116 protein-coding genes, 1 tRNA gene and 2 pseudogenes (2 of these 119 running past the window's edge) are annotated in these 109,912 nt (G+C 66.4%); 49 read left to right on the forward strand and 70 right to left on the reverse strand.

What is annotated here, in order from left to right:
• Window positions 1–1,433: the 5' portion of a sensor histidine kinase gene (locus ACW18A_RS11125; protein ID WP_492021782.1), read on the reverse strand. It extends 97 nt beyond the left edge of the window; 1,433 of the gene's 1,530 nt are visible here — the first part of the coding sequence; the start codon lies at window positions 1,431–1,433; its stop codon lies beyond the left edge, outside the window.
• Window positions 1,434–1,576: 143 nt separating this feature from the next.
• Here ACW18A_RS11125 and ACW18A_RS11130 point away from each other — a divergent pair, with 143 nt between their 5' ends.
• Window positions 1,577–2,266 carry a hypothetical protein gene (locus ACW18A_RS11130; RefSeq protein ID WP_492021783.1) on the forward strand — a complete coding sequence of 230 codons (690 nt, stop codon included), beginning with the start codon at window positions 1,577–1,579 and terminating at the stop codon, window positions 2,264–2,266.
• Here ACW18A_RS11130 and flhA read toward each other — a convergent pair.
• From flhA to ACW18A_RS11180, 10 genes are all read right to left on the reverse strand, one after another.
• A complete protein-coding gene (gene flhA / locus ACW18A_RS11135; protein ID WP_492024384.1) occupies window positions 2,263–4,362 on the reverse strand; it encodes a flagellar biosynthesis protein FlhA in 2,100 nt (699 codons plus the stop codon). The genes ACW18A_RS11130 and flhA overlap by 4 nt on opposite strands.
• A 14-nt stretch (window positions 4,363–4,376) precedes the next feature.
• Window positions 4,377–5,186: a class A beta-lactamase gene (gene bla / locus ACW18A_RS11140; RefSeq protein ID WP_492021784.1), complete on the reverse strand. Its 810-nt coding sequence runs from the start codon at window positions 5,184–5,186 to the stop codon at window positions 4,377–4,379.
• 215 nt (window positions 5,187–5,401) lie between these two features.
• Window positions 5,402–6,796, reverse strand: a complete 1,395-nt coding sequence (gene flbD, locus ACW18A_RS11145; RefSeq protein WP_492021785.1) for a sigma-54-dependent transcriptional regulator FlbD — start codon at window positions 6,794–6,796, stop codon at window positions 5,402–5,404.
• 38 nt (window positions 6,797–6,834) lie between these two features.
• Window positions 6,835–7,167 (reverse strand): flagellar motor switch protein FliN, encoded by a 333-nt coding sequence (gene fliN / locus ACW18A_RS11150; protein ID WP_492024385.1) that lies wholly within the window; start codon window positions 7,165–7,167, stop codon window positions 6,835–6,837.
• A complete protein-coding gene (locus tag ACW18A_RS11155) occupies window positions 7,164–7,826 on the reverse strand; it encodes a FliH/SctL family protein (protein ID WP_492021786.1) in 663 nt (220 codons plus the stop codon). Before ACW18A_RS11155 ends, fliN begins: the two co-directional genes overlap by 4 nt.
• 1 nt (window position 7,827) lies before the next feature.
• On the reverse strand, window positions 7,828–8,853 hold the full coding sequence (gene fliG, locus ACW18A_RS11160) for a flagellar motor switch protein FliG (RefSeq protein ID WP_492021787.1): 1,026 nt from the start codon (window positions 8,851–8,853) through the stop codon (window positions 7,828–7,830).
• 11 nt (window positions 8,854–8,864) lie between these two features.
• Window positions 8,865–10,502 (reverse strand): flagellar basal-body MS-ring/collar protein FliF, encoded by a 1,638-nt coding sequence (gene fliF / locus ACW18A_RS11165; RefSeq protein WP_492021788.1) that lies wholly within the window; start codon window positions 10,500–10,502, stop codon window positions 8,865–8,867.
• Window positions 10,503–10,973: 471 nt separating this feature from the next.
• Window positions 10,974–11,963 (reverse strand): alpha/beta fold hydrolase, encoded by a 990-nt coding sequence (locus tag ACW18A_RS11170; RefSeq protein WP_492021789.1) that lies wholly within the window; start codon window positions 11,961–11,963, stop codon window positions 10,974–10,976.
• Window positions 11,960–12,556 (reverse strand): uracil-DNA glycosylase family protein, encoded by a 597-nt coding sequence (locus ACW18A_RS11175; RefSeq protein WP_492021790.1) that lies wholly within the window; start codon window positions 12,554–12,556, stop codon window positions 11,960–11,962. Before ACW18A_RS11175 ends, ACW18A_RS11170 begins: the two co-directional genes overlap by 4 nt.
• Window positions 12,540–12,860: a DUF3253 domain-containing protein gene (locus ACW18A_RS11180; protein WP_492021791.1), complete on the reverse strand. Its 321-nt coding sequence runs from the start codon at window positions 12,858–12,860 to the stop codon at window positions 12,540–12,542. Before ACW18A_RS11180 ends, ACW18A_RS11175 begins: the two co-directional genes overlap by 17 nt.
• Before the next feature lie 87 nt (window positions 12,861–12,947).
• On the opposite strand from ACW18A_RS11180, the gene ACW18A_RS11185 reads away from it, so the two are divergent.
• Complete coding sequence (locus tag ACW18A_RS11185; protein WP_492021792.1) at window positions 12,948–13,382, forward strand: PaaI family thioesterase; 435 nt, start codon at window positions 12,948–12,950, stop codon at window positions 13,380–13,382.
• Between the two features lie 8 nt (window positions 13,383–13,390).
• Here the strand turns inward: ACW18A_RS11185 and ACW18A_RS11190 are convergent, their stop codons facing one another.
• The 3 genes from ACW18A_RS11190 to ACW18A_RS11200 are packed head-to-tail and all read right to left on the reverse strand — an operon-like array spanning window position 13,391 to window position 16,233.
• Complete coding sequence (locus ACW18A_RS11190) at window positions 13,391–14,011, reverse strand: glutathione S-transferase family protein (protein ID WP_492021793.1); 621 nt, start codon at window positions 14,009–14,011, stop codon at window positions 13,391–13,393.
• A gap of 14 nt (window positions 14,012–14,025) precedes the next feature.
• Window positions 14,026–15,297 carry a NupC/NupG family nucleoside CNT transporter gene (locus ACW18A_RS11195; RefSeq protein WP_492021794.1) on the reverse strand — a complete coding sequence of 424 codons (1,272 nt, stop codon included), beginning with the start codon at window positions 15,295–15,297 and terminating at the stop codon, window positions 14,026–14,028.
• A gap of 57 nt (window positions 15,298–15,354) precedes the next feature.
• On the reverse strand, window positions 15,355–16,233 hold the full coding sequence (locus ACW18A_RS11200; protein ID WP_492021795.1) for a branched-chain amino acid aminotransferase: 879 nt from the start codon (window positions 16,231–16,233) through the stop codon (window positions 15,355–15,357).
• A gap of 82 nt (window positions 16,234–16,315) precedes the next feature.
• Here ACW18A_RS11200 and ACW18A_RS11205 point away from each other — a divergent pair, with 82 nt between their 5' ends.
• The 3 genes from ACW18A_RS11205 to ACW18A_RS11215 all read left to right on the forward strand — a co-directional run bounded on the left by ACW18A_RS11205 (window position 16,316) and on the right by ACW18A_RS11215 (window position 18,990).
• Window positions 16,316–17,035, forward strand: a complete 720-nt coding sequence (locus ACW18A_RS11205) for a response regulator (RefSeq protein WP_492021796.1) — start codon at window positions 16,316–16,318, stop codon at window positions 17,033–17,035.
• 1 nt (window position 17,036) lies between these two features.
• Window positions 17,037–18,380, forward strand: a complete 1,344-nt coding sequence (locus ACW18A_RS11210; protein ID WP_492021797.1) for an ATP-binding protein — start codon at window positions 17,037–17,039, stop codon at window positions 18,378–18,380.
• Window positions 18,381–18,498: 118 nt separating this feature from the next.
• Window positions 18,499–18,990, forward strand: coding sequence for a hypothetical protein (locus ACW18A_RS11215; RefSeq protein ID WP_492021798.1), 492 nt, complete (start codon window positions 18,499–18,501; stop codon window positions 18,988–18,990).
• Here the strand turns inward: ACW18A_RS11215 and ACW18A_RS11220 are convergent.
• The 3 genes from ACW18A_RS11220 to ACW18A_RS11230 form a co-directional block, all read right to left on the reverse strand.
• A complete protein-coding gene (locus ACW18A_RS11220) occupies window positions 18,967–19,710 on the reverse strand; it encodes a pyrroline-5-carboxylate reductase family protein (protein WP_492021799.1) in 744 nt (247 codons plus the stop codon). The genes ACW18A_RS11215 and ACW18A_RS11220 overlap by 24 nt on opposite strands.
• An 11-nt stretch (window positions 19,711–19,721) precedes the next feature.
• A complete protein-coding gene (locus ACW18A_RS11225; protein ID WP_271083791.1) occupies window positions 19,722–20,225 on the reverse strand; it encodes a type III secretion system chaperone family protein in 504 nt (167 codons plus the stop codon).
• Between the two features lie 79 nt (window positions 20,226–20,304).
• Window positions 20,305–20,592 carry an accessory factor UbiK family protein gene (locus ACW18A_RS11230; RefSeq protein ID WP_492021800.1) on the reverse strand — a complete coding sequence of 96 codons (288 nt, stop codon included), beginning with the start codon at window positions 20,590–20,592 and terminating at the stop codon, window positions 20,305–20,307.
• Window positions 20,593–20,766: 174 nt separating this feature from the next.
• Between ACW18A_RS11230 and lgt the strand changes: the two genes are divergently transcribed.
• From lgt to ACW18A_RS11255, 5 genes are all read left to right on the forward strand, one after another.
• Complete coding sequence (gene lgt / locus ACW18A_RS11235; RefSeq protein WP_492021801.1) at window positions 20,767–21,642, forward strand: prolipoprotein diacylglyceryl transferase; 876 nt, start codon at window positions 20,767–20,769, stop codon at window positions 21,640–21,642.
• Entirely contained in the window at window positions 21,642–22,715 is a 1,074-nt protein-coding gene (locus ACW18A_RS11240) for a class I SAM-dependent methyltransferase (RefSeq protein WP_492021802.1), read from the forward strand. Before lgt ends, ACW18A_RS11240 begins: the two co-directional genes overlap by 1 nt.
• On the forward strand, window positions 22,712–23,485 hold the full coding sequence (gene pgeF, locus ACW18A_RS11245; protein WP_492021803.1) for a peptidoglycan editing factor PgeF: 774 nt from the start codon (window positions 22,712–22,714) through the stop codon (window positions 23,483–23,485). Before ACW18A_RS11240 ends, pgeF begins: the two co-directional genes overlap by 4 nt.
• Window positions 23,486–23,995: 510 nt before the next feature.
• A complete protein-coding gene (locus tag ACW18A_RS11250) occupies window positions 23,996–25,090 on the forward strand; it encodes a helix-turn-helix domain-containing protein (RefSeq protein ID WP_492021804.1) in 1,095 nt (364 codons plus the stop codon).
• Between the two features lie 81 nt (window positions 25,091–25,171).
• A complete protein-coding gene (locus ACW18A_RS11255) occupies window positions 25,172–26,860 on the forward strand; it encodes a serine hydrolase domain-containing protein (RefSeq protein ID WP_492021805.1) in 1,689 nt (562 codons plus the stop codon).
• Window positions 26,861–27,069: 209 nt separating this feature from the next.
• On the opposite strand, the gene ACW18A_RS11260 is transcribed toward ACW18A_RS11255, so the two are convergent.
• The 6 genes from ACW18A_RS11260 to ACW18A_RS11285 all read right to left on the reverse strand — a co-directional run bounded on the left by ACW18A_RS11260 (window position 27,070) and on the right by ACW18A_RS11285 (window position 31,631).
• The gene (locus ACW18A_RS11260; RefSeq protein ID WP_492021806.1) at window positions 27,070–27,327 is read right to left on the reverse strand and encodes a DUF3297 family protein; all 258 of its coding nucleotides are present in this window, start codon (window positions 27,325–27,327) and stop codon (window positions 27,070–27,072) included.
• A gap of 65 nt (window positions 27,328–27,392) precedes the next feature.
• Window positions 27,393–28,166: an SDR family oxidoreductase gene (locus ACW18A_RS11265; RefSeq protein WP_492021807.1), complete on the reverse strand. Its 774-nt coding sequence runs from the start codon at window positions 28,164–28,166 to the stop codon at window positions 27,393–27,395.
• 55 nt (window positions 28,167–28,221) lie between these two features.
• Window positions 28,222–29,157: a MotE family protein gene (locus ACW18A_RS11270; RefSeq protein ID WP_492021808.1), complete on the reverse strand. Its 936-nt coding sequence runs from the start codon at window positions 29,155–29,157 to the stop codon at window positions 28,222–28,224.
• Window positions 29,158–29,178: 21 nt separating this feature from the next.
• Window positions 29,179–29,811, reverse strand: coding sequence for a DUF6468 domain-containing protein (locus tag ACW18A_RS11275; RefSeq protein ID WP_492021809.1), 633 nt, complete (start codon window positions 29,809–29,811; stop codon window positions 29,179–29,181).
• Window position 29,812: 1 nt separating this feature from the next.
• Window positions 29,813–30,871 carry a flagellar motor switch protein FliM gene (gene fliM, locus ACW18A_RS11280; RefSeq protein ID WP_492021810.1) on the reverse strand — a complete coding sequence of 353 codons (1,059 nt, stop codon included), beginning with the start codon at window positions 30,869–30,871 and terminating at the stop codon, window positions 29,813–29,815.
• A gap of 85 nt (window positions 30,872–30,956) precedes the next feature.
• Window positions 30,957–31,631: a flagellar basal body-associated FliL family protein gene (locus ACW18A_RS11285; protein WP_492021811.1), complete on the reverse strand. Its 675-nt coding sequence runs from the start codon at window positions 31,629–31,631 to the stop codon at window positions 30,957–30,959.
• Window positions 31,632–31,816: 185 nt separating this feature from the next.
• Here ACW18A_RS11285 and flgF point away from each other — a divergent pair, with 185 nt between their 5' ends.
• The 7 genes from flgF (at window position 31,817) to ACW18A_RS11320 (ending at window position 36,554) form a co-directional block, all read left to right on the forward strand.
• Window positions 31,817–32,554, forward strand: a complete 738-nt coding sequence (gene flgF / locus ACW18A_RS11290; RefSeq protein ID WP_492021812.1) for a flagellar basal-body rod protein FlgF — start codon at window positions 31,817–31,819, stop codon at window positions 32,552–32,554.
• An 11-nt stretch (window positions 32,555–32,565) separates the two neighbouring features.
• The gene (gene flgG, locus ACW18A_RS11295; RefSeq protein ID WP_492021813.1) at window positions 32,566–33,354 is read left to right on the forward strand and encodes a flagellar basal-body rod protein FlgG; all 789 of its coding nucleotides are present in this window, start codon (window positions 32,566–32,568) and stop codon (window positions 33,352–33,354) included.
• Entirely contained in the window at window positions 33,354–34,127 is a 774-nt protein-coding gene (gene flgA / locus ACW18A_RS11300) for a flagellar basal body P-ring formation chaperone FlgA (protein ID WP_492021814.1), read from the forward strand. Before flgG ends, flgA begins: the two co-directional genes overlap by 1 nt.
• 3 nt (window positions 34,128–34,130) lie before the next feature.
• Window positions 34,131–34,871, forward strand: coding sequence for a flagellar basal body L-ring protein FlgH (flgH, locus tag ACW18A_RS11305; protein WP_492021815.1), 741 nt, complete (start codon window positions 34,131–34,133; stop codon window positions 34,869–34,871).
• Window positions 34,872–35,116: 245 nt separating this feature from the next.
• Window positions 35,117–35,584, forward strand: coding sequence for a hypothetical protein (locus ACW18A_RS11310; protein ID WP_492021816.1), 468 nt, complete (start codon window positions 35,117–35,119; stop codon window positions 35,582–35,584).
• Between the two features lie 26 nt (window positions 35,585–35,610).
• Window positions 35,611–36,033 (forward strand): hypothetical protein, encoded by a 423-nt coding sequence (locus tag ACW18A_RS11315; protein WP_492021817.1) that lies wholly within the window; start codon window positions 35,611–35,613, stop codon window positions 36,031–36,033.
• Window positions 36,034–36,047: 14 nt separating this feature from the next.
• Window positions 36,048–36,554, forward strand: a complete 507-nt coding sequence (locus tag ACW18A_RS11320; protein ID WP_492021818.1) for a hypothetical protein — start codon at window positions 36,048–36,050, stop codon at window positions 36,552–36,554.
• 171 nt (window positions 36,555–36,725) lie between these two features.
• On the opposite strand, the gene ACW18A_RS11325 is transcribed toward ACW18A_RS11320, so the two are convergent.
• The 3 genes from ACW18A_RS11325 to ACW18A_RS11335 form a co-directional block, all read right to left on the reverse strand.
• Window positions 36,726–37,328, reverse strand: a complete 603-nt coding sequence (locus tag ACW18A_RS11325; RefSeq protein ID WP_492021819.1) for a hypothetical protein — start codon at window positions 37,326–37,328, stop codon at window positions 36,726–36,728.
• Entirely contained in the window at window positions 37,306–37,953 is a 648-nt protein-coding gene (locus ACW18A_RS11330; RefSeq protein WP_492021820.1) for a Mov34/MPN/PAD-1 family protein, read from the reverse strand. The genes ACW18A_RS11325 and ACW18A_RS11330 overlap by 23 nt, the downstream gene beginning before the upstream one ends.
• A 260-nt stretch (window positions 37,954–38,213) precedes the next feature.
• Window positions 38,214–38,654, reverse strand: coding sequence for a DNA adenine methylase (locus tag ACW18A_RS11335; RefSeq protein WP_492021821.1), 441 nt, complete (start codon window positions 38,652–38,654; stop codon window positions 38,214–38,216).
• Window positions 38,655–38,976: 322 nt separating this feature from the next.
• Between ACW18A_RS11335 and ACW18A_RS11340 the strand changes: the two are divergent.
• A pseudogene (locus ACW18A_RS11340) lies at window positions 38,977–40,029 on the forward strand (tyrosine-type recombinase/integrase); the annotation flags it as partial.
• A gap of 82 nt (window positions 40,030–40,111) precedes the next feature.
• Here ACW18A_RS11340 and ACW18A_RS11345 read toward each other — a convergent pair.
• Window positions 40,112–40,345 carry a helix-turn-helix domain-containing protein gene (locus ACW18A_RS11345; protein WP_425991444.1) on the reverse strand — a complete coding sequence of 78 codons (234 nt, stop codon included), beginning with the start codon at window positions 40,343–40,345 and terminating at the stop codon, window positions 40,112–40,114.
• 143 nt (window positions 40,346–40,488) lie between these two features.
• Between ACW18A_RS11345 and ACW18A_RS11350 the strand changes: the two genes are divergently transcribed.
• From ACW18A_RS11350 to ACW18A_RS11360, 3 genes are all read left to right on the forward strand, one after another.
• On the forward strand, window positions 40,489–40,896 hold the full coding sequence (locus ACW18A_RS11350; RefSeq protein WP_492021822.1) for a type II toxin-antitoxin system RelE/ParE family toxin: 408 nt from the start codon (window positions 40,489–40,491) through the stop codon (window positions 40,894–40,896).
• Complete coding sequence (locus tag ACW18A_RS11355; protein WP_492021823.1) at window positions 40,886–41,206, forward strand: helix-turn-helix domain-containing protein; 321 nt, start codon at window positions 40,886–40,888, stop codon at window positions 41,204–41,206. The genes ACW18A_RS11350 and ACW18A_RS11355 overlap by 11 nt, the downstream gene beginning before the upstream one ends.
• Window positions 41,207–41,779: 573 nt before the next feature.
• Window positions 41,780–42,073, forward strand: a complete 294-nt coding sequence (locus ACW18A_RS11360; protein WP_492021824.1) for a DUF736 domain-containing protein — start codon at window positions 41,780–41,782, stop codon at window positions 42,071–42,073.
• Between the two features lie 73 nt (window positions 42,074–42,146).
• On the opposite strand, the gene ACW18A_RS11365 is transcribed toward ACW18A_RS11360, so the two are convergent.
• Window positions 42,147–42,380: a hypothetical protein gene (locus ACW18A_RS11365; RefSeq protein ID WP_492021825.1), complete on the reverse strand. Its 234-nt coding sequence runs from the start codon at window positions 42,378–42,380 to the stop codon at window positions 42,147–42,149.
• A gap of 53 nt (window positions 42,381–42,433) precedes the next feature.
• A complete protein-coding gene (locus ACW18A_RS11370) occupies window positions 42,434–43,024 on the reverse strand; it encodes a tyrosine-type recombinase/integrase (RefSeq protein WP_492021826.1) in 591 nt (196 codons plus the stop codon).
• Window positions 43,025–43,259: 235 nt separating this feature from the next.
• Between ACW18A_RS11370 and ACW18A_RS11375 the strand changes: the two genes are divergently transcribed.
• Window positions 43,260–43,661, forward strand: coding sequence for a hypothetical protein (locus ACW18A_RS11375; RefSeq protein WP_492021827.1), 402 nt, complete (start codon window positions 43,260–43,262; stop codon window positions 43,659–43,661).
• Here the strand turns inward: ACW18A_RS11375 and ACW18A_RS11380 are convergent.
• On the reverse strand, window positions 43,658–44,407 hold the full coding sequence (locus ACW18A_RS11380; RefSeq protein ID WP_492021828.1) for a hypothetical protein: 750 nt from the start codon (window positions 44,405–44,407) through the stop codon (window positions 43,658–43,660). The two genes, ACW18A_RS11375 and ACW18A_RS11380, sit on opposite strands and share 4 nt — an antisense overlap.
• 195 nt (window positions 44,408–44,602) lie before the next feature.
• Window positions 44,603–45,646, reverse strand: coding sequence for a caspase family protein (locus tag ACW18A_RS11385; protein WP_492021829.1), 1,044 nt, complete (start codon window positions 45,644–45,646; stop codon window positions 44,603–44,605).
• Between the two features lie 85 nt (window positions 45,647–45,731).
• Here ACW18A_RS11385 and ACW18A_RS11390 point away from each other — a divergent pair, with 85 nt between their 5' ends.
• Together ACW18A_RS11390 and ACW18A_RS11395 are read left to right on the forward strand one after the other, a co-directional pair.
• A complete protein-coding gene (locus ACW18A_RS11390; RefSeq protein WP_492021830.1) occupies window positions 45,732–46,577 on the forward strand; it encodes a hypothetical protein in 846 nt (281 codons plus the stop codon).
• A gap of 60 nt (window positions 46,578–46,637) precedes the next feature.
• A protein-coding gene (locus ACW18A_RS11395; RefSeq protein ID WP_492021831.1) for an IS3 family transposase occupies window positions 46,638–47,806 on the forward strand; the annotation gives its coding sequence in 2 pieces (ribosomal slippage) (window positions 46,638–46,890 and window positions 46,890–47,806; 1,170 coding nt in all).
• Here ACW18A_RS11395 and ACW18A_RS11400 read toward each other — a convergent pair.
• The gene (locus ACW18A_RS11400) at window positions 47,801–48,025 is read right to left on the reverse strand and encodes a hypothetical protein (protein ID WP_492021832.1); all 225 of its coding nucleotides are present in this window, start codon (window positions 48,023–48,025) and stop codon (window positions 47,801–47,803) included. The genes ACW18A_RS11395 and ACW18A_RS11400 overlap by 6 nt on opposite strands.
• Window positions 48,026–48,388: 363 nt before the next feature.
• On the opposite strand from ACW18A_RS11400, the gene ACW18A_RS11405 reads away from it, so the two are divergent.
• Complete coding sequence (locus tag ACW18A_RS11405; protein WP_492021833.1) at window positions 48,389–48,721, forward strand: hypothetical protein; 333 nt, start codon at window positions 48,389–48,391, stop codon at window positions 48,719–48,721.
• Between the two features lie 260 nt (window positions 48,722–48,981).
• Complete coding sequence (locus tag ACW18A_RS11410; protein ID WP_492021834.1) at window positions 48,982–50,382, forward strand: tyrosine-type recombinase/integrase; 1,401 nt, start codon at window positions 48,982–48,984, stop codon at window positions 50,380–50,382.
• Between the two features lie 346 nt (window positions 50,383–50,728).
• On the opposite strand, the gene ACW18A_RS11415 is transcribed toward ACW18A_RS11410, so the two are convergent.
• Together ACW18A_RS11415 and ACW18A_RS11420 are read right to left on the reverse strand one after the other, a co-directional pair.
• A complete protein-coding gene (locus ACW18A_RS11415; RefSeq protein ID WP_492021835.1) occupies window positions 50,729–51,976 on the reverse strand; it encodes an HlyD family secretion protein in 1,248 nt (415 codons plus the stop codon).
• Window positions 51,973–54,093, reverse strand: coding sequence for a peptidase domain-containing ABC transporter (locus tag ACW18A_RS11420; RefSeq protein WP_492021836.1), 2,121 nt, complete (start codon window positions 54,091–54,093; stop codon window positions 51,973–51,975). The genes ACW18A_RS11415 and ACW18A_RS11420 overlap by 4 nt, the downstream gene beginning before the upstream one ends.
• A 116-nt stretch (window positions 54,094–54,209) precedes the next feature.
• Here ACW18A_RS11420 and ACW18A_RS11425 point away from each other — a divergent pair, with 116 nt between their 5' ends.
• Entirely contained in the window at window positions 54,210–54,545 is a 336-nt protein-coding gene (locus ACW18A_RS11425) for a hypothetical protein (protein ID WP_492021837.1), read from the forward strand.
• A gap of 35 nt (window positions 54,546–54,580) precedes the next feature.
• Window positions 54,581–56,479 (forward strand): prolyl oligopeptidase family serine peptidase, encoded by a 1,899-nt coding sequence (locus ACW18A_RS11430; protein WP_492021838.1) that lies wholly within the window; start codon window positions 54,581–54,583, stop codon window positions 56,477–56,479.
• 858 nt (window positions 56,480–57,337) lie between these two features.
• Here ACW18A_RS11430 and ACW18A_RS11435 read toward each other — a convergent pair.
• Window positions 57,338–57,427: transfer RNA gene (locus ACW18A_RS11435), tRNA-Ser, on the reverse strand.
• Window positions 57,428–57,590: 163 nt separating this feature from the next.
• Here ACW18A_RS11435 and msrA point away from each other — a divergent pair.
• Both msrA and ACW18A_RS11445 read left to right on the forward strand, forming a co-directional pair.
• Window positions 57,591–58,238, forward strand: a complete 648-nt coding sequence (gene msrA, locus ACW18A_RS11440; protein ID WP_492021839.1) for a peptide-methionine (S)-S-oxide reductase MsrA — start codon at window positions 57,591–57,593, stop codon at window positions 58,236–58,238.
• A gap of 2 nt (window positions 58,239–58,240) precedes the next feature.
• Entirely contained in the window at window positions 58,241–58,582 is a 342-nt protein-coding gene (locus ACW18A_RS11445) for an MmcQ/YjbR family DNA-binding protein (protein WP_492021840.1), read from the forward strand.
• A gap of 7 nt (window positions 58,583–58,589) precedes the next feature.
• On the opposite strand, the gene ACW18A_RS11450 is transcribed toward ACW18A_RS11445, so the two are convergent.
• The 8 genes from ACW18A_RS11450 to hutC all read right to left on the reverse strand — a co-directional run bounded on the left by ACW18A_RS11450 (window position 58,590) and on the right by hutC (window position 65,975).
• Window positions 58,590–59,786, reverse strand: coding sequence for an aminotransferase (locus ACW18A_RS11450; RefSeq protein ID WP_492021841.1), 1,197 nt, complete (start codon window positions 59,784–59,786; stop codon window positions 58,590–58,592).
• A gap of 250 nt (window positions 59,787–60,036) precedes the next feature.
• The gene (locus tag ACW18A_RS11455) at window positions 60,037–60,792 is read right to left on the reverse strand and encodes an HIRAN domain-containing protein (RefSeq protein WP_492021842.1); all 756 of its coding nucleotides are present in this window, start codon (window positions 60,790–60,792) and stop codon (window positions 60,037–60,039) included.
• Window position 60,793: 1 nt separating this feature from the next.
• On the reverse strand, window positions 60,794–61,741 hold the full coding sequence (locus ACW18A_RS11460; protein ID WP_492021843.1) for a HipA domain-containing protein: 948 nt from the start codon (window positions 61,739–61,741) through the stop codon (window positions 60,794–60,796).
• Between the two features lie 329 nt (window positions 61,742–62,070).
• The gene (gene hutI, locus ACW18A_RS11465) at window positions 62,071–63,276 is read right to left on the reverse strand and encodes an imidazolonepropionase (RefSeq protein WP_492021844.1); all 1,206 of its coding nucleotides are present in this window, start codon (window positions 63,274–63,276) and stop codon (window positions 62,071–62,073) included.
• Window positions 63,273–64,160, reverse strand: coding sequence for an agmatinase family protein (locus ACW18A_RS11470; protein WP_492021845.1), 888 nt, complete (start codon window positions 64,158–64,160; stop codon window positions 63,273–63,275). The genes hutI and ACW18A_RS11470 overlap by 4 nt, the downstream gene beginning before the upstream one ends.
• Window positions 64,161–64,231: 71 nt before the next feature.
• Window positions 64,232–64,621, reverse strand: a complete 390-nt coding sequence (locus ACW18A_RS11475; RefSeq protein ID WP_492021846.1) for a VOC family protein — start codon at window positions 64,619–64,621, stop codon at window positions 64,232–64,234.
• 14 nt (window positions 64,622–64,635) lie between these two features.
• Window positions 64,636–65,250, reverse strand: coding sequence for an RNA polymerase sigma factor (locus tag ACW18A_RS11480; protein WP_492021847.1), 615 nt, complete (start codon window positions 65,248–65,250; stop codon window positions 64,636–64,638).
• Window positions 65,251–65,267: 17 nt separating this feature from the next.
• Window positions 65,268–65,975, reverse strand: a complete 708-nt coding sequence (hutC, locus tag ACW18A_RS11485; protein ID WP_492021848.1) for a histidine utilization transcriptional repressor HutC — start codon at window positions 65,973–65,975, stop codon at window positions 65,268–65,270.
• A gap of 70 nt (window positions 65,976–66,045) precedes the next feature.
• Between hutC and hutU the strand changes: the two genes are divergently transcribed.
• Window positions 66,046–67,713 (forward strand): urocanate hydratase, encoded by a 1,668-nt coding sequence (gene hutU, locus ACW18A_RS11490; protein WP_492021849.1) that lies wholly within the window; start codon window positions 66,046–66,048, stop codon window positions 67,711–67,713.
• A 2-nt stretch (window positions 67,714–67,715) separates the two neighbouring features.
• Window positions 67,716–69,245, forward strand: coding sequence for a histidine ammonia-lyase (gene hutH, locus ACW18A_RS11495; RefSeq protein ID WP_492021850.1), 1,530 nt, complete (start codon window positions 67,716–67,718; stop codon window positions 69,243–69,245).
• Window positions 69,246–69,418: 173 nt separating this feature from the next.
• Here the strand turns inward: hutH and ACW18A_RS11500 are convergent, their stop codons facing one another.
• From ACW18A_RS11500 to ACW18A_RS11575, 16 genes and pseudogenes are all read right to left on the reverse strand, one after another.
• The gene (locus ACW18A_RS11500; protein ID WP_492021851.1) at window positions 69,419–69,865 is read right to left on the reverse strand and encodes a chemotaxis protein CheE; all 447 of its coding nucleotides are present in this window, start codon (window positions 69,863–69,865) and stop codon (window positions 69,419–69,421) included.
• On the reverse strand, window positions 69,862–70,461 hold the full coding sequence (locus tag ACW18A_RS11505; protein WP_492021852.1) for a response regulator: 600 nt from the start codon (window positions 70,459–70,461) through the stop codon (window positions 69,862–69,864). The genes ACW18A_RS11500 and ACW18A_RS11505 overlap by 4 nt, the downstream gene beginning before the upstream one ends.
• Window positions 70,462–70,464: 3 nt before the next feature.
• Window positions 70,465–70,806 carry a DUF8776 family protein gene (locus ACW18A_RS11510; protein ID WP_492021853.1) on the reverse strand — a complete coding sequence of 114 codons (342 nt, stop codon included), beginning with the start codon at window positions 70,804–70,806 and terminating at the stop codon, window positions 70,465–70,467.
• A complete protein-coding gene (locus tag ACW18A_RS11515) occupies window positions 70,806–71,348 on the reverse strand; it encodes a chemotaxis protein CheD (RefSeq protein WP_492021854.1) in 543 nt (180 codons plus the stop codon). Before ACW18A_RS11515 ends, ACW18A_RS11510 begins: the two co-directional genes overlap by 1 nt.
• The gene (locus tag ACW18A_RS11520) at window positions 71,345–71,734 is read right to left on the reverse strand and encodes a response regulator (RefSeq protein WP_492021855.1); all 390 of its coding nucleotides are present in this window, start codon (window positions 71,732–71,734) and stop codon (window positions 71,345–71,347) included. Before ACW18A_RS11520 ends, ACW18A_RS11515 begins: the two co-directional genes overlap by 4 nt.
• Before the next feature lie 9 nt (window positions 71,735–71,743).
• A complete protein-coding gene (locus tag ACW18A_RS11525; protein WP_492021856.1) occupies window positions 71,744–72,784 on the reverse strand; it encodes a protein-glutamate methylesterase/protein-glutamine glutaminase in 1,041 nt (346 codons plus the stop codon).
• Window positions 72,781–73,647 (reverse strand): CheR family methyltransferase, encoded by an 867-nt coding sequence (locus tag ACW18A_RS11530; RefSeq protein WP_492021857.1) that lies wholly within the window; start codon window positions 73,645–73,647, stop codon window positions 72,781–72,783. The genes ACW18A_RS11525 and ACW18A_RS11530 overlap by 4 nt, the downstream gene beginning before the upstream one ends.
• A complete protein-coding gene (locus tag ACW18A_RS11535) occupies window positions 73,644–74,105 on the reverse strand; it encodes a chemotaxis protein CheW (RefSeq protein WP_492021858.1) in 462 nt (153 codons plus the stop codon). Before ACW18A_RS11535 ends, ACW18A_RS11530 begins: the two co-directional genes overlap by 4 nt.
• A gap of 2 nt (window positions 74,106–74,107) precedes the next feature.
• Window positions 74,108–76,435, reverse strand: a complete 2,328-nt coding sequence (locus ACW18A_RS11540; RefSeq protein ID WP_492021859.1) for a chemotaxis protein CheA — start codon at window positions 76,433–76,435, stop codon at window positions 74,108–74,110.
• A gap of 3 nt (window positions 76,436–76,438) precedes the next feature.
• Window positions 76,439–76,804, reverse strand: a complete 366-nt coding sequence (locus ACW18A_RS11545) for a response regulator (RefSeq protein ID WP_492021860.1) — start codon at window positions 76,802–76,804, stop codon at window positions 76,439–76,441.
• Window positions 76,801–77,079, reverse strand: coding sequence for an STAS domain-containing protein (locus ACW18A_RS11550; protein ID WP_492021861.1), 279 nt, complete (start codon window positions 77,077–77,079; stop codon window positions 76,801–76,803). The genes ACW18A_RS11545 and ACW18A_RS11550 overlap by 4 nt, the downstream gene beginning before the upstream one ends.
• Entirely contained in the window at window positions 77,079–79,028 is a 1,950-nt protein-coding gene (locus tag ACW18A_RS11555) for a methyl-accepting chemotaxis protein (protein WP_492021862.1), read from the reverse strand. The genes ACW18A_RS11550 and ACW18A_RS11555 overlap by 1 nt, the downstream gene beginning before the upstream one ends.
• 294 nt (window positions 79,029–79,322) lie before the next feature.
• On the reverse strand, window positions 79,323–79,817 hold the full coding sequence (locus tag ACW18A_RS11560) for a TorF family putative porin (protein ID WP_492021863.1): 495 nt from the start codon (window positions 79,815–79,817) through the stop codon (window positions 79,323–79,325).
• A 196-nt stretch (window positions 79,818–80,013) separates the two neighbouring features.
• Window positions 80,014–80,661 (reverse strand): DUF2490 domain-containing protein, encoded by a 648-nt coding sequence (locus ACW18A_RS11565; RefSeq protein ID WP_492021864.1) that lies wholly within the window; start codon window positions 80,659–80,661, stop codon window positions 80,014–80,016.
• A gap of 69 nt (window positions 80,662–80,730) precedes the next feature.
• Entirely contained in the window at window positions 80,731–81,252 is a 522-nt protein-coding gene (locus tag ACW18A_RS11570; protein ID WP_492021865.1) for an SgcJ/EcaC family oxidoreductase, read from the reverse strand.
• Window positions 81,253–81,517: 265 nt separating this feature from the next.
• Window positions 81,518–81,610, reverse strand: a pseudogene (locus tag ACW18A_RS11575) (hypothetical protein); the annotation flags it as partial.
• 585 nt (window positions 81,611–82,195) lie between these two features.
• Between ACW18A_RS11575 and ACW18A_RS11580 the strand changes: the two are divergent.
• The 12 genes from ACW18A_RS11580 (at window position 82,196) to ACW18A_RS11635 (ending at window position 96,420) form a co-directional block, all read left to right on the forward strand.
• Window positions 82,196–83,656 carry an ATP-binding protein gene (locus tag ACW18A_RS11580; RefSeq protein WP_492021866.1) on the forward strand — a complete coding sequence of 487 codons (1,461 nt, stop codon included), beginning with the start codon at window positions 82,196–82,198 and terminating at the stop codon, window positions 83,654–83,656.
• Window positions 83,653–84,261 (forward strand): response regulator transcription factor, encoded by a 609-nt coding sequence (locus tag ACW18A_RS11585; RefSeq protein WP_492021867.1) that lies wholly within the window; start codon window positions 83,653–83,655, stop codon window positions 84,259–84,261. Before ACW18A_RS11580 ends, ACW18A_RS11585 begins: the two co-directional genes overlap by 4 nt.
• 137 nt (window positions 84,262–84,398) lie before the next feature.
• Entirely contained in the window at window positions 84,399–84,575 is a 177-nt protein-coding gene (locus ACW18A_RS11590) for a hypothetical protein (protein ID WP_492021868.1), read from the forward strand.
• Between the two features lie 35 nt (window positions 84,576–84,610).
• A complete protein-coding gene (locus ACW18A_RS11595; protein WP_492021869.1) occupies window positions 84,611–85,444 on the forward strand; it encodes an enoyl-CoA hydratase-related protein in 834 nt (277 codons plus the stop codon).
• 183 nt (window positions 85,445–85,627) lie between these two features.
• The gene (locus ACW18A_RS11600) at window positions 85,628–87,265 is read left to right on the forward strand and encodes a TldD/PmbA family protein (protein ID WP_492021870.1); all 1,638 of its coding nucleotides are present in this window, start codon (window positions 85,628–85,630) and stop codon (window positions 87,263–87,265) included.
• 22 nt (window positions 87,266–87,287) lie between these two features.
• A complete protein-coding gene (locus tag ACW18A_RS11605; protein WP_492021871.1) occupies window positions 87,288–88,616 on the forward strand; it encodes a TldD/PmbA family protein in 1,329 nt (442 codons plus the stop codon).
• Between the two features lie 28 nt (window positions 88,617–88,644).
• Complete coding sequence (locus tag ACW18A_RS11610) at window positions 88,645–89,352, forward strand: DUF4159 domain-containing protein (protein ID WP_492024386.1); 708 nt, start codon at window positions 88,645–88,647, stop codon at window positions 89,350–89,352.
• A gap of 31 nt (window positions 89,353–89,383) precedes the next feature.
• On the forward strand, window positions 89,384–90,382 hold the full coding sequence (locus tag ACW18A_RS11615) for an AAA family ATPase (protein ID WP_492021872.1): 999 nt from the start codon (window positions 89,384–89,386) through the stop codon (window positions 90,380–90,382).
• Window positions 90,383–90,390: 8 nt separating this feature from the next.
• Window positions 90,391–91,278 carry a DUF58 domain-containing protein gene (locus tag ACW18A_RS11620; RefSeq protein WP_492021873.1) on the forward strand — a complete coding sequence of 296 codons (888 nt, stop codon included), beginning with the start codon at window positions 90,391–90,393 and terminating at the stop codon, window positions 91,276–91,278.
• The gene (locus ACW18A_RS11625; RefSeq protein WP_492021874.1) at window positions 91,275–92,426 is read left to right on the forward strand and encodes a BatA domain-containing protein; all 1,152 of its coding nucleotides are present in this window, start codon (window positions 91,275–91,277) and stop codon (window positions 92,424–92,426) included. The genes ACW18A_RS11620 and ACW18A_RS11625 overlap by 4 nt, the downstream gene beginning before the upstream one ends.
• The gene (locus tag ACW18A_RS11630) at window positions 92,423–94,591 is read left to right on the forward strand and encodes a DUF4175 family protein (RefSeq protein ID WP_492021875.1); all 2,169 of its coding nucleotides are present in this window, start codon (window positions 92,423–92,425) and stop codon (window positions 94,589–94,591) included. Before ACW18A_RS11625 ends, ACW18A_RS11630 begins: the two co-directional genes overlap by 4 nt.
• Window positions 94,588–96,420, forward strand: a complete 1,833-nt coding sequence (locus tag ACW18A_RS11635; RefSeq protein WP_492021876.1) for a hypothetical protein — start codon at window positions 94,588–94,590, stop codon at window positions 96,418–96,420. Before ACW18A_RS11630 ends, ACW18A_RS11635 begins: the two co-directional genes overlap by 4 nt.
• Here ACW18A_RS11635 and ACW18A_RS11640 read toward each other — a convergent pair.
• The gene (locus ACW18A_RS11640) at window positions 96,417–98,864 is read right to left on the reverse strand and encodes a S9 family peptidase (RefSeq protein WP_492024387.1); all 2,448 of its coding nucleotides are present in this window, start codon (window positions 98,862–98,864) and stop codon (window positions 96,417–96,419) included. The genes ACW18A_RS11635 and ACW18A_RS11640 overlap by 4 nt on opposite strands.
• 161 nt (window positions 98,865–99,025) lie before the next feature.
• Between ACW18A_RS11640 and ACW18A_RS11645 the strand changes: the two genes are divergently transcribed.
• From ACW18A_RS11645 to ACW18A_RS11665, 5 genes are read left to right on the forward strand one after another with little or no spacing between them, the layout of a single operon-like run.
• Window positions 99,026–100,033, forward strand: a complete 1,008-nt coding sequence (locus ACW18A_RS11645) for a cysteine synthase A (protein ID WP_492021877.1) — start codon at window positions 99,026–99,028, stop codon at window positions 100,031–100,033.
• Window positions 100,030–100,974 carry a transcriptional regulator GcvA gene (gene gcvA / locus ACW18A_RS11650; protein WP_492021878.1) on the forward strand — a complete coding sequence of 315 codons (945 nt, stop codon included), beginning with the start codon at window positions 100,030–100,032 and terminating at the stop codon, window positions 100,972–100,974. Before ACW18A_RS11645 ends, gcvA begins: the two co-directional genes overlap by 4 nt.
• 9 nt (window positions 100,975–100,983) lie before the next feature.
• A complete protein-coding gene (locus tag ACW18A_RS11655; RefSeq protein ID WP_492021879.1) occupies window positions 100,984–102,213 on the forward strand; it encodes an NAD(P)/FAD-dependent oxidoreductase in 1,230 nt (409 codons plus the stop codon).
• A gap of 41 nt (window positions 102,214–102,254) precedes the next feature.
• Window positions 102,255–102,530 (forward strand): DUF4160 domain-containing protein, encoded by a 276-nt coding sequence (locus ACW18A_RS11660; RefSeq protein ID WP_492021880.1) that lies wholly within the window; start codon window positions 102,255–102,257, stop codon window positions 102,528–102,530.
• Window positions 102,527–102,805 (forward strand): DUF2442 domain-containing protein, encoded by a 279-nt coding sequence (locus tag ACW18A_RS11665; protein ID WP_492021881.1) that lies wholly within the window; start codon window positions 102,527–102,529, stop codon window positions 102,803–102,805. The genes ACW18A_RS11660 and ACW18A_RS11665 overlap by 4 nt, the downstream gene beginning before the upstream one ends.
• Before the next feature lie 464 nt (window positions 102,806–103,269).
• On the opposite strand, the gene ACW18A_RS11670 is transcribed toward ACW18A_RS11665, so the two are convergent.
• The 10 genes from ACW18A_RS11670 to ACW18A_RS11715 form a co-directional block, all read right to left on the reverse strand.
• Window positions 103,270–104,691: an NAD(P)(+) transhydrogenase (Re/Si-specific) subunit beta gene (locus tag ACW18A_RS11670; RefSeq protein WP_492021882.1), complete on the reverse strand. Its 1,422-nt coding sequence runs from the start codon at window positions 104,689–104,691 to the stop codon at window positions 103,270–103,272.
• Window positions 104,692–104,728: 37 nt separating this feature from the next.
• Window positions 104,729–105,112, reverse strand: coding sequence for a hypothetical protein (locus ACW18A_RS11675; protein ID WP_492021884.1), 384 nt, complete (start codon window positions 105,110–105,112; stop codon window positions 104,729–104,731).
• On the reverse strand, window positions 105,112–105,420 hold the full coding sequence (locus tag ACW18A_RS11680; protein ID WP_492021885.1) for a hypothetical protein: 309 nt from the start codon (window positions 105,418–105,420) through the stop codon (window positions 105,112–105,114). Before ACW18A_RS11680 ends, ACW18A_RS11675 begins: the two co-directional genes overlap by 1 nt.
• Window positions 105,420–105,764 carry an NAD(P) transhydrogenase subunit alpha part 2 gene (locus ACW18A_RS11685; protein ID WP_298160825.1) on the reverse strand — a complete coding sequence of 115 codons (345 nt, stop codon included), beginning with the start codon at window positions 105,762–105,764 and terminating at the stop codon, window positions 105,420–105,422. Before ACW18A_RS11685 ends, ACW18A_RS11680 begins: the two co-directional genes overlap by 1 nt.
• 4 nt (window positions 105,765–105,768) lie before the next feature.
• The gene (locus ACW18A_RS11690) at window positions 105,769–106,038 is read right to left on the reverse strand and encodes a hypothetical protein (RefSeq protein ID WP_492021886.1); all 270 of its coding nucleotides are present in this window, start codon (window positions 106,036–106,038) and stop codon (window positions 105,769–105,771) included.
• 29 nt (window positions 106,039–106,067) lie between these two features.
• Window positions 106,068–107,201, reverse strand: a complete 1,134-nt coding sequence (locus ACW18A_RS11695; protein WP_492021887.1) for a Re/Si-specific NAD(P)(+) transhydrogenase subunit alpha — start codon at window positions 107,199–107,201, stop codon at window positions 106,068–106,070.
• A 174-nt stretch (window positions 107,202–107,375) separates the two neighbouring features.
• The gene (locus tag ACW18A_RS11700; RefSeq protein ID WP_492021888.1) at window positions 107,376–107,642 is read right to left on the reverse strand and encodes an aa3-type cytochrome c oxidase subunit IV; all 267 of its coding nucleotides are present in this window, start codon (window positions 107,640–107,642) and stop codon (window positions 107,376–107,378) included.
• 58 nt (window positions 107,643–107,700) lie between these two features.
• Entirely contained in the window at window positions 107,701–107,925 is a 225-nt protein-coding gene (locus ACW18A_RS11705) for a BrnA antitoxin family protein (protein ID WP_492021889.1), read from the reverse strand.
• Window positions 107,926–107,944: 19 nt separating this feature from the next.
• Window positions 107,945–108,247, reverse strand: a complete 303-nt coding sequence (locus ACW18A_RS11710) for a BrnT family toxin (protein ID WP_492021890.1) — start codon at window positions 108,245–108,247, stop codon at window positions 107,945–107,947.
• A gap of 33 nt (window positions 108,248–108,280) precedes the next feature.
• Window positions 108,281–109,912: the 3' portion of a M3 family oligoendopeptidase gene (locus ACW18A_RS11715; RefSeq protein WP_492021891.1), read on the reverse strand. Its footprint extends 165 nt past the window's final position; only the last 1,632 of its 1,797 coding nucleotides appear in the window; the start codon falls outside the window, past its right edge — the gene reads right to left on this strand; its stop codon occupies window positions 108,281–108,283.

Below are 109,912 nucleotides of genomic sequence, written 5' to 3' on the forward strand. Positions count from 1 at the left end.
CCGCCGAGACGCCCAACACTGTTGCGCACAAACGCCAGACCCAGTCCATCGCCCGGACGGTCCTGAGGCCCGGCGCGGCGGAACAGCTCGAACACTCGCTCGCGATCGCGCTCGGCGATCCCACGCCCATTGTCGGTGACCTCATACTCGACCCAGCCACCGGCCAGGTCACGGCCCGAGACCTCAATCCGGCCGGGCCTTCCAGGCTGAAGATATTTCACCGCATTGTCGATCAGATTGCCCATGATCAGTTCCATCGACAGCCGGTCACTTTCCAGGGGCACGATCTCGCCCACCACGAACTCCGCCCCGGCGTCCTGCATCTGATGGCTCACGCTGTCGGCGCTCCGCTTCACCATCGCTCCGATGTCCAGCATTTCCGGCACCGGACTTCGCCGACCCTCGCGCGACAGCTTCAGGATGGCATTGATCAGCCGGTCCATCTTCTCGGTCGAGGCCCGGATGAACCCGACCGCCTCGGGAATGTCCTCGCGCGCCGCAGTCAGGGCCTCGCGCTCCAGCAATGCCGGAGCCACGGTTTCCACCCTGGTCATCTGCAGATCGATGATCCTGCCCGCCTGCGCCAGCTCGGCGGTATAGCCCATGACATTGACCAGTGGCGCTCTCAGGTCGTGGCTGACGATATAGGCGAACCGCTGCACCTCCTCATTGGCGCGGATCAGGGCCGCAGTGCGCGCCCTGACGGTCTCTTCCAGCCCGGCATTGACCCGATCAACCTCGGCCTGGGCGGACGTAAGCTCGGCCAGATATCGCCTGACCAGCAGGAACACGATCCCTGCCAGGGCGAGAATCAGCAGTCCGGCGAGGCTGTTTATGGCTACGGTCATCAGCGCGGAGCCTTCCGACTGATCGCGCCCCTCAGCCAGCCGGATGCCAATGATCTGGTCCAGATCGGCGAATTGCGTATCCAGTTGCTGCATCAGGGCCCGGCCACGACCCGCACTTATCTGCCCGATCGCATCGGCGCCGCGCCCCTGACGCGACAGGTCGATCACCGCCGACATCTCCACAAACTTGTCGTTCGACAGCCGCGTCATGGCCCCGGCAGCGGCGGCGGCGACCGGATCGTCGCCGACCAGCCGATCCAGACTGGCCAGAAGATCGGGATTGGCCTGCTGCATCTGCTCGAAGGTCAGCAAGAACGTCGACTGCCCCGTCAGCACATAGCCGCGCTGCGCCGTTTCCGCGTCCTTCAGATTCAGCAGGACCGTGCGCGCGGCCCGCCGGACCTGCCACGCCGATTCCACCTGCTGGTTGAAGGTCGCCGTTCGCTGGATCATGACAAAGGTCGTCAGATTGGCGACAAGCAGCAGCGCCATGGCCCCGGCCAGCAGCAGAACGACGGAGCGCCCCAGGGTCCCCGCGCGGAGAAACCGTCCAATCCGATCGATGATTTGGTAAACAGGCGGCATGCGCATCTGGCCTTAGCGACCTTCGTTCGCCTGTCCAGTGAAGTTATTGGCGTCGCAACCCGTGCAGGCCCAAAGCATTCACGCTAACAAGCTGTGCGGTTTCGGGAGGCGTTACGATGTTCTGGTGGTGGTGGATTGCCCCTGTGGTCGTAGCCGTTATCGGCGGCCTGATCCTGGTCAGCGGCCTGGCGTCGCTTTTCAAGGGCCGTTTCTTTGGAGGACTGTTCGGTACCGCATCCGGCGGCTTCCTGTTGGCGGCCGCGCTCGGAGCGGCCCTGCTGGGCCAGAATGTGCAGACCTATGCGCGCCTGACCTACGAACGCCCCGTCGCGACACTGTCGATCCGCCAGCTGGCGCCCCAGTATTTCGAGGCCACGGTGATACAGCCGGCGGCCGGCGACCTTCCTGCCCGCACCGCCGTCTATCCGGTCAACGGCGACGAGTGGCGGATGGAGGCCCAGGTCCTGAAGTGGAAGCCGTGGGCCAATGTCGTCGGTCTGGAGTCCCAGTACCGGCTGGACCGGCTGTCGGGCCGCTATCAGAACATCGAACAGGAGCGCACCGGCGCCCGCAGCGTCCACGCCCTGTCCGGCGGCGACGTCAAGACCGGCCCGTTGGCCTGGGTACCGTGGAACCTGAGCGTCTGGGACGTGGCGCGGAAATACCGTCGCTATGTCGATGCGGTGGACACCCTGTACGGGTCCGCCGCCTATATGCCGATGGCGGACGGGGCGACCTATGAGGTCTGGATCACCCAGTCGGGCCTGATCGCCCGCCCCACCAACGACGCGGCGCGCGCAGCTTCAGCGGGCGGGTTTATCAGGGTCGACTAGACCGAACCCAGCGTCCTCAGCCTCGCCTTCGGGTGGACCTCATTCTGGCTCATCACCACCGTCTGGCCGCGGAAACGTTCGATGATGGAGCGGACATAGGGTCGGATCTGCGGGCCGGTCAGCAGGACCGCGCTCTCCCCGGCCATCGCGGCGCGTTCGAACACGTCGCGGACGGCGCGGATAAAGTCCTGGAGCCGTGACGGTGCCATGGCGAGTTGCTTGTCCTCGCCCTGCCCCACCAGCGCCTCGGCGAAGGCCGCCTCCCAGTCGGGCGACAGGGTGATGATCGGCAGGGCGCCGTCCTCGGCCTTGTGCTGCCAGCACAGCTGACGCGCCAGTCGGGTACGGACGTGCTCGACCAGGGTCGTGACCGACGAGGAATGCGGCGCAGCCTCGGCCAGGCCTTCCAGGATGGCGGCGAGGTCGCGGATCGAGACCTTCTCGCGCAGCAGGGCCTGAAGCACCCGCTGCAGGGTCGTGACCGTGACCACCGAGGGCACGAGTTCCTCGACCAGCTTCTTCTCTTCCGGACCCAGTTCCCTCAGCAGCTTCTGCACCTCGGCATAGGACAGCAGGTCCGCCATATTCTCCTTGAGGATCTCGGTCAGGTGGGTGGTCAGCACCGTCGAGGGATCGACGATGGTGTAGCCGCGGAAGGTCGCCTCTTCTCGCAGGCTCTCGTCGATCCAGGTCGCGGGCAGGCCGAAGGCGGGCTCCTTGGTGTGTTCGCCGGGCAGTTCGACCTGACGGCCGGCCGGATCCATGGCCATCAGCGAACCGAGGCGAACCTCGCCGGCGCCGGCCTCCATCTCCTTGATGCGGATGGCGTAGCCCTGGGTCGGCAGGCGCATGTTGTCGAGGATGCGGACCGACGGCATGACGAAGCCGAACTCCTGGGCCATGGCGCGGCGCAGGGCACGGACCTGATCGGTCAGGCGGCGGCCTTCCAGATCGTTGATCAGGGTCAGCAGGGAATAGCCCAGCTCGATCTTGACCTCGTCGATGGTCAGGGCCGTGCCGATCGGCTCTTCCGCGTCGTCCTTGGGCTTGCCGGCGTTGGCGGCGGTCGCAAGTTCGGCCTCGGTCGGCTGGGGCTTCAGCCTCGCTCGGCCAAGACGCCAGGCCATGAAGCCAGCCCCGGCCGCAAGGGCCAGGAAAGGGATGATCGGCATGCCGGGGATGGCGGCCAGCAGGGCCGAGGCGGCGGCGACCATGCCGAGGCTGACCGGGTTGGTGGCCAGCTGTGCGACGAGGGCCTTGTCGGCCGAACCCTCGACACCCGCCTTGGAGACCAGGAAGCCCGCCGCGATCGAAATGATGATGGCTGGCACCTGGGTCACCAGACCGTCGCCGATGGTCAGCTGGATATAGGTGTTGGACGCCTCGCCCAAAGGCATCTCGTGCGAGATCACCCCGATCAGAATGCCGCCTATGGCATTGATGAAGACGATGATCAGGCCCGCGACCGCGTCGCCACGCACGAATTTGGACGCACCGTCCATGGCCCCGAAGAAGGTCGATTCCTGTTCCAGCTCCTTGCGCCGCAGCTTGGCCTGCTCCTCGGTGATGAGGCCGCTGGACAGGTCGGCGTCAATGGCCATCTGCTTGCCAGGCATTGAGTCGAGGGTGAAGCGGGCGCTGACCTCGGCGATGCGGGTCGAGCCCTTGGTGATGACCACGAAATTCACCACCAGGATGATGGCGAAGATGATCACCCCGATGATGAAATTGCCGCCCATCATCAACTCGCCGAAGGCGGCGATCACCTGGCCGGCGGCATCGTGGCCTTCGTGCCCATGGGTCAGGACCAGACGGGTCGAGGCCAGGTTGAGGCCCAGCCGGAACAGGGTCGAGACCAGCAGAACCGTCGGGAAGATCGCGAAATCCAGCGGCCGCTTCATCATCAGCGCCGTCATCAGGATCAGCACGGACGAGACGAGACTGATCGCCAGCAGCAGGTCCAGCAGGAATTTGGGCACCGGCAGGATCAGCAGCAGGATGACGCCGATGACGCCGACGGCCATGCCGACCTCGCCGCGCAACAGCCAGCCCCGGATGTCCCCGCCGGTCGGACGGGCCATGCCGTCCTTCATCATGACCGGCGTATCGGTCATGCGCGTCCGAGGGCGTTCAGGGCCAGACGGGTCGCCTCCGCGATGACGGCCTCGTTCCCGGGCGCGTCAGAGGCGGCGTGGTAGTAGGCGGCGATGATGATCGGCGCGCCCGCAGGCGGATACAGAATGCCGATGTCATTGGTCGGGCCGTAACCGCCGGTGCCGGTCTTGTGGGCCACACGCCAGCCGACCGGAACGCCGGCCTTGATGCGGTCGACGCCGGTCGGCGACGAAAACATCCAGCCCAGCAGCATCGCTTTCGAGGCCTGCGACAGGGGCGAGGCGGGGTCGATGAACAGGTGGTGGATGTTCGCGGCCGACCGGGCCGGGGTGATGGTGTCCTTGTCCCCGTCGAGGCGGTTCATCTCGGGCTCGAAACGGTCGACGCGCGTCGAGGCGTCGCCGATGCCGCGATAGAAGGCCTGCATGGCCTCAAGGCCGCCCAGCGCCTTCAGCAACAGGTTCGCGGCGGGATTGTCGGAGACCTCGACCGTGCCCTTCATCAACTGTTCGACGGTCAGGCTCGAGCCGACAGCGGGCTCGGTGACCGGAGCGTGGTTGATCATATCGGCCCGGGTGATCGGGATGAGGCGGTCGAGTTGTTCCTCACCGGCCTGGACGCGCAGCAGGGTCGCGGCGGCGAGGTACATCTTGAAGGTCGAGCAATAGACGAACCGCTCGTCGCCCCGCGCAGTGAGTTGACGGCCTGTGCCGAGATCGTGGGCGAACAGGCCGAACCGGCCGCCGTGCGCCTGCTCCAGAGCGGACAGGTCGAGGGTTTCCGGCGCGGGCTGGACAGCGGCCACCGATGGCGTGCGTGAGCATGCAGCGATCGCGAGCGAACCGGCTCCGACGAGAACAGCACGACGATCAAATCCTCCCCCGTCGGGGGAGGTGGCGCGGCGCGGCTGCGCGACGTGACGGAGGGGGTCCGACGCGAACGCCGGCGTCTGAGGCTGGCCCCCTCCACCGCTTCGCGGTCCCCCTCCCCCGATGGGGGAGGATTTGTCAGCGCGATCCGTCACGCCGCGTTCGCGCCGTAGGCGGTCGTGGCGATACCCGTCTGGGGCGCCATGATCCGGGTGCCTTCGTCGGCGTATTCGTTCAGCTTGTTGCGCAGGGTGCGGATCGAGATGCCCAGGATATTGGCCGCGTGGGTCCGGTTGCCCAGGCAGTGGCTCAGGGTGTCCAGAATCAGGGTCTTTTCCATCTGGGCGACGGTCTGGCCGACGTAGGCGCGGGAGACGGCGTCGGCGGTCTGGGCGGCGCGGGCGGCGGGACCGCTATCCGTGCCGGCGATGGCACCCGTCAGCGGCTGGCCGTCCGGCAGGCGGATGGCCTCGGCGTCGATCTCGGCGCCGACGGCCAGCAGGACCGCGCGGTGCATGGCGTTCTCCAGCTCCCGCACGTTGCCCGGCCAGCGGTGGGCGGCAAGCGCACGCCGTGCGTCCTGGGACAGGGGCCGCACCGGCACGCCGTTGGCGGCGGCGTATTTCTTGACGAAGTGATCAGCCAGCACGGCGACGTCGCCGGGACGTTCGCGCAGGGACGGCAGCCGCAGGTTCACGACATTCAGGCGGTACAGCAGGTCTTCCCGGAACACACCCTCCGCAACGGCCTTGGCGAGGTCGCGGTTGGAGGTGGCGATGATGCGGATGTTGACCGGCACGGGCCTGGTGCCGCCGACCCGGTCGATGACCCGCTCCTGGATCGCACGCAGCAGCTTGGCCTGCAGCCGGGCGTCCATCTCCGAGATTTCGTCCAGCAGCAGGGTGCCGCCGTCGGCCTCCTCGAACTTGCCGATGCGGCGGGCGACCGCGCCGGTGAACGCGCCCTTCTCGTGTCCGAACAGCTCGGATTCCAGCAGGTTGTCCGGAATGGCGGCGCAGTTGACGCTGATGAACGGCCGCTCGGCGCGCTTGGAATGCTGGTGCAGATAACGCGCCATCACCTCTTTACCGACGCCGCTTTCGCCGGTGATCAGGATCGAGGCTTCCGAGCGGGCGACCTGGTCGGCCAGTTTGATCACGGCCTGCATCGACGGATCGGCCGAGATCAGCGGACGCTCATCGTCGGCGACGGCGGCCAGGACGGCGGCGATCAGGTCAGCGTCGGGCGGAAGCGGGATGAACTCCTTGGCGCCGGCGCGGATGGCGGCGGCGGCCTTCTCCGCATCGTTATCGACGCCGCAGGCGACGACCGGCACGAAGATCCGCTCTGCGTCATTGGCGGCGATCAGAGCCCCGATGTCGAGGTTGTAGTCGACCATGAGCAGGTCGGCCCCCTGCCCCCGTCGGAGCTGCTCCGTCGCCTGATCCGTACGTTCGACGTGGCTGACCTTGGCGCCGTGCGCCATGGCCATCTTCACCGCCGCCGCGAGCTGGCCCGAAAGCCGTCCGACCACCAGAAGCCGCATGGGTCTTCTCCCTTAATCCGTACCGGAACCGGCGCGCCCTAGGCGGCCGAATCCTCTGTCTTGATGATTTCCGTCATGGTCACGCCGAGGCGATCCTCGACGACGACGACCTCCCCGCGGGCGACCAGACGGTTGTTGACGAAGATGTCGATGGCCTCGCCGACCTTGCGGTCCAGTTCCAGCACCGAGCCCCGATTGAGCTTCAGCAGCTGGGCCACAGTCATGTGGGCCTTGCCGAGGACGGCGGAAATGTTGACCGGCACGTCGAACACGGTCGACAGATCGGCGGCGGACTTGTCCCCGGCCTCATCCATCACGGCGAGGGCTGTGGACTCCGGAAACTCTTCCAGGGCGAGGTCGTCGGCCATCAGAGGTCACTTCCATTGATGAGGGGTTCAGCATGCCCGGCCTCGGCGGCCAGGGCAGAGTTCAAGGCGGTAGCGATCCGGTCAGCGGCGCCGGCAGGATCAAAGTCGGCGCGGCCATCGGCCCATTCCAGCTGGAAGGCGGCGAGCGGCAGGCCCGGATCTTCGCGGAAGGCGATCACACCGGTGAAACCGGCGTCGACACAGATCGCCTGAATTTTCTCCTGCACACCCGGCTGCAGGCCCGAGGCGCGCACCACCAGACGAGGCGATCCGTCGATCTCCTGCCCCAGGGTCTCCAGAGCCGACTGCAGCGGGCCGATCGGCAGACGCTCCAGTGAGGCGGCGGCGATGACGCGTGCGGCGGCCAGGGCCAGGGCCGCCGACTGTTCGCGGTGGGTGTGGGCGACCTGGGTCAGGGCGGGGATGGCCTGGCCGAGCGCCTGACCGATGGCGGCCACGCCCATGGCCTCGATGCTGGAGGCCTCCGCCAGGGCCGCCTCGCGCGCCTCGAACCGCGCCTGGGCCACCAGGGCCTCGACCTCGGACGGCATATAGGCGCGCTTGGTCGGTCGGAAGGTCGAGGGCCGCACGACCGAGCCCTGACCGTCGAACTCGGTGTCGAAAACGAAGGGGCGGCTGTTGATGGGAGCGTGATCGATCATGTCAGTAGATCAGCTCGTCGTCGCCGGAAGCCCCGGCCAGCATGATCTCGCCGCGCGCCGCCAGGTCCTTGGCGACCTGGACCATGGCCATCTGGGCGGTGTCGACATCCTTGAGCCTGACGGGACCCATCGACTCCATGTCCTCGCGCATGATCTTGGCGGCGCGCTCGGACATGTTGGTGAAGAACATCTCGCGCAGGGTCTCGGACGCGCCCTTGAGGGCCAGGCCCAGGGAGTCCTTCTCGACCGACCGCAGCAGGGTCTGGACGCCGCCGGGGTCCAGCTTGTTCAGGTCCTCGAAGACGAACATCAGGGCGCGGATGCGTTCGGCGCTTTCGCGGTTCCGTTCTTCCAGGGCACCGATGAACCGGGCCTCGGTCTGGCGGTCGAAGGAGTTGAAGATGTCCGCCATCGCCTCGTGGCTGTCACGCTTGGAGGTCCGGGCCAGGTTCGACATGAACTCGGTGCGCAGGGTCTGTTCGATCTTGTCGAGGATCTCTCGCTGGACCGGCTCCATGCGCAGCATCCGCTGGACGCATTCCAGGGCGAAGTCCTCGGGCAGGGAGGTCAGCACCCGGGCGGCATGGTCGGGCTTTACCTTGGACAGGATCACCGCGACCGTCTGGGGGTATTCGTTCTTCAGATAGTTGGCGAGGACCGCCTCGTTCACATTGCCCAGCTTGTCCCACATGGTCCGGCCGGCAGGACCGCGGATCTCCTCCATCAGGCCATCGACCCGGTCGGCGGGCAGGAAGGATGCCAGCAGCCTCTGGGTCTGTTCGAAACTGCCCATGACTGCGCCCGAGCCGCTCATGCCGGACACGAACTCGACCAGCAATTCCTCCACGACGTTGGCCGCTACTGTGCCCAGGCCAGCCATGGCCTGGGAGATCTCCTTGACCTCTTCGTCGTCCAGACTCTGCCAAAGCCGGGTGTGTTCCTCGCCGAGCGCAAGCAGAACCACGGCGGCCTTTTCCGGCCCCGAGAGCTTCTTTGCATCGTCGACTGAGGCTTTTTTGCCCGCCATGCCCGCCGCCATCAGCCTTCGTGAACCCAGCCACGCAGGATGGTGACCGATTCATCAGGATGCTTGTCGACGAAGTCCGCGACCTTCTTGACCGAGGACGCCTTCACCTGTCCCTCGATCCGGGCGATGTCGAGACGCTGATCCATTTCGGACGGGCCGCCGATCTGGCCCATCGCGCCACCGACGATGCTGGTCTGAAGCGAGGTCACGCCGCCCGGGCCGCCGCCGCCGCCGGCCAGGGCGGGCATGCCGCCGGGGCCGCCTGCCGACTTCAGCAGGGGGCGCAGCACGAAGAAGATCAACAGCAAGCCGGTGATCAGCAGCACCAGCAGCTCGACCCCGCGCATGATGTCGTTCTTGGTGAAGTTGAGCAGGGGCGAGCCGCCGTCCGTGCCTCCGGCTGTGACGAGAGCATCGCGGTTGAAGCGGACGTTTAGGACTTCGAGCTTGTCGCCTCGTCCCGCCTCGTCGATACCGACCGCCGCAGCGACCAATGTCTTGATCTGCGCAATTTCTTCCGCCGTGCGAGGCGCGTAGGTGGGCTCCCCGCCGGGCTCGGCAGCTGGCGTCCATTTTCCATCGACGGCGACCGACACCGCAAGCTTCCTGACCTCGCCCGGCTCCTTGGTCGTGGTCGTGGTCGTGTTGGAGATTTCGTAGTTGGTGGTCTCGCCCGTGACGCTCTCGGTCGAGCCCGCAGGGGTAGCCGCCGGGGCCGCGCCGCCGGGGATGTTGTTCGTCGCCGTGGCCCCGCCATCGGGGGTTCCCTCACTGTCCTGGGACTGGGAGCCATTGGACGAGGTCGAGCGCACGACCTGGCCGTCAGGATCGTATTTCAGTTCCTGGGTGGTCGAACGGGTCATGTCGATGTCGGCGGTGACCTGAACGCGTGCGGCGCCCGGACCGACGACACCCTCGACCAGGTCCTTGATACGGGCCTGAAGCTGGGCCTCGGTACTGGTCTTGGCGGCCTCTGCGGTGGCGGACGAGAAGCCTTCCTCATCGTCGGCGGCGGCGAGGGTCTGGTTGGTTTCGTCGACGACGGTGACCTTGCCGGGCTTCAGGTTCGGCACCGAGGAGGCGACGACATTGCGGATGGCGCGGACCTGGTCGGCGCTGAGGGCGCGTCCGCCCAGACCCACGACGACAGCGGCGGTCGGATCGGCGGCGTCCTGGGCGAACAGTTCGCGGCGCGGCAGGGCGATCTGCACGCGGGCAGAGGAGATGCCGCGCATGGACATGATGGTGCGGGCCAGTTCGCCCTGCAGGGCGCGCTGTTCCGAAATCTGCTGCTGGAACTCGGTCTGGCCGAGGACGGACTGGTTGTCGAACAGCTCGTAACCCACCGAGCCGGAGCTCACGAGCCCCTTGCCGGCCAGCATCAGGCGCGCCGTACCGACGTCGTCGCGGTTGACCATGATGGTCGAGCCGTCGCCGCGGGTGGAGTATTTGATCCCCGCCTGATCCAGCGAGGCGGTGATCTCGCCGGCCTCACGCAGGTCGAGGTTGGAATACAGCAGGGCGTCCGGCGCCTGACCGACGCGCATCATCACGGCCACCAGGATGGCGGCGACGCCGGCCCCGACGCCGAGGATCATGGCCAGTCGCCCGATCCCGAATCTCTGCAACGCCGCCGTGAAGCCGCCCACCCGTCCCCGTCCAAATCACTGTCGCGGGGGAGCCGACTGCCCCCGCTAGGCAGAAACTGCCGCCCGCGTGGTTAACGGCGGTTTAAGTGTCGGGGTTAGCGAGCCAATTTTCGGGGTTAATGCCCATTCTTTCGTGTCCGGAGGCCCCGCCTCGCGGATCGGACATGAAGTGTGGCTCAGGCTCTCGCCCAGGCCTGGGGCCTGAATCAGGGCGCGTGCGATGGCGAAGATAAATATCTGTGTGGCACCCCGAAACACGACTGCGCCTGCATTCGCGGCCCGTTTCGACCCTCGAATGCGCCTTCATATCCGGCGAGCCTATACTGCTGCCCACGGTTCGCGGAGAGTGCGAACAGCGTGCGGTTCGTCCGTTTCGTCCGTTTCGTCAGGGTATTTTTCGTCCGGACCGACGGACGAAGCGCTCAACCAGTGAGAGGCCGCGCCTCGAGTGGTAGCGCCACAAGACTGTTCTCAGCGCAGGGCCTCGAGCACCGACCCCGCACCGGACGGCAGGGGCGAATCGGGATCGCGCAGGATCGCCTCGACATCGCGGAACATGACCTCGGCCTGCCAGTCGCGGTTCAGCAGGTGCCAGCCGTCGGGATACCAGGCGGTGCGCAGGTTGGGCGGATCGCCGGCGCGGATCAGGGCGCGGCGCATCGGACCCTTTTCGATGACCTCGTCGTGAGCGCCGTACATCAGGATGGTTGGCCCCCTCACCTGCCCCAGCTTGAGGGTGGCGCTCTCCATCAGATCGACGAGGCCATAGAGGGAGTCGAACCGGGTCGAGCGGATGAAGCCGGGATCGTTCCCGTTGGCGATCAGCTCAAGCAGGTTGTCTGTCGCCCGATGGCGCCGCAGCGCCCAGTCCGGCGGAGAGGCCGAACGGTCGCCCACCACATGGGCTGCGACCCACAGGCTGGCGCGGTTCTGCAAGTCCTGGCTCGACCAGCCCCAGACGGCGGGTGCCAGAAGGATCAACTGATCGGCGACGGGTCGACGATCCGAGGCGAAGGCGGAGATGGCGACGGCCCCGCCCATGCTTTCTCCGGCCACGGCGATTCGGGCGTTTGGGTAGCGGGCGCGAACCAGGGCGACGACGGCGCGCAGATCCTCGGCCATCCTCGCCTCGCCGGCCCAGACGCCGCGGCCAGGCGAATCGCCGAAACCGCGCTGGTCGTAGGCGTAGGTCGCGATCCCGTGTTCGGCCCACCAGGGCCCGGCCAGCCGGAAGCCGGCGGCGTGGTCGTTCATCCCGTGCAGGCCGATGACGATCGCCTCGGGCTCTTCCGGCCCCCAGCGCAGGTAGGGCAGCCGCCCTCCGTCATCGACAATGAAGGCACCGGGCTCGATGCGGGGCCCGGCAAACCCTGCGGGCGGGATCAGTGGCGGCTGCACATGGGGCGTGGCGCAGGCGGCGAGACCCAGCAGCATCACGGACAGGATCAGGGCGCGGATCATGAGCCGAGAATGCCTTGAACCCTCTGGCGAAGATACGGCACGACCTCGGCCTCGAACCACGGATTGCGCCTGAGCCAGGCCGTGTTCCGCCACGACGGATGCGGCAGGGGCAGCACGGTCGGACCATACTCCCGCCAGGCGCGGACCGTATCGGTCATGTTGGCCCTGACCCGATCGCCCAGGGCCCAGGCTTGGGCATAGCCGCCGACCAGCAGGGTCAGCTCCATCTGGGGCAGGGCCTCCAGCAACCGGGGGCGCCACAGGGCCGCGCACCGCTTCGGCGGCGGATAGTCGCCACCCCTGGGCGCCGTTCCCGGATAGCAGAAAGCCAGGGGTGCCACCCCGATGCGGTGATCGGCGTAGAAGGTCTCGTAGTCCACGCCCATCCAGTCGCGCAGCCGGTCGCCGGATGGATCGGTGAAAGGCATCCCGCTCTCATGCACCCGGCGTCCCGGCGCCTGGCCGCAGATCAGCAGGCGGGTCTCGGGAAAGACCCGGACCACGGGGCGCGGTTCGTGCGGCAACTCGCCGAGACAGGCCCGGCAGGCGCGAATGTCCGAAAGGACGTCTTCGAGATCAGACGAAGTCGTCATCGACCTCGGGCTTGGGCGGCAGGGCGGCCAGGGCCGCCGCGGTCTCCGCATCGGTCGGAAGCCGCAGACGGGTGACGCCCCGGAAGTTGGTCGGATCGACGACCTTGCCCTTCTTGGTGATCGTCAGCCTGCCCTGACGCATCAGACCGAGCGCCGTGGCGCGGACCTTGGGCAGGACGCGCTGCCATTGTTCGGTCTGGATGTGTTTGGCCACGTCCGCCGGCTCGACGGACTTGCCGCCGACGCCCTTGGGGTCCGCCTTCGCCAGGGTTTCGAAAATTGCCGCTTCGATTGGATCGCTCATGGGGCCTATATGCTGCACTGCAAGATCAAAAAGAAGGCGGGATCCGCCTCAAGTAGCGCGACGCGCGACAGGTAAGGACAAAGACGGATGGTAGCCAAGATCACGGTGACGGAAGGCGAGTTCGCCGGTTGGCAGACTTACGACCTGCATGGCACCTTCGACCAGACCGTCGGCCCCTTCTATTTCAAACCGGACCCCGACGGCCGCATGCGCTGCGCCTTCCGCGCCGAGGCCAAGCATATGAATGCGGGGCACCGGATGCACGGCGGCTGCCTGATGACCTTCGCCGATATCGCCCTGTTCCAGACCGCCTACCAGCAGATGGAGGGGATGAACGGCGTCACCGTACAGCTGGATTCCACCCTGATCGACGGCGCCTATGTGGGCGAACTGGTCGAGGCGACGGGCGAGGTGGTGCGTGCGGGCGGGTCGCTGATCTTCGTGCGCGGACAGATCTGCACCGGCGAGCGCACGCTGATGACCTATTCCGGCATCATCCGGAAATTCACGCCGAGGACCTGAAGTCCGGCCTAGACCCCGACCTTGGCCGCAGGGCGTGCCCGGCAATCTTCGAGCCAGCGGGCCAGATGGACGAGCTCCTCCGGCGGGCGGTATTTGACCATCCGTGCGAAATCCAGACCGACGACCCCGACGATGTCGGCGATGGTGAACCGGTCCAGTGCGATGAACGGATGGTCGGCCAGGTGCCGGTCGAGGGTCCGCATGAACCGCTCCGCGGCGACGCGGTTGTAATCGGCGACCTGGGGCTGTTGTGCAGACTCCAGCGCGGCCAGGGCCGGGTGGGTCAGGCGCACGTTCAGCATGATCGGATTGGCGAGATAGAACTCGCAGCGGCGGGTCCACATCTCGACGATGGCCTGTTCGCGGGCATCGACACCGAACAGGTTCGGCTCCGGATACATCGACTCCAGATAGCGACCGATGGCGACGGATTCCGAGATGGTCGTACCATCGTCCAGCTCCAGCGCCGGGACGTGAGGCACACCAACCCTGGCGCGGTACTCCGGCGTCTTGTGCTCGCCCGACATGATGTCGATGGGCACGATCTCGACGTCCTCGATGCCCTTCTCGGCCATCACCCAGCGGACGCGCCGGGGATTGGGGGCGCGATGGCTGTCGTAGAGTTTCATCAGGGGGCTCCGGTTCAGCCGAATATGGAGACGGGCATGGCCCCGACAACCGCGGCGGTCATCAGGGTGGCGAGGAAGCCGGCGAACAACGCCTTCCAGACCATGCCGAGGACCTCCTCGCGGCGCTCGGGGATCAGAACCGACAGGCCCGTGACGGTGATCCCGACCGAGCCGATGTTGGCGAAACCGCAGAGCGCATAGGTCATCAGCATCCGCGTGCGCTCGCTCATCTCCCCGGCCGGGACCTCACCCAGCCGGATGAAGGCCACGAACTCGGTCAGGGTCAGTTTGACGCCCAGCAGCCAGCCCGCCTTGCCCGCCTCGGACCAGTCGATGCCGATCAGCCAGGCCAGCGGCATGAAGATCCAGCCCAGCAGGCGTTCGACTGTGATGTGGTCGCCGAACAGCCAGAAGCCGCCCAGCATGATGTTCACCAAAGCGACCAGGGCCACGAAGACGATCAGGACGGCGGAGATGTTGAGCACCACCATCAGGCCGTCGGCCGTGCCCTTCACGATCGCGTCGATGGCCGAGTCGTATTTGAGGGCCGAGCCGTAGTCCGCGACCGCCCCACCCTCACCCGGCTTCTCGGGGATGATGATGCGGGCCAGCAGCACGCCCGCAGGAGCCGAGACGATGGAGGCGACCAGGACGTGACCGGCGGCATTGGGCAGGGTCGCCGACAGGATGGTGGCATAGGCGACCATGGTCGAGCCGGCGACGGTGGCGAGACCCACCACCATCATGAGGAAGATCTCGGACCGGGTCAGCTTGTCGAGGTAGGCGCGGATCACGATCGGGCTCTCGATCATGCCGAGGAAGATATTGGCCGCGACCGCCAGGGCCGAGGCGCCGCCCAGGCCCATGGTCTTCTCGAACAGGATGCCGAAGCCGTGCGTCAGCCATTTGAGGATCTTCCAGTGCCACAGCAGCGCCGACAGGGCCGAGATCACCAGGATCATCGGCAGGACGTTGAAGGCGAAGGTGAACAGGCCCCCCGGATTGGTCACGGAGTAGGGCTGGTCGCCGCCCGCGAGGTAGCCGAACACGAACTTGGCCCCCTCGCTCGTCGCGCGCGACAGGCCATCGACGGCTCCGGTGATCCCGGCCAGCACCATCTGCGAGCCCGGGATGGCGAACAGGGCCAGTACCAGCGCGGCCTGTACGCCGATGGCGCCCAGCGTCAGCTTCCACGGAAAGGCGCGTTTGTTCTCCGAGAGGCCCCAGCAGGCTGCGACAATGACGAACAGGCCCAGAAGGCTCTGAAGGTTCAGCGGGCTGAACATGATGGTGAAATCTCCCCGAGCACCTTTCCTGCACGGGGCCCGGACACCGCGCAAGCGTCAGGCGATGCGCCGAACCAGCTTGCCGTAGTCGTCCATCAGGGTCAGCGACAGGTCGCCCGGCGTGAACTTGTATTCGCCGATCGTCTGGACGGGTGTCACCTCCGCGGCCGAACCGGTCAGGAAGCACTCCGAGAAGGTGGAGAGCTCTTCCGGACGGATGTGGCGCACCACGACCTCGATGCCCTTGGCCTGGGCGATGTCGATCACGGTCTGGCGTGTGATGCCGTTCAGGATGTGGGTCACGTCGGGGGTGTGGATCACGCCGTCCCGGACGAAGAAGACGTTGGCCCCGGTCGCCTCGGCGACATAGCCGCGCCAGTCCAGCATCATGGCGTCGGCGAAGCCGCGCTTCTCGGCCGCGTTCTTGGACATGGTGCAGATCATATAGAGGCCGGCGGCCTTGGCCGTCGTCGGGGCGGTCAGCGGGTCGGGGCGGCGCCACTTTGCCCACTCCAGCTTGATGCCCTTCTTCTTGACCTCGGGGTCGAAATAGCTGGGCCAGTCCCAAACGGCGATGGCGACGTGGACCTTGTTGTTCAGGGCCGAGACGCTGACCTGTTCCGGGCCGAGGAAGGCGACCGGACGGATGTAGGCGTCCTCCATCCCCATCCGCGCGCAGGTTTCCTTGCAGGCCTGATCGATCTCGGCCACGCTATAGGGCAGTTCGAAATCCAGCAGGTTCGCCGACCGGGCCAGGCGCTCGGAATGCTCTGTCAGCTTGAAGATTTCGCCGCCATACATACGCTCACCCTCGAACACCGACGAGCCGTAGTGAAGGGCATGGGTCAAAACGTGCGTTTTCGCTTCCCGCCAGGGAACGAATTCGCCATTCATCCAGATCCAGCCGTCACGATCGTCGAAAGGAATGAAGGCCATTGAACAACGTCTCCTGCGCAGATTTGCCGGTTAGAACGCCCGAAGCGCTCAAGGTCAACGCCATGCGCGCGGGAATGTTCGCATGAGCAGCAGTCGCTCGGGGCCTGTGGCCGGCGCCGGCGTCGGTCGTCACCTGCTGATCGTGGACGACGACGACCGGATTCGCGAGCTCCTGAAGGAGTATCTGGCGCGCGAGGGCTATCGGGTGACCGGGGCCGCGCACGCGGCTGCGGCGCGTCGCCTGATGGAGCTGATCGAGTTCGATCTGGTCGTTCTGGACGTCATGATGCCCGGCGAGAGCGGGCTTGAGTTGACGACCTGGGTGCGGTCCAAGGCGCATCTGTCGAAGACGCCGGTCCTGCTGCTGACCGCGCGCGGCGAGGCTTCGGACCGGATCGACGGACTGTCGCGCGGCGCCGACGACTATATGTCCAAGCCCTTCGACCCGAAGGAACTGTCGCTGCGGATCGACGCCATCCTGCGCCGGACGGGCGTGAAGCCGATCATGCCGCGCGAGATCCGGCTGGGCACGGCGATGTTCGACCTGGAACGGCTGGAGCTGACGCGCGACGGCGCGCCGATGCGGCTGACCGAGGCCGAGGCGCAACTGTTGAAGACGCTGGCCCTCCACGCCCATGCTCCGGTCGAGCGGATGGACCTGTCTCCGGACACGGCCGACATCACCGGCCGCGCCGTGGATGTGCAGGTGACCCGCCTGAGGCGCAAGCTGGAGGCCGATCCAAAGAACCCGCGCTACCTCCAGACCGTGCGCGGCGTTGGCTATATGCTGGCGCCCGACTGACATGAGGTTGCTGCCCTTCCCCGTCCTGGCGCGGTTTCTGAAGCGGCAGCTGCCGACGTCGTTATGGGGGCGATCGCTGCTGATCATCGTCCTGCCGATCCTGATCATGCAGGGGGCGGTGACCTGGGCCTTCTTCGACATGCACTGGCAGACGGTGACGGCGCGCCTGTCCGAGGGGCTGGCGGGCGACGTGGCCTGGGCGGCCGAAAGCTATCGCGACGAGCCGACAGCGGCCAACCTGGCCGTGATCGCGGACCGGGGCGAGCGGTCGATGCAGTTGTCCATCGCGCTGCGGCCCGGAGCCACCCTGCCCGCCGAACAAAGACGCGGTCCCATCGGAGTGATCGACCGAACGCTGGAGGCGGCGCTCGCGGCGCGTCTGGACCAGGCCTTCTGGTTCGATACGACCCGTTACCCGGCCTATGTCGACATCCAGGTGCAGCAGCCGCAGGGCGTGTTGCGGATCATCGCTCCGCGCGAGCGGGCCGTGGCGACCCAGGCGCACATCTTCGTCCTGTGGCTGATGCTGGCGACCGTCCTGCTGATGAGTGTCGCCATCCTGTTCATTCGCAACCAGGTCCGCGCCATCGAGCGGCTGGCAGAGGCGGCCGAAGCGTTCGGCCGGGGCGAGACCTCGCAGACGTTCAAGCCTCACGGGGCGCGCGAAGTGCGTCAGGCGGCGGTCGCCTTCCTGGCCATGCGAGACCGGATCCAGCGGCATATCGAGCAGCGCACGGCCCTGCTGGCCTCCGTCAGCCACGACCTGCGCACACCCCTGACCCGATTACGTCTCGAGCTGGCCCTGGCGCCGCAGTTCAAGCGTCAGAGCGCCATGAAGGGCGACCTCGACGAGATGGAGCATATGATCGACGAATACCTCGCCTTTGCGAAGGGCGAGGCCGGCGAGACGCCGCAGCCGGTCGATGTCTCGGCCCTGCTCAAGGCGGCGGGCGAGGACGTGAAGAGAGCGGGTGCCGAGGTCGAGATCGCCGCGCCGAACGACCTGACCGCCTCATTGCGCCCCCTGGCCTTCAAGCGCGCCCTGGCCAATCTGGCGGGCAATGCGGCCGCGCACGGGGAGCATGTGCGGCTGTCGGCGCGGGCCCTGGCGTCCGGCGGGCTGGAGATCGCCATTGAGGACGACGGACCGGGCATTCCAGACGATATGCACGAGGAGGCCTTCCGCCCGTTCAGCCGGCTGGACGAGAGCCGCAACCAGAACCGCAAGGGCGTAGGGCTGGGTCTCGCCATCGCGCGGGACGTGGCACGCGGGCATGGCGGCGACATCACCCTGGCGCGCAGCGACCTCGGGGGCCTCAGGGCACTGATCCGCCTGCCGGGCTGAGGCGCACGAAGGCATTCCGGGCGTGGCGGCGTCATCCTTCTGTGGGCGTCCCGGAAGGATTGCGGAGACGGCCCGCACGGCGCATGTTCCCCCTGACAGGGATTTCCCGGAGATGGTCATGCGCAACTTCGCCTTTCTCGCCCCCCTCGCCTTCGCCGCGACCCTCGCGGTGCCCGCCTTCGCCCAGACGCCGCAGGTCCGTGTGACCGTCGGCGGCGACCTGACCGAAGAGGTCGAGGCGCTGGGCCAGCGCGACGTGGACCGCCAGCTGGAGCGGCTTCAGACAGTCGTCGAACGTCGTCTGGCCCGCGATGGCGCTCTGGAAGGTGCCCGGGTGAATCTGGTCCTCACCGACCTGAAGCCCAACCGCCCGACCTGGCAGCAGGCCGCGGATCGCCCCGGCCTGTCGATCATGGACAGCATCTCGATCGGTGGCGCGACCGTGGAGGGCGAGATCATCACTGCCGATGGTCAGCGCCTGCCGGTGCGCTATTCGAACTATTCGAGTTCGATCGCCGAGGTCCACGGCTACACGACCTGGCAGGATGCCGAGCGGACCTACGACCGGCTGGCCGGGAACCTGGTCTCAGGCCGGCTGGTCTCCCGCTAGGGCTTTCGCGCGGGCCACGGCGGCCTGAACCGCCGCGTGGGCCGTCGCTGCCAGATCCGCGTCCTGGAGCGCGTCCAGCCCGGCGCGCGTCGTGCCGCCGGGCGACGCGATCCGCGCGATGAGGTCATGGAGCGACGCTTCCGTACCGGCCCCCGATCCGGCCGAGCGAAGGGCACCGCGCGTCAGCCGCTCTGCGGCGTCCGGCATCAGGCCGGCCCCCACACCCGCCGCCGCGAGAGACTGGGCCAGGGCGTAGAAGAATGCCGGAGCCGATCCGGCCACAGCCGTGGCGGCGTCGATCAGGGACTCTTCGTCCAGATCGACCGTGTCGGCGATGGCGTCGAACAGGATGTGGGCCATGGCCCGCGCGGCGGGGGCGTCCGACCAGATCGCGGCCACGCCCTGCCCTTGCGCCACCGCAGTCGTCGGCATGACGCGGGCCAAGGGGCGGCCAGGCAAGGCAGCGGACAGGTCGGCGGCGCGGACGCCGGCCATGACCGAGATGATCACAGCCTCGGCCGGCAGGGTGGCCAGTAACGGACCGACGGCCTCTCGCCATGCGGCCGGCTTCACGGCGACGACCAGGGCCTGTGTACCGGGCGGGCAGACCGGCGGAACGGCGCGGGTGAGGATGGTCAGGTCAGCGACCGTCCCGGTCAGCCGCCAGCCTTCGGCGATCGCGGAGCCGAGGCGGCCGTGGCCGAGGAGGGTCACCTGCATCCGAAGACAGCCTAGGCCGTGCCGACGGTCTCGAACAGGCAGCTGTCGATCGCGTCCTGGGGCTTCTTGTTGCCGCGGATCATGAAGTCGAAGGCGGGGTAGTAGCGATCGGCGGCCTCAACGGCGGCGTCGATCATGGACGCGGCCTGGGCCAGGGTCGGGCGCTCGCCGTGCGGCAGGGCCAGGGAGTGGCGGAAGACGATCTCGCCATCCTCGGACCAGACTTCGAAATGGCCCATCCAGGTGCGCTGGTTGACCATGGAAACCAGCTCGTAGGCAGCGTTGCGGCGGGACTTGGTGGCACGCAGATCCAGGGCGCAGCACAGTTGCAGGCAGTCGCCCTCGGGGCGCCAGGCAAACCAGAGCTCGTAGTCCTTCCAGTCGCCGGCCAGGGCGAATGCCAGATCGCCGTCGTCCGTCCGGTCGAACGGAAGGTTCTCGGCGTTCAGCACATGCTCGACCACGTCCAGCGGATCGTAGGGGACGTCGACCTCTTGGGGTCCGGCAGCATCCATCAGGTGAACTCGATCTCGCGGGAGGGGCGGCGACTCATGCCGCTGTTTGAAAGACGGTAGGCGTGTTCGGAGATTCGTCTCAACCGGCTGCGTCCGGGAGACGAGTTCCGTCTGTGGACGTTCCCTTTTGAGGCTTGTTCGCCTTGGTCGGGGCCGGTTTCAGCGTGGCGAGCTCGGCGCGCAGGGCGGCGACCTCGGCTTTCAGGGCGTCGAACTCGTCCCGGCGAACCAGATCCATCTCGGCGGCGATGCGGTCGGTCTGGGCGCGGAAGGCCGTTTTGGCCTCTTCGCCGGCGGCCTGGGCCAGACCCATGGCGCTGGTCGACATCTTGGCCAGTTCGTCGAGGATGGGGTTGCGCGTCTGCATCGGAAGGCTCCGGCCCGGCGTCGGGCGTCGTTAAGGGAGGGTTGCCTGATATGGTGAACGAAACCTTTCCAGACACCCCCTGATTGGGGGCAATCGGGGCCGAAACGTGTCACGCTCGCGCGACGCAGCGACGCTTGCTAAGGGCTTTTGGAAACCTCCGCAGGAGCGACTGGCTTGCCCTTTCCCGAGTTCGACCCGGTCCTGATCCACCTCGGCCCCTTGCCGATCCGCTGGTACGCCCTGGCCTATGTCGCCGGCATCGTGCTGGGCTGGGTCTATGCGGCCCGGATCCTCAAGAGCGACAGGGTCTGGGCACCTGGCAAGCCGCCGCTGGCGGGGCCGCAGCTCGACGACCTGATCCTGTGGATCACTCTCGGCATCATCCTGGGCGGCCGGTTCGGCTACGCCCTGTTCTACAAGCCGGTCATGTTCGTGCAGCTGTTCACGGGTTCGGGCCTGGGCGAACAGCTGGAGCTGTTCCAGCTGTGGACCGGCGGGATGTCGTTCCACGGCGGCATGCTGGGCTGCACCCTGGCAGTGTTGATCTATGCCTGGCGGACGAAGACCAACGCGTTGAGCATCGGCGACATGGCCCTGGCCGCCGCGCCGATCGGCCTGTTCTTCGGACGGCTGGCGAACTTCGTGAACGGAGAGCTGTGGGGTCGGACGACGGACGTGCCCTGGGCCATCCGCTTCTGCAACGCCCGCATCGAGCAGATGTACGGCTTCTGCCCCGCCGGGAATGAGCCGCGCCATCCGAGCCAGCTGTATGAAGCGGGGCTGGAGGGGATCCTGCTGTTCGTGGTGCTCGGGCTTGCCGTCTGGAAGTGGCGGCTGCTGGCCAAGCCGGGCTATGTCACCGGCCTGTTCCTGGTCGGCTACGGGGCGTCGCGGGCCCTGCTGGAGACGGTGCGCCAGCCCGACATCGGGATGGAGAATTTCCCGCTGGGCCTGACCATGGGGATGATCCTGTCGATCCCGATGATCCTCGTCGGCACCTGGTTGATCCACAGGGCCTGGAAGCGGCCGCCGGTCGCCGCCGCCGTCTGATGTCGCTGAAGGATCGACTGGAGCGGGAGATCGCCCTGACCGGGCCGATGACGGTGGCCGACTATGTCACCCGCTGCCTGCATGATCCGAAGGACGGCTACTACGCGACCCGGCCCGCTCTGGGCGAAGGCGGCGACTTCATCACTGCGCCCCTCGTCAGCCAGATGTTCGGGGAGCTGATCGGTCTGTGGGCGGTCGAGACCTGGTCGAGGCTGGGCGCGCCCGAGCGGTTCCGGCTGGTCGAGGTCGGGCCGGGCGACGGGACCCTGATGGACGATGCGTTGCGGGCCGCGCGGGTCGCGCCGGGGTTCCTGGAGGCCTGTGACCTGATCCTGATCGAGCCGTCAGGGCCGTTGAGGGAGGCCCAGTCGCGCAGGCTGGCCCAGGCCGATGTGTCGCCGCGCTGGGTCCGGTCGCTGAACCAGATCGACACCGATGCGCCGGTCATCCTGATCGCCAACGAGGTGCTGGACTGTTTGCCGGCGCGGCAGTTCGTCAGGACCGAGGGCGGCTGGGCCGAGCGACGGGTGGGGGTCACGGACGACGGCGGGCTGATCTTCGGGCTGGTGGGGATCACGGGCGGGTTCGAGCGCCCCGCGTTCGAGGTCGAGCCCGGCCAGGTGGTGGAGGTTTCGGACCAGCAGGCGGCGTTCGGACGGGACCTGGGCACCCTGCTGCACGAGACGTCGGGAGCGGCGCTGCTGATCGACTACGGCCGCGACCGGCCGGGCGTGGGCGACACCCTGCAGGGGCTGAGGCGGCACGCGAAGGTCGATGTGCTGGCCACGCCCGGCGAGGCGGACCTGACCCAGTGGGCCGACTTCCCGGCGGTGCAGGAGGCGGCGATCCGGACCGGGGCCGACGTCACCGGCTGTGTCGGTCAGGGCGAGTTCCTGAGGCGGCTGGGGATCGAGGCGCGGGCCGAGCGGTTGTCTGCGGGACGGCCCGGGGCCGGGCCGGTGATCGCCCGCCAGCTGGCGCGCCTGACCGCGACGGACCAGATGGGCGACCTGTTCAAGGCGGCGGCGATCTTCTCGCCCCGCAGCCTCAGCGTTCCGGGGTTCGAGCCATGACCGACATCACGCCCATCACCCATCCGCTGCTGGAGCGCGCGGGCGTCCGTCACGGCTTCTTTACGCGCCGGGGCGGGGTTTCGACCGGACTCTACGAAGGGCTGAATACCGGCCTGGGGTCGGCGGACGACCCGGCGGCGGTCGAGGAGAACCGGCGGCGGGTGGCGGCTGCGCTGGGCGGCCAGCCCGACGATCTGGCGGCCTGCTATCAGATCCACTCCAGTCTGACGCGGGTCGCGACCGGACCCTGGGCCGGGGATCGACCGGAGGGGGATGCCGTGGTCTCGGCGACCGTCGGGGTGATCCCGGCGGTGCTGACCGCGGACTGCGCGCCCGTGCTGCTGGCCGATCCCGAGGCGCGGGTCGTGGGCGCGGTCCATGCGGGCTGGAAGGGGGCGCTGAACGGGGTGGTCCATTCGGCGGTGACGGCGATGGAGGCGCTGGGCGCGCGACCGGACCGGATCGTCGCCGTGATCGGCCCCTGCATCGCCCAGGCCAGCTATGAGGTCGGGGCCGACTTCATGGAGCGGTTCGAACACCACGATCCGGGGTCGGGCCGGTTCTTCATCGAGGGCGCGGCGTCGGACAGGCGGATGTTCGACCTGCCCGGCTTCGTCCTGTGGCGGCTGGAACAGGCGGGGGTCGAACAGGCGGTCTGGACCGGCCATGACACCTGCGTCGACGAAGCGGCCTTCTATTCGAACCGGCGGGCGTTCCAGCGGGGCGAGCCGGACTTCGGGCGGCTGATGTCGGCGATCCGGCTGGTCTGAACTGACCCGGACGGCCTGCACTGTTTCCGAAAACAGAGTGCAAGACAGTGCAAGTGTCAGGGCTTGGATGTTTTGATTCAATCACTTACGTCATGGCTGCGATTGCACTGTGTGCCGGTGCTGTGCGAAATTCTTCGAGGCCCATGGGTGGGTTCGAGGGCTTGTGGACCTGTCAAAGACCGCCCTGCGACATGGTGTCGGCAAGACGCGGCGCAAGGAGCGACCAGGAATAAATCCCTCTACCATCTTTCGTCATCCTCGAGCGGGTGCTCATCGAGAGCGGCAGTCGCTTGTGGTAGCGATATGACGTCCGAGGTCGGGACCCGAGCCAAAACGTGCTTTCGACCCGTTGCGGGTTTTCGACGCACGAGCTTCTCAGGTCCGGTTTTGCCTCTTTTCAGCGGTCGGGACTGTCGGCGTCTTCCATGGACATAGAGCGCCCGGGGCGTGCCGGGTGTTGACCCCGCATTTCGACGACATCACGCTGTCCGGCCTGTTTGGACGACAACGATGTGGATTGATTTTTTCCTGACTGCGGTCGGGGTGCTGACGGTGATGCTTAGCCTCATCCTGGCCGTTACCATCCTGATCGGCCGGCCGAACGCACCGCGCGCGGATCGGTTTCTGGCGGCGTTTTTGTTGATCTCAGCCGTGGATCTGGTCGGCTGGGCGGCACCTCTGTTCCCGCAGCCGCTTCAACCGATGCTCGTGTTCCGTCTGCCGCTGGCGTTTCTGCAGATGCCGTGCCTTCTGGCCTATGTCCTGACCCTGGATCACGCACGGGCAGCGCGCCGCTTTCATCTCTGGGCGGGCGTCGCGCTCGTCGCGGCGGCGATGCTCGGCCTTGCTCCCCGCGCCCTGGGCATGGCTGGCGTCGATCTGGCTCCACGACTGATGTCGAGCTTCGCCGATCTTCTGGCCATCGATGTCGGTCTGCACCTGCAGTTTTATATCTATGCTGTCCTGATCGGCGTCAGGATATTTTCCCGCACCGGACCGGCGCTCGATCCAGCCATGCAGCACTGGTTGCGGGTTCTTCTGGCCGTCTCTGTGGCGGCTCACACGCTGGTCCTGGCGAGAGGCGTGGCCGCTGCGTCGGGGGCGACGACCGCCCACGCCGTCCTGAACGTCGCCGTGGCGGTGAGCGCCACGGCAGTGCTGGTATCGCTGCTGCTGCTCGTTCTGTTGAAAGACAGCAGCGCGGTGCCCGACGCGCCCGTCCGCCCGCGACCATCCCCCAGCGCATCTGACGCCGCCGAGATGGAGCGTATTCGGAGCGTCATGGCACTGAGCCGGCCCTATCTGAATCCACAACTCAGCCTCTCCGGGCTGGCGCGCCGTGTCGGCCTTTCCGGACGCGAGGTGTCGCGTCTGATCAACGATTGTGAGGGCGTCCATTTCTTCGACTTCGTGAACGGATTCAGGACGCGCCAGGCTGCGGTGTTTCTGAAGGATCCGGCCTGGGTCGACCGTTCGATCCTGGAGATCGCCTATGAGGTCGGGTTCAACTCCAAATCCTCGTTCAACGCCGCCTTCCGCAAACATCAGGGCGTGACCCCGTCGGCCGTGCGTTGCGATCCTTCGACGACCGTTGACGACCGTTGACGACCGACTTCGCGTAACCGGTCGAGCGCAGATCTTGGTCAGGGCATGGATCAGCCGATCACGTGTCTCAGGATGTCACCCATGCGCCCTATATTGCTCGCCACCGCCTTCGCATTGCTCCTGGCCCCTGTCGTCGCCAGGGCGAACGCACCGTCCCCGCAGGACCCTTCTGTCGCCTTTGCGGCGTTGCTGCGTTCCGTCGCGGGACCGGATGAGCCGGGGTTGGCAGCGGCGGTCCTGTCGGACGGGTCTGTCGTGGCCAGCGCAGGAGCGGGCCAGGCCGATCTCGAACAAGGCACCGCGATCACGAACGCCACGGTGTTCCACGCCGCGTCCCTGTCCAAACAGTTCACCGCCTTCGCCGTCCTTCTGCTGGAACAGGACGGCAAGCTGTCGATTGACGACCCGGTCTCGACCTATCTGCCGGAAGCAGACCGGTGGCCCACGATCACACTGCGCCAACTGATGAACCACACCAACGGCCTTCGCGATATGAGCACGCTGCTGGCCATGGCGGGCTGGCGATCAGAGGACCTGATTACGAACCAACAGGCGCTGGACATGGTCCTTGCCCAGGACGGCCTCAATTTCGAACCGGGTGCCGCCTTCCAGTACAACAATTCCGGCTATGTCCTGCTGGCCGAGGTCGTGCGCAGGGTTTCGGGCCAGACCCTGACCGAGTTCTCCCAGGCGCGGATATTCGGGCCGCTGGGCATGGCGCAGACGCGGTTCCAGAACGACGTGTCCGCGATCGAGCCGGGCCGCGCCCAATCCTATGCGCCGGCAGACGAGGGGTTCTCGCGCCAGGTCATGAACTACGCCTACACCGGACCGACCGGTCTCCAAACCACAGCCGGGGACCTGTTGCGCTGGGCGGCCAATTTCGAGACCGGCGCGGTCGGCGGCCCCGTGATATTCCGGCGGATGGAGGCCATCGGCCGCCTGGCCGACGGCTCGCAGAGTTTCTATCCCTACGCCCTGGGTCAGGAACATCATGTCTACCAGGGCCGCCCGGTCTGGAGTCACGGCGGCCGCGACGCCGGGTTTCGCAGCTTTCTGTTGCGCGTGCCGGGCGAACATCTGGCCGTGTCTGTGCTGTCCAATCGCAGCGACATTGACGCCTCCGGCATCGCCTACCGGATCGCTGACATCTTCCTGACCCAGGCCGCACTTCCACAGGAGATGGCCTCGACGCCGACGCTGACGCCGGACGACCTGGCGGCCTATGTGGGTGACTACGAACTGTTTCCGGGTCTGATCTTCTCGTTCACCACAGACGGCGATCGACTGTTGTTCTCAACCGGTGGACAGAGTCCCGTCGCCCTGCCTGCGCTGACACCCCATACCTTCGAACTGGACGCGCGTTCGGGTGTGTCCGTGGCGTTCGATCCTGCGGTGTCCGGCAGGAGCCCGGCAGTGAAATATGTGATCGGGCTGAATGGGGCCCTGTCGGCCGCCCGCATCGACCTGGTCACCTTCTCGCCGGACGCCATGCGGCTGCAAGACTATGTCGGGCGCTATCACAGCCGCGAGTTGGCTACGGACTATGTATTCACGGTTCAGGCCGGCCGCCTCGTCGCTCATCACCCGCGCTGGCCGATGATGACGATGAGAGGGTACCAGCCGGATACGTTCGCAGCCGAGGACGGTGTCCTGTCGCGCGTGCGGTTCCTCCGGGACGACACCGGCCGGGTCACGGGTTTCGACCTTTCCGGGCCGGTAGCCGAAGGTATCGCCTTTGTGCGCGAAACAGACGGACCAATCGATTGAGTGATGTCCGGTTCGCCGCTCCGGCGCGCGATTGCGGGATCGGGCGTCGCCAATGACGGCTTACCGCCGCCGCAACCCTGACCGCTCCCCACCCGGCCCGGGCCTTCGGCACGTCCGCTTTCGGCGCGGGTGCCCCGCCTTGTCGGTCACGATCCAGCCGCTCATCTCAGAGCGAGCGAACCGAGACCGGAGGATCACGAAAGAAGAGGCTACTCTTCGCCCTCGACGACGCTGTTCTGGAAATAGGGTTCGACCACGCCTTGCAGCTTGACGGTCAGGGCGTTGCCCTTGCGGTCGACCGCCTTGCCGACGGCGAGGCGGACCCAGCCTTCGGAGACGCAGTATTCGTCGACGTTGGTCTTTTCCTCGCCCTTGAACCTGATCCCCACGCCGCGCTGCAGCACGTCGGCGTCATAGTATTTGTTGTTCGGATTGACCGAGAGGCGGTCGGGGGGCGTGTCGGACATGGCGGGGCCTTCGGAAGTGACAGGCGCGGTGCATAGCCGCCCGCGCCCGATCCGACAACGCTGGACTACCCCAGGCCGGCGAACCCGCGCCCGACACTCCAGCCGCCGTCGGCAGGCAGGACGACACCGCTGACGTAGCGGGCATAGTCCGACGCCAGGAACAGGCAGACATCGGCGACGTCATCGACTGTGCCCAGCCGGTTGAGCGGCACGGCGCGGGCGGCGGCGGCCTTGGCCTCCGGCGTCGGGGCCAGGCGGTCCATGCCCTCGGTGCCGTCGATCGGTCCCGGGGAGACCGAGTTCACCCGCACCCCCTCCCCGCCCCACTCGATGGCGAGGGTCTTGGTGATCATGTCGACCCCGGCCTTGGCGGCGCAGACATGGACCTGCAGCGCCATGGGGATCCAGGCCTGGGGCGCGGTGATGTTGATGATGCTGGCACCCGGCCTGGTCAGGTGTTCGTGGGCGGCGCGGAGCACATGGAAGGTGCCCAGGGTGTCGATGTCGGTGACGCTCCGGAAGCCGTTGGAGCTGAGGGCGGCGGCCGGGACGGGGAAATTGCCGGCCGCGCCGGAGACCAGCACGTCGATCGTGCCGCGCTTGTCGCGGAAGTCGGCGATCGCGGCCTGCACCGCGTCGAAATCGCGGACGTCGAGACTGTAGCCCAGGGCAGGCGTGGCACGGGACAGGCTCTCGACGGCCGCATCAACCTTGTCCTGACTGCGGCTGGCGACGCCGAGCTTTGCGCCGGAGCGGGCGAAGGCCTTTGCGATGCCGAGATTGATGCCGGACGTGCCGCCGAAGACCATCACGGTCTTGCCGGTGAAATCGAACGCCATAGAGCCCCTCCCTGAATGTTCAGGGGCGACTAGTGCATGGTTTCAGGCGCTTCGGCTATTGCACCGACTGACGCGGCGGGGCCGGATTGGCAGTGCCCGACGCGGCCGGCGTCGGGGCGTAGGGCCGGGGCCCGGCCGGCGCGGGAGGCGTGGCGGCCGGGGTCGTCGCGCGCGGCGTCTGACGCGCCGGGGTCCGCGGAGGCGTGCGGGCCGGGGCGCGGTTGACGGCCGGCTGGGCGGCGGGGGGCGTCGTAGCGGCGGGCGCGGCCGTCTGGGTCGGGGCCGGAGCGTTCGGCACCGGGGGCGTCGCAGCGGTCTGGGCCGGGGTCACCGGGGCCGAGGCGGCGGCGGCGCGGGCGGCCAGCTGCTGGGCCTGGAAGCGGCGGGCCAGTTTCTCGGTCAGTTCGCGGGCGGCGGGGGCCGGCATCTGGGCCATGATGGCGGACAGGCCGCGCGGTCGCATGGCGGCGGCGATCGGCAGGCGGACGCTGTCGTCCAGGGTGGCGAAGACGGCGGCGGCCTCGCGCGGGCGCATGGCGGAATAGACGGCGACCAGGCGCGCGGTCTCGGCGGCCTCACGCTCGTCGACCTGACCCAGCAGGGCCTGGACCTCGGCCTTGATGAGGTTGAGGGCGGCGATTCTGGCGTCCAGCTTCTGTTCGGCGGCGACCATCAGCGGCAAGGTCGTGGCGAAGTCTGTGTCGCGGGCGTCCAGCTCGGTGCGGCGGGCGCTGAGCGACTGGATGATGCGCAGCTCGGCCGGGGAGATGCCCGCCTGCTGGGCCAACTGCTCCGGGGTGAGGGCGCAGACGGCAGGAGTCGGACGCGTGACTGCCGGGGTCGCAACGGTCTCGCTGACGGCGGCGGTAGCCTCCTCGGCCCAGGCGCGTGCGCCCTGGAACAGGTCCGGCCCGGCGCCGACGGCGCGCACGGCCACGACCCCGCCGATGGCGACGGCGATCAGGGGCAGGAGGCGGGGGAGCTTGGCCATTGGGTCAGGGAATCCGGAAGGTTAGGCAGCGAACAGGTCGTCGTCGGTGGCGAGGTTTACGCGCGCACGGTTGAGGGTTTGCTTCGCGGCTTGGTTAGCGGTCAGGGCGTGAAGGATGGCCTGGACGTTGCCCGCGCCGGCGGCGGCCGGGACCGGAGCGGCCATGCCGTGGATGCGCTCGGCCAGGGCGGCCATGCGGAAGGCGCGGTCGTCAGGGTCGGGGGTGGGTGTGCTCTCCCTCCCCTTCATGGGGAGGGACGGCTGCGGAGCAGCCCGGGTGGGGATCTGTGCCGCCGCGACAGGATGGAATCCTTCCCCACCCTGGCTTTCGCTGCGCTCCAGCCGTCCCTCCCCATGAAGGGGAGGGAGAGAAGAGGAACGCGCGCCCCGCGCGATCAGCTGTTCCAGCTCGGTCTTCAGGGTGCGGGCCTTGATGATGCGGTCGTGCAGCAGGTCGGCTTCCTCACCCGAAGCGCGGAGCGAGCCCAGGGCGTTCTCCGCCCGGGCGCAGGCGGCGTTGAGTTCGGTGACCGCGCCGGCGAAGGCGAGCTGGCCGGCACGGAGCTGGCTCAGCTTCTTCTCGAGGCGGACACCGTAGCCGAGGGCGGCCACCAGCAGCAGCATCAGGACGGCATCCAGGATCATGCCGGTCATGTCAGCGCCTCCCCTTGGTCAGGCTGTTGGCGGTCTCGACGCTGATCGGCGCCTCGACCCGCACGGCGATATACTGGCCCTTGCGGCCCATCTTGCCGATCGTGACCGGGATGGTTCCGCAGCGGATCGAGACGTCGGAATCCGGCGTCGCATTCAACATCAATGTGTCGCCGACCTTCAGATCCAGCACCCTGGACAGCGGCACCTGCTGCTCGTCGAGGACGGCGCGGACCTCGGTGTCCGTGGTCCAGAGCTCGGTGGCCAGGTGACCTTCCCAGATGTTGTCGCGGCCGAACTTCTCACCCATGAACTGCTGCAGCAGCATTTTCCGGATGGGTTCGAGGGTGGCGTAGGGCAGCAGAAGCTCGACCCGGCCGCCGCGGTCTTCCATGTCGATGCGCAGCTTGACCAGGATGGCGGCGTTGGCCGGACGGGCGATGGCGGCGAAGCGAGGGTTGGTCTCCAGCCGGTCCAGGTTGAAATTGACCGGCGTCAGGGGCTCGAACGCCGCCTGCGCGTCGGCGAGAATGACCTCGACCATCCGCTCGACCAGAACCCGCTCGATGGTCGTGTAGGGCCGGCCCTCGATCCGCAGTGCCGCAGTGCCGCGACGGCCGCCGAGCAGGACGTCGACGATCGAATAGATCAGATTGGAATCGACCGTCAGGAGGCCGTAGTTGTCCAGCTCCTCCGCCCGGAACACCGCCAGGATGGCCGGAAGCGGGATCGAGTTCAGATAGTCACCGAAACGGATCGACGAGATGTTGTCGAGCGAGACCTCGACGTTGTCGGACGTGAAGTTCCTCAGGCTGGTCGTCATCAGCCGCACCAGGCGGTCGAAGACGATCTCGAGCATCGGCAGACGCTCGTAGGAGACGAGCGCTGAGTTGATGATGGCCCGGATGCCGGACCCTTCGGAGTCGTCGTTGTCGCCGAGGTCGAAGCCGAGAAGGTTGTCGATCTCGTCCTGGTTCAGGACGCGTTCCGAGGCCGCGCTCGACCGTTCCTCACCAAAGGCGTCGGCGGCGGCGAACGGATCGAGCTCGTCCGTATCGGCCATCAAGCGCCCCTGACTGCGTCAGGCACGTGATGAGTCTCAGGGCATGAGCTCATCCGAAACCCGCTGACACTTTTCGGGCCCATGCCTACTGGACCAGCATTTCTTCGATCAGCACGGCGTCGACCGTGGCCGGGGCGGCGATCAGGTTCACGCGGCGCAGGATCTCGGTCCGCAGCTGATAGGTCCCCGCCGAGCCGGCGATATCCTCCGGACGCAGTTCGCGCAGGAAGCCCTGGAACATGTCCTGCATGCGTGGCATCTGGCCCTGGAGCGAGTGCGCCAGGTCGGCGTCGTGCATCTCCAGCGTCAGGGTCAGCTTGAGGAAGGTCGGGCGGCCGTCCGGCGACTGGATGTTCACCACCATGTCCGGCAGGGTGAAGAAGGTGACACCGTCAGGGCCTTCGGCGATCTTGCCGAGGGCCGGGTCGGCCTCGCCATCGGGCGCCGCGCCGTGGCCGCCGCCTTCCTTCTTCTCGCCGTGATCGCCGCCGCCCTTCTTCTCTTCGCCGTGACCACCCTTGGCGGCCTCCTCGCCGTGCTCGCCTTCGGCGGCGGCCGGCTTGGGCTGGAGCATGAAGAAGGCCCCCGCCCCGCCGCCGCCCAGGACCAGCAGGGCCACGGGCGCGATGATGAACAGCAGGGGCAGCTTCTTCTTCTTGGGCGCACCCTCCTCGCCCTCGACCTCGGCACCATGAGAGACGGCCAGGTCGGTCGCGCCGTCCTTGGGTGCCTTGTCCTTCTTTTTGCCGAGCTTGATCATGCGGAGGTCGCCCCGGAAATTCCCAATCACCCGGATGCGACGTGTTTGGTTAACGCGAGGTGTAAATCCGGCAAGTTTTGCCGGGTGGTAAGGGCCTGAAACCCGGCCAAAGGCCCACGGGAGGGGCGTTAACCGTGTTGGCACGGTCGTTGCGTGGGAGGGAGCGAAGGAGCTCTGGAGCCCACGTGGAAAACGCCGCCTACATCGGACTGTCCCGGCAGATGACGCTGCGTCGCGAACTCGACATCGCGGCCAACAACATCGCCAATGCGGACACCACCGGCTTCAAGGTCGAGCAGCTACTGCTGGGGACCGAGGTCGGCACCCGGGCGCGCAACGACGCGGTCCGGCCCGGTGCCAGCTTCGTTCTGGACCGGGGTGTGGGCCGCGACTTCTCGCAAGGCTCGCTGGAGCAGACCGGCCGGGACCTGGACTTCGCCATCGACGGCGAGGGCGTGTTCTTCAAGGTTCAGGATGGTGCGGCCGAGGCCTATACCCGCGACGGTGCCTTCACCATCAGCCCCGAGGGCGAACTGGTGACCAAGGCCGGCCTGCCCGTTCTGGGTGAGGGCGGACCGATCGTCATCGACCCGGCCCAGGGCCCGATCACCGTCGCCGACGACGGCAACATCAGCCAGAACGGCGCCTCCATCGGCCAGTTGGGCCTGGCCCGGTTCGACAACCTGGCGGTCCTGTCCAAGGACGGCGACGGCCTGTACCGCAACGCCTCCAACGTCACCCCCATCGACGCCGCCGGAGCGCAGGTGCGCCAAGGGATGCTCGAGGGGTCGAACGTCAATCCCCTCGTTGAAATCACCAATCTGATCGAGATCAGCCGCGCCTATGAACGCGCGGCCAAGATGATCGAAAATGTCACCGAACTGTCCCGTCGCTCGGTCGAGCGGCTCGGCAAGTCGTCGTAGGGAACACCTGAATGCGCGCTCTCAGAACCGCCGCCTCCGGCATGGCCGCCCAGCAGCTCAACGTGGAGGTCATCTCCAACAACATCGCGAACATGAACACCGTCGGCTACAAGCGCCAGCGGGCCGAGTTCCAGGACCTGATCTACCAGAACGTCGAACGGATGGGTGCGCAGTCGTCCAGCCAGGGCACGGTGGTTCCGACCGGCATCCAGGTCGGCCTGGGCGTCAAGGCGGGCAGCGTCTATCGCATCACCGACCAGGGCACGCCGCAGCAGACGGGTAGCGACTTCGACGTCGCCATCGACGGCCAGGGCTATTTCCAGATCAGCCTGCCTTCGGGCGAAATCGGCTACACCCGTGCCGGCAACTTCTCGCTCAGCGGCGAAGGCCAGCTGGTGACCGAGGACGGCTATGCGGTCGAACCGGCCATCTCGATCCCGCAGGACGCGATCGATGTGATCATCTCCAAGACCGGCCAGGTGCAGGTCATCTCGGCCGGATCGCCGGAAGCCGCCGTTGTCGGTCAGCTGGAGATCGCCACCTTCTTCAATGAAGCCGGTCTGGAAGCCATCGGCGACAACCTGCTGCTGGAAACCGCGGCATCAGGTCCGGGCACGACCGGCACGCCCGGCCAGACCGGGTTCGGCCAGTTGCTGCAGGGCTATACCGAGGCGTCGAACGTGGACGCCGTGACCGAGATCAGCGCCCTGATCATCGCCCAGCGCGCCTATGAGATGAACTCAAAGGTCATCTCCACGGCGGACGAGATGATGAGCGTCTCGTCGCAGGTGAAGGGCTGATGACCCGTCTGCTGACACTGGTGGCGGCGCTGGCGCTGGTCGCCTCCCCCGCCCTCGCCGGCCCGGTGACGCTGAAGGTCAATCCGGTCGACGACGACGGAAGCGTCACCCTGGGCGACATCTTCGACGGGGCCGGATCGGCGTCGGGCATAGTCGTCGCCAACCGCGCGGGGCCGTCCGTGGTGTTCGAGGCGGGGCAACTTCAGGCCATCGCCTCGCGCGCCGGACTGCAGTGGGCCAATCCGCAGGGCCTGCGTCGCGTCGTCGTCCGTCACGCCGCCCTGGCCCCGGGCGGTGCCGCGACCGCCGGGACCGTCACGCCCGCCGTCGCGCAGCGCGCCGCAACGGTCGAGGTCCTGACCTGGGCCCGCAACCTGGCGGCCGGAGACCTGGTTCAGCCCGAGGACGTCATCTGGTCCACCGTTCAGGCCCATCTGGCCCGGGGCGGATCCCCGTCCGACGCGGAGCAGGTCATCGGCCTGAGCGCCCGCCGGGCCCTGCGCGCCGGGGCCGTGGTCGGCCAGCGCGACCTGATCTCGCCGCGCGTCATCGCCCGCAACGACATGGTTGAGGTGGCCTTTGTCGCCGGGGGCGTGACCCTGACCGTCACCGGCCGCGCCACGCGCGACGCCGCCGTCGGCGAGCCCGTACCCGTCCTGAACACCACCTCCGGCCGCACCATCGACGCCATCGCCTCCGGACCTGGTCAGGCCCGTGCCGGCGCCGGGGCCCGCGCCCAGGCTTCCAACCAGTTCGCCCGCCAGGGAATGTAAGTCATGCGTCAGTCCGTCCTCGCCCCGTCCTCGCTGCTTCTGGCCCTCGCCGCCCTCTCGCTGGGTGCGTGCTCCACCGTCGTCGAGACGGTGCAGGGCCCGCAGTTGGCCCCGATCGGCTATCCCGCCCAGCTGGTTCCCGTCAGCCAGGCCTATCAGGCTGCGCCCGAGCCCCGTTCGGCGAGCGCCAACTCCCTGTGGCGGACGGGCGCGCGTGCCTTCTTCGGCGACCAGCGGGCGCGGAACATCGGCGACATCCTGACCGTCAACATCAACATCGACGATCAGGCCCAGACCTCCAACACGACCAGCCGCAGCCGCACCAACGACATCACCGGCGGGGTGACCAACTTCTTCGGGCTGGAGAACAGCCTCGGCCGCGCCTTCCCCGGCGGGTTCGACCCGCAGGCCCTGGTCGGGGTCGAAGGATCGTCCAACGCCAACGGCACCGGATCGGTCAACCGTTCCGAGCGGGTCAACCTGACCGTCGCCGCCGTGGTCACCGACATCCTGTCGAACGGCAACCTGGTAATTCAAGGTCGGCAAGAAGTGCGCACCAACCGGGAGGTCCGCGAACTGACCGTTGCCGGCATCGTGCGCCCGGAGGACATCTCCTCGGCCAACACCATCGCCCACACCCAGATCGCCGAGGCGCGCATCAGCTATGGCGGACGCGGCGACATCAGCCGGGTCCAGGCCACCCCCGCGGCGCAGAGCCTGGTGGAGAGATTCAGCCCATTCTAGTGCGCTAGCGCTCGACGCGCGGCGTCTCGCTACTTGAGCGCGGCTTCTAGTGCGCTAGCGCTCGACGCGCGGCGTCTCGCTACTTGAGCGCGGCTTCTAGTGCGCCAGCGCTCGATGCGCGGTGCCCCGCTGCCGAGGGGCCTCCCGCTGGCGCGTCCCCGCCGTCACGTCTCGTCACGCGACAAGCCTTGCCGTGAACCGTTAACGAAACCCCGCGTTTGATCATCAGACGCAAGGTTCAAACGATGTTCAAGGTTCTCATCCCCGCCGTCGCCGCTCTCGGTCTGGTCGCCTTCACGGCCCAGTCCAGCGATGTCATGCCTCAGGAAGAAGGCGTCATCGCCGCGCCGGTCATGGGCTGGAGCGTGCATCACGAAGGCGCCCTGGCGAAACTGGCCTATGGCGTGGCCAATTCCGACCAGCTGGCCCTGATGGTGACCTGCAGGCCGGGCGACACGACCGCGGCAACCTACGGTGACGTCGAGATTGAGGGGGCACGCCTGACGCAGGCCAGTCTGCAGATCGATCCCCTGTCCGGCGGCGAAGCCGGGGAGACCACCATCCCGGTCAACCATCCCGCCCTGGCCGGACTGGCGCGGACCGGCCGCATGACCGTCGTCGGCGACGCCGGTCGGTTCCAATTGGCCGCCAGTCCCGAAGACCGTCGCCTCGTGCGCGATTTTCTGGCCTATTGTTCTCCGGGTCGGGCGTAATCCGGTCCGGTCGGGGGGCCTGAACCATGACATTTCTGGCGATGATCGCGGCGTCAGCCCTGTTTGCAGGGGCCACGCCGCAGGGCGGCTGGACCTGGACCCTCTATGAGGACGGGCCCCTGGTTCTGGCCCACGAGATTCCCGACACGGCGCAGCTGAAGGCCATCCTCGAATGCCAGCCGGGAGCCGGGGTGGCGCGTCTGGACCTGTTCGGCCCGACCGACGCGGGCATCGCCACCATCACCTCCGGTTCGGCCACCGCATCGGGCCGGAGCGAGGCCTCCGCCGACCACCAGTCCGTGGCCCTGCGCACCGACCACCCGGTGTTCGGCCAGTTCATGGTCACCGGTGCCCTGGACGTGGCCGTGGGCGGCAATCATCAGGCCGTGGCCGTGCCCGCAACCCACCTTGCCAAGCTGCGCCGCTTCGCCGAGCTTTGCAGCGGTTGAACAGCGGAGGTCGCATGCGGAATCTATGGCTGCCGGTCCTGGCCCTGGCCGCGCTGACGAGCGCCTGCGCCAGCGTGGAGACGCCCCAACCCGTCGTGATGGCCGCTGCCGCGGCCCCGGCGGCTCCCGCCCCGGTCGCGGGCTACGACTGGCACTATACGCCCGACGAAGGCGCGGCCCGTCTGGCCTATGGCGTCGAGGCCAGCGACGACCTGCGCCTCGGTCTCGACTGCACGGCCGGGTCCGGCAAGGTCGACCTGACAGCCCTGGGCCAGACCGGCGATCGCGAGATCCATCTGGAATCCGGCGGCGAGACCGAGCGCTTCCCCGCCGAGGGCGAGCCGTCCCAACTGCATGACGGCGACATCCTGACGGCTAGCGCCGCGACCAGCGAACCGGTCCTGCAGCGCTTCCGCCGGGTTGGCTGGATCGCGCAGTGGATGGACGGGAAGCGGGAGGTCTATGCGCCGCATCCGGGGTCGGAAGCGGGGGTGGAGCGGTTCTTCGCGCTGTGCGGGTGATCCGGAGGCAGGGCCGTGTGGCGGGCAGAGAGGAAGTCCACTCCCCCATCGATATCAGGACCCGAGCTGGGCTAGCTGGACAAACCGGACCTGTTGTTTTGGCACGGTTTTCCTGGGAATTGGCGATCCATAGGGTGTGGAGCGGGAACGCGCGCCGTCATGCTGCAATCGTTAAACGACTGGCCCTTGAACGGGCGGCTCGACGCCTGTCCAGCAGGACGCCAAGCTAGCGCGCGCCGCGCGGCCAAACGAAGCGACCGCTCCAGCATTGCTTTTGACCTCGACGGATGTCGCTGCTGCGTTGTCAGGTTGGGTACCGCGTCCCCAGATGGTGACCACGTCACCGTCGGCCATGTAGGTTCTCGGCCGGGCCCCATCGGGCATCGCATTTCTCGGGGTTACGCCAGAGATTTCGATGCGGGGAGGCGACAGCTCGGTCATCCACGCCAGAATATTCCGAACACTCGGGCAAGTGGTCGATGATGCCCAGGACACAGCATTCTGTCCTGTTTCATCTCGATACTCTCGACGTGCGACATACTCGATCCAAGGCAGACCATCGGGCAGTCGCACAGTGGAATGCACAACTGCGTAGAAGCCAACGGCTTCCCAAGTGTTGCTTTGCGAAGGTTCAATCTCAAACCCAGCCAGCGGCGCTCCCTCCCCAAACAACTGCATGCGGTAGCTGCTGTCCTCGGCGATCGACGGCAACGCCGAAGCCGTCACGAGCGATGCACCGACGAGAATAGCCTTAAACATTGCACGGGAGCGCATTTGGGTTCACCTCTGGCCCAGGTTGGCCTTGTTCGCCGCTGGCGATGTTGGTTTGGTTATACACTCTAATCATTAGCCTGTACGGCGTTCCAGGTCCGTCATTATCAGTGCCAACCAAGTAGAATCGTAGACCCTGGCTTCCCCCCGCCTGAGTGACCAGGCCTTGCCAAACGGAATAATTGTCGCGGTCCGGTGAGCTCGGATACGGACCACTTCCTGGGTGGGAGTGGACAAGGCCGACCACATTCCCCCAGCCAAAGCCATCCACATTGAACCGGACCTCGCCAACGCGAGGAACTCCAACTTCGAGATTCTCCGCAGTGACTACCCCAGTAACCGGATTGCGAATCAGGACCATTGAGCGCTCTAGACTGTCGAGTAGCGGATCGCCGGCACTGTTTTGAAAACGTCGCAGAGCTTCGGCTGAAACTGCGTCCGCGTTCCAATCCACCTGCTGCGCCGGATCCGTGCACCGGTCATAAATCGGAGTTTCCACTCCATCGCCCTCACCGGACACCTCAATGGGCTCTTCCCCCGACGGAGAGTCAAAACGGCCTGGGAATTGCGTCGCTGCGATCCGGCGACGTTGGCCGTTCACCACAATGGCGGGAAGAAAATCGGTCATATGGAACTGACAAAATTGGCCCACTCTTCCGAGTGCAACTAAAGCGACATCAGCGATTCATTGCTGCATTCAAGGTTGTGAACTGTCAAGTTGTTAGTTTGGCCTAACGCCCGTCTGGATTGCACAACTAGAGGGGCTGCTCTAACTCAGACTTTCATGCCGCACGGCAATACATTCGAAAAATTAAGGCGTTAGCTCGGAATCGGACAACTGATCGGGGACGAGAGGCGCTTTGCCCCATTCGATGTCCATTTCCGTTCTCACAGCAACCTCGCCTGCGCCGCTGCCGGAGCCAGTTCCACGCCCCTGCCGATCAGCAACTCGCCGACATTTGTGTCGACGTGCTGCCCGCCGGCGACCGAACAGGTCGTCTTCACCGCTTCCATGTCCGCCCAGGCGAACATCTCCCGCACCTCGGGCCGGTCATTGATCGACAGCAGGAACCTGGCCTTCCCGGCCTGCAGGCGATCGGCCATGCGCTGGAAGTCGCCCTGGATGAACAGGCCGGATCCGTAGTCACCCTCGCAGCCCCAGTAGGGCGGGTCGAGGTAGAACAGCGAACCGGGTTTGTCGTAGCGCGACAGGAAGTCGAGCCGGTCCAGGTTCTCGATGACGACGCCCGCGAGGCGATCGTGCAGTCGACGGATCCGGCGCTCGATGCGGGCGAGGTCGAAGTTCTGTAAGGAGATCCAGCGCTTCACTCGTAAACGGAACCAGCGCCTGCTCGCCGACAGCGCCCTCCCGGGACCAGAACCGGAACAGGAAATGGCTACCCAAGCGGACCGGGTAGCCAAATAGACCTCTAGCCCGTTGATTTTATTGACGCTGATAGCCCGTGTGGCGGACAGAGAGTCCGTCCCTCTGCAATGTCTGGCAATCGCAGGCTATCCTCCAAGCTGTTGTCGTAGCTGAGTAATTTCAGCTCTCTTCTTCAGCTTGTGTCCCCGTGTCTCTCCCAATCCCATGCCGCTTTGATGATGGCGTTTAGGACGGAAAAGGTTCGACGGACAAAAGGAAAACCGGATGTCTCGACCGACCAACCGCCTCTCCGCCCGCACCGTCGCTACTGTCAAAACACCTGGCCGTCACGCCGACGGCGGCGGCCTCTATCTTCATGTCGATCCCAGCCTCGCCAAACGCTGGGTGTTCGTTTTTCAATGGCGAGGCAAGCGTCGAGAAATGGGCTTTGGCAGCGCCCAGCTTGTCTCCCTCGCCGCCGCGCGAGATGCCGCGCTTGATGCCCGTCGCATGGTGGCGACGGGCGTCAATCCCATCACAGCCCGCCAGACAGTTCACCGGGTCGTCACTTTCCGCGAGGTCGCGGATGACGTGCTCGCTGCGCTGGAACTTTCGCTCACCAATCCGAAGCATCATGCGCAATGGCGCACTTCCCTCACGGTGACGGCGAAAGCGTTGCAGTCGCTTCCCGTCGATGAAATCACGACCGACGACGTGATCGACGTGCTGCGTCCCGTGTGGCGACGCACACCCGTCACCGGCTCGCGTTTGCGGGGGCGCATCGAGCGAGTGCTCGATGCCGCCAAAGCGAAAGGCCTGCGTCAGGGCGACAACCCCGCCCGTTGGCGGGGTCATCTCTCTGTGCTGTTGCCCAAGAGTAAGGGTCTCGTCCGGGGCCACCATGCCGCGATGCCCGTGGAGCAGCTTTCAGCATTCATGGCGGCGTTGCGGGATCGACCCGCTGTCGCCGCCCGCGCCCTGGAGTTTACGATCCTTACTGCCGCCCGAACCGGCGAGAGCCTTCGAGCGCGATGGTCGGAAATCGACCTCACGGCGGGGGTTTGGATTGTCCCCGCCGAGCGCATGAAGGCTCGGGTGGAGCACCGCGTTCCGCTGACCGCAGCGGCTCTTGCGGTGCTGGCAGAAGTGCGCCCGCTGCTGGGCACGGCAAAGGACGGGTGGGTCTTTCCAAGTCAGGATGACCGTCGCCCGCTCTCGCAGATGTCGATGTTAATGTTGCTTCGCCGCATGGACGTGGACGATTGCACCGTCCACGGCTTCCGCTCGACGTTCCGCGATTGGGCGGGTGACTTCACCGACTTCCCGCGCGAACTGATCGAAGCCGCCCTGGCCCACACCATCGGCAATGCCGTCGAACGCGCCTACCGGCGCTCCGACGCTTTCGCCAAACGCCAGAAGCTCATGCAGGCATGGGCCGGTTTCTGCCTGAAGGCCGACGCGCCGCCGAAGCCAGCACTGGCACCCGCCGCATCCGTTGCACCATCGCTTCCAGATCGTCGCGCGCGATCAACGTCCGACCGCACACCTTCACCAGCGGCAGTTCGCCCTGCGCGACCAGCCGGTAAAGAGTGGACCGGCTCAGGCCCGTCATCGCCAGCACTTCATTGACGCGGTAGGTCATTCGCTCTTGCATAAACCCGCTCCATCGCAGTGCGGCGCGCTTGCCGCCCAGCCTGCCTAGCGCCAACAGAGCGCGCCGACTGTTGCAGGGGATTGGAGCGATCTTCCAGCTTTTCACTTGCTAAATTATACCAAATTGGGTATAAATGAGATCGTATGGTTCATCTTCCGCCTGCCAACGAGAAGCCCGTCCATTGGATCGGGTCTTCCAAATCCGACCTGCTGGCGCTGCCGCAGGAAGTGGTGAGCGATATGGGCTATGCGCTGGGCTTGGCGCAGCTAGGAGGCAAGCACCCGCAGGCCAAGCCTTGGAAAGGCGAAGGCGCGGGTGTGTTTGAAATCGTGGAGAGCTTCGAGGGCAATGCCTATCGCGGCATCTACACCGTCCGCTTCGAGGGCGTGGTCTATGTGCTCCACGTGTTTCAGAAGAAGTCGCCCTCGGGCATCCGAACGGCGCAGACGGATATCGACCTGGTTAGCGAGCGCCTGAAACGCGCCCGCGAACATTACGAGAGCAACTACCAACAGCCCACGAAGGGCAAGGCAGGCAAACGTGGCAAATGACATCACCGAAGGCACCGGCAACGTCTTCGCCGATCTGGGCCTCCCAGACGCCGCCGACCGTCAGACCAAGACGCGGCTGGCGATGGCCGTGAACGCTCTGCTGAAAGAACGTCGCCTCAAACAGACGGATACAGCGACCATCCTGCGCATCCCGCAATCCAAAGTGTCGGCGCTTGCCAACTATCGGCTCGATCATTTCTCGGTCGAGAAGCTGATGAGCTTCCTGAATGCGCTGGAACAGGACGTCGAGATCGTCATTCGCCCCAGCCGTGAAGCCGTCGGGCACACCTCCGTGTTTGCGCTGACCTAAGGCCCGCACCGGATCGCACCGATGATTGCAGCGAGGGCCCCGACCAGTTGGGCGAAGGCGGTAACGATCAGAGCGATATTGATGGGTTTCATACGGTCCTCCTTTGGCCCCGCACGGGATGCGCGGGATGAGGAGCCTTCAGCATAGGGAGCAGGCGTTTTCGCACAGGCCGAAGCCGCCTCTGGCGGGCGATGTTGCAGGCACGAAACAAGCGCCTTGAGAAACGCCGACTATGCCATTCTCCGATACCTGCCGCGCATCTCGGGTGGGCTGAGGGCAGCGTGGACCTTCAACATCCGCGAAGATCGTCCGCCAAAAAGCACCAGCTCGTTCAACCGAGATGGCCTGATACCCTCCTAGGCGTCGCCGCACGTCCGGCCTCTCCATACGCGCAACCTGGAGCCTTGGTCGGCGGCTTCAACGAGCATTTTCCCTTGGGCCTTTTGGCCCTTCCTCGCGAACGCTGCGCTTCAAAATGCCCGTACCGCCTTCGGCTTGAGGCCACCGCCCAGCGGCTCCCATCAGTGCGCATCGAGGCCGCGCAGTGCGGCTTCAAACGCAAAGGAGACCAACATGGCAAACATCGGAACCTTCACTCGCGACGGCGCAAACTTCACCGGCGCAATCACGACCCTGGCCCTCAAGGCCAAAGCGACCCTGCAACCCAACAGCAAGGTCAGCGATCTCGCTCCCGACTACCGGGTCTATGCCGGCGGCGTCGAAATCGGCGCGGCTTGGCTGAAAACCAGCCGAGGCGAACGCCCCTACCTGTCCGTCAAACTGGACGACCCCAGCTTCCCCGGCGCGATCTTCTGCCGGATGATCGAAGGCCAGGACGGTCGCCACCAGCTCCTGTGGAGCCGCTGAGGGAATGGGCCGGTCGCCATCGCGACCGGCCTCCCGATGTGCATTTGGTGGCGTACCAAGTGGGCAATCACCGTCACTCGCCCTCGAGCAGCTTCTTGTCGGTAGCGCCCAGCGCGATGCCGACGACGGCACCGGTCAGCACCATCGTCGGCGTGACCTCGCGGTTCGCGGCCTTCATGGCCGTGACCACCGAGATTGCGCCCAGGCCCGCACCCAGCAGGCCACCTTCCCAGCCGGAGCGCTCGGCTACCCGCTTTTGCAGTTCCAACTGAATCTCTCCCAGGGGGAGCCTGTTGAACCATTCCATTATCTGTCCTCCACGGCGTCATGCCTTGGAGGATCAGTCATCGTCCGACCGCTTCATGCCATTGCGGATGATTGCTGTCGCCAGAGCTTTTGCGCGAAGGCGCGTTCCTCGCGGCCGACGGCGTCCTGGTAGATCGCCGTCGTGTCGAGCCGGGCATGGCCCATCCAGCGGGCGGTGAGGCTGATCGGCACGGACTGTTCGGCGTTGGCGATGCCGAAGGCGTGGCGCAGCCCTTTGGGCATGGCTTGCGCTCCGATGATTCCGGCTTCCGTCATCGCCCAGCGCACCCGCCGCCATGCCGTCTGGCGACACCAGGACCAGAGCGGTTCGTCGGGACGCCGATCCTGCGCAAGACGGCGCAGATCGGACAGCAGGTCCGGCGGCACCGGCACGGCGCGGAAGCTCAGCTTGCGCCGCTTCAAGGTACGGAACACGACCCGGCCCGCTTCTGTGTCGATGCGCTCGTACGTCAACGCCAGCCCTTCGCTGATCCGGCAGCCGGTGAACGCGAGCAGCCTGCAGAAGGTCCGGCTCTCGTCGTCCATGCGTTCGGCGGCCGTGAGGAAGCGTCGTCCCTCGGTGCCGCAGAGATACTTCCGCTGGCCGCTGGCGTTGAACAGGCTCGCTGTGTCCGGGCGATTCATCGCCCCACCTCCGCCGAAACGTCTGCAACGGAATGAGGGATAGTGTTGCAAGGTCGGATGCCCCGATAAGCCGCAGCTACGTTGCGGTTTCTGGGTTTTGTCCGGGCGTCGTACTCTACTGTTGTGCAAGGTCGCATTGTGGCGTTAGTTGTTTCAAATCAATGCGCTCCGCGCAACGAAATCCCTCACAATGTTACCTTTCCCCTGCCGTTCACGGTGAACGCAGGGGATTTTCGTGGCTCGTTTGCATCGAGGTTTGTGCCTTCCCGGCATGGTCGCGGCGGCAGTGATCGTCGCGCTTACTCCGACGCAGGCCGCAGCAAAGACGCAGGAAGCTGGCATCAACCGCCGCGCCTACGACGCGGCCATGAAGTGTTTCGTGGCGAATGGCCGTGCGTCGGGCTTGAGCCAGCGGGCGGGCGACCCGGCCGCCGCTGCGCGCTACGACGCGAGCGGACGCGAGGCATTCGATACCGCACTCCGGCTTGGGCAAGCCCTTGGCTATCCCAACCGTCGGATGAACCAGGACTTCGACGCCGTCCAACTCCGCGAACTCCCCACGATGGTAGGCGACCCCGAGTATTTTCGGGCGTCGGTCATCCTGTGTCGTTCGCTTGGTTTGATGCCCGCTGGTTAGACGCGCCCGACTGCTGCATCGGCAGACCGATTGACGCTCGAAACGCCGTGACCGGTTTGACGGATGTCGGGACCGGAAGCGCCCGCGTTTCTGAGGGCGGCAACGAGGTCTGCCGGAACAAGGGCCTGCTCCGAAAGGGCCAAACCGGCGTCGGGTTGCTGGCCGGGGCTGCTTTCCGGCTGCTGTCCGAGCACCTGACTGAGGTTCCGCTCCTGGCCCGATAAGCGGCGATGTTGCCTCTCATACTCGGGGCTGGCATCCGCGCCGTGCGCGCCAGCATCTTCCAACTGAGCAACGGCAAGTCTGGTCGCCCGCAGGGTACCTTCCGGCGTCCCTTCCGCCGACGCGGCATTGATTGCTCGCTGGTATGCCTCCTCCCGCTGGCGATAGGCCGCTTCTTCTTCTGGCGACGCGAAGCGGAGATAGGGGTCGAAGATCTTCCGTTCGTAGAAATCATGGACGAACGAGGTCACTTCCCGGTGCGCGGCCGCACTCGCGGCGTGGAGCGCCACTTCGGCGGCATGGGCATGGGCGACGGTGCTCCGCACCTGTTGCGCCAGCGTCTGTGACGCGGCGACCGACGCGATCACTTCGGTCCGGATGGCGGCGAGCCCGCCGCCGTGCGCGTGTTCGATGCGGTGCTGCAATCCGGCGAGGCGCGACATCTGGCCCTGAGCCACCGCGAGGGCGGCCCCGTCCCCACTCATCGCCGCAGCATGGCGCAGCAGCTCGATGTCGGATTCCAAAGCGGCCTGGGCCTCGGCGATCTGCCCCAGCAGATCCGCCCGAATGGTACCATTCGGGTCAACGGGAAGGCCCCGTTGACCGTCTGAAACTGTGGGATGGCCCGTTATAGATTACTCGTATCGTTAGAGTTTTACGTCTTCATCTTACGGTAACAATCCCTAATTTTTCGTTAACCGACCACTCAGAACATACTGTCAGGTCGTGAAACCGTATCTCTCTTTCAGATACGCGCGAACTTCCTCGCTCGGCGTCTCGCCATAAGAGGACGCGACAACAGAGCCGTAGGTCTCAATGTCGATGATCCCGTCGCCGTTCATTGACGCCAGAAAAGCCGCTTCTTTCTCGGGTTCAACGAGAACGAAGTAATAGGCCCAGCGGCCCGATGTGTCCTTGGCTTTCAGTTTGTGGACCAGGTGGCCGCGCTCAGCGACATAGCGATCCGCCGGATCGAGGATGGCTTTTGCGCCGCCATTGCCGATGGGGGCGAGCACGGGCGAGTTCACCAGCGTTGCCAGCTCGTCGGAGTCCGGCACGAAGGGCCACAGGTGGCAGAGATTGCCGGTGCCCCACGGACGCTGGACCTTATCCGTCATCCGGTAGACGAAATCGGTGGCATGTGCGGCGAGCACCGCAATAGGCAGGCCAGGTGTTTTCAGGGCATCGCGGATGCCAAGGCAGAAGGGGCTATTGCCATACTGCGCCCCGTCCGCCGCCATGCGTCCGGCGGGTGTGGCGTAGAACACGAATGTCTCGTTGACCCGTTCGTAGCGATCGGGCGATTCCCCGGCCAGGCCTGCCACCTCACCCCGCGTCGCACTTGGAACTCGGTGCGACCGGCACGCATCGAGCACGATCAACTTCTGCTGGTCGTCGCGCCAGCACAGCGCATCCATCACTTCCGATAGCCGGATGCATGAGAACAGGACATCGGCCTCGCTGACGCCGGACGCATCCACAGGCACGAGATAGTTCTCCCCGCCGCGCTGCATCCCGTGGCCGGCGAAATGAACATAGACGCTGGCGCGTTGGGGCAGATCGGCGATCACGTCGCGGAACTGGGCAAGCACGCTGCCCATCGACGCACGGTCGGCGTCATGAACGACGTAGGTGTCGAACCCGAGAGACTTGAGCTCGTCGCCCAGCGTCTCGACATCGCTGGCGGGGGTTCTGAGTGGGCCAAAGACCGATTGGCTTTGGTACTTTGTGTTGCCGATGAGCAGGGCTGCGCCGCGTGTCATGTTCTCACCCAAGGTTGCCGTCACAGCTTTGCCATTCAATCGCGGCAGTGCAACATTCTCGTGGTTGAAGTGAGGGGCAAAGCCGATGGCGGTCTACGATCTGCTGCTTAAGCTGGAGGGCATGAAAGCCCTCTGCGGTGACGGGATCACCGACGACACGATCAGCCGGAACCTATTCCCGACCCACGAGATCAGCGAACAGCGCAGCAGCCTCTCCCGCCTCAAGAGCGGCGAACTGGACCTCACCGAACGGCACCGGTCCATGCTCACCGAGGATTTCAATGCCCGCATCAACAAGAGCGTGCTCCCTCCTGGCAACACGCCGGTCCCCATCGTCGCGCTCCTGCGCGCCCAGGACTGGGAACGCCCGTTGCCGGAGTTTTTCGGCCATCTCGCTCTGGCGCTCGACCAAGCGGCTCCCAGCGCCCTCGCACGGGCCCACGCGGCCATACTGTCGGCGCTTCAAGGGCTGCAAGACTATCGCGAACGCGACCACGCGCTTCTGCTTGCCAGCTATGACCCGGCCGACGCCGAAGCCTACCGCTTCCCCGACACCGCCAAGCCCATCGACCCGCTGGAGCTTCCGCCCAGCCGGGTCGTCGCGGGAAAACCGATGATCGCCAGCCTCGTCCACGAGGTGAGCAACGAGCCATCGCGAGGCTGGCTGTTCTTCGTCCGCAATCCCGACGAGCGGCAGGGGATCTCGCAGAGCCACTACGTCTGGGACCAGGATCTCAGCCAGATGCTGTTCTGGCAGGAAGGCGGGCCGTTTGAAATTCCAGCCGGCCACTTCGGGGCGCTGCCCGGCTACCCGACGACGGCGACCCGCCTTACCGGCGAGGTGACGGCGTTCCTGCTGGTGGAACCGATGAACTCCCCGGCCGTCGCCAACCTGTTGCGAGCCCCTCAGCCCGATTGGGACGGCGTTTGACCTGCCCCCTTCCTGATCCCTCGGTTTGAGTGAGAGTCCGTCAACCTCAAGGAGACGGACATGAAGAAGAGCAGGTTCACCGAGGCGCAGATCATAGGGGTGCTGCGCGAACAGGAGGCGGGCGGTGCGACGGCGGAGGTCTGCCGGCGGCACGGGATCAGCGAGCAGACCTTCTATCGGTGGAAGGCGAAATACAGCGGGATGAGCGTCTCGGACACCCAGAAGCTGAAGGCGCTGGAGGACGAGAACCGGCGGCTGAAGAAGCTGCTGGCGGAGTCGATGCTGGACGTGTCGGCGTTGAAGGATCTCCTGGGAAAAAACTGACCGGGCCCGCTGTTCGCCGGGAAGCCGCGCTTCGTCTGATGGCGGAGCGCGGCTACTCGCAGCGGCGGGCCTGTGGGCTGGTCGAGGTCGATCCCAAGACGGTGCGCCGCGCGCCTGAACCTGGCGACGCGGAGGTGCGCGAACGCCTGCGGATTCTGGCCGGAGAGCGTCGTCGGTTCGGCTACCGACGGCTGGGCATCCTGCTGGAGCGCGAGGGCGTCAGCCTGAACAAGAAGAAGCTGTTCAGGCTCTATCGGGAAGAGGGCCTGGCGGTGCGACGGCGGCGGGGGCGCAAGCGGGCGACCGGGATGCGGACGCCTATGGCGGTGCCGGACGGTCCGAACCAGCGCTGGAGCCTGGACTTCGTGGCCGACGCCCTGTCGTGGGGCCGACGCTTCCGCATTCTGTGTATCGTAGACGACTTCACGCGCGAGGCCTGGGCGCTGGTGGTGGACACCTCGATCGGCGGCTGCCGCATGGCGCGTGAGCTGGATGCGCTGATCGCCCGGCGAGGCAAGCCGGCGCTGATCGTCAGCGACAACGGCACGGAGATGACGTCGAGAGCCATGCTGGAATGGGCCAACCGGACAGGGGTCGGCTGGCACTACATCGATCCCGGCAAGCCCCAGCAGAACGGCTTCGTCGAAAGCTTCAACGGCAAGTTCCGGGACGAGTGCCTGAACGAGGAGGTGTTCACGACTCTGGCGGAAGCCCGGGCCGTGATCGGCCGGTGGCGGCACGACTACAACCACGTCCGACCGCACTCCGCCCACGGCGGCCTCGCGCCGGAGACCGTGCGGCTGAACCACGCGGCCGGTCGGCTGCGCGACGTGAATAGCTGCGCCGCCCGGCCGCTCCCACCGGAGCCCAAGATCAGCTATGAAGCCTGCGGACTCCCATTATGACCGAGGGACCAGCGGGGGGCAGGTCAAAATCTGGCTCGCCGCTCCATCGCGCAGGACGATTTCTTCGGAAAACTGGGACAGGCCTTCGTTCATATAGCTCGCATACTTCCACGGTGCGGCATACGCCCCCTCGACCTTCGGATTTCTGTCGAACTCTGTGAAGATCGAGCGAATTTTTGTGCCAAATTCCCTTAGTCCTGCCTCACTGCTGATGATCATTCTGAGTGTCCCCGCGCTCACCAATCATGCCCTAGCGAACGCGCATATCGTTGCCAGAGATCCGCTGTACGGTGAAGCCGCGATTTAGCGTCTTGTGGGACCACGCCGCTCCCGAAGCGTGACGATCCGCGCGGCTGCGCGGCCGGGCTTTAGGCTACGCCGCGAGCTTCCGGCCGTGCCGGTGATCTCGCCCCATACGGGTAACAATCCCTATCGCAAAGGGCTTGGGGCTTTGCCCCTGGCGCACTCCAGATAGTCTTCCGCCCAGCTTCATCCGCGCAAGAGGCGCTCCTTGCAGCCGGGTCCCCGCGAAGCCTCCCCTCCGTTTGCACCCCCATTCTCGCCGAAGGGCAAGGGTTCAGGATGAACCCCAACCCCGAGGAAGAGATGACCAAGGACTACGTCGTTACACGCACCAACTGGCACGGCATCGAAATCGAAATCCGCTGGAACCCTGACTACCTGACCTATGATGACCAGACGCGAATGGCCCATCTGGAGGTCGAAAGCATCTCCCCTAGGAGGGCTCGTCTGCCGATTACCGAGACGGGATACCGCTCACATTTTACAACGGTGGAAGCGGTCCAAACCTATGTGCGCCCGGAGGACTATGTGGAAGCGTGGCTCGATCAGGCGTCGCGCTCGCCGGAGTGGCGGGCCTTCGATGAGGCTCAAAAGCAATTGTCGCTATTCTAGCCCGCCGCGTAAAGGCCTGTGTAAATATCTACACAGCTCCTGCACAGGCAGAATAAGTTGATTTTGTCCAATATACTTGAGCAACTTAACGCCTTCCCGTTGTAGCAGCGCTACAAGAAGACATAACTATATGATTGAATACTATAGCCAAATATCATATAATAACTACTGCACAAGGATACACAAATCGCTCAAATCAATCGGTTAGAGGGGTATTTCTGCACAGTTCCCACACAGATGCGCCGAAGGACCGTGCATTCATGGTTGATACGACCGAGGTTCGACCCGGTCTCGTGATCTTCCGACGCACCGATGTGAAGCACGGCAATTGGTATTGCCGCATCAAGATCCCCGAGAAGGACGCCTACAAGTTCATCTCTCTCAAAACTGCGCTGGAAGCCGAGGCGCGCGAACGGGCGCGCGACGCAGCGATCCGCGTAGAGGTGAAGCTGGAGCTGGGCCACCCGGTCTTCGACAAGTCGTTCTCTGAGGTCGCGGCCGAGTTTTCCGCTTTCCAGAAAGAGCGCGCAGAGGCGGGTCACATCACGCTGAGCCGCTGGCGCTCCGTCGAATCCCACATCAAATCCCAACTGAACCCCTACATGGGGACGCGGCAGATCACCTTGATCGGCGAGCCGCTTTGGAAAGCCTATCCTCTGGCTCGCAAGCGCACTGGGAAGGGCAATGGGCGCGACGTGGTGAGCGACGCCACCATTCGTGGCGAGATGACCACCCTTCGCGCGATCCTGGCCTACGCCGTCGAAAAGAAACTCATCCCGAATATGTCGGCCTTCAAGGCCGTCGCCGGTTTGAAGAAGGTCTCCCGCGAGGAGTTCACGCCGAGCGAGTACCGCAAGCTCCACACCTTCGCTCGCAACCAGTGGGTCAAGAAGGCCGCCAACAAGCACGTGGGCTGGTATCGCAGCATGACCTACTGGTTCATACTCGTGATGACCAACACCGGCATGAGGCCTCCCGAGGGGCGTAACCTGCGCTGGCGCGACGTGGCCGTTCGCACCGATAAGAAGGGCCGCCGGTTCGTCACCATGAACGTGCGCGGCAAGGGCAAATTCCGCACCCTCGTCGCCTCGATGAAGGTCGCAGAGTATCTCGATAAGGTTCGGGAGATCAGCTCAGCGACCGGGCCGGACGATCCGGTGTTTTGCACCCATGACGGCCGGGTCGCGGTCAGCCTTTACAACAGCCCGATCACCCACCTGCTCGAAAAATCCGAGCTTCTGTTTTCCGCCACCGGCAGCCGCCGCAGCACCTATTGTTTCCGGCACACCTACGCCACCTTCCGGCTCACCGAGGGTGTCGACTCCCTGTTCCTGGCCAAGCAGATGGGCACTTCCGTCAAAATGATCGAGGATCATTACGGCCACGTCTCGCCCGATAAAAATGCCGAGCGCATTTTGCAGGGATTACCGGGATGGGGGGCAGCCTCCGACGCCGCTGTGGCGACCTTTGCGGAAGTGGACGACGCATCGCCAACGCAAGATGGAGCCTCTGCCAAGCCGGAACGGATGCGCCGCGAGAAAGCGGGTCGAGTTCGACCGCAGCGGCAAGCTTCCGCCGAGATCACCGCTTCCAGCGCCCGGCCCGAGGCGAGTTCGCCACGGCGGGCAAAGCGGAAGCGGAAAGGTTCAAAGCTGTCTTAAGGATTCCGGTTGTCGACAACGAATCGCCCTAACGCCCGCTTGTCGCGCTGACGCCACAGACTGAATACGACCGAGGCCGTGTAAAAACTCGTGGGGGCTCGATTTCCAATGCAATATTATTCCCGCGAATAAACAAAACACATCTGCCCGCGCAAAGAATTGCATTTTTTAAGGACGCCGCGAGTAGGAAGTTGCGCAAGATTTTCGGCAGTGCGAGTTTTACACTGCCTGAAGCCGTTTCGGACATTGAAGCGCAGCAGGCTGATGTCTCGGCATGACTCCGCGTGGACCTTGATAGGGTCCGCTTCGGAAGTGGTTCAGCAGCTCGCGATGGGCGATCAGCCGTTCACTCCGCGCTTCGTTTACCTGCCGCCAGCAACGGATCGAAGAGCTGCTGCCATAGTCTGCGGCGGTCGATTGGTATGTCGGCGCTGAGGGCCATCCCCGGTCTCAGAGCGCGACGCTCTCCATAGGCGTTCATGTACTCACGCGTGATGAAAACCTCGACCTCATAGACAGGTTCCGTTTGATCGATGGGAAAGGCGGCGTCGCCTAGCCTAACGACCGTCGGGTGTATGTCGCTGATATGGCCTTTGACGAAGCCGAAACGTTGGAACGGAAAGGCGTCGATCTGAAGGCGCGCTTCCTGGCCCTCCTTGAGGAAACCGATGGCGCGGGTTGGGACCAGAATACGCGCCTGCAAAAACGACCCAGAAGGGGCAATCGACAGAAGTGGAGCGTTCGCCGATGGCGTCATGCCGTTGCGCACTAGCAGCCGCATGACCGTTCCACCGATGGGCGCGCTGATCACATGCCCGCGCGCGACCTCAAGTTCGGCCTTCCGCTGGGCCAGTCTGGCGCCCTCACTCTCCAGCGCACCCAAGGTCTGCGCTTCACTGGCCGGGATGGATGCCAGTTGGGAACGAAGTTCGGAGACCGAGGCATCTGCCTCAGAGATTCGACTGTCCATCTCGGCTAGGGAGGAGCGCTCACCCAAGACCGCACGTCTGCGTCGATCGACCTCTGAATTGGGAGCGAAACCCAGCGCTTGGAGTTGCGACAAACGACCGGCATCCGCTTCCGACAGGGCCAGCGCGTCCGCCTGCACGCCGCGCTGGCCGACGAGGATGGCTTTCAAGCGCTGCTGAGCTTGAATTTGCTCGACCAGGCGGCTTCGTTCCCCTGCGTAGCCCTGCCGGATGGCCGTCTGCCGATCCTCCACTGAGGCCAGCTGGCGTTCGGTTTCGGCGAGTTGAACATCAAGCACCGGACCCTGTCCGAGACCAGCGACGTCCGACGTGAATTCGATCAGCGGCGCGCCTTCGGCAACGACCGCGCCTTCCCTAACAAGCACCCGGGAGACCCGACCATTCTGGACCGCCCGAACATCGACCACGCCGCTTTCTGCTTCCAGAAACCCTTGGACCGTTTCCTTCCGGGTGTAACGGCCGAAGATCAGGGCAGCGAACAACGCGATGCAGATCATCGCAACAAGCGCGGTCCAGGTCGTTAGCGAAGGCGGCTGCGCCAAGCGCACCTCACCCCACAAACGACGGCGCTTGGCTTCGACGGCTTCGTCCCGAAAGAGCTTCATGCGTCGCTCGCGGCGCGGTGGGTCATGTTGAATGGAGCAAGGCTGGTCCCGGTGATCTCGACCACCACGCCCTTGTCCACCAGGAGCACGCGATCCGCGCCTTGGACCGCAGCCTCCCGGTGCGCCACCATGATGCGGGTGATATTCAGTTCGGATAGCGATGCCATCACACGGCGTTCCAGTTCCGGGTCGAGGTTTGCGGTGCCTTCGTCCATGAACAGGATGGCCGGGTTCTTGTAGAGTGCGCGAGCCAGCAACAGCCGTTGCTTTTGTCCGCCGGACAGGATCGAACCCATGTCGCCGATTAGGCTGTGATAGCCCATTGGTGTGCGCATGATGTCGTTATGAACATGGGCGAGGCGGCAAGCACGCTGCACTCGCTCCGGGTCGATCTGGGCATCAAAAAATCCGACATTGTCGATGATAGTGCCGGAGAGTAGTTGGTCATCCTGCATCACCACGCCAAGGCGATCCCGAACCGCACGCAGGCCTAGTGCTCCCATCGGATGGCCATCGACCAATACCTGGCCCTCCACCGGCTCGTAGACGCCGATCAACAACTTCAGCAGGGTGGATTTGCCGCCGCCCGAGGGTCCGACGATGACGACCGCTTCACCCGGCTGAACTTGGAAAGAGGCGTCGTCCAGAATCCAGGGATCGTATTGCCCGTAGCGGAAGCGAAGCCTGCGTGCCTCGAGCGCACCGGTCAGCGCCTTGGTCAGGGCCGCCGGTCCGTCAAGTCCGCGTTCGGGATCGGCATGAACGATATCGGACAGACGCTCCAGGTGCAGCCCCAACATACGAAAGGTGAAAAAGGCCCCGATCAGGCTGCCGACCCGGCCGGAGAACTGGGCGGAATAGCTCAGAAAGGCGAAATACATGCCCAAGGTCATCTGTCCGTCGATGACTTGAAGCGCCCCAAAGTACAGCATCGCCAACCCATGCACGCCCTGCCATAGACCCAGCCCCGAACTGCCCCACAGGCTGAACGAGCCTTGGCGAAAGGCGACATTTTGCTGATCTGCCACCGCGTTCTGCCACAGGCCGTGACGTTCGGACTCGCGACCGGCGATTTTGATGGCGCGGGCTCCGCGAACCGTCTCGAGGAAAACGGAGTCGGTTTTGGCCGATAGATTGAGATGCTCTTCGGCGAATCGGCGAGCAACCGGAAACGCGGCAGCCCGCACCGCCAGAATGACCACCAGATTGACGGCAACCAAGGCCGCCAGCATCGGCGAATACATGAGCATCACGACGGCCACTGGGATGACCATGATCGCATCTAGCAGGACGCCGACCAGTCCGCCGGTCAGGAACGCCTGCGCAGGTCGCAGCGAGCCGAAGCGGGACATCACGTCACCGACATGCCGGCGCTCGAAAAAATCTGTCGGCAACCGCAATAGATGCTTGAGAAGATTGCCGGAGAGCTGAACGGATAATCGCTGCCCCGCATGAAGCTGGATAAAGCCTCGCAAGGTCTCGATCGCGGTTTGGATGACAATCAATGCGCCGAAGCCCACGACGATTGCCACTAGCAGATCCCGGTCGCCGCGTCCGATGACATCGTCAACTACAAGTTGGCTGGCCAAGGGAGTGATCAGGCTTACCGCTTGAAGCAGCAATGTCAGAATGAACACCTGAAATAGGAACGGCTTGAACCCAGCCAGGCGGCTCCAAAGGTCGCTCAACTTAACCCGTTCCACCCGTTCTTTCTTGGCGAAATGCGGCGCGGGCGTCAGCTCCAGCGCCACGCCGGTAAAGTGCTTCGAAACCTCTTGCAGCAGCAGCTTGCGCTCACCGCGCGCGGGGTCGGCGATCCATGCGAAGCGGTTGCTGACGCGGCGCAGAACCACATAGTGATCCAAGCTCCAATGCAGGATTGCAGGCGTTTCCAGACGCCCAACCTCATCCAGATCGCAACGCACCGGACGGGCCGTGAACCCAAGCGCGTCTGCGTAGGCGATCAAATCCTTCAGGCTTGTTCCTCCTTGGGAGATCGGAAACCGTCGGCGAAGTTCGGACAGGGTTTCGCGATATCCGTGAGCGGCGGCAACGGTTGCCAGGCAAGCCAAGCCGCATTCGGCCGCTTCCGCCTGGAGTACATTTTGTTGCACCACTTTGCCGCACCCTTCTAACAAGCCTGAGTGTTATTCGGATTGACGTGCTCGTCTAGGTCTGTTTGTCATACAGGCGCAGCGCTGCGCACTATTCAACTTCTAATGGAGGCTCGACTATGCGTGCTTTGACGAATGACGAACTGCGCCAAGTGACCGGCGGGCAGGACGGCGGCGGTGGTGACACCGGCGGCGGCGGCAGCACTGGTGGCGGCGACACGGGCGGTGGCGGCTATCCCATGACCAACCCTTACCCCGGCGATTCCGGCGGCGACACGGGCGGCTCCTGGGACTATCACTACCGCGAGGACTGGGGGACCAGCGGCGACTACACCACGACCGGCGGCAGCTATACCGACCGCGACGGTCGCACAGTCCGGGTCGGCATCCTGGAAGATGGTCGGACACCACAAACCGTTGACGGCGTTGAAGTCACCGTCACTGTTCCCTTCTAAAAGTATCTGAGGCTGGCGACCAAAGGCGAATGACTATGAGCGGAAGTAAGCTGTTGCTCGCCGGTTTTTCCTCTTGGGTGTTGGTGGCGGTCGCCAGCGTCACCGCCCAAGAAGCTACTGTCGCGCACTATTTCGCTGATGAGGGGGTGGTCATTCGCGAACGAGGCCCGTCCATCGCGTTTCGCCTCCGGGGAATCGATCCCAGAGGCGCTTCGACATGGAGCGATGAAATAGCCCTGCCGGAAACCGCCGACGGGATCCGCAGTATCGGTGATCTCCAGTGCAGCCGGGGCGAAGACGTTCGCTGCCTGCTGGCGCTCGACAGGGCCGGGACGGACGACCGGGTCTGGATTTCGCTCGTCCCCTCATCAGGCGTGGTGACGCAACCCTTGGGCCCGCTGACCGGAACAGCCGTTCATGATGTTCTGACGGAAGGGGATGACAAGGTCCTTTTCACTGTGCCGCCGACGGCTTCCGGCGCCGGCCGGCCGGGACTATACATACGCGATCTGGACCAACCAGCGACGCCTGCCGTCATGATCTCCGATCAAGCCTTTACCAACCAGTCCGGCATCGCCGCTTTTCTACCGCGCCGGAGAGGCGGACATGATGTCCTGGCGCTTGAAGCCGGCGCACCTGCTAAATGGGTCGTTTACAGTCAGGCCTCGCAGCGCCTCAGCGACGAGGTCGCCACCAGTCGGTTCTTCACCGTCGACAGGCGTAATATTCTTGCGGTGGTGTCTTCTGAGGCCGCTCTTGGCGGCACGGCCCCGTCAGGAGGGCTGGTCCTGGCCGGACCGCCGGAGGAGATGGGCGCGCCTTGGCGCAAGGCGGTCGTTTATGCATCCCCGGATGCCGTGCTGGCCGACCGAGCCTTTGAAGAATCGGCCGGCTCGGCCGTCGCGGCGCTCAGTGGGGCTGTTGTCGCTGTGCTGACGACTCCCGCCGGGATCACAGCCCGCGAGATCTGCGGACCGCCCAGCGCAACGACGACCCGACCACTGGCCAATGACGTCTCCGGCTACGTCGATATGATCATCGAGGGCGGTGGTTCAGCCGCTGTGGTGACGGCCATAGACCGATGGGGCCTGATCCAGCAGTTTATTGTTTCCGGCATCGACCGGCCGGGTTCCGCTCCGGTTCGCGCTTGCGACGCCTCGCCTTTGAGAATTGAAATCCTATCAGTGACCCCGGCCCGACCGGCATTGGTCGCCGCGCGGTTCGTCGCTGATACTGAAGGCGCTCATGACCCTGCCTATACCGTGATCGGTCTGGAGGGCGCGACAGGCCCGGTGATGATCCGGCCTTATGGTGCCTTCGACCTTCCGGTGCAGAACTACGCGATCGGCGAATTCGACCGTCGCTGGCTTGAGGCGGGCGGTCAGCTGATAGTGCCGGTGTTGCGCGGCGACGCCATGCCAGAGACAGAGCCGCATCTGGGACAAGGTGACTACAAGGCAGCCGCGACCGCCGATCTCCTCGCCGTCATCGAGGACGCGGAAGAACGAGGGATCGGCAGGCCGGGCGAATACGTCTTGGCCGGATACAGCGCGGGTGCATATGTCGCGGCTCGGGCCGCACTCACCCGGCCGGAGATGTTTCGCGCCGCTTTGTTGTTTTCGGGCGCGCTTGATCTGGACGCACTCGCAGGAACGACGACCGATGTGGCGGAGTTCGGCCCCGTTGCGGGGGGCTTCCCGCGTTGGTTCGCAGGCATACCGGCCCCCGAACGAGCGCCCAAATTTCTCCTCTGGCACGCTGAAAACGACGACCGCGCACCGGTCGCCGCGTCAAGGAACTTTGCCCGATACCTATCTAGCCTCGGCTACAAGGGTGAGCTGACGGTTTCAGACAGGGGCGGGCATGACGCCGGGTTGCGAAGCGCTACAGCCGACCGCGCCATGGAATTCATCGCAGCGATTGGTCAACCATGATCCGGTTCCTGCTGGTCGCATGCTGTTGTGTTCTTTCGGGCTGCGCAAACGCGCGCTTCGATTGGAAGAAAACGGCGGCATCGATCACGCGCGGTGCCTGCAATCACTCGTCGCGATGCGAACTGCCGTGCACCCTTCCCGAAACCCGCCGGTCGGAATGTGAAAACCGTGCTCCCGGTAGCGCAGGAGCGCGCCGCAACTGACCCGGCTCAGTATCAGCCAGGGATCGAATTGGGTGTCTACCGCGCGGCCGTGAATCTCACTTTTCAATGCCGGCCACACTCATCGGATGTCGTCTTTTCGACGCTCAGCGAATGTCCGGTGCTGGGGGGATACTGTTGAAAAAGTCCGGCGACGGCAAAATAGGCGCAAACTGCGTTCTTCTCCCGAAATCGCGCCCTAACAAAATCAATCGCTTAGCTTTTCGGAGTGGCACCAGATCGGGCCAGAAAGGCCGAAAACTGCCAGCTCGCAGACTTTTTCAACTGTATCCACCTCTAACTGAAATGGAGTACGTCCGCTGAAACGCGATATGTAAATGCGCAGAAAGTTGACCGTCGCTTTGTCCCGCGATCCGCCTAGGTTCAGATCGTTGATCAGCTCTGGCGCAATCGACGGCACCGACGGAACCGCCCTTAGATATGAGGTCCGATATCCGCAAGCCCGTCGAATAGGACGGTGCGCGCGGAAAATGAACTTTTGAAGCGCTTGCGATGCCGGTCGCTAAAGCCAAAGCGAGTTCGCCACGGAGGGCAAAGCGGAAGCGGAAAAGCCCGTCTGCGCTTTGATGACGGCTTTTAGGACGCCAGCGTTTCTCGGGAGAAAAGCTGTGTCTCTACAGCAACTTCCGAGAAGAAGTGGCGGACAGAGAGGGATTCGAACCCTCGGTAGGCTTTCACCTACACACGCTTTCCAAGCGTGCGCGATCGACCACTCCGCCACCTGTCCGTTTCACCACGAGGGCTAACGCCCGGGAGGTCGCCCGGGGAGGGAGGGCTGATAGAACAGCCGGGCGCTGTGGGCAAGCGCCACGCGGGTCAAAACGGCTCTGGGAAAAGTCCGGGCGCATTCCCATATGGTCGCCATGTCCCTTTTCTCACGGATGGCATCGATGCTGAGCCAGAAGACCACCCTGCCCACCGCCGCCAGCGCCCTGCCCGGCCGGTCCACGCCCCTGCCGACCGACGAGGTCCATTTCGTCAACGGCCGTCCGCTGAAGGGGCCGCATCCCGAAGGGTTCGAGACCGCCGTGTTCGGCATGGGCTGTTTCTGGGGCGTGGAGCGCAAATTCTGGTCGCTGCCGGGCGTCTGGGTCACGGCGGTCGGCTATTCCGGCGGGATCACGCCCAACCCGACCTATGAGGAGACCTGCACCGGACTGACCGGCCAGACCGAGGTGGTCCAGGTCGTCTTCAATCCGGCCGAGATCTCCTATGCCGAACTGTTGAAAACCTTCTGGGAGGGGCACGACCCTACCCAGGGCATGCGCCAGGGCAATGACATCGGCTCGACCTATCGTTCGGCCATCTACTTTTTGAACGACGCCCAGAAGGCCGGGGCGGAGGCGTCGCGCGACACCTATCAGGCGGCGCTGTCGAAGGCCGGCAAGGGCCAGATCACGACCGAGATCACCGCGGCCGGGCCCTTCTATTTCGCCGAGGGCTATCACCAGGGCTATCTGGCCAAGAACCCCGAGGGCTACTGCGGCATCGGCGGGACGGGTGTCGTCTGCCCGATCGGCGTCGGCGTCGAGGCCTGAGGATGAACCGGGCGGGGATCGGCAAGACCTGCCTGGCCCTGCCCGGGGCGACGCTGGACCATCCGTTCGGTCCCGACCACGACACCTACAAGGTCGGGGGCAAGATGTTTGCGTGGTTCAGCGAGGACGGCGGGGTGTCGTTCAAGGCGTCCGACATCGCTTACGAGGTCCTGACCGGGAGCGGCAAGGCGCGTCCGGCGCCCTATCTGGCGCGGGCGAAGTGGGTGAGCCTGCCGGATCCCGACGCCTGGGACGACGAGGAGCTGACCGAACATCTGGCCATCGCCCACCGGATCGTGGCAGCGAAACTGACGAGGAAGGCACGGGCCGAGCTGGGGCTCTGAAGGGAATCTAGCGCCCTCGAAGGGTGTCGGCCGCCCGGCCCAGCCGTTCGACCGCCTCGTCCAGCACGGCGTCGGCCTTGGCGAAGCAGAGGCGGATGACCGATCCGCCGGCCCCGACCGAAACGAAGGCGGACAGGGGTATGGCGGCGACGCCGAATTCGACGACGGCCCGGCGGCAGAATTCCTCGTCCGGCAGGGCGATGCCGGAGGCGGACAGGTCGACACCGAGGAAATAGGTACCCTCGCCCGGGGTCAGGACGAAGCCCCGGGCCGAAAGGCCCGCCGCCAGCCGGTCGCGGGAGCGTTGCAGGCCGGCGCGCATTCCGACGAACCCGGACTCGGGCCAGGCGAGGCCCGCCGCGACCGCGCCCTGCAGGTTCGGCGGGGTGGCGAAGGTGATGAACTGGTGGGCCTTGGCGACGGGGTCGACCAGGGCGGGGTCGCCGCAGACGAAGCCGATCTTCCAGCCGGTCATGCCGAACATCTTGCCGGCGGATCCGATCTTGAGGGTCCGGGCCGCCATGCCGGGCTCGGCGATCAGGGCGCGATGGCGGCGGCCGTCGAAGATGACATGCTCCCAGACCTCGTCGCTGACGGCGATCAGGTCGTGGCGGACGCAGACCCGGGCCAGGACCGCGACCTCTTCGGCGTCGAAGGCGCGGGCGGTCGGGTTGTGGGGATTGTTGAAGACGACCATCCGGGTGTGGCTGGTGACGGCGGCCTCAAAGGCCTCCTCCGTCAGACGCCAGGTCGGGGGCTGGAGACGGACCGGGACCGCAACCCCGCCGGCCCGCTCGATCAGTGGCCGGTAGGCGTCATAGGCGGGCTCGAAGATGACGACCTCATCGCCCGGATGGACGAAGGCCAGGATCGAGGCGGCGATGGCCTCGGTGGCACCGGAGGTGACCAGGACGCCGTCGAAGGTCAGGTCCACGCCCTGCAGCCGGCCATAGTGTTCGACCACGGCGTGACGCAGCTCCGGCAGGCCGCGCGACGGGGCGTACTGGTTGGAGCCGGTCATCAGGGACTCGGCGGCGAGACGGCGGAGGCTCTCAGGCCCCTGATCGTCAGGGAAGCCCTGGCCGAGGTTGATGGCACCATGCTCGCGGGCGAGGCCCGACATGGTCTCGAAGATGGTCACCGGCATGTGGGCGAAGACGGGATGGACGCGCATGGCACCAACGGAGCCGAGCGGGGCGATCATGGCAAGGCGGAAACAACGGCCTGGCTTTGGTCCGTCCGTCCGGACGAAAAACACCCTGACGAGACGGACGAAACGGACGAAATCCGGGTGTTCGCCCTCTCCGCGAACCGGGAACGCACACTATAGGGCGCCGGGATATGAAGGCGCATTCGAGAGGATGGTGGTCCCGCCAGCGCTGACGAGAGGGGGATTTGGGCGCCTGTTAGAAAAATCTGTGCATCAGAAATGGGGACGCGCGTTCGTTTCTGGATCAGGCGGCGAGGGCTTTTGCCTTGGGGCGAACCTGAACAAAAGCAAATGCACGTGGTGCGTCGGGTTTGCCATTCAGCCGGATCAACCAAGCAGATACGTCCCGATCACGCAGCCAGTGCCCTACCGCTTCGGCCTGCAGCCTGTTCACATGGCCGATCAGGGCACCGTTGGCCTCAAACCGGACGGCGTTGGCATCGTGAGCATTGGTCGGATCCGCGATCAGAGCCAACGGTTCGCCGACGACCAAGCGGTCGCGGGTCTCGGAGTTGTGTCGATGTCCGGCGATCTCGAACACCACCTCCACACAATCCGCCTTAGGGTCGAGCCGGTCGATCAGGGAGAATCCGTCGCTGGGAAGCTTGGCCTCGGTCAGGGCCAACAGCTTCATTGTCGAAAGCGACACAGCCCCCCGGAACCGGAAATGCTCAAGGAACCGCTCGAAGTCAGGGCGGCTTGGCGGCGGCAGGCGTCGAGCAAATGCGTCCAATACTCCTTCGGTGAAACCGCCTTGCGGCTGTTTGGCGATGTCGAATGCCGGGTATCCAGAATAGCCGTAGGCCTTCAGCGACTCGCGGCTACGGTCAGCATTGAGGAGGGCAAACTCGGCGTCATCGAAATAGCGGAAACGGGCACCGTCCAGAGTTTTCTCCATGCAGCCAACTGCCCACCGAGTCCGCTCCGATATGGCATCCGGGGCTTGCCAAGCCAGCACGAGCTCGATCGGTTCTGAAGGATGTTCAATCCAGTGGTCCATGTCAGGCTCCGAGCACATCCAGCAACCTGTCACGACGCGTCTTGAGTTGCGCAGCGACGAAGTTCGCGCGTTCCGCGGAAAAGACCGTCGGAAAGGGAATATCGACGCAACGGGCCAGAAGCGTGTCGATCTCAGAATCGGCAATACCGAGGCTATCACGCATTGCGGCCGCTGTGGCCGGATAGGTCCGGGCGTATTGCGCGCACAGGGCGATGTGCTGGCCGGAAGGTCGATCACCAGAGGTCCAGCCGAAATGGTGATAGCCGTTGTCGATGAAACCGCCGAGACGGTCCGACTGAGCGTAGGAGGCCAGTTGTCGATCGCCGATGATGAAACCGAGGCTCGTGCCATTGTCGAAGGCCGGAGCCATGCTCAGCAGAGGCCGCCCGTCATGTCCTCTTTTTACGAGAAAACCCCAGTTCTCGGAATGGCGGTCCGTATTGCCAATGAGGGCGTCGAAAGCGAGAGTTTTGGCCCACCAAGCTCCAGCATTGGGTATCTTGTGTGAGCGACAGACCTCGAGATTGTCTGTGAAGCTACCGCGCCGCAGATCGGTGTCGAAGCCTCGCGCCTGTAAGCGCTCGATCCCGTGAACGAGGCGTAGGTCCGGATCGCCCACATACCCATAAAAGTACTCGATCAGCACACCGGGGCTGCCGTTGCCGGGACCGGTTGCTAGAAACGCTGGCGGAACCTCAACGCCGATCAGCTTTGCCACCTCGTAGGCGAGCACTTCGGACCAGATCTGTTGCGCCTTGGTGCCTTGGGGTTCCTTGAATATGTAACGATGCCCGCCAATCAGGAAGCCATAGGGTGGCGGGTTCGGGCAAACGAAGATGCGTTTGGCCTTGGCCCCTTGGGGGCCAAATGGAAAATCCTCGTCCGGCTCCCACCCGTTGAGGGAGACAACCTGATCTCGTCCTTGCTGGATACGGGGCCCGATGGGCATGCAGCGTCCTGTCGCTTTGGTTGAGACGAGTGTCGCGTGATCGGTGACAAGCCTCAACTGTTCCTCTGCACCGAAGGCTTCCATTCCATACAAAGCAATGAAAGAGGCGCGCGCCTCCCGCTCACGACGGGGGCAATGGGGGAAGGCGTCGTGAGCCGGATATTGGCCAGCTTGCCCATCTCCAGCGTCAGCGACCCCGCCTGTCGGGCCGGTTCGCCCGAGGCGTTGAGAAGGTCGTCGGAGGCCAGGCGGGTCTGGACGGCGGCGGCAAGGCCGACACCGGGTAGGTCAGTTCCACCCCTCGCTTCTGAAGGCCCCGCCCTTCCCCCTCAGGCCACAACGCCCGCCACATAGCTCGCATGCAGGATCGGCTTGCCGAGCCAGTAGCAGAGCTCGGCCGGGCGGGTGATGTCCCAGACGGCGAGGTCGGCGGCCTTGCCGGATTCCAGCGTGCCGATCTGATCGGCGAGACCCAGCGCTTTGGCGGCATGGCGGGTGGCACCGGCCAGGGCCTCCTCCGGGGTCAGGCGGAACTGGACGCAGGCCAGGGTCAGGGCGGCGGTCATGGAGGCGACCGGCGAGGTGCCGGGGTTGCAGTCGGTGGCGACGGCCATGGCGACTCCGTGACGGCGCAGGGTCGCGATCGGCGGCGGGGTGGTCTCGCGCAGCATCAGATAGGCGCCGGGCAGCAGGACGGCGACGACTCCGGCCTCGGCCATCGCCCGGACGCCCGCCTCGCTGGAATGTTCGATGTGGTCAGCGGACAGGGCGCCGTAGCGGGCCGCGAGCGCCGCGCCGCCGCCGTCCGACAACTGGTCGGCATGGAGTTTGACGGGCAGGCCGAGCGCCCTCGCCTTGTCGAACAGGCGAGAGACCTCGGCGTCGGAGAAGGCGATGGGTTCGCAATAGGCGTCGACGGCGTCGACCAGTCCCTCGGCATGGGCGGCGGGCAGGATGTCGTCGATGGCCAGGTCGACATAGGCCGAGCGGTCGGCCCGGTGCTCGGGCGGCACGGCGTGCAGACCCAGATAGGAGGTGCGGACACGGACGCCGGCCTCGCGCCCGATGCGGCGGGCGACGCGCAGCATCTTCAACTCGGCGTCGCGGTCCAGGCCATAGCCGGACTTGATCTCGACGGTGGTGACGCCGGTCGCCTTCAGGCCTTCGAGGCGAGACAGGGCGGACGCATAGAGCGCGTCCTCCGACGCCGCACGGGTCGCGGTCATGGACGAGACGATGCCGCCGCCGGCGCGGGCGATCTGTTCGTAGGTGGCGCCGTTCAGACGCTGTTCGAACTCGCCCGAACGGTCGCCGCCGAAGACCAGATGGGTGTGACAGTCGATCAGGCCGGGGGTGACCCAGCGGCCGTCGAGCCGGCGGGTTTCGGCGGCGTCATGGGCGGGCAGGTCGGCGCGCGGCCCGACCCAGGCGATGCGGCCGTCGTTGATCAGGATCGCAGCGTCCTGGATGGCGCCGTAGGGCTCTCCACCCGGGACCAGGGTGGCGACATGGCAATCGGTGATGAGGGTCGTCATCGCGTCTCGAACCCGGCCAGCAGTTCGCAGAACCATCGCCCCGCGGTGAGGGAGCCGAGGTCGCCGATCTCCAGCGACGGATCGTATTCAGTCAGGTCCACGGCGCGGACCTTCGGGTGGGCGCCGACGATCCGCGCGGCGTCGAAGAAGTCGTGCACCGACACTCCGCCGGGGCGGGCGCCGGGACTGGCGGGCCACTGGCTGCGGTCGATCACATCGATGTCGAAATCGACGTAGAGGACGTCGCAGAGGGCGGACAGCCGATCCAGTTCCCCGGCGACGACGGCGACCAGACCGCGCTCACGGCAATCGCGCGCCGTGTGGACATGGATGCCCGCAGCCCTGGCCTTGTCATGGGCGCGGCGGGTGTTGGCGAAGGGGGCGAGGCCCACCTGGCTGATCCGCGTCCCGTCCAGGCCGTCGTCGAGCAGGGCCTGGATCGGATTGCCGTTGGTCAGGCCCTGATCCGTGTCGCGCAGGTCGAAATGGGCGTCGAGCGTCAGGACCCCCACGCGACCCAGACCCAGGGCGTGGACGCCCGGCCGGGTGATGGCGTTGTTGCCGCCGACGAGAATGGACAGGCCCCGGTGCGTCTGGGCCTTCACCGCGTCGCGGACGGGCTCAAAGGCGTCGGCGGGCGACATCGCCTTCAACGGCACGTCGCCCGCGTCGTGAACCTGCAGGTCCAGTTCTTTCCCGATCTCGACGTCATAGGTCGACAGGCGCGGCAGGACGGCGCGGAAGGCCTTGGGGCCGAGGTCGCAGCGCCCGGGCGTCAGGGACCGTTCGTTCAGCGGCGCCCCGATCAGGGCCACGGGCGCGTCGGGATGGTCGCCGACCAGGTCGGCGACGGAGCGCCAGCCGAGAGCTTCGGAGTGAATCATCGCCCCTTCTAACCCCTTCCGCGCCCGGGACAGAAGACAGCGCCGTCCTCATCCGCAAACGGCCGCGCCGTTCACACCTTCGCGCGCGGCTTGTCCTCCGGCTGATACATGGACAGGACATGGCCGTCCGGGTCGGCGAACTCGGCCGAGAAACCGCCCGGCGCCTCGCTGACGGGGGTCACGATGGTCGTCCCCTTCTCAGCCAGCGCGGCCACGATGGTATCGATCCCTCCGTCCGCCAGATCGAAGACGATGATCGGCGTGTTCCCCGGGCGGCTCTCCTGCCTGAAGAAGATCAGCTCCACGCCACCGGCTGTACTGGCCATCAGCCAGTCATGGCCTGAGCCGTCATCACCCATATTGGCGACCTCGAGCCCCAGCACATCGCGATAGAACGCCTCCGTGCGCGCGACGTCGCTGACGTAGTAGCAAATGGTGCCGATCCGCACTTTTCCGAACACAGCAGTCTCCTCCTTCAGATGTCAGATACCTTCAGTTGCCGTCGCCCGGCGAATTGTGAGGTCACGACGAAAAGATTTCCATCCGGGTCATGGGAGCCGAGCGCCGCGCCCGACTCGCGAACAGGCCGGATCAAGGCCTGCCGGATCAGGCCGAACGACAGGCTCCCTTTCGGTCCCCCAGATAGTCCCACGCCCCCGTCCACGACGCCCTTCAGGCGGCGTCCGATCTCGCTGACCCGTTTGCGCAGCGTCGCATCCGGCAAGTCCAGCAACCAGGCGATCTCGGGCCGCGTGTGCCCGGTCAACGCCAGCAGCGCCGTTGTCCGTAGAGCCGGCGGCAGGGTCAGGACCGGATGCGCCTGTAACGGGGCCGGCGTCGCTTCGGCGTCCTGGCGGAACTGAAAATCGCCTTCCCGTCGCCGACGCCGTGCGGCCGTCCGCGCTTCATGCAGCGCCCTGCGCCGCAGCACGCCCACTAGCCAGCGGCGGTTGTCGCTGCGTCCCATGTCCCCGCGCCGCGCCTCGATGGCGGCGACAAGGGCCGTCTGCAGCAGATCCTCGGCCTCCGCCTCGCGCCGCGAGTGCGCCCGGGCGAAGCGCAGGAGCTTCAGATACGTCTGCCGGTCCATCCGCGCCGCCTCCGCCGTCAGGCCTTCGCCGGCTGGAAGCGGGCGACCAGATCATAGGTGTCACCGGGGAATGTCTGAAAGGCCCAGGTGACGCCGAGCCCGTCGCGCCACGTCCTGCGTTCCAGCCTCAGGCACGGCGCGCCCGGAGGCAACAGCAGATGCCCTGCTATCGCGCCTCTCGCACCGACGGCGGAAATGCGATGCTCCGCCTCGGTCCAGGGCGTATGCGCCAACAGCCACCCCCCCGCCGCTTGCGCCTCGAAATCAGCGGCTTCGGCTTCGGGCGCACCCGCCAGTGAAATCAGCCGCCGCTCGTACACGAAGGGGACCCCGTCAGCGAGATGCAGGGTCTCCAGCTCGAGCACCCGCCCGCCGTCGGCCAGCCACGCCTCTGCGGTGTCCGCCGCCCGCGCGCTCCGCGACAGCAATTGATGGGTATAGGCGAGGCCCCGGCTCTCGATCTCGGCTTGTATGTCAGGGATGGCCACCACGGCCGATGAATGCAGCGGCGGGTGGGCAACCACGGTCCCGGCCCGCTTGCGCCGCGTCACCAACCCCCGCGCGGCCAGCCCCGACATGGCCTTGGACGCCGTCATCCGGGCGCAGCCATATTCGATCATGAGATCGTTCTCGGTCGGCAGTCGACGGCCCGGCCGCCATTCGCCCGACACTATGCGGCGCTCGATATCGCCTTCAATGCGCCGGTGCAGGGCCAGTCCGCTCATAGCGCGACTATCCGGCTTGCCCTGTATTATGTCTAGACATTATGGTGGGTCAGATCAGGGAGGTCATCCGATGAGCAGCACGCCCAACACCCGTGTCGTCCGCGCGCCTCGCGGGACCGAGATGACGGCCAGGACGTGGGCCGCCGAGGCCGCCCTGCGCATGCTGATGAACAACCTCGACCCCGAGGTCGCCGAGCGGCCCGAGGACCTCGTGGTCTATGGCGGCATCGGCAAGGCGGCACGCGATTGGGCCAGTTTCGACCGGATCGTCGAGAGCCTGCGCGCCCTCGCACCGGACGAGACCCTGCTGGTCCAGTCAGGCAAGCCGGTCGGGGTGTTCCGCACCCATGAGGACGCGCCGCGCGTGCTGATCGCCAACTCCAACCTGGTGCCGAAATGGGCGACCTGGGAGCATTTCAACGAACTCGATCGCAAGGGTCTGATGATGTACGGCCAGATGACGGCCGGATCGTGGATCTACATCGGCACCCAGGGCATCGTTCAGGGCACCTACGAGACCTTCATGGAAGCCGGCCGCCAGCACTGGGGCGGCGAGACTGCCGGCAAGTGGATCCTGACTGCGGGGCTGGGCGGCATGGGCGGAGCCCAGACCCTGGCCGCGACCATGGCGGGGGCCTCCTGCCTCGCTGTCGAATGCCAGCGCAGCCGGATCGAGATGCGGCTGCGCACCCGCTACCTCGACGTCATGTCCGAGACGCTTGATGAGGCCCTGGCCCTGATCGCAGAGGCCGGACGCACCGGCAAGCCCATCTCCGTCGGCCTGCTCGGCAACGCGGCCGAGGTTCTGCCGGAGATGGTCCGGCGCGGCGTGCGGCCGGACCTCGTCACCGACCAGACCAGCGCCCACGACCTGATCAACGGCTACCTGCCCGCCGGCTGGACCGTGGCGGAATGGGAGGACAAACGCGTGTCCGATCCGGCCGCCGTCGAGGCTGCCGCGCGCCGATCCTGCGCCGTCCACGTCCAGGCGATGCTCGACTTCCAGGCGGCCGGGATTCCGGTCACCGACTACGGCAACAACATCCGTCAGGTCGCCTTCGATGAGGGGGTGGCGAAGGCCTTCGACTTCCCCGGCTTCGTGCCGGCCTATATCCGTCCGCTGTTCTGTCGAGGGATCGGGCCCTTCCGCTGGGCCGCCCTGACCGGCGATCCGGAGGATATCCGCAAGACCGATGCGGCGATGAAGCGGCTGTTCCCGGACAACGCCGGCCTGCATCGCTGGCTGGACATGGCGGGCGAACGGATCGCCTTCCAGGGCCTGCCTGCGCGTATCTGCTGGATCGGTCTGGGCGACCGGCACCGGGCCGGACTGATGTTCAACGAGATGGTCGCGAAGGGCGAGCTCAGCGGCCCCATCGTCATCGGCCGCGATCATCTCGACTCGGGTTCGGTCGCCAGCCCGAACCGGGAGACCGAAGCGATGCTGGACGGGTCGGATGCGGTCAGCGACTGGCCGTTGCTGAATGCGCTGCTGAACACGGCATCGGGGGCCAGCTGGGTGTCGCTGCACCACGGCGGCGGGGTCGGCATGGGCTATTCCCAGCACTCCGGCGTGGTCATCGTGGCGGACGGCACGCCCGAAGCGGCGAAGCGGCTGGAGCGCGTGCTCTGGAACGACCCGGCGACGGGCGTCATGCGTCATGCCGACGCCGGCTATGAGATCGCTCGCGCCGCATCGCGCGAGCACAGCCTGAACCTGCCCAGCCTGAAGGCCTGACGATGACCACGCTCACCCTCGGCTCAGCCCCCCTCACCCTCGCCCAACTGCGGGCGGTCATCGACGGACCGGTCACGGTCGAGGTGGCCGCGTCCGCCTGGACTGATGTCGAAAAGTCGGCCGCGACCGTCGCCGCCATCATTTCCGAGGGGCGGACGGTCTATGGCATCAACACCGGCTTCGGCCTGCTGGCCAACACCTCGATCGCGCCGGGTGATCTGGAGACGCTGCAGAAGAACCTGGTGCTCAGCCATGCCTGCGGGGTCGGGCCGCTGCTGGATGATGCGGTGGTGCGGCTGATTCTGGTGCTCAAGATCGCCAGCCTGTCGAAGGGCGCTTCGGGCATCCGCCGCCAGACCCTCGAGGCTCTGATCGGCCTGGTGAACGCCGACGTCCTGCCCTGCATCCCGTCCAAGGGGTCGGTGGGCGCCTCAGGCGATCTGGCGCCGCTGGCCCATATGTCCTGCGTCCTGATCGGCGTCGGCGAGGCGCGACATCGGGGCGAGACGCTGGACGCCGAGACCGCCGTGTCGCGTGCCGGTCTGTCGATCCTGACGCTGGGACCCAAGGAGGGCCTTGCCCTGCTCAATGGCACCCAGTGTTCGACGGCCCTGGCCCTGGCTGGGCTGTTCGCGACCGAGGCCGCCTTCGCCGCCGGGATCGCAGCGGGGGCCCTGTCGGTCGATGCGTTGAAGGGATCCGACGCGCCGTTCGATCCCCGTATCCACGCCCTGCGCAACCAGCCGGGCCAGATCGACGTCGCCGCAACCCTGCGCGCGCTGATGGCCGGCAGCGCCATTCGCGACAGCCATCGTGACGTCTGCACCAAGGTGCAGGACCCCTACTCCCTCCGCTGCCAACCCCAGGTCATGGGGGCGGTGCTCGACATAATCCGCAACGCCGCCGCGACGCTGGAGCGCGAGGCCAATGCGGTGACCGACAATCCGCTGGTCTTCATCGAGGATGGAGACGTGATTTCCGGCGGCAATTTCCACGCCGAACCGGTGGCCTTCGCCGCCGACCAGCTGGCCATGGTCCTGTGCGAGATCGGCAATATCTCCGAGCGCCGCACGGCCATCCTCGTCGACCCCAAGATGAGCGAACTGCCGGCCTTCCTGGTGCGCGAGAGCGGGCTGAACTCGGGGTTCATGATCGCCCAGGTGACGGCCGCCGCCCTCGTCGCCGAGAACCGGATGCTGAGCCATCCGTGCAGCGTCGATACCGTCCCGACCTCGGCCAATCAGGAGGATCACGTCTCCATGGCCACCCACGGCGCGCGCCGCCTGATTGAGATGGCGGAAAACACCGCGACCGTCGTCGGCATCGAACTTCTGGCCGCCGCCCAGGGGATCGAATTCCATCGCCCGCTGAAGAGCTCTGCGGCGCTGGAACAGGTCTGGTCGATCGTGCGAGAGGCGGTCGCTGCCTATGACAGCGACCATTATTTCGCCCCCGACATCGCCCGCGCGACCGACGGGGTCCGGGCCGGTCGCTATCGCAAGTTCGCGGCGGACCTGCTGCCCTCGGCCTGAAGCCTGATCGGCTGAAGTGGTGTCGCGTCTCGATTCCGCTGAAGCCCTGAATCTGACTCCGGATTCAAGCGAGAGCATGAGTCACGCCTTCGCCAGAACCGCGTAGCGGTTCTGGCGAAGGCGTGACTCATGCTCGGGCGTGGCTCAGGCTGGCCGCCAGACCCCGAGCAAGCCTACCGCGCCTCGCTGACTGAACGCAGTCCGGCCAGCAAGGTGTCGCTGGTTCGATCGACCCGGCATCCTCCGGCGAGGATCAGCGTCAGCGCCTGGGCATGGACCCGCACGGACGGCCAGTGCCAGGCCTCGGCCTGGATCATCCGGTCGGAGACCTTGCACAGACTGTAGGCCGCCTCGAACAGGGGACCGGTGTCGAAATACCCGGCCACATCGACGATGGCGGAGGCCAGGGCGTAGACCTGCCGACCCGCACCGTCCGGAGCCTCGGCGCACAGGGCTTCCAGCGTCTTCAGGGTTTCCGCCACGGTCGCCATGGCGTCGTCGCGATGCATTTCCAGTTGTGCGGTCGCCTGCCGCTCGAGGTCGCTGACCAGGCCGCCGCTTCGGTCCTGAAGTTGACGGGCCAGCTTGCTCTTGACCTTGAACATTCTGACCTGGCTCACAGCGAGACCTTCATAGGCTTCATCAACATATCGATATCGGACTGGTCCATGTTCTCCTCGGTGGCGGCGCCGACGTGTTCGGACAGGTCCCCGCTTCGTCGGCCGGGCATGCCCGTGGGGGCGCCCCGGTTACGCACCCGACGGTCGGGTCCGACATAGGAGTCGCACTCGACGAAGCTGCGCTCGTCGACACCCAGCCAAAGGATACGTTGCAGCAGGACGGCCGGGGTCAGGGGCTTGGTGACGATGAAGCTGGTGCCGCAGTCACGACCCTTCTGCACCTTTGACTCGGCGGCGTGGCCGGTCAGGAGGATCATCGGGGTGTAGCGCACGGCCTCCCGGGCCTCGCGACGCAGCCAGCGGGTGAAATCGTAGCCGTCCATCTCCGGCATCGAGCAGTCGATCAGGACCAGGTCGACATCGCGTTTCTCCATGATCGCCATGGCCTCTGCCGTGGAGCCGCACTTGATCTGTTGCTTGACCCCGAAGCCCTGGAAGATCGAGCTCAGCACATCGAGCGACGTCTGATTGTGTTCGACAAGAAGGACGGTCGAGCGCGTCAGATTGATCCGGTCAGGCGTGGCGTGACGGGCCATGGCTCAGTCGAACAAGGTCAGCTCGCCGGCGCCGGCGGACTGCAATGGGCGGGACCCGGCGTCGCCGGCGAGGCGGTCGTAGAGGTCCGACATGGTCAGGGCGTGCAGGGCCGTTGCGACGGGCGCGCCGGCGCCGAGGGCGGCGGCCAGGCCGCTGAGCCCATCGAGGCGCTGGATCAGGAGGTCGAAATCCTGAACGTCGCCGACCGCCTCGGGGTGGCGTTCGGGGGGACAGTCGGCCACCAGCGCGGACGTCAGGTCGGCGAGATCTTCGAGACGTTCGCGAATTGCGGCCAGCTCGTTCGAGACGGCGACCAGCAGCGCGCGGGATTGCGTCTTCGACATCAGAACAGCTCCACGGCGCCCGAAGTGATCGGCTGGATAGGGGGCGGCGCCTGGACCGGCACATGGCCGTCAGTCACCGCGCGTTGAAGGGCTCGCCCCGTGCTGGGCCAGTAGTGAAGGCGCCGGCCACCCGAGCCACGCAGGCTGCCGCCGACCACGGGGATGCCTTCGTCGCGCAGGAAGCGCTCGGCGAATTCCGAGTTCTGCATGCCGACATCGCGCAGGCTGTCGAACATCCGGCCGCCGCCGAACAGCTTGGCCTCCAGCCGGTCGCGACGCGCGCCCGCCTTGAGCACGTCGTTGATCAGAAGTTCCATCGCATAGGCGCCGTAACGGCGGCCCGCGTCGGTGCCGTGCCCTGCGCCTTCCGGCAGCAGGAAATGGTTCATGCCGCCCACGCCCGTGTCCGGATCGCGCAGGCACATGGCCACGCAGCTGCCCAGGATCGTGGTCAGCATCACGTTGGCGTCGGATGTCACATGGTGCTCGCCCTGGCCCACGTGGATCCGCTTTTCCGTCGCCAGGGCGTCAGCCGACATCATGTGAGCGGCCCGAAGACGCTCTCCAGCTTGCCCTTCAGCTGGGCGACGGTGAACGGCTTGACCAGGTAGTTGTTGACCCCGAACTGGACCGCGCGCTGGACCAGTTCCTTGTCGGCCCGGCCGGTCAGCATGACGAAGGCGGCACCCTGGGTCGGCGGGTGGGAGCGCACGGCCCGGAGCAGGCCGAGGCCGTCGAGTTTGGGCATGTTGAAGTCGGAAATGACCAGGTGCGCGGGCCTGGTGACCATCTCGCGCAGGCCGGCTTCGCCGTCGGCCGCCTCGCGAAACTCGCGGAAGCCGATCTGCTGCAGGCTGGTGCGGATCAGGCTGCGCATCGACATCTGGTCGTCGACGATCAGGACGTGAATGCTGGAGGCAGCAGGCATCAGGGATCCTCAGGGTGCTGTCTTGGCGCCGGACGAGGCGCACAGATCGAGAATGGCGGACGAAAGGCGGGCGAGCGGCAGCTGCCGTTCTACGGCCCCGATCTCGTGGGCGACGCGCGGCATGCCGTAGACGACGCAGCTGGCTTCATCCTGACCCAGGGTGTGGGCGCCGGCGTTGCGCATCTCGAGCAACCCTTGCGCGCCGTCGCGGCCCATGCCGGTCAGGATGACGCCGGTCATCGGACGGTGCAGACGGGCGACCGAACGGAACAGGACATCGACCGACGGCCGGTGGCCGCTGACGGTTTCGCCCTGGCTCAGGCGGCAGCGCGGCGTCGTGCCCGAGACCTCGAGATGGGTCAGGCCGCCGGGGGCCAGATAGACGTGGCCGGGTATCAGGGGTGCGCCGTCGACGGCCTCGCTGACCGTGGCGGCCGACATCTTGTCCAGGCGGGCGGCGAAGCTGGGCGTGAAGGTCGCCGGCATATGCTGGGTAATCACCGTGGCCGGGCAGTTCGCCGGGAAGGCCGATATGATCGTCAGAAGCGCTTCCACCCCGCCCGTAGAGGCGCCGATGGCCAGGATGTGATCGGCGGCAGGGCGATAGTCTGTGCGTGGACGGGGTGCCTCGACAGTCTCGTGGCGGCGGACCCGGGACCGGGCGGCGGTCTTCACCTTGAGGGTCAGTTCGGTAAAGGCCTCTGCGGCGGTGACGCCCGCGCCGGGTTTGCCGACCGCGTCGATCGCTCCCATTTCCAGTGCCCGCAGGGTGACCTCGGCCCCGGCCTGGGTCAGGGTCGAGACCATGACCACGGGCATGGGCCGCAGGCGCATGATCTTCTCGAGGAACTCCAGGCCGTTCATATTGGGCATCTCGACGTCGAGGGTGATGACGTCGGGGTTCAGCTCCTTGATCAGGGTGCGCGCTTCCAGCGGGTCAGCGGCCGAACCGACGACCTCGATCTCCGGATCGCGGCGCAGGGCGGCCGTGATCAGGCCTCGCATGGTCGGGGAGTCGTCCACCACCAGGACACGGATAGGCACGCTCATGCTGTCAGCCTGTAGGTGGTCAGGCCGCTGGTCTGTAGCTGGTTCATGGCCGATCCGCTGACCCGCTCCGAGTGGCCGATATAGAGGGTGGCACCGGGGTTCATCAGCGGGGTGAACCGCTTCCACACCCGCTCCTGGGTCGCGTCGTCGAAATAGATCACGACGTTGCGGCAGAAGATGACATCGAACTTGTGCCGCATGGGCCAGTCTCCGATCAGGTTCAGTTCGCGGAACGAGACGAGCTCGCGCAGCGCCGCATTGGCCGACAGCATGTCGCGGCCCTGGTCAGGCGCCTTTTCGAAGAAGCGATTGCGCAACATCGGCGGCGCGGCTTCCAGGTGTTCGGCGGAGTAGACGCCGGTGATGCCGTCGGCGACCATGTTGGGATCGATGTCGGTGGCCAGAATGCGGAAGTCGAGATCGGTGGCTTCCGGCAGGACTGCCAGGACCGTCATGGCCATTGAATAGGGCTCCTGGCCGTTTGAGCAGGCGGCCGACCACAGGCGGACACGCTCGCCGCGACGGGCGCGTTCGGCCAGGCCTGGCATGACCTGGTCGCGCAGGTGTTCGAAATGGTGCGGCTCGCGGAAGAAGCGGGTCACGTTGGTGGTCAGGGCGGCCGTCATAATCTGACGCTCGTCGACGCCGTCCACGCCCTGGACCAGGGCGCAATAGTCCCGGAAGCTGCGCAGACCCAGGGTTCGCAGCCGCTTGGCCAGCCGCGAATAGACCAGGGCGGCCTTGCCCTCGTTGAGGGCGATACCGGCATGGCTGTGCAGGGTTTCGGCGATGTGGCGGAAGTCCTCGGCGGTGAAGGCGAACTCGCCTTCGACCAGGGATTCGCGCCCGGCGGTACGGCTCATGCGGCTTCTGCTTCCGAGGCGTCCGGGATGATCCGGTCCAGTTCGATCAGGCTGATCAGGCGGCCGTCGAGGGCGAACAGGCCCTTGACGAAGGACTTCACCTGGTCGCTGGCGACATCGGGCGTCGGCTGCATCGCTTCGTCGGTCAACTGGATGATGTCGGACACGGCGTCGACCAGAAGGCCCACCATCCGGCCGCCGACATGGGCGACCATGATCACGTGGCGCGCCGTTGGGTCCGACGTGCGCAGGCCGAAGCGGGCCCCCAGGTCGATGATCGGCAGGACGGCCCCGCGAAGATTGATCACGCCCTTCATGAAGCCCGGCGCGCGCGGTAGCGGCGTGGCCGGGGTCCAGCCGCGGATTTCTCTCACGGACATGATATCCACGCAGAACTCCTGCTCCCCGATACGGAAGGCGATCAGTTCACGGGCGGCGGTGTTGGTGGCTTCAGTCATGATCAGCTCGCGATTTTCAGTTCGGGACGCACCGTCTCGTTCCGCACGAACCGGCGGCGCGAACCGGCTACGATGGCGTCGACGTCCAGGATCAGGGCGACCCGGCCGTCGCCGAGGATGGTGGCGGCGGCGACGCCCTCGACCTGCTGATAGTTGGTCTCCAGGCTCTTGATGACGACCTGGCGCTGGCCCTGGATCGCGTCGAACAGGAGGGCCGCGCGTGTGCCGCCCTCGGTCTCGACGACCACGGCGACACCGGTCTCGGCGGCCAGGGGCGTATCCCGGAATCCCATGCCCAGGGCGACGTCGATCAGCGGCACAAACATGTCGCGGAAGCGGATGACCGGATCGTGTCCGCCGACGTAGTGGATGTCCTCAAGACGCGGCGTCAGGCTCTCGACGATGGCGGTCAGGGGGGCGACCAGTGTCTGTTCGGCACCGGTGACGACCATGCCGTCCAGCACCGCGAGGGTCAGGGGCAGGCTGAGTGTGAAGGTCGACCCCTTGCCCGGGTTGGACGCGATCGAGATGCGACCGCCCAGGGCCTGTATCGAGCGACGGACCACGTCCATCCCGACCCCGCGCCCGGACACGTCAGTGATCGTCTCGGCGGTGGAGAAGCCCGGCAGGAAGATCAGATTGTCGATCTCCTCGTCGGTCAGGGCGGCGTCCTCGGCGATCAAGCCGCGCGAGACGGCGATGCCCTTGACCCGTTCGCGGTTGATGCCGCGCCCGTCGTCCGAGATCTCGATGACGATCCGGCCCGAGCGATGCAGGGCGACCAGGCGCACCGTGCCCTCGATCGGCTTGCCGGCGGCGGCCCGATCTTCCGGCCCTTCCAGACCGTGGTCGATGGCGTTGCGCAGCATGTGGGTGATCGGCTCGGCGAGGCGTTCGACCACGGTCTTGTCGACCTCGGTGTCCTCCCCGGCCGTGACCAGGCGGACACGCTTGCCGGTCATCTCGCCGACTTCCCGGACGAGGCGCGGCATACGCTGGAACACCGACTTCACCGGCTGGGCGCGGATGGCCATGACGCTGTCCTGAATCTCACGCGTCAGCAGTTCGAGATCCTCGAGACCGACAGAGATTCCGGACGATCGGGCCAGGCCGCTCTCGATCACCCGCTGGGCCAACATGGCCTGCTGGATGACCAGTTCACCCACGACGTTGATCAGGCGATCGACGCGGTCGAGGTCGACGCGAATGGTGACAGCGGCGGTCGCGGCCGGAGCGGTGGCGGCGGCGGCGGCGGGGGTCGCTGCGGGCGTCGGCGCGATCGGGGCTACGATTGGCGGCGTCGGCGGGTCTTCGGCGATCGGGACTACCGTCGCCACTGGCGCGACCGGGGCTGGATTGTCCGGCGTCGGTGCGGCCACGTCCTCGCTCTGGGCACGGGCCAGCAGAGCCGAGATGTCGAGGTCTGCGGCGGGGGCAGGTGCGGGGGCCGTGGCGGGCTCGTCCTGAACGATTTCGGGAACGGCCGAGGCCGGCCGGATGGAAAGGTCGCAATCGCTGTCCACGAAGTCGAAGACATCGCGGATCGCGGCCTCTCCGTCGTCCGTCGTCAGGTCGATGGTCCAGGAGAGGTACGAGTCCTCGGCGTTCAGAGCGTCCAGATCCGGCACCGCGGAAACGTCGAGCGTGACCGTCGTCTCGCCGAGATGGGAAAGGTCGCGCAGCAGCAGGGCCGTCTCGTTGCCGTTGGCATACATCCGGCCGTGCGGGTGGAATACGATCCGCCAGACGTTGGCGCCAGGGACCGCATCGCTCGCCGGGGCGGTGGCCTCGGCAGGTCCGCCCAGGTCGGTGAGGTTGAAGGCGACCGGCTTGAAGCCGAAGTCGTCCATGTCGTCGTCGACCGGTGCGGCCGCGACCGGCGTGAAGACGGGCTCGCTCGCGACGGCCGCGACGGTGGCCGGCGTGGCCTCGCCATGCGTCAGGACTTCCATCTCTGCGACCAGGCCGGCGGAGCGGGCCTCGTCGACCGCCACACCCTGGCCGCGCGCGGCGGCGATGTGATCGGCCAGCACGTCTGAAGCGCGCAGCAAGGTCTTGACCGTGACGTCGTCGCACGGCTTCCGGTCGGAACGGATCTCGTCCAGCAGGGTCTCGAAAACGTGAGCGAACCGCACGAGGGCATCGAGGCCGAAGGCCCCTGCCCCGCCCTTGACCGAATGCACAGCCCGGAAGACCGCGTTGACCGTCTCGCTGTCCGCTTCGCCCTGCTCGATCGCCAGCAGACCGGTCTCCAGGTCGCCGAGCAACTCGTCGCACTCCTGGAAGAAGACGACCTTGATGGCTTCAAAGGGATCGACCGCGTCACTCATGGCTCAAGCCGCCACGCGACGGACGGCGGCGACCAGCTTGACTGGATCGAACGGCTTGACGATCCAGCCGGTGGCACCGGCGTCGCGGGCGCGCTGCTTCTTGGCAGCGTCGCTCTCGGTGGTCAGGACCAGAACCGGCGTCGCACGGTGATTAGGATCCGCGCGCACGCCCTCGATCACGCCGAAGCCGTCCATGCGGGGCATGTTGATGTCGGTGATGATGACGTCGGCGCCCTCGGCCGCCAGGGTCTCCAGCCCGTCCACGCCGTCGACCGCCTGGATCACGCGGTAGCCCGCATCCACCAGGGCCATCAGCAGCATGTCGCGCATGGTACGGCTGTCATCGATGGTCAGAACAGTCTTGGTCACGAAATAGCTCCCAGCGGGCGGTCGGCCGAGGCCGCCCCGAATGCGTTCCATTGATCGGCGAAATCTCGTGACACTTCGTTAATCTGCAGAACATGACCGTCGCTGGCCCAGGTTTGCTGGGCCGAGATCAGGACCTGCAGGCACAGGCCGCCCAGACGCTCGACGCGCGAGGCGTCGATGGTGACCGACTGGCCTCGCATCGGCAGTAGCGCCGCCTTCAGAGGCTCGGCCTGTGACAGGTCGAGAACAGCCGGCAACGATATCGAGGCGGTCATCAGAACTCCTCCCAACTGTCGTCTGAGACGACGGGTTCAGGTTTAAGGGCGGCGCCGCCGTGACTGACAGTGCGCATCTGGGCGACGGGGCGTTGCGCGGGTCGACTGACCGGGCGCGCAGACGAAGGCGGGCGAGCCGCCCGGGCAGGCGCGGCGACTCCACCGGTCTCAAAGCGCGCCATGGAGCTGGCCAGGATGTCGGCCTCCTGCGTCAGCGAGTGGCTGGCGGCGGTCGATTGCTCGACCATCGCGGCATTTTGCTGGGTGACCTGGTCCATCTGGTTGACGGCGGTATTGACCTGGGCAAGGCCAATGGCCTGTTCCTGGGCCGAGGCGGCGATCTCCGAGACCAGGCCGTCGATCTCGGCGACGCGGCTGACGATGCGCTGCAGCGCCTCGCCGGTCTGGCCGACCAGCGCGACGCCGGCATTGACCTGCGAGCTGGAGGCCGAGATCAGCACCTTGATCTCCCTGGCCGCTTCCGCCGAGCGCTGGGCCAGGGCCCGGACCTCGGAGGCGACGACCGCGAAGCCGCGGCCGGCGTCGCCGGCACGGGCCGCCTCGACGCCCGCGTTCAGGGCCAGAAGATTGGTCTGGAAGGCGATCTCGTCGATCACACCGATGATCTGGCTGATTTCCTGGGCCGATTTCTCGATCGCGCCCATGGCCGAGACCGCGTCACGGACGACATTGCCCGAGGTCTCGGCGTCGCCCTTGGCGGCCTGGACCGTCTCGGAGGCCTGACGGGCCCCCAGGGCCGTGCGGTTCACCGTCGCGGTGATCTCGTCCAGGGCGGCGGCGGTCTCTTCCAGCGAGGCGGCCTGCTGCTCGGTACGGCGCGACAGGTCGTCGGAGGCCTGGGCGATCTCGCCGGCGCCGGAGCGGATGGCCGAGACGTTGTTCAGCACCACCGACATCGTGTCCTTCAGCTGGCCGATGGCGACGTTGAAGTCGTCCTTCAGCTTCGCATAGTGCTCGGGGAAGGGCTGGTTCAGGGTATAGGTGAGGTCGCCTCGGGTCAGGTGGTCCAGACCGTCGCCCATGGCCGAGACGACGGCGGCCTGATCGCGGGCGGCGGCGTCCGAGGCGCGCTGGTTGCGGTCGCGTTCGCCTTCCGACTCGCTCCTCTGGGCGTCACGCTCGGCTTTCAGGCGGCCCTTCTCGATAGCGGCGTCACGGAAGATCACAACGTTGCGACCTACTTCCCCGATCTCGTCCTTGCGGCTGCTCTCGGCGACCTCGAATTCGGTGTCGCCGCCGACCAGACGGCGCATGAGCGCGTTGATCGTGTGAATCGGCGTGACGATGCCCTTGCCCGCGATCATCAGGGCGGCGAGGACTGCGGCAACCATCGCGATCAAGGTCGAAATCAGGGTGACCAGAATGGTGTTCTGAACGTCCTGTTTCAGACCTTCCGCGGCCTCAGTCCTCGCGGCGGTCTTGGCTTCATTGAACGCGACGATCTGCGGTGCCAGGACGCCGATCTTGGTGTCGATTTCCCGGTTGAGGACTCGTCCGGCCTCGACGTCATTGGCCAGACCGCGGTCGATCGCACGGACGGTCAGGGCCCTGACCTCTGCGAGACCCGTGCGCAGCGGTAACATCTCCGCCTTCCACTCGGGCATCAGCGCCTCGACCTGGTCCAGCCTCTCGACGATCAGGCTGTCGGCCGTCGCCGCCTTCTCTGCAGCCTGGCGCGCCTCCTGCGTTGTGCCGTCCCAGGCGAAGACCCGATACCTCTGGTACGCCAGGGCTTGAAGTTGCACGTTGGCCTGGACCATCTTGACCGTCGCGACGCCTTCTTTGGCGATCAGCGACTGATAGGTTCCGGCGACCTGCGCCGTCTTCCAGCCGGCGTATGCGGACCCGACCAGGCCCACGAGGGCGACGGCGATCATCGGCACGATGATCTTGGTCGAAATCTTTGCGTCCGAAAGGAACCTGCTCACAATTTGTCTTCCCAAATTCCAGCGCAAAACGGTGCGGCTTGCCGGCCAACGATCGATATCGGCATCAATCCGATCCTGGACGCGAAACAGATCAAGTAAACTCGATCTAAGGTTGCGCCGACATCATGGACGCCGTAGTGTTCAAAGATTGCCCGGGACATTTATATTAGTGATGAACGGGACGTTACGTAGAAACACGTAGGGTAGGGACCCTTTAGATTTTACGAACATCGTGCCTCCTCCAAACCTCTTGCTCGCGGGCGGACCCGTTTTTTCTGGCGTCGATGTGATGGATCAGAAGGCGTAGGAGAGCGCGGCGACCAGACGGGCCTCGAAGGGCTTGCCGAAGCTGTGGCCGTCGGTGTCGTACCATCGCAGGTCCGCCGACACGGCGTCGGTCAGCTTGCTCTTCACCCCGGCGTTCCAGGCGACGTATTCGGCGGCGCCGTCGGCGGAACGGTCGGCGATGGCGACGCTGGCCTTCGTCTTGCTGTCCAGTGACACCGTACCCTGCAGTTCGACCCACAAGGCCTCCCGGGCCGCGGCGTACCCATCAGGCGTGTAGTTGACACGCAGGCGGGCGGTGACGGGGCCGAAGGCGCGCGAGGCGTCGGCCTGGTATTCGAAGAAGTTGCTGTCGAGGCCGGCGCGGGTGCCCGGCAGGTCGCGGTTCACGACGGCGAGGTCGAACTTGACGTCGCCGACGGTCGGCCGCCAGCCGATGGTGGTGACGATCTCGGCGTCGGCGGCCGAGGAAAGCTCCGCGTCCGACGTCAAACCCCGAGCCAAGGCTGCTCTCCGCAAAGAACAGCTTTGAGTCAGCGATCAGCTGATTTGGGAATCCACTTTGTCCACACTACCTAAGCCTTGGCCGAGAACCGGCTCACCACAACCATCCGCAGGCGATCTTTCGCCCTGGTGGCGACGGTCGTCACGAGAGCATTTTCTCTCTTGTGCCTGTGATTGTTGTCCTGGCGATCGTCTATCAGAATGCGACACCGACCCCGATGAAAGGTGCGTGCCCGATGCGGTCGGGCGCGTTGTCGCGCACGTCCTGCTGGCGGAGATAGCCCAGACTCACCTCGTAGCGACCGAATTCCCGTTCGAATCCAACGAAGGTACGCAACCCCGTGACGCCGGTTTGGCCGTCTGGGTCTGTGCTGCGTAGCGTCACGAAAAGCTCGGCATCTGCAGTGAGACTCCAGTTGTCAGCGGAATCGCCAAGCGGGACTGACGTGCCGATACGCTGTCGAACTCGCCATCCCGTCTGGGGATCGGTCGAGACGAACCGCTGTTCCACGCGCGTGCGGAGGTCGATGGGGCCCAGTTCATAGCCGACCTGCTGGAGTAGCCGAACCTCCCGTTGGTCCGGTCCGTTCCAGCGTTGTTCGATGCCGACGCCCCAGGTGTTGCCCCGGGCATCGTCGCGTTTGATCCAGCCGCGAACGAACCATGTGTCGTTGCGCGGATCGTTGCGGAACCGCTGTGCCGTTTCGAGCTCGATGGATGTCCTGTCGCCTGCCGCCTTGGTGACGGATGGATTGAACCAGAACTCCATGTCCTCGTCGTTCGCAAGGACCGGGGTCGCCAGCGAGAGTGCCGCAGTCGACACGGCCAAAACCAGTCTATTCATCTCTATCCATGGAGAAAGGCCCGCTGCGGGAGGGGCCCCGCGGCGGGTCACGAGTCCTGAGAGAAAGGCCTAGCGGTCGGCTTCCGGCATCATCGACGAGTGCAGATGATCGATCTTCCAGTTGCCGCCTTCGTAGCGGTAGATGAACGAATAGCGGGCGCGGACGTCCGTCTTGGCACCCGTGGCCGCGTCGGTCAGGGTGACGGTCCAGGTGCCGAGCCGGGAAGCCGTCTGGCAATCGATCTCGACCGTGCTGGTGTCGATGCGACCGACCGGCTTGCTCCGCAGGAAGCTCACGAAATAGTCGCGGACCAGGGCCGGGGTCGTGCGCGGCGTATTGGAGACCGTGGCCAGCAGCACGGGCTCGTCCGTGAACAGTGCTGTGACCACGTCCGGGTTGCCGGTCGCCCAGGCATCATTGAACCTGGCGAACTGGCTCTCGACATCCGCTTGGGATACCGAGGGGCAGGCGTGATCGTGGGACGAGGCCTGGGCCAGCGCCGCGCCCGGAACGGCTGCGGCCAGCGCCGAGAGAAGCGCCAGGCGCACAGAAACTTTCAGGCCGAAACGGCCCTTGGACAGTGATGACATATTGGTTCCACCTCGAAAGGGCAGCGACCGTTCACGCATGAACTCTCGCCGCCGGTGCGGTCCGACATCACGATCGACGCGATCGTCAGAGGGGCCCGGTCCGCACGAATTCGCATGCTGCAAAGGCTGTTATCCTGTCAACAAGCTTGGCCCTTGGTGTGACAATAAGCACCGGTCTCGAAGGCTGTGCTGTTCGCCAACCTGTCGGACTTGGTTGCGTCGGAGCTCAGGTTCACCAGAACACCAAGGCCATCGTTTCGGGCTCCCGGACCGGGTTCTCCTCGGCCACATAGTCGTCGAGACAGTCTGGAAGCAGCGTCGGCTGCCGCCGATCTGCACCCTGAACAAAGCGGCTCATACTCACCCCCTGTTGACACCAGAAGGCTAGGCTAATTCGCTCGATCAGAGGGCGTTTTCACACAGCCTCGGTCGAGATCGGTCAAAGGGATCGGGCCGCGCATCGGACATTCTCGACGGTCGGCGAGCGTTGCATAACCGCCTGGGAACCCCGCCGATACGCCACCTACCAACCCCGCCTTCGATCGAGAGCCGGCATGGCGCAGGCCGTATCTCCGCCTGTACCCACCGGAAGACACCTTCAACTTGGGTACGTCGCACTCACCCGCTTCGCCCAGACTGGAAAGGGGTTGGGTCGACCGTCGTTCGAAGCGCGAGGCGGACATCCAAACCCATGCCAACACTGGGTTTGGCCGATCGGCTTGACTAGATTTCGTAAATCTTCGCCTAGGCCAGGAATACCTATCCGCCTGACGAGGGGCGCGATCCGGCGTCGGGATCGACCGGTTCGGCTCTGACAGTTATTCATTTAAAAATGAATTTTCGCCGGGACGATTGACCCTGAGAACGACGGTCCGTCACGCCGAATCGATGCAGATAAATCACACCGGGCTCGACTTCGCTCGAAGCTGATTGAGGCGGCATCATGTCGCGACAGAACGCCATTGCGTTCATCCGGACGAAGGCGGCGCAGCTGTCTGAAGCGCCGTGGGCGGGCTATCCCCTTGCGATCGTCGCGGTGCTGGCCGCGGTCGGCGTCCGTGCCGCGCTGGAAGGGTTCGGCAGCTTCTACTACCTGCCCATGCTGCCCGCCGTCATGGCCGTGGCCCTGTTGTCCGGCCGGCGCGAGACGGTTTTCGCCATCCTCCTGGCCATCACGGCGAACGTCGCCCTGGCCCGCATGGACAACGTCGTCCACACGATCGCCAATGCGCTTCTGTTCGCGGCCGTGGCGTGGTTGATCTCCGACGGGTTCCGGCGACTCCGCGCCTCCCGCCGACAGGCCAGCGAACTCTCACTGCGACTGGCCCGACGCGACCACATCCTCCAGACCCTCCTGGTGTCCGTTCCTGTCGTGATGCTGGATCGACAGGGCGTCATTCGTTCGCTGACGCCTTCCGCCTCCGCCTTGCTGGCCGCGCAGGAGGCCCTCGCGATTGGCGAGCCGTTCAGCCTGTTCGTCGAGGATTTCGATCTGGAGACCTTCGCCCCCCGCGGCGCGGGCGGGACGGCATCGGGCTCCTGGGTGGCGCGCCGGGGCGACGGAGAGCGGCTACACCTCAATATCCAGATCGGTATCAACGAGGACGAGATCGATCCCGAATACGCCGTCCTGACGCTGACCGACCTGACGGCGACCCACACCGCCGACGCCCAGGCCCGGGAACTGCACACCCAGTTGAACCGGGTCTGGCGGCTGAACTCCCTCGGCGAGATGGCGGCCACCCTGGCGCATGAACTGAACCAGCCGCTCAGCGCCGCAGTCACCTATCTGCACGCCGCCCAGACCGACATGAAGCGCGCGGGACCGGTGGCGGACAGTGCGGGCCGGACCGTCGACATGGCCAAGACCCAGTTGCTGCGGGCCGGGGAAATCATCCGACGGATGCGCGAACTGCTGGCGCATGAGACGCGAGGGCTGGATGTCGAGCGCACCGGATCAATGATGGACGATCTCAACGAAGTGATCCAGATGATTGCGCGGACCGGCGGGGTATCGATCGAACTCCGGATCGACGATGAGAACGACACCGTCCGGGCGGAGCAGATCCAGTTCCAGCAGGCCATGGTCAATCTGGTGCGCAACGCCGTCGAAGCGCTCGCGGGACGGCCCGATCCCCGGGTCATCGTTTCCGGCCGGGCGATCTCGCCCGAGAAATACGAGGTCCGCGTCGAGGACAACGGCGCGGGAATCGCGACCGCCGACATGGAAGCTATATTCCGCCCCCTGATCAGTACAAAGTCGGGTGGCATGGGGCTGGGCCTTTCGGTGACCCGGACCATCATCGAAAGGCACGGCGGCGTGTTGAAGGTCGAGGCCAGCCCGCTCGGAGGGGCCGCCTTCTCATTCTGTCTTATGCGTGAGCGGGAGCTTGTGGACGCATGAACTCGATCACCGTGCTGATCGCCGAGGATGACGACGCCGTCCGTGACGCCCTTCTGGTCCTGCTTCGCGGCGAGGGCCTGCGCGCCCGCGCCTTCACCAGCGGGAGCGAAATGTTCGCCAACCTGCCGGAGGTGGACTCGGCCTGCGTGATCACCGATGTGCGCATGCCCGACATGGACGGTGCCGAGGTCGTTCGCCGGCTCAGGGAACTGAAAGGCGACACCTGGCCAATCATCGTGATCACCGGCCACGCCGACGTGCCCATGGCCGTTCAGATGATGAAGGCCGGCGTCGTCGATTTAATCGAGAAGCCGTTCGATCCCAATCGTCTGCTCGAAGCGGTGCGCGGCTGTCTGGGCCACCTGTTGAAACAGGAAGGCGCGCGTCAGAACCGACAGGACGTCGCCGAACGCATCGCTCAGCTGAGTCAGCGCGAGAACCAGGTGTTCCGCGCCTTGATCGAGGGCCGCTCCAACAAGGAGATCGCCACCGAACTGAATATCAGCCCGCGCACCGTCGAGATCTACCGCGCCAAGGTCATGACCAAGATGCAGGCGACCAACCTGTCGGCCCTGGTCCGCATCGGACTGGCATTCCCCGGATAGAGCCCGGCGCGCGAAGCCGATCCGGAAGGCGCCGAACGGACCGGCGGGGCGGACACGCCTTTACGGCGACGGTTTCCGGTGCGTTCAATGCGCGTCTGATCGCCTGTCTGAACGGCGACGACTGAGAGGCGATCATCATGGAAGCCGGCGTCTTCGTACCGATCGACAACACCGGCCGGCTGATCCCGGAGACCGCACTGCCATTCATGCTCTCATTTGATCTGAGCAGGCGGCTCCCCCGGCGCGCCGAACACTGCGGCCTCGATGTCCTGCCCTCGATGATCAAGCTACGCGGGTTCGGCGGCAATCGCTGATGACCTGCCCCGCCAATATGAAAGCCGCCTGAACCTTGCCCAGTTTCGAGATCACCCGCGACGGCCCGGTCGCCCACCTGCGTCTGACCCGTCCCGAGGCGTCCAACGCGCTCGACATGGATTTTTGGCGACGCTTCGGGCCGGAGCTGAAGGCGCTGGATGCGACGGGCGATATCCGCGCCCTGGTCCTGTCTGGCGAGGGCAAGAATTTCTGCGCCGGTATGGACATTTCCGTCTTCTCGGGCGGCGCGATCCTCAACACCGACAAGGCCAGCGAGCGCCAGGCCTTCCACCAGACCGCCCGCGACCTGCAGGAGACACTGACCACCCTGGAGAAGGTCCGTTTCCCGGTCATCGCCGCCATCCAGGGCGCCTGCGTCGGCGGAGGTCTCGATCTGATCGCCGCCTGCGACATCCGGCTGGCCAGCGTGGACGCCTATTTCCGCATCGAGGAAATCAACATCGGCATGATGGCCGATATCGGCAGTCTTCAGCGACTGCCGAAACTCATGCCGGAGGGGGTCGTGCGCGAGCTGGCCTATACCGGGTCCACACTGACGTCGGAGCGCGCCGAACGGCTGGGCATGATCAACGCCGTCCTGCCCGACGCCGAGGCGGTCGTTACGGCGGCGCTCGACATGGCGAAACGGATCGCGACCAAGGCGCCGCTGGCGATCTCCGGATCCAAAGCCGCCCTCAACCACGCCCGCGACCACACCGTCGCCGAAGGGCTGGAATGGATCGCGGTGATGCAAGGCTCGCTATGGAGCCCGACCGACGTCATGGCCGCGATTCAGGCGCGCATGGCGCGCACAGAAGGCGAATTCGCCCCTCTGGCACAGCTGCGACCGTTTGACCCGCCGGTCTGAAAGCCCGCCAGCAGTGGAGCCGGCGTTAAGAGTTCGTAATGATCGGCCTTAACGGCTCCGATCGTTTGACCTGTGTCATCCGCCTGTCAAAGATGCGGCCCGCGTGACGAGAGGGCCCAGTGCGACGCCCCCTCAACACCGCCTGCGCGCCCCCGCGGCAGGCCATTCGGGTGGAGAGAAGCCTTGGATAGACGTTCATTCCTCGCCGCTTGCGGCATTGGCGCGGGGGGGCTGTTGCTGCCCGGGTTCGCCGGCCGTGCCATCGCGGAGTCGCAGCTGGTCGAGACCATCGACATCGCGGTCAAGAAGCGCCTGGCCGACGCCGGACTCAGTGCCGCCTCGGCCGCCGGAGCCAGCTACTGCGACGTTCGCGTCGGCCGCTACCTGCGCCAGTTCGTGATCACCCGCGAAGCCAACGTCCAGAACATCGTCAACACCGAGTCGATCGGCACGGGCGTGCGCGTCATCGCTGACGGGGCCTGGGGCTTTGCCGCCACCAACGAGATGACCCCCGAGGCCGTGGCCGAGGCCGCGCGCCTGGCCACCGCCATCGCCAAGGCCAATGCCCGCAACCAGACCCAGCCGGTCCAGCTGGCCCCGACGCCCGGCGTCGGAGAGATCAGCTGGAAGACCCCGATCCGCCGCAACGCGATGGAAGTGCCGATCGCCGAAAAGGTCGAACTGCTGCTGGGCGTCAACGCCGCGGCGATGGAGGCCGGCGCCAACTTCGTCAACTCGCAGCTGTTCCTGGTCAACGAGCAGAAATATTTCGCCAGCTCTGACGGCTCCTACATCGACCAGGACGTGCACCGTATCTGGGCCCCGATGTCGGTCACGGTTATCGACCAGACGACCGGCAAGTTCCGCTCACGTCAGGGCCTGTCGGCCCCGATGGGCCTCGGCTACGAATATCTGGAAGGCCGCGCCGAGGACAAGCTGGAGTCGGCCAACGGTGCCGTGATCAGCTACGGCATGTCCTACGACATGCGCGAGGACGCGGTCGCCGCCGCCCGTCAGGCCCGCGAGAAACTGACCGCCAAGTCGGTCGAGCCGGGCCAGTACGACCTGGTTCTCGACCCCGACCACCTCGGCCTGACCATCCACGAATCCGTCGGCCACCCGCTCGAGCTCGACCGGGTGCTGGGCTACGAGGCCAACTACGCCGGCACCAGCTTCGCCACGCTCGACAAGCGCGAGAGCCGCTTCCAGTACGGGTCCGAGATCGTCAACCTGTTCGCCGACAAGACCCAGCCCGGCAGCCTGGGCGCGGTCGAATACGACGACGAGGGCGTCAAGACGAAACAGTGGGATCTGGTCAAGGACGGCAAGCTGGTCGATTATCAGGCGACCCGCGATCAGGTTCACATCCTCGGCAAGACCGCCTCGGACGGTTGCTCCTACGCCGACAGCTGGTCCACGGTTCAGTTCCAGCGCATGGCCAATGTGTCGCTTAAGCCCGGTACTCAGCCGATGACCCGCAACGACATGATCGCCAATGTCGAAAACGGCATCTACATCCTGGGCCGGGGTTCGTTCTCGATCGACCAGCAGCGCTACAATGCCCAGTTCGGCGGCACCCTGTTCTACGAAATCAAGAACGGCGAGATCACCCAGCCGCTCGAGGACGTCGCCTACCAGATGCGCACGCCGGAGTTCTGGAACGCCTGCTCGGCCATCTGCGACCAGAGCGACTACCGCATGTTCGGTTCGTTCTTCGACGGCAAGGGCCAGCCCAGCCAGGTGTCCGCGGTAAGCCACGGCTCATCCTCGACCCGCTTCGACAAGATCAACGTCATCAACACCGCGCGTTCGCTCGGTTGATCGGACCCAAGGGAAAAATCACATGAGCATCATGACGGAAGCCGAGGCCAAGACGATCCTCGACAAGGTGATCGCGCTGTCGACCGCCGACGAATGCACCGCCCAGCTGGACGGGACGATCGATGGAAACATCCGCTTCGCCCTGAACAACGTCTCCACCTCGGGGGTGATCACCAACACCGATCTCGCGGTACAGGTTGCGTTCGGCAAACGCGTCGGAACGGCCTCGATCAACGAGTTCTCCGACGAGGCCCTGGCCCGGGTGGTCAAGCGGGCCGAGGACCTGGCCAAGCTGGCCCCCGAGAACCCGGAGTTCATGCCGGCGATCGGGCCCCAGACCTATCGCGCCACCGACACCTTCAGCGCATCGACGGCGGCCATCACGCCCGAGAACCGCGCCGAGATCGCGCGCGCATCGATCGAACCCTGCAAGTCCCAGAGCCTGATCGCCGCGGGCTTCCTGAACGATAACCAGAGCTTCACCGCCTTCGCCAACTCGAACGGAGCCTTCGGTTATCAGCGCTCCACCGAGATGGATTACACCTGCACCGTCCGGACCGAGGACGGCACAGGATCGGGCTGGGTCGCCCGCAACCTTCAGGACGCGAGCACCTTTAACGTCGACACCGACATCCAGATCGCCATGCGAAAGGCCAGCGCCTCGCGCGATGCCCAGGCGCTGGAGCCCGGAAAATACACGGTGATCCTGGAGCCGGCCGCTGCGGCTGGCCTGATCTCCTTCATGTTCAACTTCTTCGACGCCCGGGCGGCGGACGAGGGCCGCAGCTTCCTGTCGAAGGCGGGCGGCGGCAACAAGATCGGCGAACAGGTCTTCGATCCGCGCGTCAACGTCTACTCCGATCCCTGGCACGCCGAGACCCCCGCCCTGCCCTGGGACGGTGACGGCCTGCCACGCGAGCGCGTCAACATCGTCGAGAACGGCGTCATCCGGAACCTGGGCTATTCGCGTTTCTGGGCCGACAAACAGGGCAAGCCGGCGCAGGCCCAACCGGGCAACATCATCATGGAGGGCGGGACCAAATCCACGTCCGACCTGGTGCGCGAGACCGAGCGCGGCATCCTGGTGACCCGCACCTGGTATATCCGCATGGTGGACCCGCAGACGGTGCTGCTGACCGGCCTGACCCGCGACGGCACCTTCTACATCGAGAACGGCGAGCTCAAATATCCGTTGAAGAACTTCCGCTTCAACGAGTCGCCGGTGATCATGCTCAACAACATCGATGAGCTGGGCCGTTCGGTCCGGGTCGGCGATGACGGCCCGACCATGATGATCCCGCCGATGCGCCTGCGTGACTTCACCTTCACCTCCCTGTCCGACGCCGTCTGACCGGAGAGGGTGCGTGTCGCGTTCGAGCATGACACGCGCCGATGCCTTGCGACTGCTGACCGGCGGCGCGCTGGGGGCCCTGCTTGCAGGCCTCCCGCGCGCCGCCGACGCGCAGGCGAGCTATGATTTCTGGTTCACCCGGCTGCGCTACGATTCCGGCGACTGGGACGTGGACCAGCGGATGCCGGCCAACATCCTGACCTCCCTGGTCGACTACACCAACCTGCGGGTCGATCCCGACGAGCGGGTCGTGGCCCTGGCCGATCCGGCCATGCTGACCGCCCCCTTCTGCTATCTCGCCGGCCACAAGCTGGTGGAGTTCAACGCGGCCGAGGCCCGCAATTTCGAACGCTATGTCCGCAACGGCGGCTTCGTCTTCGTCGACGACTGCAACCACGATATCGACGGCCTGTTCGCCACCACCTTCGAGCGCCAGATGGCCTCCATCTTCGGCGCCGAGGCCCTGAAGAAACTGCCCAACGACCACGCCATTTACCGCAGCTTCTTCGAGTTCGAGGACGGTCCGCCGGCGACCAGTTTCGAACTGAACGGCTGGGGCGACGACCTGATCCACGACTATCTCAAGGGCATCGAGATCGATGGCCGGCTGGGCGTGCTGTATTCCAACAAGGATTACGGCTGCGAGTGGGACTACGACTGGCGCAACAAGCGTTTCCTGGCCGAGGACAACACGAAATTCGCAGTCAACATCATCATCTACGCTCTCACCGCCTGACCTGTTCGCCTCCCTCCTCCCCGGAACCTCCATGCCCACGCCCACCCAGTCCGAGATCGACGCCCGCCTCAGCCAGCTCGGCAAGCTGAAGGCCGCCATCGGCCAGGCCATCGTCGGCCAGAACGAGGTGGTCGAACAGCTGTTGATCGGCCTGCTCGCCGGCGGCCACTGCCTGATCGAGGGCGTCCCGGGCCTCGGCAAGACCCTGCTGGTCCGCACCCTGGGACAGGCCCTGCATCTGGAGTTCCGTCGGGTCCAGTTCACCCCTGACCTGATGCCCTCCGACATCCTCGGCACCGAGGTGCTGGAGGAGGATCACGGCACCGGCCACCGCAGCTTCCGTTTCCAGCCCGGCCCGGTCTTCACCAACCTGTTCCTCGCCGACGAGCTGAACCGCACCCCGCCCAAGACCCAGGCCGCCCTGCTGGAGGCCATGCAGGAGCACACGGTCAGCTACGCCGGCGTGACCCACAAGCTGAACGAGCCCTTCTTCGTTCTGGCGACCCAGAACCCGCTCGAACAGGCCGGCACCTATCCCTTGCCCGAGGCCCAGCTCGACCGCTTCCTGCTCAACATCCGCGTCGGCTATCCGACGGCCGAAGAAGAACGCGCCATCCTGGTGGCGACAACAGGATCCGGCATCGGCGCAGTGCCCCAGGTCATGGTCGGCGAGGACATCGTCGCCCTGCAGAAATGGGTGCGCGAGGTCTATGTCGGCGAGGCCCTGCTGACCTGGATCACCGCACTGGTTCGCGCCACACGTCCCTCGGCCGAAGCGCCAAAGGCCGTGCAGGACTACGTCCGCTGGGGTGCCGGTCCGCGCGCCGGTCAGGCCCTCGTGCTGGCCGCCAAGGCCCGCGCCCTGCTGCACGGTCGCCTCGCCGCCACGCGGGAGGATGTCGTCGCCCTGGCCGCCCCCGTCCTGCGTCACCGCATCCTGCTGTCCTTCGCCGCCGAGGCGGAGCGCAAGACGGCCGACGACGTCGTCGCCGCCCTTCTGGTCGCCCTGCCCGCCCCCGCGCCCGACTGATCCACGGCATGTCTCCGCTCGACCTGCCCCCGGAGTTGCGCAGCCGGCTTCGTCGCCTGTCCATCGTCCCGCGCCGCGCGGCGGTGCTGGCGAGCGCAGGCATGCACGACAGCCGCAACAAGGGCGGCGGACTCGAGTTCGCCCAGTACCGGGCCTATGAGCGCGGCGACGATCTGCGGGCCATCGACTGGAAGCTCTATGCCCGGTCCGACAAATTCTTCGTCAGGGACGCCGAGCGGGAGAGCCCGGTCGCCATCTGGATCGTCATCGACGCCAGCGCCTCCATGGCCCAGGCGGATCTCGCCCGCCCCGACTGGTCCCGCTTCGACGCCGCGCGGCGCGTCGCCGCCAGCCTGATCGAGATCGCCCTGTATCAAGGGGACCGGTTCGGCGTCGTGGTCGAGCGCGCCGAGGGTCCGATGGTGCTGACGCCGCATGCCGACAGCCGCCACCGTGACCGCGTCCTCCTGACCCTCGCCCCGCTCAAGGCCTCCGGCGTCGCCGACTGGCAGCGCGATGTCGGCGTGTTCGGCGAACAGATCGGCGCGCGCGACCTGATCGTCATCCTGACCGACGGCTTCGACGAGGGCTGTGTCGCTACGGCCGAACGGCTGGCCGCCTCGGGCCGGGACATCTGCCTGATCCAGATCCTGACCGGCGACGAACGCGACTTCCCCTTCGACCAGGGCTACCGCTTCCACGATCCGGAGACCGGCGCCGAACTGATCGGCGACGGCCGTTCCCTGCGTGAGACCTTCCTCGCCCGCTTCGCCGCCGCCCGCGAAGCCCTGGCGACCCGGCTCGAGACGCGCGGCATCCGCCATGTCGAACACTTCATCGACGAGAGCGCGGACGTGCCGATCCGGGCCCTGTTCCGCGCGTCCGTTCGGCAATGAGCCCGGCCCTTCTCCTCCCCGCCGGCCTCGCCGCCCTGCTGGCCCTGGCGATCCCGGTGGTCATCCATATCGCGCGCCGGACCGAGAGCCGGACCATCGACTTCGCCGCCCTGCGCTGGCTCGATCCCCAGCCGAAGCCGCGTCGCAGCCTCACCATCGACGAGCGGCTGCTGCTGGCCGCCCGCCTCCTCCTGCTGGCCCTGATCGCCCTGTGGCTGGCCGCACCCGTGCTGTGGAACGCCGCCGATGATCGCCCCGTCGTGGCCGTCGCCCCGGGTGCCGACCCCGGGACCATCGCCGCCGCCACGGAACGGGGCGATCGCGTCGTCTGGCTGGCCCCCGGCTTCCCGCAGACGGGAGGCATGGCTCCCGCCCCAAACGGGGACCTCGTCAGCCTGATCCGCCAGTTGGACGCCGAACTGCCGCCCGGGACCCCGGTCAAACTGGTCGTTCCCGCGACCCTGGACGGCGTCGACGCCGAGCGGCCGACGCTGTCCCGCCGCGTCGAATGGACCGTGGGCGCCGAAGCGCCCGCGCGCCGCATCGCCTCGCCAGCGCCGCCCGCCCTGACCGTCCGCTATGCTCCCGAGGCGGAGGACGCCGTCGGCTTCTTCCGCGCCGCAGCCACCGCCTGGACCGCCGCCGACGTCGAACCCGCCTTCGCCGCCGGGACCGTCGACCGCCCCGTTCCGAACAGCGTGCGTCACCTGATCTGGCTCGCGGCCGGACCGGTTCCCGCCTCCGTCGAGACCTGGGTCCGCAACGGCGGCGTGATCCTGACCGCGCTCGAGGCCCGCATCCCCGTCGAGGGCGAGACCGTCCCGGTCTGGCGCGGCACGGCCGGTGAGCCGCTCGCCGTTGCCGGTCGTCTCGGTCGAGGTCGCGTCATCCGCCTGACCCGCGCCCTGGAGCCCGCCGCCATCCCGCAACTGGTCGAGCCGGACTTCCCCGACGCCCTCGCCGCCATGCTCGATCCGCGCCCGGCGCCTGCCCGCGTCGCCGCCGTCGACCATGCCCCTCTGGCCGGCGCCGCACCCTATGGGCAGCCGCCACTCGACCTGCGGCCCTGGCTGGCCCTGCTGATTGCCCTGGTCTTCGCCGGAGAGCGCTGGCTGGCGACCCGGCGGCTACGGGCGGTCGCGCCATGACCGCCGTCCCCGTTCTGCTGAAACACCAGACGACGGCCCGCACGCGCGCCGGTCTCGACACGGTCGCCCTCGGCCTGCCCGCCGTCGTCGTCGCCGCAACCCTCGGCTGGCGACTGGTCGGGATGACGGGCACCGTCACCGTCGCGGTCCTTGGCCTGATCGCCCTCGCCGCCGTCGCCGTCTGGCGCTCGCGTCGATTTGATCTGCGCTGGTTGATCGGAGAGCTCGACGCCCGCATCCCCCGCTTCGAAGACAGCACAACCCTGCTGTTCAAGGACCGCGTCGCGCTCGCCGGCTTCGCAGCCCTCCAGCGCGACCGCCTCGAAGGCCGCGTCCACGAGGCCGCCGCCGTCGACCTCCGGCCAGGCTGGTCGCAGCGCCCCATTCTGATCTCCTGGGCCGCCGCCGTCGTCGTGATCGCCGCCATCCTGCTCTGGCCGACGGCCGACGGTGCCGAGACAAAAGCCGCCGTCCCCGCCCGCGCCGGCGTTACCGCCTCCGCGCCGGTCCTGACCGGCGCCCGCCTGCGTATCACTCCGCCGGCCTACACCGGCCTGCCGGTCCGCGAGCAGACCATGCTGGATGCCCGAGTGCCGGAAGGCTCGCGCGTCGAATGGCTGATCGACTTCGCGCCCCAGCCGTCCACCGCCGGACTTGAGTTCCCGGAAAGCACCCCGGTCTCACTGATCCGCGACGGCCAGCGCTGGACCGCCGCCCGCATCATCGACCGCCCTCTCCTCTATCGCATCGAGGCCGCCGGACTGGCCCAACAGCGGCTCAACCGCCTCGACGCCATCGCCGACGCCGAGCCTGTCGTCCGCCTGGTCGAACCCGAGAGCCAGCTGGTCCAGCTCACGCCCGGCCAGACGACCTGGACGCCGGTGTTCGAGACCAGCGACGACTACGGCGTCATTGAAACCGCCACCCTGCGCATCACGGTGACCAAGGGCGACGGCGAGAATATCACCTTCGAACAGCGTTCCATGCCGCTGCGCGGACAGGGCACGGCGAAGCAGCTGCGTTTCTCGACGACGCTCGACCTCGCCCGCGAGGGGATGGCGGCAGGCAGCGACCTGATCGTCCAGCTGGTCGTCACCGACAATCGCGCGCCTGAACGCCAGCAGGTCGAGGGTCCCAGCGTCATCCTGCGCTGGCCCGCGAACCTGATCATGGCGGACGGGCTCGACGGGATGGCCATGCGCATCATGCCCGCCTATTTCGCCAGCCAGCGCCAGATCATCATCAACGCCGAGGCCCTGATCGCCGAGCGTCGACGACTGGAGCCCCGCGCCGTCATGGACCGGTCCAACGTCATCGGCGAGGAACAGGCCGCCCTGCGTCTGCGCTACGGCCAGTTCATGGGCGAGGAGGCCGAGGGCGGCGGAGGCGGCGGCATCATCCTGCCCACCAGCGACGCCCCGCCTGCCCGTGCGCCGTTGCCGACAAGCGACACCCCGGCGACGACGCCCGCACCCGCTCACGACGATCATGACGACCACGGCGACGACCACGGCGATGAGGCCGCTGGCGGTGCCATGGGGTCCGAGGTCGATGTGCTGCACGAGTTCGGCCACGCCCATGACACAGGCGAGGCCGCGACCCTGTTCGCACCCCGGACCCGCTCTGCGCTCGCCCGCGCTCTGGACGCCATGTGGAGTTCGGAACGGGAACTGCGTCAGGGCCGGCCGGAACAGGCCCTGCCCTTCGCCAACGAGGCGCTCGAGCTGCTCAAGGAAGCCCAGCGCGCGACCCGCATCTTCCTCCCCAGACTCGGCAATGACCTGCCGCCCGTCGACTTCGCCCGCCGCCTGACCGGCAAGCGCGAGGACATCGTCGCCGAGAACCCCGAACGCCCCGAGCGCACGCCCGCCGACGCCGTCGCCGCCGACGCCTGGCGCGCGCTGGAAGAACGGCCCGGTTCGACCTCGGCACCCCTGGCCCTGGGCGCGCTGGACCGCTGGGCGCGCGAGAACGGCGGCCGCCTGTCCGATCCTCTGGCGCTGAGAGCGGCCATCGACACCGTCCGCAACGAGCCCGCCTGCCTCGACTGCCGCCGCCGGCTGCGCGCCCTGTTGTGGACCGCCCTGCAGCGGCCGGCGCCGGCGCCGGGCCGTCGCGAGGCACTCGGCCAACGCGGCCAACGCTATCTGGACGCCCTGCGATGAGTGTCTCCAGTCCCGCTTTCTGGACGGCCGTGGTCATCGTCGCCGCGGTGGCGCTGGGCGTTGTCCGCCTGGTCCTGTGGCACAGGAAGGCCGAGACGCAGGGACCCCGCTGGCGGGTCGCGACCTTGATGGGCCTGCAGGTCGTGGCGGGCCTGTCGCTGTGGCTGACCCTCAACCCGCCCGCCTCCGTCATCCGCACGGGAACGCTGATCGTCGCCACTGCGGGATCGCCCGCGACCATACCGACCTCGCCCGGCGACATCCTCGTCGCCCTCCCCGAAGCTGGCCCCGTCAACGAAGCGATACGGGTTCCCGACCTCGCTACGGCCCTGCGCCGCTACCCCACGCCCGCCCGCATCCGTGTTCTGGGTCAAGGCCTGCCCCCGCGCGACCAGTCCCCCCTGCCCGTGCCCGTCGAGTTCGCCGCACCGCCCCTGCCGCGCGGCCTGACTGACCTCGCCCTGCCCGAGCCCACGGCGCCCGGCGCGACCTTCGTCGTCGGCGGACAGGTCGGGACCCTAGTGGCCGGGACCATCGAACTGGTCGATCCGGCCGATGAGGTCGTCGACACGGCCCGCATCGCGCCCGGCGAGCGGTTCGCCCTGATGGCCTCCGCCCGCGCGCCCGGCCTCGCCCTGTTCGACCTGAGGCTCCGCGACCCCGCCGGTGACGTCGTGGAACGCATCGCCATCCCGGTCGAGACCCTCGCCACGACGCCGCCGCGCGTTCTGGTGCTCGCCGGAGCGCCCACGGCCGAGACCAAATACCTGAAGCGCTGGGCCGAGGATTCCGGCGTCGAACTGACACTCGACATCGACATCGGCGCGGGCGTCCGGCTCGGCGACGCACCCGTGCCGCTCAACGCCACGACCCTGAACGAACTGGACCTCGTGGTCCTCGACGACCGGCGTTGGGACAGTCTGAGCGGCGGCCAGCGTGGGGCGCTGACGGCGGCGATGAACAACGGCCTCGGCGTTCTGCTTCGCCCGACCGGCCCTCTGTCGGCCGCCACCCGCCGCGACTGGGCCGGACTGGGTCTGAGCCTCAGTGGCGGCGACGAGGCCGTGCCGCTGCGCCTCGACCCGCCCGCCGAGGACGCAGCGGCCGAAGCCGAAGCCCCCGCTGAACAGGCCGAAGCCCTCGAGGCCCTGCCTGAACTGGCCCGCAGGAACCTGACCGTCGAGGGCTCCGGCGCCGTCACCCTGTTGCGCGATGCGGACGGCGTCGCCCTGGCCAGCTGGCGCGGCAGGGGGCGAGGCCGCGTCGGCGTCTGGACCGTGACCGACAGCTACGCCCTGGTCCTGACCGGCCGTCCGGATCGCTACGGCGAGATGTGGAGCGCCCTGTTCTCGGAGATCGGCCGCGCCGGCGACGACAGCCGCGCCGAGGTCGACGGCCTCGCCCGCGTCGGCGTTCGTCTCGCCCTGTGCCGCCTCGTCGGTCAGGCAAACATCCTCGGCCAGGACGGCAGCGCCCACGCCCTGCGCGTCGATCCCGCCGCCGGAGACCGCGCCTGCGCCGCCTTCTGGCCTGAACAACCGGGCTGGCATGTCATCCGCGACGGCGAGAACCGCCAGACGCCCTTCTATGTCCAGCCTGCCGACGCCGCGCCTTCGCTGGTCATGGCCGCCAACCGTTCGGCCATGCTGGCGCTGGCGGGCACGGCCCCGACCCGGGCGGCACCGCCCTCGACCTCGCACGCGCCCGGTTCGCCCTGGCCATGGTTCGCCGGGCTGATGGTCGTAATGTCAGGCCTGTGGTGGTTCGAGCGGAACCGGAACGTCGGCGGGCTCGTCGCGTCGCTGCGAGCCCGCCTCCCCCGTCGCTAGTTCGAGGCCGCCGCCGGAGCGGTGGGGTTCTTGATCGTCTGGTCGAGCCAGCGGGTCATCTCCCACAGGGTATGACCGACCGATTCCCGCGCCCGATAGCCGTGCGCCTCCAGCGGCAGAACCACGTAACGCACCGTCGCTCCATTGCCCTTCAGGGCGGCATAGAAGCGCTCCGACTGGATCGGGAAGGTGCCCTGGTTGTCGTCGGCCTCGCCGTGGATCAGCAGGATCGGCTCGTTGACCTTGTCGGCATAGGCGAAGGGCGACATCTCGTTATAGGTCTCCGGCGCCTGCCAGTAGGTCCGCTGCTCGGCCTGGAATCCGAACGGCGTCAGGGTCCGGTTATAGGCGCCGGACCGCGCGACGCCGGTGGCGAACAGATCGGTGTGGGCCAGCAGGTTTGCGGTCATGAAGGCGCCGTAGCTGTGGCCCCCGACGGCGATCCGGCCCCGCTCGGCCACGCCCATCCCGACCACCGCATCGACCGCCGCCTTCGCGCTGGCGCTCAGCTGTTCGATATAGGTGTCGTTCGGCTCGATCCCGTCCGCGCCCACGATCGGCATCGAGGGGTTGTCCAGAATGGCGTAGCCCTGGGTCAGCAGGAACAGGTGGCTGGACCCGCCCGGCCGCACGAACCGGTTGGCCGTATCCACGACCTGACCGGCCACGGCCGCGTCGGTGAACTCCGCCGGATAGGCCCACATCAGCAGCGGCAGAGGTCCGTCGCGATCCTTGTCGTAGCCGGCCGGCAGATAGAGGGTCCCCGACAGCTGCACCCCGTCGTCGCGGGTGTAGGTGATCAGCTGCTGGGTCACTCCGGCCAGTTGCGGTGCCGGGTCGGGGAAGCTGGTCAGGGGGGTCACATCGCCGTCCAGGTCGCGGACACGCAGATTCGGCGGCTCGGTCCGGCTCTCGCGCACGGTGACCAGACGGCGGCCGTCGTCATCCAGCAGGCCGATGACGGTCTCGTACTCGCCGCTCGCCGACTGCCAGATCCGTTCGGTCAGGCCGGTCGAGAGGTCGAGCGTACCGAGGAAGGGATACTCACCTTCCCGCGTGGCGCCGTCGCCCTCGACGAAGACGCGCGACCCGTCCGGGGTAAACTGGATCACCTCGCGGCCGGCGGCGTTGGCCTCGGTCACGATCGAGCCTGGATCGTTGTAGCGATCCTGATAGTTGCGATCGACGATGACGCGGCCAGCGCCCGGACGCGACGGGTCGACGACCGACCGGGTCTCGTGCCGGGTGTTGAACCACTGGGTGTTGACCACGGCCACGTCCGACCGGCCCCAGGTCACGCCGGCATAGCGTTCGGGCAGGTCGATCAGGGTTGTCGCCTGACCGTTGAACGGCGCGTCCAGCATCAGGACGCGATCGCGCACGGTCGCCGGCGTACGCGGATCACCGCCGTCCTGGGCCTCGACCCAGACCAGGGTCGACGGCGTGTCGGCGCGCCACTGGGCTGCGCGGGGGCCGGTCTCTACGGCGTCGAAGGGCGGCGGGATATTGTCGCGCAGCGGCAGGTCGGCGACCTCATGCACGACCCGGCCGTCCATGTCCGTCACCACCACGTCGCCGGGGAACAGGCGCGCGGGCACGACATAGCTGAACGGCCGTCTGGCCGTGGTCTGCAGCAGATAGCGTCCATCCGGCGACACGGAGGCGCCCAGGATCACGCCCGGCGCGCCGATGTTGCGGGCCTCTCCGGTCAGCGGGACGACAACCAGCTGCGCGGTGAAATAGTGGGCGAACAGGGCCTCGTCGCCTGCATCGGCCAGCAGGTCCTGATAGGTGCGCACCGCGGCGGCGCGGCCGCCGCTCTCCGCGACCGTGGGCCCCGCCGGCGCGGCCGTCACGTCCGGCGCGACGCCGCGATCAGCCGGCACGGCCCGGACCAGCAGGCCCGAACTGTCCGGCAGCCAGCTCATGCCGGCGCCCGTCGCGGCGTTCACGCGGGGCCCGAACACCTCGCGCGCCGTGGCCGTGCCGACATCGGCGACCCACAGGGCCATGCCCTCGGGCTGGTCCATCAGGAAGGCGACAGACCTGCCGTCGGGCGACCAGCTCGCGCCCGTGAAGCGCGCGCCTTCGGGCAGGGCGACGGCGCGCGCCGCGCCGCCTTCGACCGACTGGAAGCTCAGGCCCGTCACCCAGGAGATGCGGCTGTTGGCCGGTCCGTTGTTGCGCGGATTGATCCGGTAGCCGGCGAGGCGGAGCATCGGCTCGGCCAGTTCGGCGATCGTCGGCAGGTTGGACCGCTGGAAAAGGACCAGGGTCTTCTGATCGGGGCTGACGCTGGCGCCGGGCGTCGGCCGGGCGTCCAGGATGTCCGCAATCGGCGCGGGCGGCTGCTGATAGGTCAGCGCGCTACCGGCCGTCTGGGCCAGAGCGGGCGTCGCGAACAGCATCAGCACAGTCGGCGCCACATGACGCATCAGTCGCATCTTCATCGGAAACTCTCACCCAGACAGGACAAGGCGGGCCCCTCCGGCGCGCCGTCCCGGACAGTAACCCCGCATTTCGCCCTGGTCACCAAGGCAAACTTCCCTTCCCGTCCGACCAAAGAGATTCTAAAAGCGGCCTCGTTCAGATGGAGCACCTCCCCGTGCCGATCGCCTCCGATAGTCTCTCCCTGATCGGCTCCACGCCGATGATCCGCCTGCGCGCCGCGTCCGCCGCGACGGGCTGCGAGATCCTGGGCAAGGCAGAGTTTCTCAATCCGGGCGGGTCGGTGAAGGACCGCACCGCACGCGGCCTGATCCTCGACGCGAAGGCCTCCGGCGCCCTGCGGCCCGGCGGCACGATCGTGGAAGGCACGGCGGGCAATACCGGCATCGGACTGGCCCTGGTCGGTGCCGCGCTCGGCCACCCCGTCGTCATCGTCATGCCGCGCAGCCAGACCGAAGAGAAGAAACTGGCCGTCCGTCTGCACGGCGCCCGCCTCGTCGAGGTCGATCCGGCCCCCTTCTCCAGCCCCAATCACTTCGTCCATTTCTCGCGCCGCCTCGCCGCCGAGCTGAACGACAGCGAGCCCAACGGGGCCTTCTACGCCGACCAGTTCGACAACACCGCCAACCGTCGGGCCCATTTCGAGACCACCGGCCCGGAGATCTGGGACCAGACCGGCGGCCGCATCGACGGCTTCATCTGCGCCGCCGGCACGGGCGGCACCCTGGCCGGCACATCCGCCTTCCTGCGCTCCAGGAATGCCGCCGTCCGCATCGCCCTCGCCGATCCACCCGGTGCCGCCCTGCATGCCTGGTTCACCGAAGGCGAGCTGAAGGCCGAGGGCTCGTCCGTGACCGAGGGTATCGGCGTCAACCGCATCACGGGCAATCTCGAAGGCGTCACGGTCGACCACTCGTTCCGCATCGAGGACGCAGAGGCCCTGTCGATCATCTTCGACCTGGCGAAGCACGAGGGCCTGACCCTCGGCCCGTCCAGCGGCGTCAACGTCGCCGGCGCCGTCCGCCTGGCCCGCGAACTCGGCCCCGGCCACACCATCGCGACCATCCTGTGCGATCCCGGCCAGCGCTACGCGGGCAAGATCTACAACCCTGCCTTCCTGCGTTCGAAGGGCTTTGACGTCCCGGCCTGGCTGGAGGGCGTATGAGCGAGGCCGAAGACAGCGGACGCCGCCTCCCGCCCCTGAACGCGCTGAAGGCCTTCGAGGCGGCGGGGCGCCGGCTCAGCATCTCGCTCGCCGCCCGCGAACTGGGCGTCACCCCCGGCGCCGTCAGCCAGCAGATCAAGGTGCTGGAGGATCACGCCGGCGGCCCCCTGTTCCGCCGCGAAGGCGGGGCGGTAGCCCTGACCGAGCTCGGCGCACGGCTTCAGCCCGTGCTGCGCGACGCCTTCGAACAGCTGAAGCGCGCCGCCGATATCGTCTATGGCCCCACCGGCCGCAGGTCGCTCGCCGTCAGCGTGCCCCCCTCCTTCGCCGCCCGCTGGCTGGCGCCCCGGATGGTTCGTTTCTCGGCCGACCATCCCGAGATCGAGGTCTGGATCTCCGCCGACATGCAGCTGACCGATGTGGCCGGCGGTCGCGTCGATGTCGCCGTCCGCTACGGCGTCGGCGGCTATCCCGGCGTCCGCTCTGACCTCCTGTTCGAGGCCGGGGTCGTGCCCGTGTGCAGCCCCGCCCTGCTGACCGGCCGCTGGCCGCTCCAGAAGCCCGCCGACCTCGCCCGTCACACCCTGATCCACGTCGGCAACGGGCATATCGAGGAACCGCGCCCCGACTGGGCCGCCTGGCTGAAGGCGCGCAACGTCACAGGCGTCGATGCCTCCGCCGGCTCCCGCTACGACCAGACCGCCTTCGCCATCGAGGACGCCGCCAACGGCCGGGGCGTGGCCCTGGCCCCGCGCGCCTTCGTCGCCGCCGACCTGGCCTCGGGCCGCCTGGTCACACCCTTCGCCGACGGCTACCTGGCGACCGACATGGCCTATCATGTGCTGACCCGGCGCAACGGCGGCCGCGAGGAGGCCCGCACCTTCGTCGCCTGGCTGCGACGTGAGGCCGAGGCCGACGACGGCACGGTCGATGAGCTGTAAGGGACCCGCATGACTGTTCCGGATCGAGGCGTCGTCATCGTCGGCGCGGGCCACGCAGGGGGCACGGCCGCCGCCCTGCTGCGCCAGTATGGCTATGACAAACCCGTCGTCCTGATCGGCGAGGAGCCGCTGATCCCCTATCAGCGCCCGCCCCTGTCCAAGGCCTGGCTGAAGGGCGAGGCGGATGGCGACAGTCTGGCCCTGCGTCCGCTGGACTACTACGCCGAACACGACATCGACCTGCGCCTCGGCGTCGAGGTCACCGGCATCGACCGGACGGCCCGGACCGTCGGCCTGTCGGACGGATCGGGCCTGGCTTACGACCAGCTGATCCTCGCCACCGGCGCGCGAGCCCGCCTGCTCGACGTGCCCGGCGCGGACTTCGTCGGCGTCCACGTGTTGCGCACCGCCGCAGATGCCGAGGCGATCAAGGCCCAGCTCGGCGAGGGCCGCACCCTGGCCGTGGTCGGCGGTGGCTATGTCGGGCTGGAGGTCGCCGCCTCCGCTCGCGCCCTCGGCGCCGAGGTCGTGGTGCTGGAGCGTGAGCCGCGCCTTCTGGCCCGCGTCGCCTGCGACGTCCTCTCGACCTTCTTCCAGACCTATCACGAGGATCGCGGCGTCCGCTTCGAACTGGCCGCCGACGTCACCGGCTTTGTCGGCCACGGTCCCCGCGTCGCGGGCGTGACCCTCGCCGATGGCCGCACCATTGCCTGCGACAGCGCCGTCGTCGGCGTCGGCGCCATCCCCAATGACGCACTGGCGGTCGCAGCCGGCCTGAAAGTCGAGGGCGGCATCCTGGTCGATCTGGAGGCCCGCACCTCCGATCCTGCGATCTTCGCTATCGGCGACGTCACCCGCCGCCCCATGCCGATCTACGACCGGCTGTTCCGCATGGAGAGCGTCCCCAACGCCCTGGAACAGGCCAAACAGGCCGCCGCCGCCATCACCGGCCGCCCCGCCCCCGCCGGCGAGACGCCCTGGCAGTGGTCGGACCAGTACGACCTCAAGCTCCAGATCGCCGGCTACCCCTTCGACAGCGACCGCATCGTCGTCCGCGGCGATCCCGCCTCCGCCAGCTTCGCCGTCTTCCACCTGTCCGGCGACAAGGTCCAGGCGGTGGAGGCCATCAACGCCCCGCCCGAGTTCATGATGGGCAGGAAGCTGATCGGCGAGCGACGGGCGGTGGATGTGGAGAAGCTGGCGGACAGGGCGGTGTCGATGAAGGAGGTGGGGGTCTAAGCGCTTTTTGCGACACAATCGATCCGTGTTATGCGGACGGCATGCCCACCATCTCATGGTTTTACGGGATCGCGATCCGGATGTACGTCAGCGACCATCCGCCGCCGCACTTCCACGCCTACTACGAGTCAAGCGTTGCCCTCGTCTTGATCGAAACAGGCGAGATCACCGTGGGTCGATTGCCACCCCGGATCGCGCGATTGGTCGAAGAATGGAGACTGACGTATATTGCCGAACTGAGGAGCGTCTGGGCGATCGCCGAGCGCGGCGAAACCAACGCCTTGGGTCGCATTCCGGGTCTGGGTGAAAAGAAATGAGAGAAGTCGTTCACGTCCGCCGATATCGCATCACCGGCCCGTATCGGCTGTGGCTCCAGTTCACCGATGGTCTCGCCGGTGAGTGGGACTTCTCCGACCTCGCGACCAGCGAAAAGCCGGTGACCCTACCCTTCCGCGATCCTGCCTTCTTCGACGAGGTCTTCCTCGACTTCGGCGCCTTGACCTGGCCCAATGGCTTCGACTGGAGCCCCGAAGCGCTGCATGCCGACATGACGGCGGCGGGTGTGTTGAAATTCGAGAGTGCGGCGGCTTGAGCAACTGGAAGGAAGAGCTCGGCAAGGCGCTTTCCGACTTCCACACAGTGGCACATCTTGGCGCGGTGACTCTGGCCCCGGCTGACCTTCAGGTTGAGTATCTACCCGCTCCCCACCGAGCACCCACGCGCCTGCCTGCTGGCAAGATGGCGGTATACGCGTTCTGGGGCGATGGGTGCTGGCTCAAGGTCGGCATGGCCGGCCCCAACTCAAACGCTCGATATACAAGCCAGCACTACAACGCGGGTAGCGCGCCGAGCACACTGGCCGCGTCGCTGGTGAAGTGGTCTGCGACTAGCGTCTTGCCCGATTTCAGACCGGATGCGGCAGGCGATTGGCTTCGCACATCTACCCACCGCGCCAACGTCTTGCTATCCGCAGATCAGCCGAGAGAGCTGCTCGCGCTCCTCGAAGCCTTCTTGCACTTGCGCCTCCGCCCGCGACACGAGCGCTGACCCAAGCCATCACAGCCCCTTCACGATCCCCTCGACCATCTTCTTGGCGTCGGCGAACAGCATCATCGTGTTGTCGCGGAAGAACAGCTCGTTCTCGACCCCGGCGTAGCCCGCCGCCATGCCGCGCTTGATGAACAGGACCGTGCCCGCCTTCTCCACGTCCAGGATCGGCATGCCGTAGATGGCGGAGGTCGGGTCCGTCTTGGCCGCCGGGTTGGTGACATCGTTGGCGCCGATGACGAAGGCGACGTCGGCGGTGGCGAACTCGGCGTTGATGTCCTCCAGCTCGAACACCTCGTCATAGGGGACGTTGGCCTCGGCCAGCAGGACGTTCATATGGCCCGGCATACGTCCGGCGACGGGGTGGATGGCGTATTTCACCTCGACGCCTTCTTCCTTCAGCTTGTCGGCCATCTCGCGCAGGGCGTGCTGGGCCTGGGCCACGGCCATGCCGTAGCCGGGGACGATGATGACCTTGGAGGCGTTCTTGAGGATGAAGGCGGCGTCTTCGGCCGAGCCCTGTTTGACGGGACGGGTTTCCACCGCTCCCGCTGCGCCCGCCGGCCCCGCGTCGCCGCCGAAGCCGCCGAGGATCACGCTGATGAAGCTGCGGTTCATGCCCTTGCACATGATGTAGCTGAGGATCGCGCCCGACGAGCCCACGAGGGCGCCGGTGATGATCAGGGCGATGTTCTCGAGCGTGAATCCAAGCGCCGCAGCCGCCCAGCCGGAATAGGAGTTCAGCATCGACACCACGACCGGCATGTCGGCGCCGCCGATGGGGATGATCAGGGTCGCGCCGAGGATCAGGGCGATGGCGAACACGCCCCAGAAGGCCCAGACCGCCGTGCCGCCAGTGCCGATCAGGATGCCGATCAGGAAGACCAGACCCAGGGCCAGACCGATGTTGATCAGATGCCGCGCCGGCAGGATGATCGGCGCCCCGCTCATATTGCCGTTCAGCTTGGCGAAGGCGATCACCGAGCCGGTGAAGGTGATGGCGCCGATGGCGACGCCCAGGCTCAGCTCGATGATCGAGATCATCTTGATGCCCACGCCGTCCGCATTGAGGATGCCGAAGGCTTCGGGCGCATAGACCGCTCCGATGGCGACCAGACAGGCGGCCATGCCGACGAGGGAGTGGAAGGCCGCCACCAGCTGGGGCATGTCGGTCATGGCGACGCGCTTGGCGATCACGGCACCGCCGCCCCCGCCCACGATCACGCCCCCGGCCAGCAGGGCCAGGGTCAGCGGATCGAGCGCGCCCGAGGTCCCCAGCGTCAACAGGGTGATCCCGACGGCCAGCGCCATGCCGATCATGCCGAAGGTATTGCCCTGACGGCTGGTCTCCGGGCTCGACAGGCCGCGCAGCGACAGGATGAACAGGACGCCCGACGCCAGATAGGCCAGCGCCGCGATGGATGCGTTCATGTCGTTTCCCCCGAAATCGTCTTCGTCAGTCGTGTCATCACAGGAAGCCCACCGCCGCCGGTCGGGCCGTATCGTTGGTGGCATCGGACAGGACCTGGCCGTCCTTGACCATGGCGATGGCGACCGGTCCCGGCCCGCCGGTCTTGGTCACGGTGCAGCGTCCGTCCTGATGCGGCAGACGCCCCCGGGCGGCGCCCGTTCCGGTCGTCGCGATCTTGTTGGTCCAGTGGCGCAGATCCCACTGGCTGGCCTCATAGGTCACCGGCGCGAACCGGCAGACCAGCGACCAGTCGGCCCCCTGCGGTGCCGCGACCGACCAGGGCAGGCCGCCTTCGACATTGCGGCCGACATGGACCTGGGCCGAGGCGACGGGCGCGACGGCCATAGCGGCGAGGATCAGAAGGCCGGCGAACCCGCGCATCACAGAGGCTCCGTCCCGGCGCCCGCCGCCGTCCGCGCCAGTCGCCACAGGGCGGCGGCGATGAACAGCGGGCCCAGAAAGACCATGGCCCAGTCCACGGCCATCATCGGCCGGTCCTGCACCACGATCCGCGCCAGAATCCCCGAGAACAGCAGCACCACGCCGCAGTCGCGCAGGCGCAGTTTCTGGATCGGGTTCTTTTCGCCGAACCAGCTCCAGACCCACATGCCCAGACCGATGCCCGTGGCGATCCACGAGCCGGTCCAGGCGAGGCTGACGGGTGCGAGGTTCAGCTCGGCGAAGGACATCAGGCCTTGGCCGCCTCGGCGGGCTTCGCGGGCCGTTCCTTCTTCTTGTACATGGCCAGCATGCGTCGCGTGACCATGAAGCCGCCGAAGATGTTGACGCTGGCCAGGGTCACGGCCGCGACGCCGGCACCCTTGGCGATCCAGGCGTTCGGCCCGGTCGCCTCGCCCGACACGGCCGCCGCCGCGATCAGGCCGCCGACGATGATGACGCTGGAGATGGCGTTGGTCACGGCCATCAGCGGCGTGTGCAGGGCCGGGGTCACCGACCAGACGACATAGTAGCCGACGAAGATCGCCAGCACGAAGATGGCCAGGCGAAAGACGGTGGGATCGACGTGTTCCATGATCTTAGCTCCCGGTTCCGTTTTGCTGACACAGCTTTTCATTAATGCTTAGCAGGAGGATCAGGACGCCTCCGATGAAGAACGAGGCCATTCCGTATCCCAACATCTGACCTGCTTCGAACTGTGTTTGAAACAGACCGATAAGCGCAAGCAGAAGCCCCACAATCATCAAGCCGCCAAATGCGAGATAGGCCAGAGCCACCCACTTCAGCCCGACCAATACCCAAGCCATCCAGTTGCTGTCTCCGGTGATATCCACGGCAGGATTGCGCACCCATACGGGCCGGGGCTCTTCAGAGTCCGTCAACCCCGCACCCCTTCGTGCACCACGGCCCCGCCGTTGGTGACCACCGACGCCTTGAGAATTTCATCCTCCAGATCGACTGCCAGCGCCCCGTCCTTGATCAGCAGACCGGCGAAGGCGACCAGGTTCTTGGCATACAGGCTCGACGCATCCGACGGGATCCGTCCCGGCAGGTTGGTGTAGCCGACGATGCTCACGCCGTTGGCCGTCATCACGACCTCGCCCGGCTTCGAGCCCGCGACATTGCCGCCCGCCTCGACCGCCAGGTCGATCAGCACGCTGCCCGGCTTCATCGAGGCCACCTGTTCGGCGCTGACCAGGACCGGCGCCGCGCGGCCGGGGATCAGGGCGGTGGTGATGACGATGTCCTGCTTCTTGATGTGTTCGCCGGTCAGGGCCGCCTGTTTGGCCTGGTACTCAGGCGACATGGCCTTGGCATAGCCGCCGGCCGTCTGGGCGTTCCTGAACTCCTCGTCCTCGACGGCGAGGAACTTGGCCCCCAGCGATTCCACCTGTTCCTTGGTCGCCGGACGCACGTCGGTGGCCGTGACCACTGCGCCCAGACGCCGGGCCGTGGCGATGGCCTGCAGCCCGGCGACGCCCACGCCCATGATGAAGACCTTGGCCGGGGCGACCGTGCCCGCCGCCGTCATCATCATCGGGAAGCCCTTGCCATAGGCATAGGCGCCCTCGATCACGGCGCGATAGCCGGCCAGGTTGGCCTGGGACGACAGGGCGTCCATGACCTGGGCCCGGGTGATGCGGGGCACGAACTCCATGGCGAAGGCTGTGACGTTGGCGCCGGCCATGGCCGCGACCGTGTCCTTCTCGCGCCAGGCGTCCAGCAGGGCCACGACGATCGCGCCCGGCTTCATCGCCGAGATCTCCTGCGCCGTCGGTCCGCGCACCTTCAGCACCAGATCGGCACCGTCCAGGGTGGCGCGCGTGTCCGGCTTCACCGAGGCACCCGCCTCGACATACTCTTTGTCGGGAATGGACGAGCCCAGGCCGGTCCCGGCCTCGACCGTCACGGTCGCGCCCAGAGCGACGAACTTCTTCACGGTCTCGGGAGTGACGGCGCAGCGGGTCTCGCCCTCACGGCGTTCCCGGGTCACGGCGATGGCGACGGCCAAACGAATCTCCCCATCCAACTCGATCGGAAGACGTTAGGCTCTGCGATGTGGATGCGTCAAAGGCGGAAAGTCGGCTCGGTTCATGCAGTACGCCGCACAGCTGAGGCCCACCGGCGCACAAGCTGACCCGCGCTCAAGCAGCGAGCGACCGCGTCGCGAGCGGTAGCGCCCGACTTAGTGAGACGCCTTGCCGCCCTTCAGGAAGAAGACGCCGGCCACGGCCAGGACACCGCCGCCGATCAGGCCGGCGATGAAGCTGCCGCCCGGCTGGAACCACAGCGTCAGGAACAGCAGCACCGCGGCGATGACCAGCGAGCTCCACTTGGCCAGGTTCATGAACATGGAATAGGTCGCCGACTGTTCCTCGACCGTCATCGTGCCGTGGACATAGGCGTCCGCGTCGTGATCGGCGTGCTCGGTCGGGGAATGATGGTCGGCCATGATTGTGTGTCCGTCGGAGAGGCGTTTGGGCGGTCTTATAGCGATGCGGGGGTAAGGCTCAAGCGGGATCAGGCGACCTGGCGTGCGACAGCATATACTCACGCAAGACCCGGTTGACCGCAGTCTGGTATCTCGGCTCCGCGCCCTTGAACCAGGCCACTACGTCGGCGTCGAGACGAATGGTCACAGTCTGCTTCTCGGGACGATAGAACAGGCCGCGTTTGAAGCCGCTGAAGTCACGGATCTCCGGCGCGTCGCTGAGGTCAATTTGATCGTCGGTCATTGCGTCGATGACCGCCAGCTCAGCGGAGATATCTCTCGTCGCCGGTTTCATATCCCTGGATTTCATGTTTCGTCGCCCTTCGCGCCGTGATCACACGAACATAAATCTGACCATCCTCATCGACCCAGGTATGGCCGACGAACAGAATGGTCGTGAACCCGATCCGACCTACCGTTCGCCATCGCTCCTCACCATCGACAATGCGATCCAGTCCGCTGATCGCGTTTGGATCATCAAAGATCTGGATCGCCACATCGAAAGCGACGTTGTGTTTCGCAAGATTGGTCCGCGCCTTGTCGGGGTTCCAGTCGAACTTGATCAATGACAATGTATTTACATTTTTGTATTTACAATTTCAAGCCAACGCCTCGAATTGATCGATCAGTCGTTCCAGCCGTTTCGTGCCGATGGTCCAGAAAACCGGGTCGCGCGGATTGAGGCCGAACGGCTCCAGCGCCTCGACGTAGGTCTTCGTTCCGCCGGCGGCCAGCAGACTGCGATAGAGGGGCGCGAACCCGGCCGGGTCGGCCCGCCGCGTCTCCATCAGCGCCGCCACCAGCAGGTCCCCGAACGCATAGGCGTAGACATAGAAGGGCGAGTGGACGAAGTGGCTGACATAGCTCCACCACGCCTCGTAGCCGGGGTTCAGCGTCACCGCCGGACCCAGCGAGGCCCCCATCTCCTTGACGAACAGTTCGCCCAGACGGTCGGCGGACACCTCGCCCCTGACCCGCTCGTCGTGGAACCGGGTCTCGAACCGGTGGAAGGCGATCTGGCGGACGACAGTGTTCAGCCCGTCCTCGATCCGCCCGGCCAGCAGGCCGCGCTGTTCGGACTTCGGCGCCGTCGCCAGCAGCCGGTCGAAGGTCAGCCCCTCGGCGAAGATCGACGCGGTCTCGGCCAGCGTCAGAGGCGTATCGGCCAGCAGCGTCCCCTTCTCGGCCGCCAGCGTCTGGTGCACCCCATGACCCAGCTCGTGCGCCAGGGTCAGGACGTCGCGCCGTTCCCCCATCCAGTTCAGGAAGACAAAGGGGTGGCGGTCCGCCGTCACCGGGTGGGCATAGGCACCCGACTGTTTCCCGGCCCGCGCCCGGCCGTCGATCCACGGCCTGTCGAAGAACCGCCCGGCGCGTTCGGCGAACTCCCCGCCCAGATCGCCGAAGCTTTCCAGAACCAGATCGCGCCCCTGGTTCCAGTCGAAGCCGCGCGGCGCCGTGGTCTCCAGCGGCGCATTGCGATCCCACTGGTCCAGCTTCGCCTTACCCAACGCCCTTGCCTTCAGCGCATAGTAGCGGTGGGACAGCTTCGGATAGGCGGCGGCGACCGCATCGGCCATCGCGTCCACAGACTCGCCGTCGACCTCGTTGGCCAGGTGGCGGCTGTCGGCGGGACGTTTGAACCCGCGCCAGCGATCCTCCATCGCCTTGTCGGCGGCGACCGTGTTCAGCACCAGGGCCAGGGTCGAGGTCCGCGCCGCCAGCGCCGTGTTCAGCCCTTCCGCCGCCGAACGCCGCCTGGCCTCCTTCGGGTCGGACAGCTGGTTCAGGGCCTCGGCCAGGGTCAGGCTGTCCTTGCCGCTGTCGACCCGCAGTGCCGCACAGGTCTCGTCGAACAACCGGGGCCACTGGGCCGCGATAGGCATCCGCTCGGCGATGAAGGTCTCCACCTCTCCCGACAGCTCGTGCGGCTTCATCGCCCGCACCCGCCGCAGCCAGGGTTTCCACTTCGCCGCCCCCGCATCGGCGGCCAGCGCCGCCTCGATCTCCGCCTCTTCCAGCTGGTTGATCGCCAGTGTCAGCCAGACGGTCGGGGTGGCGATGGCCGTGATCTTCTCGCGCAGATCGGCCTCGAACCCCTGCGCGCCCGCGTCGGCCCGGTTGGTCGAGGCCGCGAGGAAGGCGTAGGCACCGAGCGCGCCCAGCTTTTCCGACGCCTGTTCGTAAAGGATGATGGCCTGATCCAGCGTCGCGCCGAGCGCCTTCGCATC

The organism is Brevundimonas sp. AVps5, assembly GCF_058681515.1.

What these genes read in the sequence shown, in the direction of transcription:
- ACW18A_RS11260 (WP_492021806.1), bottom strand. Translation starts at nt 27,327, where the DNA reads ATGTCCGACACGCCCCCCGACCGCCTCTCGGTCAATCCGAACAACAAA.
- gcvA (WP_492021878.1), top strand. Translation starts at nt 100,030, where the DNA reads ATGAGCGAGGCCGAAGACAGCGGACGCCGCCTCCCGCCCCTGAACGCG.
- ACW18A_RS11155 (WP_492021786.1), bottom strand. Translation starts at nt 7,826, where the DNA reads ATGATCGATCACGCTCCCATCAACAGCCGCCCCTTCGTTTTCGACACC.
- ACW18A_RS11590 (WP_492021868.1), top strand. Translation starts at nt 84,399, where the DNA reads ATGGAAGCCGGCGTCTTCGTACCGATCGACAACACCGGCCGGCTGATC.
- ACW18A_RS11430 (WP_492021838.1), top strand. Translation starts at nt 54,581, where the DNA reads ATGAGCGGAAGTAAGCTGTTGCTCGCCGGTTTTTCCTCTTGGGTGTTG.
- ACW18A_RS11640 (WP_492024387.1), bottom strand. Translation starts at nt 98,864, where the DNA reads ATGCGACTGATGCGTCATGTGGCGCCGACTGTGCTGATGCTGTTCGCG.
- ACW18A_RS11390 (WP_492021830.1), top strand. Translation starts at nt 45,732, where the DNA reads ATGGCGGTCTACGATCTGCTGCTTAAGCTGGAGGGCATGAAAGCCCTC.
- ACW18A_RS11635 (WP_492021876.1), top strand. Translation starts at nt 94,588, where the DNA reads ATGAGTGTCTCCAGTCCCGCTTTCTGGACGGCCGTGGTCATCGTCGCC.
- hutH (WP_492021850.1), top strand. Translation starts at nt 67,716, where the DNA reads ATGACCACGCTCACCCTCGGCTCAGCCCCCCTCACCCTCGCCCAACTG.
- ACW18A_RS11670 (WP_492021882.1), bottom strand. Translation starts at nt 104,691, where the DNA reads ATGAACGCATCCATCGCGGCGCTGGCCTATCTGGCGTCGGGCGTCCTG.
- hutU (WP_492021849.1), top strand. Translation starts at nt 66,046, where the DNA reads ATGAGCAGCACGCCCAACACCCGTGTCGTCCGCGCGCCTCGCGGGACC.
- fliM (WP_492021810.1), bottom strand. Translation starts at nt 30,871, where the DNA reads ATGGCCGATACGGACGAGCTCGATCCGTTCGCCGCCGCCGACGCCTTT.
- flbD (WP_492021785.1), bottom strand. Translation starts at nt 6,796, where the DNA reads ATGCGGCTTCTGGTGGTCGGACGGCTTTCGGGCCAGCTCGCGGCGGCG.
- ACW18A_RS11415 (WP_492021835.1), bottom strand. Translation starts at nt 51,976, where the DNA reads ATGAAGCTCTTTCGGGACGAAGCCGTCGAAGCCAAGCGCCGTCGTTTG.
- flgH (WP_492021815.1), top strand. Translation starts at nt 34,131, where the DNA reads ATGCGTCAGTCCGTCCTCGCCCCGTCCTCGCTGCTTCTGGCCCTCGCC.
- ACW18A_RS11200 (WP_492021795.1), bottom strand. Translation starts at nt 16,233, where the DNA reads ATGGCCTTCATTCCTTTCGACGATCGTGACGGCTGGATCTGGATGAAT.
- ACW18A_RS11320 (WP_492021818.1), top strand. Translation starts at nt 36,048, where the DNA reads ATGCGGAATCTATGGCTGCCGGTCCTGGCCCTGGCCGCGCTGACGAGC.
- ACW18A_RS11570 (WP_492021865.1), bottom strand. Translation starts at nt 81,252, where the DNA reads ATGTCATCACTGTCCAAGGGCCGTTTCGGCCTGAAAGTTTCTGTGCGC.
- ACW18A_RS11480 (WP_492021847.1), bottom strand. Translation starts at nt 65,250, where the DNA reads ATGGACCGGCAGACGTATCTGAAGCTCCTGCGCTTCGCCCGGGCGCAC.
- ACW18A_RS11360 (WP_492021824.1), top strand. Translation starts at nt 41,780, where the DNA reads ATGGCAAACATCGGAACCTTCACTCGCGACGGCGCAAACTTCACCGGC.
- ACW18A_RS11315 (WP_492021817.1), top strand. Translation starts at nt 35,611, where the DNA reads ATGACATTTCTGGCGATGATCGCGGCGTCAGCCCTGTTTGCAGGGGCC.
- ACW18A_RS11370 (WP_492021826.1), bottom strand. Translation starts at nt 43,024, where the DNA reads ATGAATCGCCCGGACACAGCGAGCCTGTTCAACGCCAGCGGCCAGCGG.
- ACW18A_RS11425 (WP_492021837.1), top strand. Translation starts at nt 54,210, where the DNA reads ATGCGTGCTTTGACGAATGACGAACTGCGCCAAGTGACCGGCGGGCAG.
- flgA (WP_492021814.1), top strand. Translation starts at nt 33,354, where the DNA reads ATGACCCGTCTGCTGACACTGGTGGCGGCGCTGGCGCTGGTCGCCTCC.
- ACW18A_RS11660 (WP_492021880.1), top strand. Translation starts at nt 102,255, where the DNA reads ATGCCCACCATCTCATGGTTTTACGGGATCGCGATCCGGATGTACGTC.
- ACW18A_RS11210 (WP_492021797.1), top strand. Translation starts at nt 17,037, where the DNA reads ATGAGGTTGCTGCCCTTCCCCGTCCTGGCGCGGTTTCTGAAGCGGCAG.
- ACW18A_RS11190 (WP_492021793.1), bottom strand. Translation starts at nt 14,011, where the DNA reads ATGAAACTCTACGACAGCCATCGCGCCCCCAATCCCCGGCGCGTCCGC.
- ACW18A_RS11460 (WP_492021843.1), bottom strand. Translation starts at nt 61,741, where the DNA reads ATGCCCATCGGGCCCCGTATCCAGCAAGGACGAGATCAGGTTGTCTCC.
- ACW18A_RS11505 (WP_492021852.1), bottom strand. Translation starts at nt 70,461, where the DNA reads ATGGCCCGTCACGCCACGCCTGACCGGATCAATCTGACGCGCTCGACC.
- ACW18A_RS11580 (WP_492021866.1), top strand. Translation starts at nt 82,196, where the DNA reads ATGTCGCGACAGAACGCCATTGCGTTCATCCGGACGAAGGCGGCGCAG.
- ACW18A_RS11530 (WP_492021857.1), bottom strand. Translation starts at nt 73,647, where the DNA reads ATGAGCCGTACCGCCGGGCGCGAATCCCTGGTCGAAGGCGAGTTCGCC.
- ACW18A_RS11350 (WP_492021822.1), top strand. Translation starts at nt 40,489, where the DNA reads ATGGTTCATCTTCCGCCTGCCAACGAGAAGCCCGTCCATTGGATCGGG.
- ACW18A_RS11285 (WP_492021811.1), bottom strand. Translation starts at nt 31,631, where the DNA reads ATGATCAAGCTCGGCAAAAAGAAGGACAAGGCACCCAAGGACGGCGCG.
- ACW18A_RS11550 (WP_492021861.1), bottom strand. Translation starts at nt 77,079, where the DNA reads ATGACCGCCTCGATATCGTTGCCGGCTGTTCTCGACCTGTCACAGGCC.
- ACW18A_RS11620 (WP_492021873.1), top strand. Translation starts at nt 90,391, where the DNA reads ATGTCTCCGCTCGACCTGCCCCCGGAGTTGCGCAGCCGGCTTCGTCGC.
- ACW18A_RS11345 (WP_425991444.1), bottom strand. Translation starts at nt 40,345, where the DNA reads ATGCAAGAGCGAATGACCTACCGCGTCAATGAAGTGCTGGCGATGACG.
- ACW18A_RS11175 (WP_492021790.1), bottom strand. Translation starts at nt 12,556, where the DNA reads ATGACGACTTCGTCTGATCTCGAAGACGTCCTTTCGGACATTCGCGCC.
- ACW18A_RS11705 (WP_492021889.1), bottom strand. Translation starts at nt 107,925, where the DNA reads ATGACCGACGATCAAATTGACCTCAGCGACGCGCCGGAGATCCGTGAC.
- ACW18A_RS11470 (WP_492021845.1), bottom strand. Translation starts at nt 64,160, where the DNA reads ATGATTCACTCCGAAGCTCTCGGCTGGCGCTCCGTCGCCGACCTGGTC.
- ACW18A_RS11520 (WP_492021855.1), bottom strand. Translation starts at nt 71,734, where the DNA reads ATGCCTGCTGCCTCCAGCATTCACGTCCTGATCGTCGACGACCAGATG.
- ACW18A_RS11445 (WP_492021840.1), top strand. Translation starts at nt 58,241, where the DNA reads ATGAACCGGGCGGGGATCGGCAAGACCTGCCTGGCCCTGCCCGGGGCG.
- ACW18A_RS11240 (WP_492021802.1), top strand. Translation starts at nt 21,642, where the DNA reads ATGTCGCTGAAGGATCGACTGGAGCGGGAGATCGCCCTGACCGGGCCG.
- ACW18A_RS11655 (WP_492021879.1), top strand. Translation starts at nt 100,984, where the DNA reads ATGACTGTTCCGGATCGAGGCGTCGTCATCGTCGGCGCGGGCCACGCA.
- ACW18A_RS11535 (WP_492021858.1), bottom strand. Translation starts at nt 74,105, where the DNA reads ATGACTGAAGCCACCAACACCGCCGCCCGTGAACTGATCGCCTTCCGT.
- ACW18A_RS11625 (WP_492021874.1), top strand. Translation starts at nt 91,275, where the DNA reads ATGAGCCCGGCCCTTCTCCTCCCCGCCGGCCTCGCCGCCCTGCTGGCC.
- flgG (WP_492021813.1), top strand. Translation starts at nt 32,566, where the DNA reads ATGCGCGCTCTCAGAACCGCCGCCTCCGGCATGGCCGCCCAGCAGCTC.
- msrA (WP_492021839.1), top strand. Translation starts at nt 57,591, where the DNA reads ATGCTGAGCCAGAAGACCACCCTGCCCACCGCCGCCAGCGCCCTGCCC.
- pgeF (WP_492021803.1), top strand. Translation starts at nt 22,712, where the DNA reads ATGACCGACATCACGCCCATCACCCATCCGCTGCTGGAGCGCGCGGGC.
- ACW18A_RS11365 (WP_492021825.1), bottom strand. Translation starts at nt 42,380, where the DNA reads ATGGAATGGTTCAACAGGCTCCCCCTGGGAGAGATTCAGTTGGAACTG.
- fliG (WP_492021787.1), bottom strand. Translation starts at nt 8,853, where the DNA reads ATGGCGGGCAAAAAAGCCTCAGTCGACGATGCAAAGAAGCTCTCGGGG.
- ACW18A_RS11400 (WP_492021832.1), bottom strand. Translation starts at nt 48,025, where the DNA reads ATGATCATCAGCAGTGAGGCAGGACTAAGGGAATTTGGCACAAAAATT.
- ACW18A_RS11250 (WP_492021804.1), top strand. Translation starts at nt 23,996, where the DNA reads ATGTGGATTGATTTTTTCCTGACTGCGGTCGGGGTGCTGACGGTGATG.
- hutC (WP_492021848.1), bottom strand. Translation starts at nt 65,975, where the DNA reads ATGAGCGGACTGGCCCTGCACCGGCGCATTGAAGGCGATATCGAGCGC.
- hutI (WP_492021844.1), bottom strand. Translation starts at nt 63,276, where the DNA reads ATGACGACCCTCATCACCGATTGCCATGTCGCCACCCTGGTCCCGGGT.
- ACW18A_RS11225 (WP_271083791.1), bottom strand. Translation starts at nt 20,225, where the DNA reads ATGGATGCTGCCGGACCCCAAGAGGTCGACGTCCCCTACGATCCGCTG.
- ACW18A_RS11230 (WP_492021800.1), bottom strand. Translation starts at nt 20,592, where the DNA reads ATGCAGACGCGCAACCCCATCCTCGACGAACTGGCCAAGATGTCGACC.
- ACW18A_RS11220 (WP_492021799.1), bottom strand. Translation starts at nt 19,710, where the DNA reads ATGCAGGTGACCCTCCTCGGCCACGGCCGCCTCGGCTCCGCGATCGCC.
- ACW18A_RS11615 (WP_492021872.1), top strand. Translation starts at nt 89,384, where the DNA reads ATGCCCACGCCCACCCAGTCCGAGATCGACGCCCGCCTCAGCCAGCTC.
- ACW18A_RS11310 (WP_492021816.1), top strand. Translation starts at nt 35,117, where the DNA reads ATGTTCAAGGTTCTCATCCCCGCCGTCGCCGCTCTCGGTCTGGTCGCC.
- ACW18A_RS11585 (WP_492021867.1), top strand. Translation starts at nt 83,653, where the DNA reads ATGAACTCGATCACCGTGCTGATCGCCGAGGATGACGACGCCGTCCGT.
- ACW18A_RS11610 (WP_492024386.1), top strand. Translation starts at nt 88,645, where the DNA reads ATGACACGCGCCGATGCCTTGCGACTGCTGACCGGCGGCGCGCTGGGG.
- ACW18A_RS11405 (WP_492021833.1), top strand. Translation starts at nt 48,389, where the DNA reads ATGAACCCCAACCCCGAGGAAGAGATGACCAAGGACTACGTCGTTACA.
- ACW18A_RS11630 (WP_492021875.1), top strand. Translation starts at nt 92,423, where the DNA reads ATGACCGCCGTCCCCGTTCTGCTGAAACACCAGACGACGGCCCGCACG.
- ACW18A_RS11450 (WP_492021841.1), bottom strand. Translation starts at nt 59,786, where the DNA reads ATGATCGCCCCGCTCGGCTCCGTTGGTGCCATGCGCGTCCATCCCGTC.
- ACW18A_RS11685 (WP_298160825.1), bottom strand. Translation starts at nt 105,764, where the DNA reads ATGGAACACGTCGATCCCACCGTCTTTCGCCTGGCCATCTTCGTGCTG.
- ACW18A_RS11565 (WP_492021864.1), bottom strand. Translation starts at nt 80,661, where the DNA reads ATGAATAGACTGGTTTTGGCCGTGTCGACTGCGGCACTCTCGCTGGCG.
- ACW18A_RS11325 (WP_492021819.1), bottom strand. Translation starts at nt 37,328, where the DNA reads ATGCGCTCCCGTGCAATGTTTAAGGCTATTCTCGTCGGTGCATCGCTC.
- ACW18A_RS11180 (WP_492021791.1), bottom strand. Translation starts at nt 12,860, where the DNA reads ATGAGCGATCCAATCGAAGCGGCAATTTTCGAAACCCTGGCGAAGGCG.
- ACW18A_RS11680 (WP_492021885.1), bottom strand. Translation starts at nt 105,420, where the DNA reads ATGTCCTTCGCCGAGCTGAACCTCGCACCCGTCAGCCTCGCCTGGACC.
- ACW18A_RS11255 (WP_492021805.1), top strand. Translation starts at nt 25,172, where the DNA reads ATGCGCCCTATATTGCTCGCCACCGCCTTCGCATTGCTCCTGGCCCCT.
- ACW18A_RS11700 (WP_492021888.1), bottom strand. Translation starts at nt 107,642, where the DNA reads ATGGCCGACCATCATTCCCCGACCGAGCACGCCGATCACGACGCGGAC.
- ACW18A_RS11525 (WP_492021856.1), bottom strand. Translation starts at nt 72,784, where the DNA reads ATGAGCGTGCCTATCCGTGTCCTGGTGGTGGACGACTCCCCGACCATG.
- ACW18A_RS11330 (WP_492021820.1), bottom strand. Translation starts at nt 37,953, where the DNA reads ATGACCGATTTTCTTCCCGCCATTGTGGTGAACGGCCAACGTCGCCGG.
- ACW18A_RS11185 (WP_492021792.1), top strand. Translation starts at nt 12,948, where the DNA reads ATGGTAGCCAAGATCACGGTGACGGAAGGCGAGTTCGCCGGTTGGCAG.
- ACW18A_RS11540 (WP_492021859.1), bottom strand. Translation starts at nt 76,435, where the DNA reads ATGAGTGACGCGGTCGATCCCTTTGAAGCCATCAAGGTCGTCTTCTTC.
- ACW18A_RS11265 (WP_492021807.1), bottom strand. Translation starts at nt 28,166, where the DNA reads ATGGCGTTCGATTTCACCGGCAAGACCGTGATGGTCTTCGGCGGCACG.
- ACW18A_RS11605 (WP_492021871.1), top strand. Translation starts at nt 87,288, where the DNA reads ATGAGCATCATGACGGAAGCCGAGGCCAAGACGATCCTCGACAAGGTG.
- ACW18A_RS11410 (WP_492021834.1), top strand. Translation starts at nt 48,982, where the DNA reads ATGGTTGATACGACCGAGGTTCGACCCGGTCTCGTGATCTTCCGACGC.
- ACW18A_RS11170 (WP_492021789.1), bottom strand. Translation starts at nt 11,963, where the DNA reads ATGATCCGCGCCCTGATCCTGTCCGTGATGCTGCTGGGTCTCGCCGCC.
- ACW18A_RS11675 (WP_492021884.1), bottom strand. Translation starts at nt 105,112, where the DNA reads ATGCGCGGGTTCGCCGGCCTTCTGATCCTCGCCGCTATGGCCGTCGCG.
- ACW18A_RS11215 (WP_492021798.1), top strand. Translation starts at nt 18,499, where the DNA reads ATGCGCAACTTCGCCTTTCTCGCCCCCCTCGCCTTCGCCGCGACCCTC.
- flhA (WP_492024384.1), bottom strand. Translation starts at nt 4,362, where the DNA reads ATGATGAAGGACGGCATGGCCCGTCCGACCGGCGGGGACATCCGGGGC.
- ACW18A_RS11195 (WP_492021794.1), bottom strand. Translation starts at nt 15,297, where the DNA reads ATGTTCAGCCCGCTGAACCTTCAGAGCCTTCTGGGCCTGTTCGTCATT.
- ACW18A_RS11665 (WP_492021881.1), top strand. Translation starts at nt 102,527, where the DNA reads ATGAGAGAAGTCGTTCACGTCCGCCGATATCGCATCACCGGCCCGTAT.
- ACW18A_RS11275 (WP_492021809.1), bottom strand. Translation starts at nt 29,811, where the DNA reads ATGACCGGCATGATCCTGGATGCCGTCCTGATGCTGCTGCTGGTGGCC.
- ACW18A_RS11385 (WP_492021829.1), bottom strand. Translation starts at nt 45,646, where the DNA reads ATGACACGCGGCGCAGCCCTGCTCATCGGCAACACAAAGTACCAAAGC.
- ACW18A_RS11510 (WP_492021853.1), bottom strand. Translation starts at nt 70,806, where the DNA reads ATGTCGAAGACGCAATCCCGCGCGCTGCTGGTCGCCGTCTCGAACGAG.
- ACW18A_RS11455 (WP_492021842.1), bottom strand. Translation starts at nt 60,792, where the DNA reads ATGGACCACTGGATTGAACATCCTTCAGAACCGATCGAGCTCGTGCTG.
- ACW18A_RS11515 (WP_492021854.1), bottom strand. Translation starts at nt 71,348, where the DNA reads ATGATGTCGGCTGACGCCCTGGCGACGGAAAAGCGGATCCACGTGGGC.
- ACW18A_RS11270 (WP_492021808.1), bottom strand. Translation starts at nt 29,157, where the DNA reads ATGGCCAAGCTCCCCCGCCTCCTGCCCCTGATCGCCGTCGCCATCGGC.
- ACW18A_RS11205 (WP_492021796.1), top strand. Translation starts at nt 16,316, where the DNA reads ATGAGCAGCAGTCGCTCGGGGCCTGTGGCCGGCGCCGGCGTCGGTCGT.